The following is a 115,343-nucleotide window of genomic DNA, read 5'->3' as shown; positions in this document are numbered from 1 at the left end:
ATTCCGAGGATCTTTGCTTGGCGGACGTCGCGAATCACGTCTCGCTCAGCCGCAATTACTTCAGCGACCAGTTCCGGAGGCACACCGGTCTGACGTTCATCGATTACGTCACGATGACCCGGATGGCCAAGGCCAAGGAGCTGCTGCGCGAGGGACGATTGCGGGTGTACGAAATCGCGGAGCGGTGCGGCTTCAACGACGTCAAACACTTCAGCAAGCAGTTCCGTAAGTACACCGGCAAACCCCCTTCCGAATACTCGGGACGGTGAAATTGATTAACGAAATAAAATTAAAGCGCTTTCATTTCTTTCATCGAAGACCGTAACAAAACACACCTTTTCGAAAACATTTCCCGATGCGCCGCTTCCGAGCGCTTGCTAATATGAGTTTTGCAAGCCTTTTCAAAATTCTTAGGAAACGGGGGCTTCATATGAAAGGGAAAATGAAACTGTTGGCCGCAAGCGTGCTCGGCGCCTCTCTCCTGCTTCAAGCGTGCTCCAGCAGCTCTACGGCCGGAGGCGGAGCCGGAGGCGAGGTCGTGAAAATCACCTGGTCGACTTGGGGCAACCCGGGAGAGTTGACGCGCTTCCAGGAATTTACGGCGGAGTTCAACAAGCGTCATAAGAACATCCAGGCGGAGCTCATCCCGATCCCGAACGACGGCTACGATCAGAAGATATTAACGCAGTTGAGCGGCAATACGGCGCCGGACGTCTTTTACTCCGGGGACGGTCTCGTCTCGCAATTAATCGCCAACAAGTCGGTCGTTCAACTCAATTCATATATGGAAAAGGAAGGCAGCGCCCTCGGTCCGAACGAGCTCGTCGACGGGCTGTACGGCGCGGCGAAGCTCGGCAGCGAAATCTGGGGGCTGACGGTCGACTGCAACCCGATGCTGCTCTGGTACAACAAGCAGGTGCTGCTCGACGCGGGGATCTCCGAGGACCCTGCGACGCTGTACGAGCAAGGCCAATGGAATTGGGACGCGTTCCAAGCGATGACCGACAAAATTAAAGGCGCCGGCAAATACGGCTTCGTCATCGACTCCTGGTGGGCGCCGTACTATAGCTGGGTCACCTCGAACGGCGGCAGCGTCTACGACAAGGAAGGCAACTTTATCCTCAACACCGATGCGAAGGGCAAAGAAGCGATGCGCTTCTTGTATGACAACATCAAGTCCGGCGGGTTCACGTTCGCGGGCTCCCTGCCGAAGGGACAAGGCGGCGACGCCATGTTCATGTCGAATCAGCTCGGGTTCTTAGGCGCAGGCCGCTGGATGCTTCCCGTGTTCAGCAAGAACGATGCGCTGCAATACGACGTCGTCCCGTATCCGACCAATACGGGCAATAAAATCGAGCCGGCGGGCATCCCGACCGCCTACATGGTTATGAACGCGAATACGAAGGACCGCGACGCGGCCTGGGTGTTCATGTCCGAGTTCGTGAACAAGGAAGGCCAGACGTTCCGCTTGCAAGGCGGCGGCAACGCGGTTCCGTCCATCGTCGGCGTCGACGATCTCGTGCTCGAGGGCAACGACCCGGCGCACGCGCAGTACTTCCTGGACGCGCGGGAAGTCGGCTATGCGCTTTGGAACGAAGAAGCGGCGGTGCCGGGCCTCGCGAGCGAGGTACAAACCAAGTTCGAGGAGCTGTGGCTCACCGACGTCGGGTTCGACGCGGGCTTAGACAATGTCGCGTCCGCGGCGGCGAAGAAAATCGCGGAATACCGGTCGAGCAAGTAATCGGTCGCCGGCTAAGAAGGCGGCGCGCGGCCTGCGCCCCGCCTTCTTTTCCTTCCCATCAGGGTTGAAGTTGAGTCGAGAGAGGAGGAGGAGGAACTCATGAGTAAACGCCGTTCGGACGCGATCTGGGGGTTCGTCTTCATTCTACCGCAATTCGCCGGCATGCTTCTCTTTTCGCTGCTGCCCCTCGTGTTCGTATTCGTCCTTAGCACGATGAAGTGGGACGGGTTCGGCGCCCGCCAATTCATCGGACTCGATAACTTCGCGTATATGCTGACCGATACGGACCTAGGGATCGCGCTGAAAAACACGTTATGGTACAGCGTTCTTACCGTACCGAGCCAAATCGTGATCGGCCTGCTCGTCGCGCTGGCGCTGAATCGCGTGGCCGGGAAGACGTTCTACCGCGTCGTCTATTTCATGCCTACCGTCACGGGCACCGTCGCCGTCGCCATCGTCTTCATGTGGCTGCTCAATCCGGATTTCGGCATCGTGAACACGTATATCAAGCAGTTGTTCGGCGTCGCCGGCCCGCGTTGGCTCACCGATCCGAACTACGTCATCCCGTCGATTTCCCTCTTAAGCGTGTGGCTCGGCATCGGCTTCAATATGGTCATCTTCTTGGCCGGACTTCAGGGCATCTCGCGTTCGTATTTCGAGGCCGCGGAGATCGACGGCGCCAGCCGGTTACAGCAATTCCGCAGCATTACGCTGCCCCTGCTGTCGCCGACGACCTTCTTCGTTACGATTATCGCGATCATTAATTCGTTCAAGGTGTTCGATCAGATTCTCGTCATGACCGGCGGCGGCCCGGGCAACGCCAGCCGGGTGCTCGTGTTCCACCTGTACGATTACGCGTTCCAAGACTTCTCCTTCGGTCGAAGCTCCGCGTCCGCGGTGTTAATGTTCCTCATCATTCTTGTGCTGACGTTGATTCAGATGCGCATCTCGAGGCGGTGGGTCCATTATGAAGGGTAATGTTACGGAGGCGGCGATCGGCCGCCGCGCGGCTGTCACCGTACGGAGGCGGCCCCGCTTCTCGTTCGGAGACGTCGCGCTTCACCTCGTCTTGATCTTGGGCTCTTGCCTTATGATCTTGCCGTTGTTCTGGATGATCAGCAGCTCGCTGAAGGACATATCGCAGATTTTCCTGATCCCGCCCAAATGGATTCCCGACCCGTTCGTCTGGACGAACTTCGAGCGGTCGCTGCAGGCGCTGCCGTTCGGGAGAGCGTACTTCAACAGCATCTACATGTCCTTGCTCGTCGTGCTGCTGCAGCTGTTCACCTGCGCTTTGGCCGCTTTCGCGTTCGCGAAGGTGCGGTTCCCGTTCCGCGACACGCTGTTCATTTTGTTCGTCGCCATGCTCATGGTTCCCGAGCAAGTCACGATCATTCCCTTGTACCTCATTATGAAAGAGATCGGCTGGCTGGATACCCACCTTTCGCTCATCGTGCCTCCGGCACTGTTCAGCGCGTTCGGCGTGTTCCTGCTCCGCCAGTTCTTCAAGACGATCCCGAACGATCTGGAAGAAGCGGCGATCGTGGACGGCGCGAGCCTGCCGACGATTTTCTTTCGCATCATGCTGCCGCTGATCAAGCCGTCGCTGTCGGCGCTCGGCATCTTCACGTTCTTGTACATGTGGAACAACTTCTTCCACCCGGTCATCTTCCTTAGCTCGCCGAACTTGTTCACCGTGCCGCTCATGCTGAACATGTTCAAGGGGTTGTATATCACGGACTGGACGCTTATGATGGCCGGCTCCACCATCGCGCTCGTGCCGGCGCTGATCGCGTATTTATTTACGCAGAAGTACGTCATCGAGGGGATCGCGATGACGGGGATCAAGGGGTAATTTTCAGCGAATCTTCAGTCCGCGCTCAAGGCGCCTTCAGGTTGACGGTCTAAGATAGGGGTTGTAAGGCGCAAGACAACCTCCATCGAAGGGCGGTAATATTTATGAACCGAATGAAAATGATGACGGCGAGCGCTCTCGCGTTCTCGCTCGCGATCGGCGGCATCGCCTTCGCGAACTTGCAGGCGGAGGCGGCGGCGCTGCCGGACGATAGCGCCGCGGCGGCATCCGTCGCCGAAAGCACCTCCGCGACGGGTGACCGTGCGTTCCGCGGAGGCGCCCGCGGCTTCTTCGGGCTCGATGCCATCCAAGACGATCTGGCGACGTACCTGTCGCTGGACGCGGCGACGCTGCGAGAGAAGCTGCAGACGCAGACGTTGGCGGCGATCGCCGAAGCGCAAGGCATCTCCCGGGCCGACTTGACGGCGAAGCTGACTGCGCTGATCGAGTCGGCGATCGCCGAAGCCGACGCCGACTCCCCGCTGCAAGCGCTCGATGCCGCCAAAGCCGCGGAGCAGCTGCTCGACCGGACGGACGCCTTCTTCGGAGGCAAAGAAGGACATCGCGGCGGCGGCGGTAAGGGGTGGATGTCTTCCGTCACATCCGAACTTCAGTCGCTGCTCGGCTTGACGGAATCGGAGCTCCAAGCGGCGCTTCGCGAAGGGAAGACGCTAGCCGACATCGCCGGCGAACAAGGCGTCGACGTGCAAGCCGTCATCGATCTGCAGGCGAAGCGCATGACGGAGAAGCTGGACGGCGCGCTCGCCGCGGGCACGATCACGCAGGATCAGTATGACGCGCGGAAAGCCGAGATCGTCGATCGAGCGACGGACATGGTCAACAACGGGTGGTCTCGCGGCGATCGCGGGCCAGACGGGCATGGCGGCCGCGGCTTCGGCGGAGGAATGAAGCAAGGTGCGACCGCTCCGTCGGACGCGGCTGCGCCGACAACCTCGACGGCAGACGTCTCCGCTTAATGCTTTTACGAAAAAGCACGCCTCCGGCTCCTCGCCGCAAGCGTGCTTTTTCGTTTTTTGTATGCTAAAAGTCGTCGGTATATCCGTTTTGCAGCCCCTGCAGGACGTTCATCGATTGGATATGCGATTTCGTCTTCGACGTGCCCAGCTTGTACAACAACCTATACACTTCCGTTAGGTGTTGATCTACGAACGCATGCGACACGAGCTCCTCTTCGATGATTTTCGGGGAATGCATGCGGATCCAGTTGTTCAGATCGGTTTCCGTTTCCGATTCGAACAGCTCGTACAGCCGGTGCACCTCCGCCGGCGTCGCTTCGATTTCCAGCTCGTACGCCGCGTCGCCGCGATGCTCCGTAATCGTCTTGGCCTGCACCGAGACGTAGTAGGTTTGCTTTTCCATGAGGGTCGGACCTCCAAAAACATGTGGTACACCTAGATTTCCCACTTGGCGAAATTTCGTGCAAAGCAAAAACTCCCAACGCCTCGCGCCGGTATCGGCTGCGCAAGGAGTGGGAGTCCTTTACATTCGTTTATACGGCCGCGTTTTGCGGTTTCCGTTTTTTCTTTTCGGCTTGCGGCTCGGCCGCGGCCTCGGTCCGGGCGCGATCGCGCTCCAGCACCGGCTTCAAGTATTTGCCCGTGTACGAGGCAGGCACTTGGCACAGATCCTCCGGCGTTCCCGTCCCGACGATCGTACCGCCGCCGCTGCCGCCCTCCGGCCCGAGATCGATGAGCCAATCGGCCGTCTTGATCACGTCGAGGTTATGCTCGATGACGAGCACCGATTCGCCGGAGTCGACGAGACGATGCAGAACCTCGAGCAAGCGGGCGATATCGTGGATGTGCAGACCGGTCGTCGGCTCGTCGAGAATGTACATCGTGCGGCCCGTGCTGCGACGATGCAGCTCGGACGCCAGCTTTACGCGCTGCGCTTCGCCGCCGGACAACGTCGTCGCCGGTTGGCCGAGCTTCATGTACCCGAGACCGACGTCGAGCAGCGTCTGCACCTTGCGCTGAATCTTCGGCACGTTCGCGAAAAATTCGCAGCTGTCTTCGATCGTCATATCGAGAATGTCCGCGATCGACTTGCCCTTCCACTTAATCTCGAGCGTCTCCCGGTTATACCGCTGCCCTTTGCAAATTTCGCAAGGCACGTAGACGTCAGGAAGGAAGTGCATCTCGATCTTGATGATACCGTCCCCTTTGCACGCTTCGCAGCGGCCGCCCTTAATGTTGAAGCTGAAGCGGCCCTTCTTGTAGCCGCGAATCTTCGCTTCGTTCGTCACGGCGAAGACGTCGCGGATGTCGTCGAAGACGCCCGTGTACGTCGCCGGGTTCGAACGCGGCGTGCGCCCGATCGGGGACTGGTCGATGTCGATGACCTTGTCGATATGCTCGAGTCCCTTAAACTCCTTGTAGGCGCCCGGCCGCGTTCTCGCGCCGTTCAAATCGCGCGCCAACGTCTTATAGAGAATTTCGTTCACGAGCGTACTCTTGCCGCTGCCGGATACGCCGGTGACGGCCGTGAACACGCCGAGCGGAATTTTCACGTTGACGCCCTTCAGATTGTTTTCCTTCGCGCCCTTAATCTCGAGCCACTTGCCGTTCGGCTCTCTGCGCTTCTCCGGCACCGGAATGAACTTCTTGCCGCTCAAATATTGACCCGTCAGCGAGTTGTCGTCCTTCATGATCTCCTGCGGCGTGCCTTCGGCGATGATGCGTCCGCCGTGAATGCCGGCGCCCGGACCGATGTCGATGATGTAGTCGGCCGCCATCATCGTATCCTCGTCGTGTTCGACGACGATCAACGTATTCCCGAGATCGCGCATATGCTCCAGCGTTCGGATCAAGCGGTCATTATCCCGCTGATGCAGCCCGATGCTCGGCTCGTCGAGAATATAGAGGACGCCCATCAAGCTCGAACCGATCTGCGTCGCCAATCGGATCCGCTGCGCCTCGCCGCCGGACAACGTGCCCGCCGACCGGCTCAACGTCAAATAATCGAGACCGACGTTGTTGAGGAACCCGAGACGCGAGCGAATCTCCTTCAAGACGAGCTGCGCGATCGTACGCTCTTTCTCCGACAAGTTAAGATTGTCGACGTATTGCATCGCCTCGTTGATCGACAAGCTCGTGACGTGCGCGATGTTCCGGTCGCCGACCGTCACGGCGAGAATTTCCGGCTTCAACCGTTGGCCTTTGCAAGAGCCGCAAGGCTTCGCGCTCATATACTGCTCGATGTATTCGCGGATGCCGTCGGACGCCGTCTCGCGATAGCGTCGCTCCAAGTTCGGCACGATGCCTTCGAACGCCACGTACGCTTCGCGAGTGACGCCGAAGTCGTTGTCGTAACGGAACCGGACGCGCTCCCCGCCGGTGCCGTACATCAGCACCTTCATCTGCTCCTTGCTCAATTCGCATACCGGAACGTCCGCCGAAATATTGTAGTGCTCGCACACCGCGGCCAGGAATTGCGGATAATAATTGGACGTGCTGCCCGCCCAAGCCTCGAAGGCGCCGTCGACGATCGTCTTGGACTGATCCGGGCAGAGCAAATCCGGGTCCACGATCATCTTCGCGCCGAGGCCGTCGCATTCCGGGCACGCCCCGAAAGGGCTGTTGAACGAAAACATGCGCGGCGCCAGCTCGTCCATGCTGAATCCGCACTCCGGACAAGCGAGGTTCGAAGAGAACAACAGCTCTTCCTTCGTGTCCAGCACGTCGACGAGCACCTTGCCCTCCGACAGCTTAAGCGCCGTCTCGAGCGAGTCCGCAAGACGCGCTTGGACGTCGTCCTTCACGACGATCCGGTCGACGACGACCTCGATCGTGTGCTTCTTCGTCTTCTCGAGCGCGAACTCTTCCGTCACCTCGCGCATCTCGCCGTTGACGCGCACGCGAACGAAGCCTTGCTTCCGGATGTCTTCGAATACCTTGACGTGTTCGCCCTTCTTGCCGCTGATCATCGGCGCCAAGATTTGCAGCTTCGTCCGCTCCGGGTATTCCATGATGCGGTCGACCATCTGCTCGACCGTCTGCGACGAAATTTCGATGCCGTGCGTCGGGCAATGCGGCCGGCCGATTCTAGCGAACATGAGCCGCAAATAATCGTAGATCTCCGTGACGGTGCCGACCGTCGAACGCGGGTTGCGGCTCGTCGTCTTCTGGTCGATGGAGATCGCCGGCGACAGACCTTCGATCGAGTCGACGTCCGGTTTATCCATATTGCCGAGGAACTGCCGCGCGTACGCGGACAACGACTCCACATAGCGCCGCTGTCCTTCCGCGTAAATCGTATCGAATGCGAGCGACGACTTGCCGGATCCGCTCAATCCCGTCAGCACGACGAATTTGTCCCGCGGGATCGTCACGTCGATATTTTTCAGATTGTGCGCTCGCGCGCCTTTAATCACAATATTTTCATGAGCCATCTTCCTGTTTCTCTCCTCCTCGGATCCCGCGCCGGCGTTACCCTTGCGCCTTCAATTCTAAAATTGCGTCGCGCAGCTCCGCCGCTCGTTCGAACTGCAGATCCTTCGCCGCTTGCTTCATCTCTTGCTCGAGGCGCTCGATCACCTGCTCGCGGTCCTTCTTCGACATCTTCTCCGTCTTGACGTCCGCGAGGTAATTCGCCTTCGACTCCGCTACCTTCGTCGCTTCGATGACGTCGCGCACCTTCTTGCGGATCGTCTGCGGCGTAATGCCGTGCGCTTCGTTGTGCGCAAGCTGCCTCGTTCGACGGCGTTCCGTCTCCTGCATCGCCTTCGCCATCGAGTCGGTAATCTTGTCGCCGTACATGATGACGCGTCCGTCCGCGTTCCGCGCAGCCCGGCCGATCGTCTGAATGAGCGACCGCTCCGCGCGAAGGAAGCCTTCCTTATCGGCATCGAGAATCGCGACCAGCGACACTTCCGGCAAGTCGAGGCCTTCCCGCAGCAGGTTGATCCCGATGAGGACGTGGAACACGCCGAGGCGCAAGTCCCGCAAAATCTGCATCCGCTCGAGCGTCTTGATGTCCGAATGCAGGTATCGTACCTTGATGCCGATCTCTTTCATATAGTCCGTTAAATCCTCGGACATCTTCTTCGTGAGCGTCGTTACGAGCACGCGCTCGTCCTTCGCGATCCGCTCCCGGATTTCGCCGATCAAGTCGTCGATCTGCCCCTTCGTCGGTCGCACCTCGATGACCGGATCGATGAGACCCGTCGGACGGATGATCTGTTCGACGACCGTCGGGCAGTGTTCCAGCTCGTAAGGTCCCGGCGTCGCCGAAACGAAGATGACCTGCTTGATCTTCTCCTCGAACTCCTCGAACTTCAGCGGACGGTTATCCAGCGCCGACGGAAGACGGAAGCCGTGATCGACGAGCACTTCCTTGCGGGCCCGGTCGCCGTTGTACATGCTTCGCACCTGCGGCACCGAGACGTGCGACTCGTCCATGATGATCAACAAGTCGTCCGGGAAGTAGTCGAACAGCGTGTACGGCGTCGCGCCCCGCGGCCGGAACGTCATCGGACCCGAGTAGTTCTCAATGCCGGAGCAGAAGCCGACCTCGCGCATCATCTCCAAATCGTATCTCGTCCGCTGCTCGAGGCGCTGCGCCTCCAGCAGCTTCCCTTGACCGCGAAGCTCCGCCAGCCGTTCTTCGAGCTCCTGCTCGATGTTGACGAGCGCCCGCTTCATCGATTCCTCGTGCGTCACGAAGTGGGAGGCCGGGTAGATCGCTACATGCTCCCGCTCTCCTACGATCTCGCCCGTCAACACATCGATCTCGGTAATGCGCTCGATCTCGTCGCCGAACAGCTCGACGCGAATCGCCTTCTCGTGCGTCGACGCGGGGAAAATTTCCACGACGTCGCCTCGCACGCGGAACGTGCCGCGGGCGAAGTTGAAGTCGTTCCGTTGATATTGAATGTCGACCAGCTTGTGTAAGATTTCGTTCCTCGACCGCTCCGTCCCGACGCGCAGGCTCAATACGAGATCGCCGTACTCGTTCGGGGAACCGAGGCCGTAAATGCAAGAAACGCTCGCAACGATAATGACGTCGCGGCGTTCGAACAAGGCGCTGGTCGCGGAGTGACGCAGCTTGTCGATCTCCTCGTTCGTGCTGGCGTCCTTCTCGATGAATGTATCGCTTGCGGGTACGTACGCTTCCGGTTGATAATAATCGTAATAGCTGACGAAGTATTCCACGGCGTTGTTCGGGAAAAACTCCTTGAACTCGCTGCACAGCTGCGCCGCGAGCGTCTTGTTGTGCGCCATGACGAGCGTCGGCCGGTTCAGCCGCGCGATCGTGTGCGCGATCGTGAACGTCTTCCCGGTGCCGGTGGCGCCGAGGAGCGTCTGGTACTTTTTCCCGGCGAGAACGCCTTCGACCAGCTGCTCGATCGCTTTCGGCTGATCGCCCTGCGGCGAAAATTCCGATACGAGCTCGAATTTCTTATCTATTGGATTTATCCCGCGCATTCGATCACCAGACCAGTAAGAGAATATTTGTTCCCATTTTTGTCATTATACCATTGTGTCGGTGGGGGTGCAAACCTGTTTGCGTGGTACTATACTCCATTTTACCGTCGAGCTCGGTTCCCGCTCCGTCGGCGGCGTTGGAACCTATATAGACGAGCTGCTCCGGGTCCCGGACCCGAACGTCGGCTGCGTCTGCCTCGTCCCCGAACCCCCGACGGAACCCGCCATGGACTCGAATCTCGTCTATGCCGGATTCTATGATATGGATATCCTCAACCGTCTCGAATTCGACGTCGCCGTCTTTCATTATTACGGGCTCGCTTACTTGGCCGATGACTCGTTCCTGAAGGGACGCCCGCTCGCGTTCGTCGTCCATTCCGTGCCAACGACCGAGCCCTGGAGCTTGCTCGATCCGTATGGGGGCAACCTCGGCATCGCCCGGGCGTTCGAACGATTGTGCGACGCCGCGGAACGGATCGTCTGCGTCTCCGACGCGGAACGCGGGAAGCTGCTGCTGATATACCCCGACCTCGAGCGGAAAACGACCGTCATCCCCAACGGCTTCTCCGCGTTCGGGAATTTTCCGCTCCGTCTCGACGCGGACAGGCGCACGTTCGGCTTTCTCGGCCGAGCCGACGAACGCAAGGGGCTGCGCGAGCTCGTCCGCGCCTTCGCTGACGTCGACGGCCGCTTGCGCATCGCCTGCGGCGACGAGGACCCGGAGTTGCTCCGGGCCATGCGGGACGACATCGAGCGGCTCGAGCTGAAGGATCGCGTCACATGGCTCGGCCGCGTTACGGGCGACGCCGACAAAGCGGCGTTCCTCCGTTCGCTCGACGCGCTCGTCGTCCCTTCCCGCTGGGAGCCGTTCGGCTACGTCGCGTTGGAGGCGCTCCGCGCCGGGGTTCCGCCCCTCGTCGGCAGCCAAGGGGGCATGCTCGAAATCGTCGGGCCGGACTACCCTTACGCATTCGACCCTTCCCGGCCGGACGAGATCGCCGCGTGTATCAGCCGGTTTCAGCGCGACCCGGTCGACGTCGTCCGCGAGGCCGTGCAGCGCGCGAGGAATTACGCAGCGCCGCTCACCGCGGAGCGGATGGCGGCCGCGTATAAGCGGTTGCTGCTGCGCGATGCGCGGTACGCCCCGCTTCCCGCGGCGGACCCGCCGCCGCGAGGCCGCAGGTTTGGCCGAGAGGGCGTGCCGATCTCTCCTGCGGTGGGGAATGCTTCAGCGACACCGAAGCCGGTACGGGCTCCTTTTCCGTACGATCGCTGATCTCTATATTCTTCTTCGAACTCGAGGATGACGAGGATTGATTTCATGCAAAACAGCTAACCCCCATCATTGGGATTAGCTGTTTTCCTTGTTTTATCGAAGGTGCATTCCCGTTAATACACCCACGTCCGACGGAGAGGCTGTTCCACCTGCAACATCCTAACGAGCATTCGCTTCCGCATCGCATGAAGCAACTCTCGGTGCTCCGATTCGTCCGCAAGGTTGAAGTACTGCATCGGGTCCGTGCGCAAGTCGAACAGCGCCTCCTTCCCGTCCGCCTCGCAAAGGTAACGGTGATTCCGCGTCCGGATGCTCTTCCAGCCCCCGAACTCCATGAGCGCCTCCGGCTTGCCGTCGAACGGCTCATTTCGCAGCAGCTTGCGGAACGACGTTCCTTGCAACTCCTGCGGGACCGGGATGCCCGCACATTCTAACAACGTCGGCAACACATCCACCGCTTCCACGAGACCGTCGAATATACGGCCCGGCTCTGCAATCCCTCTCGGCCAACGCACGATGCAAGGCACGCGACTTATACAGTCCTCGCCTGGGTAACCTTTCTGATAACGAAGATGATCGCCCAGATACTCGCCGTGATCGGACGTAAAGACCACAATGGTATTGTCTGCGATGCCAAGCGCTTCCAGCCGATCCATCAGCTTGCCGACGTAATAATCGACCTCGCTGACCATCGCATAGTATCCCTGCTTGACCGATCGAAGCTCCCGATCCGAGAAGTGCGTATCGGTGCGCAACCGGTCAATATGAGGAGGGTAATCGGGCAGCGACAGCTTCTCAGGGTCATACATATCCAAGAAACGCTGCGGCGCCACCCAAGGCGTATGCGGCGAGTAGAAGCCTGCTATGCACATCCAGGTATCGTCCCTATGCTGCTCAAGGAACGCCTCGGTTTGCTCGGCCACGAAGGCCGAATGCGTCACGTCGTCCCGCCCGGGGAACGCCACGGCATGTTTCGGCTCCCGCTCGGGATGCACGATCTCGTCCTTCACCCCCATGATCCGGTACCAATCCTCCGTCGCCGGCGGGAGGCCCAAACTCAGATGCTCCAGTTGGTCGGGAACTTTCGCTCGCACCCATGCCCGATAGGCGTCCTCGTAACAACCCGGTTCGTCCGAAATCTCCAAGTGATCGAAGCCATAGCTCGGATGGATGTCGCGATGATCCCGGTTGGAATGCGGCAGGAAGTGCAGCTTTCCAATGTTCCCTGTTACGTAGCCATAGTTTTTCACCAGCTTCGGCAGCGTCACGACGTTCTCGGGAACGGGAACCGCCATATGCGTGATGCCGAGCGTCGACGGATATTGACCGCTTAAGAAGCTAATGCGACTAGGCATACAAATTGGATTTTGCACAAAATAATGAGTCATATTTACGCCTTTAGCCGCTAACCGATCCAGATTCGGCGTATAAATTTCCGGGTTTCCGTTTGCGCCTAACGCATCCCATCGCTGTTGATCGGTATAAATAAGTAAAATGTTCGGTCTCTTCATGACTTGGAATTCTCCTTCTCAACCTTTCACAGAGCCGATTAGAGCGCCCCTGACGAAATACTATTGAAGTAACTGATATACGCAGAGAATCGGCAAGGTAGATTCCATAATGGTAGCATAATTGCGCGTCGTTGATGCAGTTAATTAGTTTGTTTTTCTCCATTGACTCAAGCCAGCGCGGTTCTTCGCAAACAACAAAAAGCCGTGCCAGGTTCTCCATCCCTGCACGACTTTCGTATTTTACAGTCTCTGTTGGTATACGATCGCGTCGAATATGTTGCCTATAATATTGAACGGAACATCGTCCGTCTCTACATGCCCGTTCGACCAAGTGACCGTAAACCGCATGACGTACGGCCCGTCGGTTAATGTCGCGGCGTGATCCGATTCGACCATCGTTCCCGCGAAATTGACGCGGTCCCCGCCGGTTAACGCCTTCGTATCCCCCGTCGCCGTCAGCTCCGCGACGACCGAAATCGGCTTCGTCGAGCTCGGCCCCGTATTCGTCACGGTCGCACTCAGCACGAGCGCCTCTCCCGCCCAGAAATCCGTGATCGCCCGGGGGCGATCCGGGAATTTCGCGTTATGCGTTTGGCGATACGTCTCCCATTCCGCCGTATGCGAAACCTGACCCGCGATCGTAAGGTCCTGAACCAAAATCGTCTTCGTTCGCTCGCCGAAGGCGCCGTGCGGGTCGGTCGCTCGGAGCCGGACCGTATAGATTCCCTGCATCGCGCCGGGCAACGTAATGTCGGTCGTAGCCCCGCTCAACGTCGTTCCGTCCGGCCTCGTAATCGTCCATACATACGTGAGCGCATCTCCGTCGGGGTCCGACGAAGCATTCACTAGATTCAGATCGTCGTTCTCGTAGACGGCCGCAGGCGTCCAGGTGAAGTCAGCGACCGGCGACCGATTCACGAGGAGCCATCGAATCTCGGACCATGAAGACCATTCGATGCCGTCGAACACCCTGACGCGGGTGCGGAGCTTCTCGCCGAGCGGCAAATCCGTATCGACCAGCCAACTGCCGTTCGCCGACGAGGTGCTCTGATAGGTTTGACCCGAATCCGCATGCATGAGATTGTTCGCTTCGTTGGAGATCTCCACTTCGAAAAACTCGAACACGGTTCCCGGATCCGGATCTGTCTGCGTCCATCGAACGATCGGTCTTGGCGTCGACGACACCGTCGGGCTTGCTTGCGTACCCGTCGGGTACGTCAAGCTCGCGGCGGGCGCATTGTTGATAAAGATCCATGTCTGCGCGGACCACGCGGACCATTCCGTTCCGTCATGCACCCGGACGCGGACGCGCAGCTTCCGGCCAGTCGGCAAATCCGACGTCGAAATCCACGCCCCGGCAGCGTTCGTCGTATGTTGTGCCAGCTCTCCGGAATCCAACACCGTTACCGTATTCGCCTCGTTCGTCACTTGAATCTGGAATCGGGTAAATACCGTTCCGGAATCCTCGTCCGTTTGATTCCACCGTAGTACCGGTCGTCTCGACGTCTCCATGGTCGGGGAAGTCTGTATTCCCGAAGGATACGTCATCGTTGCTACAGGCGGTTTATTTGTCGGAATGACGGTCACACCGACGTTGCCTTCCCATAGCTCAGACCATGCTCCATACTCGTCCATAACCTGATAATAGACCCCATATGTCCCAAGCTCTTCCGGATGCGTTAACTGCCCTTCTACCACGGATCCGCTCGGCGTCACGTAAAAGAATCGTTGATTTTTGATCCCCTTATCCACCGCATAGTTCATCCCCGGCGTATCCGGCGCGGAATAGCTTGAAGCATTTACCCAGCGATCGGGATCGTAGCTGTTCTCCGTTTGGGACCAGCTAACAATGCCGGTCGTCGGATTTTGCAATACGGTCGCTTGAGCGATCGGTCGTCGATGCACGATCATGCTCTGCGAGAACGGATTCGACTTCTTCCGGTATCCCCCGAACACGCTGCTTGGATATGGGTAATTCGGATGCGGATCGTCGTAGGCCGCCAGGTCAATCGTGTACTGCCCTACCTTATCAAAGGTAAGTACGGCGTCATTAAACGTTTGGTTGTGCCGTGCCGAAACGCCTTGATGGTTCATGAATTTCGGCTCATGCTTATACTTCCAGCTGTAGGTTCCCGAGCGGGGGTCGTTTTCAGGATCCATAAAGGTTATATTGTTGTACTCCACCTTTGCATAACCGAGCTCCGGCTCCCAGATCGCATAACCCGTAAGCTTGTACGACTGGTCTTGGATGCCTTTGACGGATACACTCGAGAACGAAACGAAAGACTTATTCGAAAACGGTCCGACGGCCCCGCTTGCGAATTGCTTGTCTTCCACATCCAAAAAGACCGGCACGCCGTTTACATATACGTTTAACTTGCTCCCGGACATTTTTACCTTGAAGTTGTAATTGTTGTTGTCGATAAAGGTCCAGGTAACACTTTGTAATACGGCGCGAGTACCTCCGACATACTTGCTAAGGTACATAGTACTCCCATTCGTTTCTAGGGCGTAACGGTTCCGCGGATCTTGCATACGAAACGAAAACCCTGCAAGTTCCGAATCCATGGTCGCACTGTGCAATTGCAGGGTGAAATTCAGTTCCGCATCGGTGTACGAGTCCGGCGACACGTACTGGCCGAGAACTGTCGGATTGTACACGTTGGGCGCTGTCGATGGAGCGCCTTTTGCGATCCAAAGATATTTCCATACGCCCCCATTGCTTGAACTCGCGGCGTTGCTTGCGTGCCAGTAGTTCACCATGATGCCGTCGCCAAAATACTGACTAAACCCAAGTTTCGTCGTTTCGATCGTGGTCATCCCATTGACGTATGCTTTTTGTCGATAACCATAACCCGGATACGTCTTCTCATTCGACACAAAGACTCCATCACTCGTGAATGTCCCTTTACCGGCCCCATAGTTTCCATATGGGTCGATATGATAGGTCGGGTCGTCGTTATTGGGAATCGGTCCCGTCCATGGATGGACCGTCCCTGTGTCCATGTCCACGACGTCATAAACGTTCGTATATGAGAAAGTAGCCCATACCGCGTAATCCCGCGTAAAAGAGCGTGTGACGAGCTGTCTCGTGATCGGGTTATACGATAGGATCGGGACAGTGTTGGGGTCCATCATATTGAATGTAACACCGTTCAGGCCGCGCAGCTTTGCCTTCCACGCCACAGTGAAATCCGGATTAAACTTGACCAAGTGAACGCCTTGTTTTGGATCGATGGTATATCTCTTGTCGTTAACCTCTTGTCCCGTTTTAGAACATTGGTAGACCATGTACGTGTAGAAGCTTCCGTCTTCTCCGCGCCATAAATCGTACGCTCTGTCCTCCCATTGACACGATGTCACTGTGCTGCCTACAACTGTTCTATAGTAGTCATTGAAGGCATTCGCTTCGGTGCGTTGATACACAATATTGCCGTTCCTGTCGATCTTGTATCCGACTAGCTTGGGTCCTGACGTAAGGGGGAACGAAAGATAACGGGTAAGACCGACCAAATTAAGTGTGTCCCCGGTAGTAAATAAATTAAACTTTTGATCGTAATTATAAGTACGGTACGATTTTTGACGTTTAAAATTTTGCACCGTCTCGGAGGTAAATGGGTGCCTTACGTTTGCTATGAGTTGCCCCGTAAATGCATCAAACGTCTGGATATATAGCCACGTGCCTCCTCCATACGGTTTATACACAGTATCCCCATTATGGTCTGTGGTTTCGTAACTAAGCGCCGGGTGACTCCAGACCGATGCTTGGTAGATCGTTTCTCCGGTTACCTCATACCCCAAAAATTCCACAAGTGTCATCGGCATTGTTGAGGATGATGTTGCCCCCGAATAGTCACCCGCCATAGCTTTAGATGAGTTTTGATACCAAGACCAGCTATTATAAAAATAATGAGTGTATGTTGGGACGTAATCCGCTATTTTTATAGCGAAATCATACGGATTTTGGTCCCAGTCGAACACGAGTTCAAGGAAACCTCCATTATAGACAGTGTTCGAACTGACATTCGGTATCTTACTCTTGTTAAGTGCTAGCAAGCCGTATTTTCTTTCATTTTCCACGTTTTGATCAACAATGGCGTCGAGGAAGATATACTTAGGGTTCGAACGAAGTAGTGTTCGGAACTCCAAAGGCGTTTTCTTCGTTCCTGCAGTAGGGGTCTGATTGGTAACAATCTTTCCCGAAGAATTGTACTCCCCTAAGATAAAACCCGACGTCGTCGGAGCTCCTGCCATGGCTCGGTAGGCTGATTTTCCGTTCGCCCCAAAGCCCCCATCGGGCCATACCGATGCGGACCATGTCGTACAAGACCCGTAAACACAATACTCCATATCCCACGGATATTGGTACTCCGTGTTCCTACCAAAGCCCGCGTATAGTGCACCATCACGCAATCCCCATCCCGAACGATTCGGAATGCCCTTCAATGAATTCGTCTCGTACAAATTCCACGAACTCAGGATTGCATCGGTCTTCAGTGGGATCGGCGGATTCGGATCCGGTTGGTTATTCTCTCCGATGACCTCGAATGAAACCTCGGGCTCCCGGTTCACGACGTCCAGAGTGAGGCTTGATACCGATTGCGAGGAAGTATCTCCACATTTCCCATAATCCTCGCAGGCCCTAGCTTCAAACAAGTACTTGCCGACCCGATTCGGCACAAACGAAAATCCGGACAAGTCTCCGGTCATCGCCGTCCAAGCGTCATCTGCGAAGCCGTTATTGTTTGCGTCATATTTCATTCTGTACGTCATAGAGGCGATGACATCGCCATCCTCGGAGTACGATTGGTTCTGGATCGAGACCGTGTTTCCTCGCACATCGAGGGGAGGGACATTCAGCTTCCCTATCGGCGGCTTATCCGGAATGACGGTAAGCGTATGAAGAGCCGGCTGCAGCGATTTCAATCCCCCGCTATCGTAAACGTGCAGCTGAATGATCTCGGTTCCAGGCGTTTTATAGGAGCTTTTTAGATTCGTCCACTCGTCCCTCGAATGGTCGATCGTCCGTCCGACAGGCGAGTAGCTGCTTGCCGAGCTGAACGGCGACGGCAGCGGCCGTCCTTCCTTTACCTGAGACGGTCCCGTAATGACGGCTACCGGATTCGGAGGAATAACCTCGATCGTCGCGCTCGCCGTAAACTGGGCCCCGAACTGGTCCGTCATCGTCGCGCGGACGGTATGAGTGCCCGGCATGTCCATCACAATCCCGCTTAGATGGTCGTCGAGCGGCTGATACCCATACTTCCCTGGGAGAGACTCCGTCCATGCGTTGTTTGAGAAGTCCCACCCTGTGATGGAAAAGCTGTCCCCATCCGGATCGCTCGGCGAAGGCGGAATTGTGTCAGGCGTCTCAATGATGCGGACCATCATGTGTGAGCCCTGAATGATTCGGATGACGTTCGACTTACTTGTCCAATCCCCGTTGGCAAACCACCCGAGCTTAAAGAATGGCGGATTGTTTGCGGCCGGCCCGAGAATCGTGAGCGTCTTCGTCGCGATCCAACCGCTTTCACAGGTCGTTCCTTTTATTTTGATAGATATTTGATGCGATCCAACCCCAATAGCGAAAGGGTAGCTCCCGTAGTTATAAGTGGAGGTAGTATTCTGGCCGGAAACTGGCGGAAGTGTCCCCTTGCCTTCAAACCGGTATTCGTGAGAGACATATGTACATCCGTTTGTTCCAACGATGTTCTTTGGTTTTAGACCGAAGGGATCGCGGTAGTTGATCGTCGAAGGCAGAATATCGAAGTCCCCGGTAATGTCTGCAACTGGCGGAGGGTCCGTGGGGGTACCTCCCCCTCCCGCGACGAAAACGCTGAAGGTGCGATAAATCTGAAAGTCCTTTCCATCGGCCGTCCCGTTCCTTCTCCAAGTCACCGTGATGTTTGCAGTACCTGCGCTTTTCCCTGTGATTTTACCGCTTGCTGGGTCCACCGAAGCAACAGTGCTATTGTCGCTACTCCACGTTGTCGTCGCAGAGTTGTTGTTCACGTCCACCGGTCCACTGCTCGGCTGATACCCCGTCGTAGTTACCGTTACCGTCGAATTGGACGTCTGCCCTACTGTGAGAGTATTATCCGCCGTAGACGCGTTGAGCGTTTTTGTTTGATGGATCTCCCCATACCATACAATGTCCATTGGGATTTCGTATCTAACTGCTCTTTTTATTTTCCCTGTTGAGGTTACAATAGCCTCTTCGTTGCTAAAAGGATTATTCGCGGAAAAATTAGGACCTCCTACAGTTACATCCACCGTAACTGTCTGTCCATCTGATGAGACGGATGGTAGTCCATGACCTGTATATGCAGAACCAGTCCGGTAAGAAGGTTTGCTAACTCTCGGGATAACCCCGGTAACTTGATCAGTAGGATAAGGGTTACCAGATAAGTCTAAAAATGAGTCTGTTGGTTTGTATGGCCCCATTGGCAAAACAAACGGTTTCCGAAACGCCTCCGGGTAATCATAAGTTGCACTAGCATCACTAACATAATTTACCTCTTGCTCCCCTGGCCCGTAGTTGACATTAAAGTTTCGGTTATTGAGCTGAGTAAATTCCGCATAAGGAAAGGGTTGTTCTGGATTTTCTACTTCGATAATTAACTTTTGCATGTTCGGCGCAAGACCAGGTGGATCTAAATATGGCGCATCCAACTCAGGAAGTAATGCTGCCTCTGCCTCAGGAACGTCGATGGACGGGACTAAGGAGATTAGGAAACTGAATATCAGAAGGGAACTAAGTAATTTATTACTTGGTTTTCTACCCATACCGTTTACTCCTTCTCAATAACAAATCCGCCTGTTTTGTTATCACTGGTCGTAATACTCATTGAAAGTCCGTAGGTAATAGTATGGGAACTCCAAAAACGAGTCGTAACACCTTTTTTCAACATAGGATTCCCTTCGCTTGCATGAATGGCCATGTACCCATATACCTTTGGTAAATTATGTCTCACTGAGGAACCGGCAAGAGAAATTGATTCCGCAAACGTACTCGAGTCTACATCTCGATTGAATGTAGCAGTTACCTCAGAAAAGTACTGATAGACATCCCTGGACATACCAAATTCTTTCATTTGATCATCCAGGAACATGTTAACGTAAATACTAGTCATTCTTGGGTCTATAACAATGAAGCGATTCACCTTCACGTCACCTAATTCACGCTTTACCACAAGACTTTTATTAAATAAGGTGTATACTGGGGACTCTTTTCTATCAAATCCATTCAACCATCTTAACTCACCCGCCACGTTCCCAATCGTCGCTAAGTTCGTGCCGGTCGTACCAACCTCCCGGAGTTCATTTAGCGCCCTATACGTATCCGCCTTCGTCCCCTCCACCCCTAGGTACCGTTCAAGCAGCACAACAACCTCTGCTCGCGTCGTTGTCCGATCAGGGCCGAAGGAGCCATCCGGGAAGCCCCCGACAAGCCCGGTACCGCGCGACACTGCAATGTACGGAATATCCGACTCCTTAAACTTCCCAGGGAAGTACTCTGTAAACGGCAAGATCGTCTCCCTCGTATCTCGCAGCGCGTCAACAAAGCTCGAGTCCGCCTTCGCCAAGCCGCTGACCAACCACTTCACCATTTCCGCGCGAGTGAGCGCCTGATCCGGGGCGAACGTCTTCCCGAAGTCTGAAGTATGGATGAATCCCATACCGATCCCCCGATTAATCGCATCTACGGCCCAATGTGTCGAGGCGACATCCTCGAACGGCTCAACCGCCCCGGCATCGCTCAATTCGGACGCTCGTGTCATAATCGCTAAGAACTCAGCCCTCGACACATTCGCGTCCGGCTTAAAGGTTCCATCGGGGTACCCGCTTACAAACCCGGCCTTCACCGCGGATTCAATATTTGCCTTTGCCCAATGACCGGCAATATCGGAAAAGGGCTCCGCAGCCGCCGTTCCCGATGCCGGGAACAGAATCCCAACAAGCGACAAGCTCAGCAGCGCAGCAGTTAACATTTTCTTCATCATCGATCTCCCCCGTTCGAATTCCCACTCGAAAATGAACAAAAAAAGGACCGCAAACAAGGGGTTCGCCCCTGTAAGCACGGTCCTTCCGGCTTTTATATCGTTGGGTATGATTTCCTCTTATTATATAAATTGATGCGGTCGTTGACAATCCTTCGATTCAAAAATCCCGCAACCAATGGGCATGGGGATCGCGGAAACGGTAGGTTAGGAAGGGACGTCCGCGCAATAACTGCTGAAATGCAGCTATTTAGACGCCAAAATTCATCTTTTGAGCGTTTAACTGCGTTTCTGCAGTAATTTTCTCCTCTACCACACGTCCCCTAACGAAATACCTGCATTTTTGCAGGCATTGTGAACTACCGAGTGTTTTTGCCCAAGAATACATGTACTTTTACAGTTGAATGGGGACTCAACCCTTGGAACATGGGGGCAGCGAAGCTTCCCAATGAAAAAAAGGCCGCCCCGACGTTACGAGAACGGCCTGAGCCTCTTACGAATCGTGCGACTTCCGAATGTCCCGAATCGAAGCCTCGTGATCGATCGACTTGATCGATAGCAGTTCTAGGATCCGCTCATGCCGAGTCTGCGTCTCTTTGATTTCGGCGATGTCGCCTTTCATTACCGCAACATCCGCCTTAAGTACGGCAACATCCGTCTTAAGTACGGCAACGTCCGCTTTTAATATGTCAACATCGGCTCTCAATACGGCAACATCCGACTTCAACACATCAATGTCCGCTTTCATCACTTTAATGTCGCTCTTGATGCTTTTAATGTCCGCGCCCATTTCGTCCAGTCTTCCCAAGATCGCGGTCAGGAGCTGGTTCGTCTCGTCCATTACCGACACCCCCCGAAACTCGTAATGATAGTATACCACAACCCTCCCGCCGCTACATGGCCCATTCCCGCTCTGCTTCCCAACGGTTGCTCGAGCTTATGGCGCAAACCACGCGTTCGCTGACGTACTTCCGGGCGAAATCGAGTTCAATGTCCGTGATCCGCACGGTCATATACCCTAGCGAATCCAAAGCCTCGCTCTGTTCCGAAAACAACTCGTATTCCTCCAAAGAGAGGTTCAGCCTGGCGGCATAGTGATTCAACACCTCGAAGACGATCGGCTTGCGGTCCCTCCGTAGATACGAGAAGTATTGCACATATCCGACCTCTCGCCTCCCGTCCAACGGACAGCCGCAATGCAAATACCGAAAATCATAGTCGAACATCGGTCCCCATACCGATTCCAAAAAGTTCTCCGCCGCATACGACAGGCCATCGGCCCAACCCTTGCCTTCCAGTACGTTCCGGCACTTCTTCAAGTATGCCTCCAGCTTCTTCGCCTTCCCCGCATCCAACCGCTCCATACCAACCGTTCCTCCCTCGCGAAAACGCAAAAAAGCCCCGACCAGCCGTTTCCGGCCGTCGAGGCATGCTTTGCCATCGCACAAAGTGTTTTCATTATTTCCCAATATATCACAGCGATAGAAGACAGACAAGCCCTTAAATCAACACATGTTGTTGTGCGTGAAAGCTCTTAAAGGCAACACTGGGAATATCGGATTCCGTCGACTCCGCAAGCGAATCGAACGGTCCCCCTTCCCGGGCGATGCAAGTGACTGTTATAACGACCGAATCGCCCGGGAATAAGCTCTCGTACGCACCGTCGGCCACCGCCCAATACCGATCGCCCGCCACTTCTGGATACACATGCAATGCCACAGTAGTTCCCTCGTTCGCCACCCGATAGCGGCGCGTTCGTTCGGCTGCGCCCTTGCCGCCGCTCCATTCCTCAAGCGCCCCCACGTCCAGACGTGCCCCGTCCAACTGCAATGCAGGCGCATAAACAGCCTCCTCGCGCGTGGAGAATACATATAGGTTCGAAGAGACTTCAGCATCGGATCGTTGTGCCCTTCCCTTCAGTCGGACGAAGAACAGCTCCTCTTCGAGGGGAGGAACGTCGAACTCGAGAGCCCCGATCTCGAGCGCATGATCCTCCTTGGTAACACCCTCATACTGTTTCTCGTAAATCACCCGCCCTCGCGCATCCAACACCTCGGCAGTCACCGAAACCGCTGACGAACCCCCGGCGCGGTGCACATAGACGCCTCCCTCGAACCGCTCTCCGGGACGATAATCCAGTCTCCTGTAGTCCAAAGAGACGTGATCCGGCGAAAATGCCTTCCTAGCAAAGTGATAAGCCATCTTCGTCTCGCCGTAGTAATCGACCAAGTTCGTACAGGATATGTTCGGCCATGGCTCATTCAGCTGCCAGATGATGCTTCCGCTATTGCGGAATTTCCTTCTCCGGTTCGCCTCTAGTATGAATCGCAGCCCCTCCGCCTGCATCCATTGGCTGCACTCCACGAAGGTGTCTAAATCAGAAACGGAGCCGAACATGCGCAGATTTCGGGCATACGTGTCCCACCACTCGCCGCGATGGCGCCAAGTCAAGCTGTCCTCCATGGAGGTCGGCGCCAGATGCTCCTTGCTTAGAAACTTGCGCAAGCTCTTTGTCGCGCTGGCCCCGTCGACGCCGAACTCGCTGTGAAACAGATTGTCGGCTTCCCCATAGAGCTCGTAATGGTTTGGATTGCCCTCGTATTTCCACCACCCGTGAACGTCATGGCTGACGCCTTTCTTGCGGGTGATATGCTCCACCGGGCCCGAGGCCGATGTCGGCAGGAACAGCCGCTGCGGATCGTGCGTCTCGACCAGGCGCCCCAGCATCGCCAAATTTTCGTCCTCTGCGGTCGAAGGGACCCTGACATCGCTCATCAGCTCGTTGCCGCCGCTCCAAACGGTTAGGGACGTATAATTCCGGCGGTCACACAGCGCCGCGACGGCGGTTCGCTCCAGCAGCTCGAGGAACTCGGGTCTCTTGGAAGGGATATTATCGACGCCGGAGCTCGACTGGATAAACTCCTGCCAAACCATGATTCCATACCGGTCGCATAGTTCGTAAAACTCCGGCTTCTCGATGATGCCGCCGCCCCAGATGCGAATCATATTGACGTTCGCGAACTTCGCCAAACGAACGATCCAGTCGTATCGCTTCAGACCGATATTCCCGTACAGGTGATCAAGAGGCGTCAGATTTACGCCTTTAATGTAGACCTTCTTTCCGTTCACGACGAAGGTGTAAGGCAGCGCATCCTCCGGACTGCCTTCGTTCTTTTCATACCGGAGGCTGCGAATCCCAACCTTGTACGACTTCTCGTCCAACGTCGCGGCACCGTCCGTCAACGTCAAGCGAACCTCGTACAGGGGCTGATCGCCAAAGCCGTTGGGATACCACAGCTCCGGGGACGGTACCCGGAAACGAACCTCCACAGCGTCGGACACCGCCGCCGTCTCCCGTCCGATCAACTCTCCCTGTGGAGTGGTCAACGTCACCGTACATGCGGCCGGTCGATTCGGCCCCCCCGACTTCGACTCGACGCTTGCCGAGACCGAGACGATGCCCTCCCCGTCTTCCACATCGGTACGGATATAAGCGGGACCGATGCTGTGCGAGGAGTGAACCCGCAGCACGACGTCATCCCATAGCCCCAAATTGACGAGCCGCGTGGAGAAGTCCCACTTGTAATTGAACCGGCTCTTCTGCGTGAACGTCATCGATGTCTTGCCGATTTGCCCCATCTCGTCGGGGGCATGCGCAAGCACGATGATCAGCTCGACGGTGTCCCTGGATGTTAGAATCTCCGTCACGTCGAACACGGCCGGATGATACATCCCTCTATGCTCTCCGAGCCTAATCCCGTTCATATAGACGAACGCTTCATAGTCGAGGCCCTTGCATACGAGTTCTACCTTTTCCCCGGTACATGCCGGTTTCGGAAATTCGGTTTTATATACCCACCATCGATTCTCCACCCATTCGGAGTGCAGGCTGTTTCGATCGATATACGGATTGTCGATCAAGCCCGCCCGGAAGAGATCGTAATGAACGCCTCCTGGAACCGTAGCCGGGATCCAATCCGTTACTCCCAACAGCTCCATACCGGTTTCCATACTATTTCGCAGCATCGGCACCCAAGGCCAAAACCCCTTCAGCCTCCATTCCATCGTTCGCAACGAAATGTCCATGCTCATCCCTTTTCCCACACCCTATCTGCCGGTCTTGAATTATTTCCTGATGCTCGTGCGATATTCGTTCGGCGACATCTTCGTTAGGTTCTTAAACACCCTGCGGAAGGTCTGCTCCGTGTATCCGACGTGTTCCGCAATGCGATAAATCGGCTCATCCGTTTGCTCCAACTGTTTTTTCGCCTCTTCAACCTTGATTTGCGCGACGTATTGCACGAAATTTTGCCCGGTCTCCTTGCGGAATAAGCGGCTGAGATACGACGGGTTCAGGTTGACTTGTTCCGCTACCAGCTGTAAGGAATGGTCTTGATTCAGCGTCCTCGATATATAGCTTTTAACAGCATCAATCACTTGCTTTCCTTTGCTTTCATTCTCGTGATCGATGATTGCGAAGCAATAGGCAAACCAGGTGTCCCGGAACCACTGCTCGATCTCGGTAAGAAATTGGGCCGACAGAATGATCTCATGCCCGTTCTGGTTGATTAAGTCGGACATCGCTTCCTTAGAATATTGATAAAATCCTTGAATTGTAGCACTGTAAAGCATTAATAGAATTTTCCGATATACCGCGTCCGAATAGTTGCAGGCGCGAATGAGATCGACGAATACGTTAAATCCGCGTTCCACTTCTTCCCGGTTTCCGCTGCGGAGATCCTTTACGATCTGCTCGCTGATATCGAACGGGTAATCGAATCGGCCGCTGTCTTGCTTGACCTCATGGAAGTCCAAGATCGGTTCGTCCTCGCGAATAATCCGGTATTGCAGCGCTTCCTTCGCTTCCAAATACGATTCGCGCAGCTCATGCATGACCGGCCGAATGCCGCCCAACCCAAGAGTAATCGGAAATTTAAGATACGTTTCGATCGACTGAATCAACGACTGCGCAAGCTGCTTCGCCATCTGGCGCGCTTGCTCGTCCTTCATATCCCGAGGGAAGTACACCAGGAGTACGGATTGGTACGCCTCCGGCCTATGGAACGAGTCCCCTTCCAAATAACTGTGGGAGATCAACTCCTCGAAGATGTTCGCGATGGCCATGTGGACCAACGCTTCGTCTTTCGCTTCGAAGCTCCGATATTTCGAGAAATCGCCGGGATCGACGACGAGCGCGACGCACTTATGGTCATGGGGTAGATGATGCCGCTTCATGAGCGCCTCCGCCTCTTCTTTGGCGTGAGCATAATACCCCCCAAGCAACGAGATCAGGAAGGCTTCCCTTAACTCCGGCGCGCTCCTCTGCAAATCTTCCTTCAGGTTGTTCCATCGGGAGCGGAGCCACGCCCATTCGTCCTTCTTCTGGTCCTCAGGGGTATAGTTTTCATCTTGCAGCCATTGACGAATCGGAGCATATAGACGCTTCGAGTTAAAATAGATCAACACCGCGCCGGCCCCGATGGCTAGGAGGCTGACTAAGACGGTGATCCCGACAATATCCGCGGTAAAGGCGGACTGGCTGCTTAAAGGAACCATCAACGCCGTATACCATCCTGTGCGTTCGGACTGCACGTATTGGGTAGATAAATCCGCTTTCGCATCGTTACGAATATCGTAAACACGGGGGTTGCCCCGGATCCAATCAAGACCGGCCTCGGTCTGGGCGCCTTCGACTTCCCCTTGCGTCCTAGCGAGGATCGGCTTGAACGTAACGTCTAAGAAATATACGTCTGCCGATTCGATAAAGTCGATATCCCGCAAGATGCCGGCGAATGCCCTCTGATGAAGATGAATCGATAAATACGCCTTCGGGCTTTCCGACATGGCGGGTAAGGCGACTGTGTGCGTAACGACCTGAAAGCCGCTTCCCGTTTGATACATCCACTCCCCGACCGGCCCATGCTTCGGAAAATCCGACACCCATGATGCATCCGATTTTTTAATGTATCGATCGTTGAAGAGCGTCGTTTCGCTGTCTACGAAGTATAGAGACACACCGTAGCTGTCTTGGATCGATTGAGTCAGCGTCGACAGCTTCCCCTGGACGTCGATCAACAGTTGGGGACCTATCGCCGCGCCATTCATATTCGCAGCCTGGGTAATATCCGAATCGAACACTAGCGCATACAACGCATTCCGGGCGGTCTCCAGCCGCTCGTCGACACGGGATTGCAGTTGTCCCAACATATCGAACCGGGCCTGATCGTTTTGCCCCTCCATATTGCTCACGGTAATCCGATAGCTGAAGAAGGAGATGAGCATGATCGGAACGACGACGGATACCAATCCCAGCCCAATTAATTTATAAAAATACCGTCTTGAGATTCGCGTCTCCAATCGTTGTCGAAGCTTCCGAAGCATAACTCTCACCTTATCCGCGCGTAGTTTCATTCTTTACTAAGGATATCCTTTACGCCGCGAAAATGCATTTCGAAGCGGTTCTCCCCTCCACCCCTCCGGAACACGCGCGAAAGAGGAAGCCTCGATGGTCCTCGAGGGCTCCCTCCCGTCCGCTGGGCGCGGTCTTTCTTCTGCCTTATTGCGGGTTCGCCAAGTCGTACTGCGCTTTAAATTCCTTCATCATTTGTTGAACGGTCGGATTCGCCTTCATCTGCTCGACGAATGTATCCCACTCCTCCAAGCTGATTGCCCCGGTCGTCACTTTAATGATCGTGGCGTCCAAATCTTTGAAGACGTCGTTGTAACGGCTCGAGAACGTATCGGAGATGAGAATCTCGAACGGATTTGCAGTAGACAGCTCAATGTGATTATCGATGCTTTCGATCAACTGTTCCTCCAGCTCGGCCGCAAACCCGTTCTTCGTTACGTCGTTGTACGGACGATATTTATTTACGAACACGATCGTGCCTTGCCCCGCTTCTTCATCCTTCAGCTTGATCTGCGCATCCGACGCTGTCGCCTTCTGACCTTCTAAGCTGTCGTAGTGGACGCCCTGAATGCCGAAGTTCATCAGATTGTTAACTTCATCCGTTGCCGTTTGATCCAAGTAAGCCAAGATGTCGGGAACCTTCGCTTTATCCACGCTGGTCGGAATCAACCACATGCCATAGTAACCTAATTGCGTCTTTCCGGTGTACCCATTCGGGCCTTGTATCGGGTTCAAAGGCATAAAGCTGGCATTCGGATCCTTCTTCTGAACCTCTACCGTCAATTCGCCCGCGTTGTGCAGCCCCGCGCTCTGCGCACCGGCGATGCCGTTGGTCAGCATATCCTTGGTGTCGCTGCCCTTCATCAAGAAATATTCTTTCGGCATGACGTCTTTCGCATACAATTCATTCAAGTAAACCAGGTAATCTCGATACCCCGGAGTCATCCACTCCAAGAGCATCATATCCCCTTCGATCTGCGGCTCTTGAACGCCGAAGGCGCCGAGCAGGCCGTATCCCCTTCCGACCAAACCGAACGTGTCCTTCTGGCCGTTGCCGTCCGGATCGCCTTCGCGGAACGCAATCAGCAATTCTTTCAGCTCATCCAGCGTCGTCGGCTCTTTCAGATTCAGCTTCTCCATCCAGTCCTTCCGAATCATGAAGTCCTGTGCGTTCAATCCTACAGGACTCGGAACGCCATAGACTTTCCCGTTAATCTTCGAGTTATTCCAAATCAACTCCGGAATCTGCTGCAGATTCGGGTATTGCGACAGATCGAACTCGCTCAAATCGTAGAAGGCCCCTTGATTAATCGCTTTCACCAACGTCGGCGCCTTACTATTGAACGCATGGACTAATTCCGGAAGCTCGTTCGCCGCCATCACCAGGTTCAGGTTTTGATCGTAATTGGACACGGGAACGACCGTAATGTTCAAATCCGTATTTGTGAGTTCTTCCAGCTTGTTGAAGATGGCGCTCTTCTCGATATCCACCGGAGGCTGGCCCCATACTCCAGTCAGCATGGTGATGGACGTAGGCCCTTTCTTCTCCGGCGCCGGCGTCTCGGCAGCCGGTGTTTCGGCCGGCGCTGTCGATTGCGTGCCCCCATTGCTGCTGCAAGCGGTGACAAGAACAAGCGTGGAAGCTAATAAGATTGCGGATACTTTTTTCGTGCTCATTCGTTCTTCCCCCTTATAATGGCTTATTTTTATTTTCCGGGGCGGATCCGGGATTACCCCTTCACCGACCCCAACAATACCCCTTTGGCGAAATGCTTCTGCAGGAACGGATACACGAGCAGAATCGGAATCATCACCAGCACCAGCGAAGCCATCTTGATCGTCTCCGACGGGGGCTGCACCTGCCGCACATCATCGAAGTTGGCCGAGGACCCGAGGTCCGTGTTCGATTCAATAATCATCTGTGAGAGGAATACCTGCAGCGGCCATTTCTTCGGATCTTGGATATAGAATATCCCCGACAGATAGGTGTTCCACAGCCCGACAGCGAAGAACAAGGAGAACGCCGCGATCACGGGCTTGGACAAGGGCAAGATCACTTTTTGGAAAATGGTAAGGTCATTCGCCCCGTCGATATAAGCCGCTTCTTCCAAGCTGCTTGGGATGCTCCGGTAGAAGGACCGGACGACAAACAGCGACCATGGGTTGGTGAGACCCGGTAAAATTAACGCCCACAGCGAGTTCATAAGACCCAGCTCGCGTACCAGCAGGTATCCCGGCACCATGCCGGCATGAAAGAACATCATGAACAGCACCATGTAGGTGAATAGCTTCCAGCCAGGCATGTCATTCTTGGTCAGCACGTATGCGAAGGTCATCGTGACGAACAAGTTAAGCACCGTTCCGACGACGGTAATAAACAGCGTGGCTTTGACGGAATTCCATAGCTGACCGGTGCCGAGCACGAACTTATAAGAGTCTAATGAAAACTCTTTAGGAAGCAGGATAAATTCGCCTTGGACATAGGTGGCCGGATCCGTCAGCGATACAGAAAATACGTATAGAAACGGAAACAGCATGGATAACGAAATCAAGGTTAAAGCGATGTAATTGATGATGTCTCCGTATTGCAATCTCCCTTGTTTCATCGCCCTCCTCCTTATCAATACAATCCTTCTTCCCCGAACTTCTTGGAGAGGAAATTCGCTCCCGCTACAAGGATCAAGCCCGCAACCGACTTGAACAGACCGACTGCGATACTATAGCTGAAATTCCCGCTGAGAATCCCCTGCCGATACACATAGGTATCGAAGACGTCTCCGATGCTTTGCACCATCGGGTTCAGCATCAGCAAGATTTGTTCGAAGCCTACATTCAGAATATCGCCTGTTCTCAGGATCAATAGAATAACGATCGTCGAACGAATCGCAGGGAGCGTCACATGCCAGATTTTGCGCAGTCTGCCGGCGCCGTCTACCGTAGCCGCTTCATATAACTGGGGATCGACGCCTGCAATCGCGGCCAGGAAGATGATCGTTCCCCAACCGACTTCCTTCCAGATCGTCTGCCCTACCAGCAGGCCGTAGAAGTACAACGTGTCCGATAAGAACGGAATTTTCTCCAGTCCGACGCTCGCCAACGCTTTATTCACGAAGCCGATATCCAAGGAGAAAAATAAAAAGGTAAAGCTGACTACGATGACCCACGACAAGAAGTGAGGCAAGTACACAACCGTCTGCGTAATTCTCTTGAAGGCTTCGGTGCGTACCTCGTTAATCATGAGCGCCAAAATAATAGGTGCGGGAAACGACAACAGCAGGTTCAGCACGCTAATGGTTAATGTGTTCCGAAGCAGCGGCCAAAAATCACCGTAACTAAAAAATGTCCTGAAGTTTTCAAACCCGACCCATTCGCTTCCCCAGAATCCTCTATAGGGATTGTAGTCCTGAAACGCCAGCAGGATCCCCCACATCGGCGCATACTGGAATATCAAAAAGTACAGAAGCCCGGGAACGGCTAACAGATACATCCATCGATATCGAATCATGCGCTTCCCTAAGTTCGGTGCGTATGGTTTTGCGATTGTCTCCTCCCCCTCGCTTCCGTTCGTTCGTGCTGCAGTTGTACTTTACCGCGACCCGCCGCTGATCCGAAAGGTTGAATATTTGACAGTCGCGGACGAGGCTGAAAACGCCGGGTAGCGGGCTTTCCGGCATCTAAACCGTTCATTTCTTTACGCCGAACCGAGATACGAGTCAAAAAATGATCGGTACGGAACCTGCTCATCGAAGCTTCTCTTCGATCGGCCGAACGTAAAAAAGGAGCCCGCGAGGGCTCCTAATGTGCTGGACTTACATCCGCAGCGTCGTCTCCGACGACGGCGACGACGGCGCAGGCAGCGCCAATCGCTCGCCTCCCCCACCGTTCCCGGCCATCCCGCCGGAAGACGAGCGGCGCGACTTCAAGAAGGAAAACAGCCCGCCTTCCTCGAATTCGACGACGTACAACGCATGCTCGTCCGGGCACAAGACGATCCCGAGCTGGTGATGCTCGTTGGCATACACCGCGCGCTGCATGAATCGGCTCTCTCCGGCATGATTCAGCACCTCGAGCTTCATGAACGCCGCGTTCATCCGCATGGCCGCATGCAGCTCGGCTCGATCGTGAACCGGGATGCCGTTCACTTTGCGAAGCACATGGCCCGGCTCGATGCCGAGCTCCGCCGCCGGCGAGCCCGGGACGACCGCCAGCACCTTCAGCCCGCGCGCGTCATGCACGAAATACGGACTGGCGAGCGCCTCGCCCCGTCGATCGAGCGCGACGATCAGCTCGTGCAGCCCGAAGCATAGAAGCGCCGCGGCCACCGCCGCCCACCACGTCGGTACGAAGTACACGACAATGCCGAGCGCCGTTACCGCAAGACCGTATGCCCCGAGCCGGAAGGCGCTCATGCGCGCTTTGCTCTGCGGCAGGCGCGTAAGCGAGAGCGAGTGGAATCCTACCAACACCGGGAAGGCGAGCGCCCCCCAACCGGCCGAACCCAAGTCGCCCCCGAACACCGTCGGCCAAGGCAGCGCGCCTTCGATGCCTGCGCCCGCGGCCATCGGCGTCAGCAGCAGCAGCGGCACCGGCCAGAAGCCTTGCAGCTGATAGCCGCCGACCGTCTTGCCGCGCTTGCCCTCGAAGAAGAGCGGCGTCGCCAGGCGGCCGGCCATCTTGTACACGAGCGCCGCTTCGGCCAGATGGAGCACGCCGACGAGCGTCAGCACGGACGGCAGATGCACCGATTGCACCTCGAATACGAGCGTGGCGGCGGTCGGAGGCAGCGTCGCGGCGTCGATCCCGCCTACGGCCGCCTGCAGCAAGCCGAGCACTCCGGCGGCATAAGCGAAGCAGAAGTACCTCACCCGCGCGAAGGACAGCAGCACCGCCAGCACCCACAACAGGAGCAAGGCGGGGACGGAGAGCTTAGCGCCCAGGAATAGGAAGACGACGGACACGCTTGCGCCGACCGCCGCGCCCCATATCAGCATCCTCCACCACTCGCTCCACCAAGAGTGCAGCTTCACGGAGAACAGTTTTCTCTCGATAACGGTCTGCTTCCTCGCGTGCAATGCGACAAAAAGCAGCGCCAAATAATAAAACGGCGACGTCCACAGTGTTCCGAACGCCCGCAGCCATTCATTCAACACATCCATGGATTCGTGTCTCCTACTTGATCAGGCTTATGAAAATAGAAAAAAGGAAGGCCGACTTCGACCTTCCCATTCCTTTTCGACAATTTCGCCCGGTTCTCCTGCCTACTTCTTTAACATCTTCTGGATTTGTACCAACGCCGCATGCATCTGCTCGTCGTTCGCCGGGTCCAAGTACCGCTGGATAACCCGCTCTTCCAGCTTCAGCGCCGTCGCTTCGTCGACGGTTCCATTTTCCGGAAGGTCGTTGTCCTTCTGGAACGCGACCACCGCCGCCTTCGTCGACTCGCTGAAGTAACCGTCGGTCCGCCCCGGCGAGAAGCCGAGTCCGTCCAAAATCAACTGCACGTTCTTCACTTCGTCGCCGGCCATATCGAACGTCAATTCCTTATCCTTCGGAATGGCGACCGCCTCGAACAGCTTCGGCTGCTCGACGACGATGTCCGGTTTGATGCCCGTCTCGTGAATCGTGTCGCCGTCCGGCGTCAGCCACTTCGCGATCGTCAGCTTCACGCCGCTGCCGTCGTTCAGCTTCACGGTGCTCTGCACCAGACCCTTGCCGAACGTCGTCTGCCCGACGAGCTTGCCGCCCGCGGACTCCTGAATGGCGGCGCCGAGAATTTCCGACGCGCTCGCGGAGCCTTCGTTGATCAGAACGACGATCGGGTAGTTCTTCCCTTTGCCCTTCGACGTCGTCTTCTCGCGCTTCCCGTCGCGGTATTCGAGATGCATGATCGTCTTGCCTTCCGGCACGAACGCTTCGGCGATCGACTGCACCGCTTGCACGACGCCGCCCGGATTGTTGCGCACGTCGATGACGAGACCCTTCATCCCTTGGTCCTCGAGCTTCTTCAGCTCCTCCGCGAACCGCTCGCCCGTGTTCACCGCGAACTGGCGGATGCCGATCAGCCCGATGCCGTCTTCCAGCATGGAGCCTTCCACCGTCTCCAGACTGATATCGTCTCGGACGACGATGATGTCCATGACCGACGCGGAATCTTTCCGCTGAATCTGCAGCTTCGCCTGCGTGCCCTTCGGACCGCGAATTTTCTCGACCGCCTTCGTCAGGTCCAGCCCCTGCAGCGACTCGCCGTTCACGGACAGGATGACGTCTCCCGCCATCAGCCCCGCGCGCTCCGCGGGAGAATTCTTAATCGGCGACACGACGACGATCTTCCCGTCCTGCAGCGCCACCTCGGCGCCGATGCCTGTGAACGTGGAATTGATGTGCTCGGAAAAGGAAGCAACCTCCTCGGCGTTCAAATACTCCGAGTAAGGATCCTCCAGCGCCTGTACCAAGCCGTCCAAGGCGCCCTCCGTCAGCGCGTCGCGGTCGACCGCCTCGACGTACCGCTGCTCGAGCAGCTTATACACGGCCGACAGCTTCGACAACTCATCTTCGCTGAGGCCGCCTTCCCGCTCCTCCGGACTGCCCTCCTCGGACACCGTAATCGCCTGCGACAAGCTGGCGACGACCCTGTGATCCAACGGTCCCGCGACCGTAAGCGTAACAATGCTGCTGGCGAATACCGCCAGCAGCACGAACGCAAGCACCGTACGGCCTTTGAACATCATGCGTTCACACCACCTTTTTCTAACGGACGCATGCGATTTGCCGCCGCCCATATACTCCAAATAGTATATGCAGGGCCTGTACCTGTTATTTACGAATTTATGAGTGCAACGAAAAGGATTATCTCAAATACGGATCCGGATCGACGGCGACGTTGTCCACGTAGACGCCGAAGTGAAGGTGGTTACCCGTCGAGCTGCCCGTGGAACCGACTTCCGCGATCTTCTGGCCGGCGTCGACCGTGTCCCCGACTTTCACCTTGATGCCGCCGTTGCGGATATGGCCGTACAACGTACGGAACCCGTCTTTGTGCTCGATGATGATGCAGTTGCCGTAGCCGCCGTACCATTGCGCGAGCACGACCTCGCCCGACGCGGCCGCGACGATCGTCGTGCCGCCCGGCGCGCCGATATCCATGCCGGTGTGCGTATGCTTCTTGCCCGTGATCGGATGAATCCGCGTCGCGAACGGGGACGTGACCCGCTGGCTGTCCGGTACCGGCCATGTCAGCTGACCGCCCGTATATTTTACGACTTTCTTTTGCTGGGCTTTCTTTTGTGCGCTTTGCAGTTCCTTCTGCTTCTTCACGAGCTTGGCTTGCTCGTCCGCGTACGCCATCAATTCCTTCTCTTGATCTTCGGTCATCTCGAGAAGCTCGTGTTCTTCTTCCTGCAAGGACGCGATGGCGACTTCTTTCTTTTCCTTCTTCGCCAGCAGTTCGGCCTTAAGGGACTCCGTCTCCGCGAAAAGCTGCTCTACGTATTCCAGCTGGTTTTCGACTTCGGCCTTCTTCCGCTCGACGGTTTGCTTGTCCTGGATGTTCAGCTCGAGAATTTCCTTATCTTGCGACACGATCGACTGAAGGGCATCGATCCGGTCCAGGAAGTCTACGAAGCTCGTGGAGCTCAGCAACACGTCCAGATAGCTTACGACGCCGTTCATGTACAGCAGACGAAGCCTCGACTTCAGCAGCCCGTCGCGCGTCACGACGCGCTCCTCGGCTTTGACGAGCTCTTCGACCGTCATATTCAGGCTTTCTTCGACCTCGTACATCTGCTCGTTGATCGATTCGATCTTCTTGCTCGTGACGGCGATCTCGTTCTCCAGGCGGGCGAGCTCCGACTTCCCGGCTTCTTGGAACCCGCGGATGCGTTCGATCTCCTTCTCCGCCTGCTTCTGCGACGCTTCCGCCGACTTCATCTGCTCTTTCAGCTTCTTCAACTGGGCGTTTACTTTATCTAGTTCGGAGCTTGCTGCCACGCCGACCTGCGGATACGCGCCGACCGAGGCGACCGCCAAGCTGACGGCCAACATCGTCGGTAACAGGAACCGTTTCAACATCGACTTCCTCCCTCGTGCGTTACACTTTCAAGAATTTACGTACCGACAGCGTGCTTCCCCACACGCCGATCACAAAGCCTAATCCGATTAATAAGCCGAACGTCACTTGCGCCACTTCGCCGAGCGGCAGAAGCGCGATCTGGAGCAAGCCGAGCTCCATCTCCGTGGAAGCGACGAGCTGGCCGTAACCGACGAAAATGATGACCGCCGGGATGACCGATCCGACCACGCCGAGCAGCGCGCCTTCGATGAAAAACGGCCAGCGAATGAACCCGTTCGTCGCGCCGACGAGCTTCATGATGGCGATCTCGCGGCGGCGAGCGACGATCGTGATCTTAATGGTATTGGAGATGAGGAACATCGACATAAGCGCGAGACCTGCGACGAGCACCAAGCCGACGTTGCGCACGATGTCGGTCACTTGGAACAACGTCCGGACCGTGTCGGCTCCGTAGTTCAGCTCCCAGATCGGCGCCGGATCCTTGCCCGCGTTCAGCGCCAGGATGCGCTGCGCCACGAGATCGATCGTCCGGGGCTCGTACACCTCTACCGTAAACGAATCGGGCAGCGGATTGTTGTCGCCCTCCTGGCCTTCGAGCAGCTCTCGGCCTTCTTCGCCGAGGCGTTCCTTCAGGAACTCCAGCCCGTCCTCCTTGGAGACGAACTCGATCCGCTTTACGCCTTCGATTTTGCCGATCGCGTTCTGGATCTCCGGCACCCGGCCGCGGTCGACGCTGACATCGAGGTAGACGCGGATTTCGACTTCGTTTTCGATATCCTCCGTAAGCTTGTTGATGTTCATGGCGAGAACCATAAACACGCCTAGTATGAAAAGTGATATGGCAATGGCGCTGATGGACGCGAACGACATCCACCCGTTGCGCCAGATGCTTCGGAAGCCTTCGCGGAAGTGGCGGCGGATGGTGCTAATCCTCATAACCGTACTCCCCTCTTTGCTCGTCGCGCGCGATGAGTCCGTTCTCGATCGCGATGACGCGCTTGCGCATCGTGTTGACGATGTCCTTGTTGTGCGTTGCCATGATGATCGTCGCGCCGCGGAAGTTAATCTCCTCGAGCAGCTTCATGATGCCCCACGACGTCTCGGGGTCGAGGTTGCCGGTCGGCTCGTCCGCCACGATGACGGTCGGGTTGTTCACGATCGCGCGCGCGATCGCCACGCGCTGCTGCTCGCCGCCCGACAGCTGATTCGGATACGCGTTGCCCTTATCCTTCAGTCTGACGAGCTCGAGCACCTCTTGCGTCCGCTTCTTAATGACGCGGGACGGCGCTTCGATGACCTCCATCGCGAAGGCGATGTTTTCATAAGCGGTCATCTTGGGCAACAGTTTGAAGTCCTGGAAAATGACGCCGATATTGCGCCGTACGAACGGGATTTTGCGCTGTTTTAACTTCTCCAAGTTAAATCCGTTCACGAAGATCGTGCCCTTCGTCGGCCGCTCTTCGCGGTAGATCAATTTCATAAACGTAGATTTGCCGGCGCCCGAAGGCCCGACGATATATACGAATTCATTCCGTTCGACGCGAACGGACACGCCACGAAGCGCCTGCCCGCCGTCCGGATACGTCTTATAGATATCCTGCATCTCGATCAAGAAGGATCACTCCTGTATGCGCATAGGTTAAGTATTTCGACAAGAATAGGGAAATTCCTCTAGGGAAATTGGCATTTCAACATTATGTAACATTATATCACTCGCATCCTGCGAAAAAGGGTGAATCTTCTTGGAAATTCGCAGGAAGAAATCCCCGGCGCCCCTCATATACATGTAGGTATAATTCAATATACTTGTACGAGGTGTGCCATATATGAAACCATGGGTCCTCCGCACGATGATCGTCGGCGTCGGCATCGGCCTCGCGCTGACCGCGGGAACCGCGTTATACGGAATGCAGCGAACGCTGCCGTCGGGCATGACCTTATCCGGATGGAGCGTCGGAGGATGGGAGGGAGAGGCGTTCCGCGCCGGCCTGGAAGAGCGGGTCGCGGCGATCGCGGGCAAGGACGTCTCGATGACGGCCAAGCTGCCGAAAGGCGGCGGCGCGGTTACGCGGTCGGTCAAGCTCGGAGAGCTTGGGCTGCGCACGAACGCGGCGGCGATCGCGGCCGAGACGGAGCGGCTGTTCGAGGGGCCGTTCTGGGAGCGGGTGATGCTGCGGTGGCAGTGGCGCGGGCGGGAGCTGACGCTGGAGCTCGGGTTTGAGGAGGCCGCGCTGGCGGCGGCCGCGAAGAAGCGCTGGCCGGAGCTGTACGCGGCGCAGCCGGTCGACGCGAAGCGAACGATCGTGGCGGGCGATCGGATCGTCTACACGCCGGAAGTGACGGCGCCGCGAATCGACGAAGCGAAGCTTCCGGCGACGGCGCTGGCGGCGTTGGGCGGCGGGACGCCCGGGGGGGAAGCGGCTTCGCCGGGTTCAGGCGGCCTGATGCCGTTCCCCGAGGCGTTGAAGCCGGACGGGCGGCTGCTGTCCGCGGAGCCGCTGGGATTCGCGATGCCTATTGTTCAGCTGCAGCCGAAGGTGACCGTCGCGTCGCTGAAGGCGCAGGGCATCGAACGCGTCATCGCGTCGTACACGACCTCGTTCGCGACGTCGAAGGCCGGGCGCAAATACAACGTGTCCAAGACGGCCGCCGTCGTCCACGACCGGCTTATGGCGCCGGGCGACGTTTTCGATTACGCGAAGATCATTAAAGAAACCGAAGAGAAGTTCGGCTTTCGGGAGGCGCCCGTCATTCTGAACGGGAAGATGGTGCCCGGCATCGGCGGCGGCATCTGCCAGGTGTCGACGACGCTCTATAACGCCGTGCTTCGCGCCGGTCTCGAGATCGTCGAGCGGCGCAACCATTCGCTGCCGGTCAGCTACGCGCCGCTCGGGCAGGACGCTACGTTCGCCAGCGGGTACATCAACTTCAAGTTTCGCAACTCGACCGACAAATATATCCTCATCCGCACGAGCTCGGAGGGCGGTCGATTGACGGTGAAGCTGTTCGGCTCCTTGGACGCCGGCGTCACGTACGAAATTAAGTCGGTGACGCTGCAGGAGATCGATCCGCCGACGAAATACGTAAAGAACGCATCGCTGCCCAAGGGCTCCGTCAAGCTGCTGCAGCGCGGCAAGCCGGGTTACGTCGTTGAGACGTACCGATATAAGAAGGTGAACGGCAAGATCGTCGACAAGGAGCGCATCTCGAAGGATACCTATAAAGCGCAGCCGTCCTTGTACGCCTCCAACGCGGGCGGGACTTCCTCGGACGACCGCAAGCACGATGCCAAGAGCGAGCATATCGTCGAGGACGGCGTGTTCGCCCCGGTGTTCGACGAGCCCGGGGAGGAGATTTAGGGCTCCGGTTCGGATAGGGAACACGAATGTCCCCTATTTTTGCTCAAAACCCCATAAATGGCCAAATAGGGAACATAGATTTTCCCTATTTATCGCCAAATGGCCGGTTTCGTCGCTTGTTGGGGGAAATAGGGAACTTTGCTGTTCCCTATTCGCCCACATTTCCCCGCTTCGGCGGAAATAGGGAACATCGCTGTTCCCTATTTCTCCATGCCGCGGAACAGCCGCTCATGTTCGGAACGCAACGCATACGCTCTGGCCCGGGACGACCCGCTTGCCACGCGAAACACGCCTTTCGCCGTCAGCTCCCGCAGCCTTCGACGAGCCGTATGTACGCAGATGTCGAGGCTCTCGCTCACCTCGCCCGGCGTGATCGGATGCTGTCGCCCGACCGCCAGGCGAATGACAGCCTTCTCCCGCTCCGTCAGCGCGAGGCGATCCTCTTTCCCGATATCGCTCCACTTCCCGATCAGCAGCGTTAAGATTTGCCGGCATAGCTGGGGACGTTCGTTTACCGTGTCGTAACTGAACCGCATCACCTTCCAACCTTCCGCTTGCAAGTACGCCGCCCGCACGTGATCGTCCTCGAACTTCCGCCTGTCGGCATGCTTGGCATGGGGACCGAACCCCTCGATCTCGATCGCGATGCGCAGCGGAGGCAGCATGTAGGCGAAATCCAAATACCGAAACCCTTGGCGAAAATCCGGCACCTCCCACTCCGCATGCAGCCGGTCGAAATTGCCGAACATCGGCCACCAGACGTTACGCAAAAACAACTCTTCCGCATGTCTCTTCGTCTCCGTCAGCCTGCGGCGCCGCTCCCCGGCGCTATCCTTGACCTGCTGTTCCAAGTAAACCTCTAGCTCTTGATCGAACCTATCCCCCATCCCACATCCCCCTTTATACATGAAAAAACGCCGCCCGCCCCATAGGGTCGAACGGCGTGTGCTTCACGCTGATAACGTGCTTCTGCTTCTGCTTCTGCTTCTGCTTCTGCTTCTGCTTCTGCTTCTGCTTCTGCTTCTGCTTCTGCTTCTGCTTCTGCTTCTGCTTCTGCTTCTGCTTCTGCTTCTGCTTCTGCTTCTGCCTTTATTGTAACTCGCCCCGGCTCACTCCGCAACGGCAGGCTCGTTCTCCCCGCCGAGGCGGCGGCGCGCGGTTTCGCGACGGCCCGTCGCCGGAACGATGCCGGAGGCGCGCCCGAGGCCGTGTTTCGGCATATTGACGTATACGGATTCGTGCTTTCCTTCGTCCACGAGATACGTCTCGTGGTAGATGCCTACGTGCTTAGACGACGCCGCCTTCCGATTGAAGTCCTTCCACGCTTTCAGATGCTTCGCTCCGTGCCGCGCGTAGCGCTCCAGATGCTCGTAAGAACGCCAGTACTGAATCAGCACCGGCCCTCTAGTCGTAATTCCGGACTGCATATCCAAGAAGCCCAGTTCCTTGTTCCGATACAGCTCCGCGATCATCGGCCCCATCGCCAACGCGACCGGCAGCCACCGATGCACCGCCCACCAGCTGTTGATCCGCATGCCGATCACGAAGACGACCAACCCGCCCTCATGCGCCGCGGTATATCTTCCCGCTTGCACTTCCGCCATAGCCGAACCTCACTCCTTCGTCCGAAATATCGTCGACAAATGAAGGTCGTACGTCTCCATAATGTCCTGCCGGCACATATGCGCCGTGAGATATGCGCCGTAAAATACGGTAATCATCCATTGCGTCAGTACCGGAGTCGGCTCGGCGCGAACGCACTCGCCCGCCGCTTTCGCCTCTTCGATCCATTGATGGAACAAGGCGAACAGGTTGACGGACATCGACCTCGCCCGCTCCTCCCGTCCCGGGAACAGCAGATGAAGCTCCGCATCGGACAACACCGGCATGCATGGATGCATCTGCGACTCCGCGAGGAAGCCGATGAGACTAAGCATCAACCCCGGACGCGTCCGCGCCCCGTCGGCCACGCGGCCGACCACATGCCGGATCGCCCCTTCGCCGGTCAGCCCGGCTTCCTCGATCTCCAGCCGCCGTTCCAGCAGCCAGACGCACATAAAGTACACCAACACGTCTTCCTTCTGCGGGAAAAACTTAAAGAACGTCACCTTCGACACTTCCGCCTTCGCGCAGATGTCCTCCAGCTTTACCGCCCGGAACGACGCGCTCCCGATCAGATCGAGGCTCGCCTCGTACAATGCGATTTTCGCGCGGGCCTTCTTGATCTCCCGCAACGGCAACGGCAACGGCATCGATGTCCCGGCGTTCATCGGACATCCTTCGGCGCGAAGATGACCTTCGCCCCATGAGACACCAATCCGATCCCCCACCCGAACAGCGGATACACGAACCAGATGTCTCCTGGCGTCGTCACTACGTTATAAACAGCGAGGCCCGTGTTGACCATGCCGAAAACCAAGGCATGCTTGTAGAACTCGTTTTCCATTCGAGCTCTGCTGCTGCGGCGTTCCCCATACGAGTGCATTCTCCACCACCATCCTCCGAAATTTATATACTGTTGTAATTATATTAACTCGAGTAAACATTTCAGTCAAGAAAAAAGACCCCGCCGCAACGAGGCCCGCCAATACCACCACTCCCGAATCTACTCTTTCGCCAAACCCGACAACCGCGCATACTCCGCCGTCCACGCCTGCGTGGCCGCCAGCGACGCTTCCGCCCGCGCGATCGCCTCGCGCACCTGCGGGAACGCCGTGCCGCCGTACACGGCGCGCGCATTCACCACGTGCTCCGGCTGAAGCACGTCATAGATGTCGCCCTCGAACTCGGGGGCGAACGTCTTATACTCCTCCAGCGACAGCTCGAGCAGCACGATGCCGCGCTCGATGCAATGCAGCACGAGCTTGCCGATGATCTCATGCGCCTGGCGGAACGGTATTCCCTTGTTCACCAGGTAATCCGCGATGTCCGTCGCATTCGAGAAATCCCGATCGACCGCGCCGCGCATCCGGTCCGCGCGCACTTGCATCGTCGCGATCATCGGCGCCATGAGCCGCAGCGCGCCGCCGACGTGCTTCACCGTGTCGAACATGCCTTCCTTGTCTTCCTGCATGTCCTTGTTATACGCGAGCGGCAGCGACTTCAGCACGGTGAGCAAGCCCACCAGATTGCCGTAGACGCGGCCCGTCTTACCGCGGACGAGCTCCGCGACGTCCGGATTTTTCTTCTGCGGCATAATCGAGCTGCCCGTGCAGAACGCGTCGTCGAGCTCGACGAAGCCGAATTCCGTGCTCGACCAGAGGACGAGCTCCTCGCACAGCCGCGACATATGCGTCATGAGCAGCGAAGCCGCCGACAAGAACTCGACGATGAAGTCGCGGTCGCTGACGGCGTCGAGCGAATTATCGTACACCCGCGAGAAGCCGAGCTGCTCGGCGACGAAATGACGATCGATCGGGAACGTCGTCCCGGCCAAAGCGCCCGCGCCGAGCGGCAGCATGTCCACGCGCTTGTACGAATCCATCAAGCGCTCCGCGTCGCGGCCGAACATCGCGACATAGGCCAGCAGATGATGGCCGAACGAAATCGGCTGCGCCCGCTGCAGATGCGTGTAGCCCGGCAAAATCGTCTCCACGTTCGCCTTCGCCTGCGCGATCAAAGCCTCCTGCAGCGCGCCGAGCAGCTCGACGAACTCGACGACCCGCTTGCGCAAATACAAATGCATGTCCGTCGCGACCTGGTCGTTCCGGCTACGTCCCGTATGCAGCTTGCCCCCGACCGGCCCGATGTCCGCGATCAAATGCTTCTCGACCGTCATATGAATGTCTTCTTCCGACGCCTTGAACTCGACTTCGCCGCGGCGCAGCTTCTCCAGCACCCGCCCGAGTCCGCCGATGATCGTCTGCACGTCCTCGGCCGGCAGAATGCCCTGTTTCCCCAGCATCGTCACATGCGCGATACTGCCTTGAATGTCTTCCTCGTACAGCTCTTTATCGAAAAAGATCGACGCCGTATACTCCTCCACCAACGCGTCCGTCGCCTTCGTAAAGCGGCCGCCCCACAGCTTCGACATACCTTCAGCTTCCTCCTCTATGTATGCACAATGAAAGGAGCCGACGACGCGCCCGTCGGTCGACTCCATTTTCCGAAAAAATAGGTTATACGCCTTCCGCCCCGTGCACGCCGCTCGACACCTTGAGCCGCAGCGCGTTCAGTCGAATGAAGCCCGTCGCGTCGCCTTGGTTGTACGCCTGCGTCGGGTCCGCCTCCATCGTCGCGATGTTCGGGTTGTACAACGTCACGTCGCTCTTTACGCCGGCCGCCATGATGTTGCCCTTGTAGAGCTTCAGGCGAACCGTGCCTTCCACGTGCTTCTGGCTTTCGGCCACGAGCGCTTGGATCGCCAGACGCTCCGGCGCGAACCAGAACCCGTTATACACGAGCTGCGCGTATTTCGGAATAAGCCCGTCGCGCAGCAGCATGACTTCGCGGTCCATGGTGATCGACTCCATAATGCGGTGCGCCTTGAACAGGATCGAGCCGCCCGGCGTCTCGTACACGCCGCGGCTCTTCATGCCGACGAACCGGTTTTCCACCATGTCCACGCGGCCGACGCCGTGCTCTCCGCCGATCTCGTTGAGCGTATCCATCACTTCGAGCGGGGACAGCTCCGTGCCGTTGATCGCCACGCAGCAGCCGTTCTTGAACGTCAGCTCGATGTACTCGGCTTCGTCCGGCGCCAGCTCCGGATCGACGCTCATCACGTACATGTCGCGCACGTCCTCGCGCGTCGCGTCGAACCACGGATCCTCCAGCATGCCGCTCTCGAACGAGATGTGCAGCAGGTTCCGGTCCGTCGAATACGGCTTCGCCGCGGACGCCTTCACCGGAATGCCGCGCTTCTCCGCGTACTCGATCATCTCCGCGCGGCCCGGGAACTGCTCCCGGAACTGCTCGATGCGCCAAGGCGCGATCACTTCGAGATCGGCCGCGAGCGCCGCCGCCGTCAGCTCGAAGCGGACTTGGTCGTTGCCCTTGCCCGTCGCGCCGTGCGCGATCGCCGTCGCGCCTTCCGCCTTCGCGATTTCGACCATGCGCTTCGCGATGAGCGGACGCGCGATCGACGTGCCGAGCAGATATTGACCTTCATACAGCGCGCCGGCTTGGAACATCGGGAAAATGAAATCCTTCGCGAACTCCGCCCGCAGGTCCTCGATGTACACCTTGGACGCGCCCGTCTTCAGCGCTTTCTCTTCCAGACCGTCGAGCTCGTCGCCCTGACCGATGTCCGCCGTGAACGCGATGATCTCGGCGTCGTACGTTTCCTTAAGCCATGTGAGAATGACCGACGTATCGAGACCGCCCGAATACGCCAACACGATTTTTTGCTTCGACATGTGCCGCAAATCCACCCTTCTATGTCCTCGGTTTCCCTTATCGTACCGTTAACCCATCAACGCCGCAAGAATCGCCTTCTGCGCGTGCAGCCGGTTTTCCGCTTGGTCGAAGACGACGGAGTGCTGCCCGTCGATCACTTCCGCGGACACCTCTTCGCCGCGATGCGCCGGGAGACAGTGCAGGAAGATGTAATCGTGCTTCGCGTATTGCGTCAGCTCCGCGTTCACCTGGAACGACTTGAACGCCTGTTCCCGCTCCTGCTGCTCCGCTTCCATGCCCATGCTCGCCCATACGTCCGTGTACACGACGTCCGCGTTCTCGATCGCTTCCTTCGGATCGTAGTGGAACGTGTACTTGCCGCCCGTCGCCTTCGCCGCCTCGCGCGTAATGCCGACGACCTCGGCGTCCGGCTCGTAGCCGGCCGGGCTCGCGACCGCGATGTGAAGGCCCAGCTTCGCCGCGCCGACCATGAGCGAGTGCACCATGTTGTTGCCGTCGCCGATGTACGCGATCTTCAGGCCTTCCAGCTTGCCTTTGTGCTCGAGCACCGTCATATAGTCGGTGAGCGCTTGGCACGGGTGCGACAGGTCGGTGAGGCCGTTAATGACCGGCACCGTCGCGCCCCTCGCCAGCTCGACGACGTTCTTATGCGCGAACGTCCGGATCATAATGCCGTCCACGTACCGCGACAGCGTGCGCGCCGTATCGGCGATCGTCTCACCGCGGCCGAGCTGAATGTCGTTCTTCGATAAGAAGATCGCATTGCCCCCAAGCTGCGTCATGCCGACCTCGAAGGAGACGCGCGTGCGCGTGGAGGACTTCTCGAAAATCATCGCCAGCGTCTTGCCGGCCAGCGGATGATACGTTTCGCCGGATTTCTGCTTGCGCTTCAGCTCGACGCCCAAATCGATTAAGTATCTGATCTCCTCCGGCGAATAATCCGCCAGCGCTAAGAAATCTCTTCCTCTGTAAGGGTTCGATCCCGTCTTCGGATGCTGCTCGCCGGCCGCATTCGCCGACGTCGCCGAGGAACCTACTGCGGTTTCCACCATCGACCCTCTCCCTTCTATGCGTAAATGCCGTTCTTCGCGTCCGACGTAATGAGCGCCGCGAGCGCGTCGAGGCCGCGATTCCAATCTTCTTCCGGTATCGTCAGCGCCGGCAGCAAGCGAAGCACGTTCGGGCCCGCCGTAATGACGAGCAGCCCCGCTTCCTGCGCCCGCTTGACGATGTCCGCTACCGGCTCCTTCAATTCGATGCCGATCAGGAGCCCGAGGCCGCGCACCTCGACGAGGCCCGGGTATCCGCTCAGCTTCTCGCGCAGACGCGCGACGCCTTGCTCGCCGAGCCGCTTCGCCCGCGTCGGGATCCCTTCCTTCTCCATCGTCTCGAGCGTGGCGATCGCCGCCGCGCACGCGATCGGCGTGCCGCCGAACGTCGAGCCGTGGGAGCCCGCGGACAACCCGTCGCGAAGGAACGCCTTGCCGAGCATCGCGCCCATCGGGAAGCCGCTCGCGAGTCCCTTCGCCAGCGTAATGATGTCCGGCCTAGCTCCGAACTGTTCGTACGAGAAGAACGTTCCCGTCCGGCCGATGCCGGTTTGGATCTCGTCCGCGATTAGCAGCAGGCCGTGCTCCGCGCACAGCGACTTCACCGCTTCGACGAACGGCGCGGTCGCGCCGTTGACGCCGCCTTCGCCTTGGACGAATTCCAGCATGATCGCGGCCGTCTTGTCGTTCACAGCGGCTTTGAGCGCATCGACGTCGTTGTAATCGACGTGCACGAAGCCGGTCGGCAGCGGATCGAAGCCTTCCTTCACCTTATCCTGTCCGGTCGCCGTCAACGTCGCGAGCGTCCGCCCGTGGAACGACTTGTTGAACGTAATGATTTCATACCGGTCGTTGCCGAGCACCTTCCGATGGTATCGGCGCGCCAGCTTGATCGCCGCTTCGTTCGCCTCCGCGCCGCTGTTGCAGAAGAAGGCGAGATCCGCGCACGAGAGACGCGCAAGAATACCCGCGAGCTTCTCCTGTCCCGGAATCTCGAACAGGTTCGAGACGTGCCACAGCTCGTCGAGCTGCTTCTTGAGCGCTTCCAATACCGGCTCCGGCGCATGGCCGAGGTTCGCGACGGCGATGCCGCTCATGAAATCAAGATATTCCTTGCCGGCTTCGTCCCATACCCGGCTTCCCTTCCCTTTGACCAGTCGAATCGGAAACCGTCCGTAATTCGGAAACAGCGCTTCTTTCCCCGTCGTCATCGCGCGTTCGCCCCCTTTACGCTTTCGCGGCGGTCGGTTCCGCCACGATCGTCGTGCCGATCGGTTCGCCGCGCAGCACCTTGCCGAGCACGCCCGTCTCCGAGCCGTTCACGATGACGACCTCGTTCACGCCGCCGCCGAGGCACTTGAGCGCCGCCTTCACCTTCGGAATCATGCCGCCGTAAATTTCGCCGCTATCGATCATCGACTGGATTTGGCTCGGCGTCACCGTCGGCAATACTTTCTTCTCGCCGTCTACCGTGCCCGCGATGCCCGCCACGTCGGTTACGACGATGAACGGTCCCGCGCCGAGGCTGGACGCCACCGCGCCCGCCGCCGTATCCGCGTTAATGTTGTAGCGCTGATTGTCGACCCCGAGGCCGACCGGCGCCACGACCGGAATGTAGCCGGCCGCCAGCATCGCGTTCAGCAGCTCCGTGTTCACTTCCGTCACTTCGCCCACGTAGCCGAGCTTCGCCGCGTTCGCGACCGGCTCCGCCGTCAGCAGGCGTCCGTCCGTGCCGGACAAGCCGACCGCCTTGGCGCCGTTCTGCGACAAGCGGCGTACGATCTCCTTGTTGATCTTGCCGGCGAGCACCATCTCCGCAACGTCGAGCACTTCCGCGCTCGTGCGGCGCAGACCGTCGACGAATTCCGTATGAATGCCCAGCTTATTCAACGCCTGCGAAATCGCCGGTCCGCCCCCGTGCACGATAACCGGCTGCCGGCCGGCCTTCTGGAACGCCGCCAGCTCCGCGAAGAACGCGTTCGGCAGCGCCGCCAGCGTACTCCCGCCGCACTTGATCACGAAGGTGTTGCTCTTCCCCGCCTCGCCCATGTTTCTTCTCTCCTCGTTCGTCACGTCCGATACGACGCGTTAATTTTCACGTAATCGTAAGTTAAATCGCAGCCCCACGCGGTCGCCTTCCCCGCGCCGCCGTGCAGGTCCACGTGAATCGTCACTTCGTTGCCGTCCAAGTACGCCTTCGCGGCCGGCTCGTCGAACGCTACCGGCGCCGATTGACGTAATACCGCGATGTCGCCAAGACGAATGTCGACCGTATTCGGGTTCATCGGCACGCCCGCGCGGCCCGCCGCCGCGATGATGCGTCCCCAGTTCGCATCGGAGCCGTAGACGGCCGACTTCACGAGATTCGAGCCGACGATCGTCTTCGCGATCGTGCGCGCGTCGTAATCCGTGCTCGCGCCGACGACGTTCACTTCGATGAGTTTCGTCGCCCCCTCGCCGTCCCGCGCGATCTCCTTCGCCAGCGTCTCCGCCACGTGGCGGAACGCCGCCGAGAAGCTTTCCCAATCCGGGTGGTTCGGTCCGAGCGGTTCGTTGCCGGCCAGGCCGCTCGCCATCGCGACGACCATGTCGTTCGTGCTCGTATCCCCGTCGACCGTTATCATGTTGAACGTTACGTCCGTCGCATGGCTCAGCAGCGATTGCAAGCAGCCCGGCTGCAGCGCCGCATCCGTAGTCATGAAGCCCAGCATCGTCGCCATGTTCGGATGGATCATGCCCGAGCCCTTCGCCGCGCCGGCGACGGACACTTGCTTGCCGTCGACCGTCAGCGTGACGCATATCGACTTTTGCACCAGGTCGGTCGTCATGATCGCCTGGCAGAAGTCGTCCCCGCCTTCCGTCGACAGCTTCGTTCGCAGCTCCGGAATCCCGCGGTACAGCTTCTCCATCGGCATCGGTACGCCGATGACCCCCGTCGACGTCACGCCGACGTAATGCTCCGGCACGCCGAGCGCTTCCGCGAACGTCGCGCGCATGTCGCGCGCGTCCTTGTCGCCCTGCTCGCCCGTGCACGCGTTCGCGTTGCCGCTGTTGACGAGCATTGCCTGCAGCTTGCCTTCCTTCGCGATCGATTCCTTCGTCACCGTCAGCGGCGCCGCGATGACGACGTTCGTCGTAAAGACGGCGGCTACGTCCGCCGGCACGTCGCACACGATCGCCCCCAGATCGAAGCGCTGCACTTTCTTAATCCCGCAATGGACGCCGCCCGCCCGAAATCCTTTCGGCGTCGTCACCGACCCGTCTAACGCGATCGTGAACCCGTTCTGCCCGGTCATCTTCGTCCTGCCTCCCTGTCCCTATGGATACACCGGAGCCAACCGCAGCCCCAGATCTTCTTCCCAGCCCATCATGACGTTCAAGTTTTGAATCGCTTGCCCCGACGCGCCCTTCACCAAGTTGTCGATGACGGAGATGATCGTGACGCGCCGCGTGCGAGGATCGACGGAGAAGCCGATATCGCAATAGTTCGAGCCCCAGACTTCCTTCGTCGCCGGCCACTGCCCCTTGTCGCGGATGCGGACGAACTTCTTATCCTTATAGTAGCTGCGGTACATCTCGATCCAAGCGTCCTCGCTCAGGAAGCGGTCGTCCGCCACGGAGGCGTACATCGTGCATAGAATGCCTCTCGTCATCGGCACCAGATGGGTGGTGAACGTCACCGTGACCGGCTCGCCTGCACGTTCGCCGAGCACCATCTCGACCTCGGGGATGTGCTGATGCTTATTGACCTTGTAGGCCTTGAAGTTCTCGTTCATTTCGGCATAATGCCAGCCGATGTTCAGGCCTCGGCCCGCGCCGGACACGCCGGATTTCGCGTCGACGATGATCGAACCGCGATCGATCGCGCCCGCCTCCACCGCCGGGATGAGCCCCAACGTCGTCGCCGTCGGATAGCAGCCCGGGTTCGATACGAATGCCGCGCCCCGCACTTGATCCGCGTAAATCTCCGTAAGTCCGTATACCGCTTGCTCTAGCGACGCTTGCGGCGGCGCCTCGTGCTTATACCACGTCTCGTACGCCGCGCGGTCCTTCAAGCGGAAGTCGCCCGACAAGTCGATGACACGCAGGCCCTCATGCTCCAGCAGCTGCGGCACCAGCTTGCCGCTGACGCCCGACGGCGTCGCCGCGAACACGACGTCCGCCTTCTCGCGGATGATCGCCGGATCGACGCCGTCCAGCGTCTCGACCGGCAGCGCCTGCTGCAGATGCGGATAACCTGCCGTCAACGGCTCTCCCGCGTTGGACGACGAAATGACCGAAGTAATCGTTACCTTCGGGTGCGTGAGCAAGAGTCGGATCAGCTCGACCCCGCCGTAACCGGTCGAACCGACGACCGCCGCTCGTATATGATCTGTCAACGGATGAATCCCCTCTCCACCGTATTCCCGGCCTTTTCAAGATATGAATTATTATACATAGGTATGAATATTGATACAACCCTATTTTTTGCCTGATTTTATTGGAGCTTGAACCCTTCCCCAAGCACCTCGGTCGCCCCCGTAATGATGACGAACGCCTGCGGGTCGGCCGCCTGGACGAGTCCCTTCAGCCGCGTCACCTCGGTCTGCGACACGACGACCATAAGCACCGTCCGCTCCTTCCCGGTGAACCCGCCGTGGGCGGTCAGCCGCGTTAAGCCGCGGTCCAGATCGTGCAGGATCGTCCGCGCGATCTTCTCCTCGTCCTCGCTTATAATGTAAGCGACCTTCGAAGTCGCGAAGCCGAGCTGCACGACGTCGATCGTCTTCGTCGTCACGAACAGCGCGATCAGCGCGAAGAGCGCCTGCTCCGCCCCGAAGACGAAGCCCGCCGCTACGATGACCATGCCGTCCAATGCCGCCACCGACATCCCGAGGCTTAGCCCCGTGTACTTCGCGACGATTTGCGCGGCCACGTCGAGACCGCCCGTGGAGCCGCGCCCGCGGAACACGATGCCCAGGCCGACGCCGACGCCGAGACCGCCGAATATGGCCGCGAGCAGCGGATTGTCCGTCAGCGGCGCCCAGCCGGACGTTAATAGAACGAACAGCGGCATGACCGCGGTGCCGACGGCGGTCTTCACGCCGAAGCGCTTGCCGAGCAGCCAGACGCCCAGCGCGAACAGCGGCACGTTCAGCGCCCATTGGGTGATCGCCGGCGTGACGCCGAACAGCGCGCGGACGATTACCGAGATGCCGGACGTGCCGCCGGACGCGATCGAGTTCGGCAGCAGCAGGACGTTGAACGACGTCGCGATCGAAAACGCCCCCACGAGCAGCAGCCCATACTCGATTACCGTATGCATCGGGCTTCCGAGAGGGAAGCGCGGCGCCCTTTTCCTAGTATTCATGTCACGTATTCCTTCCCTTCGCAAAAAAAGACCATCGTACCCAGTTAGGTGTAGGATGGTCCTTCCGGTCCCGCTTATTCGCTCTTTTGAATTTGGCTGCGTAAATACGCGTTAATGAACGGATCGAGCTCGCCGTCCATGACCGCGCCGACGTTGCCCGTCTCCTCGCCGGTGCGATGATCCTTCACCATGCTGTACGGGTGGAACACGTACGAGCGGATCTGGCTGCCCCACGCGATGTCGGACTGCTCGCCGCGGATCGATGCGAGCTCGCGCTGCTGTTCCTCGAGACGGCGCTCGAACAGCTTGGAACGCAGCATCTTCATGGCGCGATCGCGGTTGGAAATCTGCGAACGCTCCGTCTGGCACGCAACGATGATGCCCGAAGGGATGTGCGTGATCCGTACCGCCGATTCCGTCTTGTTGACGTGCTGTCCGCCGGCGCCGCCGGAGCGGTACGTATCGACCTTCAAATCCTCGGGCCGGATTTCGATCTCGGTGTTGTCGTCTTCGATTTCCGGCACGACGTCGCACGAGACGAACGACGTATGGCGGCGTCCGGACGCGTCGAACGGGGAGATGCGCACGAGCCGATGAACGCCCTTCTCGGCCTTCAGGTACCCGTATGCGTTGTAGCCGCTCACGCCGATCGTGACGCTCTTAATGCCGGCTTCGTCGCCCGGCAGGTAGTCGAGCACCTCGACCTTGAAGCCGCTTTGTTCCGCCCATCGGGTGTACATCCGGTACAACATCGACGCCCAGTCCTGCGACTCGGTTCCGCCCGCGCCCGGATGCAGCTCCAAAATCGCGTTGTATTTATCGTACGGCGAGCTTAAGAGCAGGGTGAGCTCGAAGTTGTCGAGCGCCTCCGTCAGCTTCTTCACGCCTTCGCTCCATTCCGGCACGAGGCTTTCTTCGCCTTCCTCCGTAATGAGCTCTTGCATGAGTACGAGGTCTTCGGCTTCGCCGTTCAGCTTCTGATATTTCTCCACGACCGATTTGATGGCGTTCATCTCGGCGATCGTTTTCTGCGCGCGTTCGTTGTCGTCCCAGAAGTCCGGGGCCGACATCTTGACTTCGAAGTCTCCGAGCTGCTCGAGCTTCAGTTCTAAGTCAAAGAGACCCCCTAAGCGCTTCGAGTTTTTCCGTCGCCTCGCGGAGGCGGTGGCGGATTTCCGGATCAATCATGTGTCATCTCTCCTTGGTCGTTGTCCTAGCTGCATGCAGGAAGCCCGGCAGCGAGTGCCGGGCCGTCCCTCTCTTGCTTATGCCTCTTGCGCGCCGTGGCATTGCTTGAACTTCTTGCCGCTGCCGCACGGGCACGGATCGTTCCGGCCGATCTGGTTTTCGGCCTTGGCCGGACGCTTGACGGCTTCTTCCTTGCCGCTGACCGCCGCTTGCCCCTTCACGACTTCCTGGCGCTTCTGGTTCGCTTCGACCTGCGCCTTCATCGCGTACTTCGCGACCTCCTCTTGGATCGAGGCGATCATCTCCTCGAACATCGCGAAGCCTTCGAATTGGTACTCGCGAAGCGGATCGGTGCCGCCGTACGCGCGGAGGTGGATGCCCTGGCGCAATTGGTCCATCGCGTCGATGTGGTCCATCCACTTGCTGTCGACCGCCCGAAGAACGATGACCTTCTCGAACTCCCGAATAAATTCCGGCGGAAGGTTCGCCTCGCGCTCCTCGTACGTCTTATGCACGACGTCCTTCAGATATTGTATGATGTCTTCCGGCTCTTTGCCCTCGAGTTGCTCCGGCGTCACTTGACCTTCTCTGAGGAACGTCCCGTTGCCGTATTCCACGATCGCCGCCAAATCCCAGTCCTCCGGCACTTCTTCCTTCGGGCAATGGGCGTGTACGATCCGCTCGATGACGCTGTCGATCATGCCGAACACGATATCGCGGATATTTTCCGAATAGAGCACCTCGTGGCGCTGCTTGTATAGAATCGTCCGCTGCTGGTTCATGACGTCGTCGTACTGCAGGACGACCTTCCGGATGTCGAAGTTGTTGCCTTCGACCCGCTTCTGCGCGGATTCGACGGAACGCGTGATCAGCTTGCTCTCGATCGGCTGGTCTTCCTCGAAGCCGAGCTTCTCCATCATGCCCATCACGTTGTCCGCGCCGAAGCGCCGCATGAGCTCGTCCTGCATCGACAGGTAGAACTGCGTCGAACCCGGGTCGCCCTGACGGCCTGCGCGTCCGCGCAGCTGATTGTCGATGCGTCGGCTCTCATGGCGCTCGGTACCGATAATATGCAGGCCGCCGAGCTCCTTCACGCCTTCGCCGAGCACAATGTCCGTACCGCGGCCGGCCATGTTCGTCGCGATCGTGACGGCGCCCTTCTGCCCCGCGTCGGCGACGATCTCCGCTTCCTCGGCGTGATACTTCGCGTTGAGTACTTTGTGAGGCACGCCGCGCTTCTTCAGCATCGTCGACAGCAATTCCGAGTTCTCGATCGACGTCGTGCCGACGAGCACCGGCTGCCCCTTCTTATGGCGCTCGACGATCTCCTCGACGACCATACGGTACTTGCTCGCTACCGTCTTATAGACGACGTCCGGCTTATCTTCCCGGATCGTCGGACGGTTCGTCGGCACCACGATGACCTCGAGGCCATAGATCTTCTTGAACTCTTCCTCCTCCGTCTTCGCCGTACCGGTCATGCCGGCAAGCTTCTGGTACATCCGGAAGTAGTTCTGGAGCGTGATCGTCGCGAGCGTCATGCTCTCGTTCTGCACCTCGAGGCCTTCCTTCGCCTCGATCGCTTGATGCAGTCCGTCGCTGTAGCGTCGGCCCGCCATCAGGCGGCCCGTGAACTCGTCGACGATGACGACGCCGCCGTCTTGCACGACGTAGTCGACGTCAAGGCGCATGATCGCGTTCGCCTTGAGCGCTTGCGTTAAGTGGTGGTTGATCAAAACATTCGTATGATCGTACAAGTTATCGATGCCGAACGCGCGCTCCGCTTTCGCAACGCCCGCTTCGGTCAACGCCGCCGACTTCACCTTAATGTCGACCGTGTAGTCTTCCTCGGCGACGAGACGCTTCACGAACCGATCCGCTGCATAGTACAGGTCGGTCGACTTCGCGGCTTGGCCGGAGATGATCAGCGGCGTCCGCGCTTCGTCGATGAGGATCGAGTCCACTTCGTCGATCAGGGCGAAGTGAAGCGGCTTCTGCACGATCTGCTCCTTATACAAGACCATGTTGTCGCGCAAGTAATCGAAGCCGAATTCGTTGTTCGTCCCGTACGTAACATCGCAGGCGTAGGCCGCTTGTTTCTCGGCATGCGTCATGCCGTTCAAGTTCGTACCGACCCTCAATCCGAGGTACTTATAGATCTGGCTCATCTCCGCGCTGTCCCGCTGCGCCAGATATTCGTTCACCGTTACGACGTGGACGCCCTTCCCGGTCAGGGCATTGAGGTACGTAGGAAGCGTACCGACGAGCGTCTTCCCTTCGCCCGTACGCATCTCCGCGACTTTGCCCTCATGAAGCACCATGCCGCCGATGAGCTGGACGTCGTAGTGGCGCTTCCCCAACGTTCTTCTGGACACTTCCCGAACGACGGCGAACGCCTCCGGGAGAATATCGTCCAAGCTCTCCCCTGCATTGTACCGTTTCATGAACTCCTCGGTTTTCCCGCCGAGTTGAATGTCGCTGAGCGCCTGCATTTCCGGTTCCATGCCGTTTATTTTCTCTACGGTGCGAAGGTAACGTTTGATTTCCCGTTCGTTCGCATCTCCGAATATTTTCTTCACTAAGCCGAGCACTGGTCGTTCCCCTTTCCAGGTTGAACTATCAAATTCCATTGTATCAGTTGGTTATATATGTCGCAAATTCGCCGCCATTATTCACTTGTACGCAGAAAGGCCCCGTCAGGTTGCAGACGGGGCCTTATTTTCGTTATTTACATGTGAAGTTACGCCGATTCGATCAGCCCGTAGCGCCCGTCCTCACGCTTGTACACAACGTTGACGCCGGACGTCTCCGAGTTGGCGAATACGTAGAAGTCGTGGCCGAGCAGGTTCATCTGAAGAATCGCTTCCTCCATCGCCATCGGCTTCAGCGTGAAGCGCTTCGTGCGAACCACTTCGAATGAATCCTCCTCGTCCTCGTGCACTCTGGCGGCAGGCGCCTGCTCGAACGCTTCCTTAAAGATGGCGCGCTGCGTTCCTTCTTGGCGAGCCTTCCGGTTCACGCGCGTCTTATGTTTGCGGATTTGCCGCTCCAGCTTGTCGATGACCAAGTCGATCGATGCATACATATCGGCGGACTTCTCTTCGGCGCGAAGCGTCACGCCGCTGAACGGAATCGTCACCTCGACGGTATGTTTATTTTTATTCACGCTTAACGTAATGTACACGTCGGAGGAAGGCGGAACCTCGAAATACCGCTCCAAGCGCCCGACTTTCTTCTCCGCGTAATCCCTCAAGGCATCGGTGACTTCTACGTTCTTGCCACGAATGTGAAACATCATGTAGCATGCCTCCTTTGGTTAAGCTTAGCATCATTATAACATAGGGACATGCTGAATTCAAAATTTTCAGATAAGTCAGCGCTTTCATGTTGTGCGCAAAAAAACACCTCGGTTTCCCGAGGTGTGACTGTGCGATGCTATTCCGTTCCTTGATTTAATCCATCTATTCTAAGGGCGTTCCCGCCGCGATGGTAATTAGATCTTGGTTACGTTAGCTGCTTGAGGTCCGCGTGCGCCTTCGACGATGTCGAACTCAACGGCTTGGCCTTCATCTAGGGTCTTGAAACCTTCTGCTTGGATGGCCGAGAAATGCACGAATACGTCTCCACCTTGTTCTGTTTCGATGAAGCCATAACCCTTCTCAGCGTTGAACCATTTCACTTTACCTTGCATTGAGACACAATCCCTTCATAATCAAGTACGTGGCTAGGCCACAGATTGAATATACCATCCCCCTCGCGAAAAAGTCAATTCTGTCAAGTGATGTTTTTATGAACTAATGGTCAATTTTTGCATCGAATTCTGAACATTCCAATACCAACATGTTATTCATTTTTAACCATGCTAATGAAAGCAGGTTTTCATTAGTTATTAACAGAGTTATACACATTGTCCACAAGACCTGAAAATGTATTGTTCACAGTTCTGGGGGTAACTCGGGTACGAAAAAGCCCCCGCTGTGCGTAACAGCAGGGGCTTCGGTTACTTTTTTCGGTCGAAAAAATAGCTATCCACAGGTTGGGCCGGCTCGTATGCGGTGCGCTGCGTCTTGGCCTGCGCCGTCTGATTGAGCTTCTCCGACGCTTCGTCGCGCAGCTTCGTCATTCGGCGGACGATAAAGGCGTCCTTCGCCAGCACGTCGTCGACCGTCGGCTTCAACGCCTCGACTTCGCCGGGCGCCGCCGAGCCCACCGAGGATCGGATCGATTGTATGTACCGCTCCCTCTCTTCGACGTAGGCTTCTAATTCCTCCGATGTCGTTTGGGACAATCTTCGCGTAATGCTGTCGGTCGCTTGCTTCAGAGCGTTGACCGCTTCCGTTAATGCGCTTGTCATATTACTTCGCTACAGGCGCGCCGGATTGCTTGGACAAGAGCGCAGCCTGCACCCAGGTTTCCTTCAGATCTAGAAGGTAACCGAGCACTTCTTCCGCCGGCTCCGGCGACTTCTTAATATTCGCTTGGATCAGACGGTAATTAAAATATTCGTATAACCTCGAAAGCGACTCCGAAATTTCGGCGCTGCGATCGAGCGTAATCGCGAACTCGCTGACGATATCCTGCGTCCGTCCGAGATACTCGTTCGCTTCCTCGTAGTTTTGGTTCTTCAATGCTTCGATGGCGTGTTTGCAAAACCGAATCGCGCCGTCGCACAGCATAATAAGCAGTTGGGCAGGGGTAGCGGTTTGGATGGATGTCTCCAGATACTTGTTGCGCTGCGCTTGAATCATTGTAGGTCCCCCTTAACTTTCGGTACTACTGGCCGCAGCCGGCGAGGCATTAAGCGCCGCCGCCGAACTGCTGCATGAGGTAGGTGCTTTGCGCGTTCATCTTGTTTAATGCATTTTCCATTGCAGTGAACTGTTTATAGTAACGGGTTTGCAAGTCGTCCAAGCGACGCGCCCAATTCTCCATCTCGTCTTCAAGATCGTCTAAATTCTTACCGATGTCGAACGAGCTGTTGACGCTGGACTCTTTGCCAGCCTTCTTCGTGATCTTATCCATAATTGCATCCGCTTGTTGATAAAAGCGAACCGCCAAGCCATCGGAATCGGACGCACCCGTCGCGCCGTCGTTCGTCGTGAATAACGCAGCGACCTCATCCGGTTTTTCAGCGATCGCTTTCTTTAACTTCGTCTCGTCAATATAAAGTTTTCCATTCTCATACCAACTGCCAGAAGTAATTCCTATATCTGCAAGCGTTTTGGCGTCCCCGGAAGGTAAGCCTTGAACTGTGCGCATCAGCGAGTTACGCATGTTGGAGACGGCGCTCTGGATCAGCAGGTCACCTTTCAGCATCCCGCTCTTCGCCTTTTCCTCCCAACGCTCGATATCCTTCTCATCCATCTCTTCGCGTTGCTCGGCGGTGAGCGGCGTGAAATCGCGATAACGCTTCTCGGTTAACTCCTTGTTCAACAAATCCACCATTTCATTATACTTCGTAACGAAAGACTTGATGTTTTCGAAAACGGTATCGACGTCCTGATTCACGGTTATCGTCGCTTCGTCCGTCATCACCGCTTTCGCAACAAAGTTGATGCCGTTCAATTGGAAGCTATTCGTCTCGAAGACCGCTTCCACATCATTGAATTCCACCTTAGCATTCACACCGCCCGCGCTGACCTTATTCTGAGAATAAGTCGTAGGCGTCACTCCCGATAACCCGAGTTTCGCTACCACGTCTTTGGAATCGGACGTTTCATCCGTAAATGCGAGCGTCCCGCCTGTCGAATCCTTGATAACCAGCTTTTTATTCTCATCGATATATGCGGAAACGCCAAGCTTCCCCAAATCGGAGCTGTTGATAGTTTTCATCAACTGGCCGACTGTCATATCCTTTGTAATCGTAAATTCATAGTCTTTGGCGGTACCCGAGATTGGAGTGTGTTTGATCTTAAACATCTGATCAGCGGTTAACGTATTGTCGATTACATCCGTACTCGCAGCGAAATCGACACTCCCCGTATATTGACTTCCCGTTCCCGATGTCGTCGTGCCCAACTTCAGCACGTTCGTGATCAAAGTCGGATCTTCGCTGCTCAAGCTGAACCCGGAGGACTCCCCTGTTTTTGCGGAGACGAAAAAGAACGAATCCAACGCCTTATCGTAGCTGACCTTCACGCCAGTCAGATTTGACTGGTTGTTGAAATCTTTCACGAATTCGCTAACCGTTTGGCTGCCCTTTACCGTGATTGTGGCTGAGCCCTTCTCGCCTTTGATCGTCAACGTCGTGGTGTCGCCATCCTCGAACTTGGCAGCCGGAGCCACCGATGTATCCGCCGCGGAAAGCTTCGCCGTATCACTCGCTACCCCCAACTTCGTGGCCGAAGTCATCGAAGCCGCCTTCGCCAATTGCGTGACTTTCATCGTGTAGATGCCTTCGGTCGCCGACGCCGTCGCCGTCGCGCTCACCGAGCTGTCCGCGCTGGAGATGGCCTTCCGTGCCGTGTAATTTGAACTCAATTGCATGTTAAACGCTTGGTTCCTCAGTTCGAGGATCTTCGCGTTCATAGAACGATAGTCGTCTCGCTGCCATTCCATAACCTGCTTCTTCTGCTCCAGCTTTTGATACGGTATGCGATGGGCGCTCATCAACCGGCTTACCATATCGTCTATGTCCATTCCGGACGCCAATCCGCTTATGCGCATATCAGCCATCGGCCTTCACCCCTGCCCGCGGTTCATTCCCGCAATTATCGTTTCTCGTCGACGAGAATTCCCGCCATCTCCCACAGCTTCGCCACGAAATCGAGCGTCTTCTCCGGCGGAATCTCCCGAATCACTTCACCCGTCGCGCGGTCCGTCACCTTAACGGAAATACGCTTCGTCTGCTCATGAACGGAAAATTGCAGGTTCGTCGTACGGCCCTCTACCTTCTTAATTGCCTGCTCGATCGCGCGCACCAGCTGTTCTTCGCTGATGTTGTACTGCTCGCCGGAAAGCTCCGCCCGCCGAAGGTCGTTCGTGGAGTTAATCAGCCTTGCAGGGACGCTATTGTTCGTCGACGCATCCGACCTGATCGGCCGCGCCTCTGCAGTCGGCTCAACGGAAATCGGAACGTAATAATTGGACGAAGTGTTGATATTGCTGTTCAAAGCGACGGCCTCCTTTGAATTCCACTAGTTACCTGTATTTATCGGCTAACATTTTGCATTCTGTTAGTATATTCTTGGATTTTTTCATGAACTTTCGGAAGCACCCATCGGAACTCGTTCGTTATCAGATGAACCTCATAAACGTAACGTCCATAGGTGTCCAAAACCAGCTTCGCCCGCTCAATCATATCGTTTGTCGCCTGCATGTCCAATTTTCTGGATTTAATAAACTTCGTCGCCAATTTTACCATCGGTTCGCAAAAATGCACATGGAACTCGTTCTTTAAGAGCTTATCGAGAGCCTTATCCATTTTCTCGATTAAAAGGGGAATGCCCCCCCTCGTCCCGTTTTGGATCGCGTTCTCCAACCGTTGGAAGATGGATAGTAAGTCGTCTAAAACGAACTGCTGTTTTTCCAAACTGTCCTCTAGACGCTTCCCATTTTGAAGCACATAATCTACCGGGTATCCGTAAGACTCGACCTTATACCAATTTTCGACGACGGTACCCGGAATTAATTTGTCTTCGAACAGTTGCTCGATCGGTACGTAGGACGTTCCGTTAATGTGGGCCCCTTGTTTCGTCGTATTGATGACTTGCAGTTGATACTTCTCTATCGTTTGTTCCATCTGCAATCGCATCGTGTTGAACTCCGGAAGGGTCGGGATGAATTTCCCGTCGACGCTCAGCACTTCGACGAGTCGATTCCTCTCGTCGTCCATCAATCCATTCCCGCGATGCTCGAATTGAATCCCCTTGCTGTAAAACTCATCGTCGCGTACGGCTAAGTTTTGACCTGCTAGAATGACCGGGGACGCTCCGAGATGCGCCAGCATCTCCAGCGTAACTACTGCAATGGAAGGTGCGTCATCAAAAACGGGGTAACACTTTTTTGCATCCCCTAAGTAATAATCCGATACGTGATCCTGGGATGTGAACATATGAAGCATCGGCCCCGTATACTTCAAGATCGTGTCGTTCCCTACGGATGTGCCGAATATCATCGGGATCGTATCCAGATTTCTCTCCACGATGTCTGTGAAAACTTTTTGATTCAGCATCGAGGGGTCATAGGTACACACTGCATCGGGCATGATCTCGTGACTAAGCAAAGCTTTGTTAGCTGAACCTACCGCGAGGATATAGGCGGATTTCTCTTGTTTAATTTTTCGAATCGACTCGATGTCATCCTTCAATGACGGTCCTGCGGAGACGACAAGAACCGGCTTATTCTCGAAGTGTCTCTTTACCTCCATAATATTAGGGGTGCTCATGGTATACGGAAAGTTCAGAATGCTGTTCAAGGTCCATAACTTCTGGAACTTGTAGTCCGCGATGACATTGAACTTCTGGCGCTCCAAAATTTCCTTGAAACGTTCAAAGAACAAATTCACCTTTCCTTCGAAATGCCGACGATATGCCGGGTGAACAACAGTCCAGAGAGGCTTGGCCGTACTCCTGGCAAGAACATCCAGGCTCTGATTTCCAATGTCCAGCGAGAGCTCGACGAAGATGTGCTTCACCTGTTTTTTATTCAGCTTCGAGAACGGGCGATTTTTCGAATAATGATAAAAGACGGCAGGAAGAGGCTCGTAAAGCGAAACGGTAGCTTCAGGGAATCGCTCCATGAAGGCTTCCACATGGTACCCCATGCCCAGACCGTAAAACAAGACATGAAATTCCCCTTCCGGTGGAGTAAGACCGTCGACAAATATCCCAGCTTCCCGATCCGGATCGTACTGACTCTGCAGAAAGAAGGTGGTACCGTTCGTTTCGGTCAGCTTTAGCGTGACGTCTCCCGTTTTGGTTTCTATGGTCTGTAAAGGCATGCGTTCGATCTGATCGGACAACAGATCCATAAACCGAATGAGCTCCGGGTTTACACGGTTCAGCCAAGCTTGGTTATCGATCCGCATTCGTTACGCCACCCCGCCAATCATGTACTTCGGGAGCAATGCTTCCAGCTCCTCGAATACTGGAATCAGTTCGTATTGCAGCAAGTCGGACAGTGTGGTCTCATCCTTGCCTTGCAAAGCTTGAAACAATGCGGAAATGAGATCCGTTAGCTTCCTCCGAATCTCTTGAACGGATTCGGTCAATTTGGCGTCTTTGACGAATGTCCCTTCCAAGTGGGAAGTGAGCTGTAGCAACCATTCGATGCCCTCCGTCAAGCTGCCGAATTCGTTCCAAGTCGTGGAAGTGGCTCCACGGTAAAATTGCTTGGACATCGAAACGATACGAGGTTTATTTTCAAACACATATTGGATGGCAGCCTGAATCGTGCCGGTTAATAATTCCTGATGCGTGACCGTTACGATCTCCAAGTTTTCAATTCCATGAATCCGATTAGAGACGTACTCTTCAAAATTATCATATATGGCTACCCCATCTACGATGAAATGACTAAGCCTCAACTCGGCAGAAGGCCAATTGTTATTAATGTTTTCCAAGAATAAGTCGTACTTTTCCATGGTGTTCTCAATATTCCAATCTTGGCCGTTAAATTTGATTTTCAATAGTTCCAGCTCCTAAATGGTTGTATAGTATGTATCGGCAAATGTTCAACGTTTTTTTACAAAAAAGGCGTTGAATGAATTCCATGTTATGTAAACTAAAATACCCCCTCGAAGATTCGCGGAATTCCAACTTCACCGTAAATCTTCTATGGGGGCATTCGCAATATTTCGTTACGACGTAAAAAATTTGTGATACTGTACGTGTTTTATGATTTCCTCCGCTCTCTGCTTCCACGTATGTCTCTCGAGAGCGGATTCTCTTCCACCATCGGCAACCTGTTGCATCAACGGCAGGTCGTCTAACATGCTTGCTGCCGTTCCCTGAATATCGGTACCGAAATCATAAAGAAGAATGCTGTCCCGATCCTTGAAGTGCTTTTCGAAGTAAATATTCCGGTTGACCATGGACACCGCGCCGTGCAGCATCGATGAAAATACCCGTTCATGCCCTCCACTTGTAAAACTCGGAAGAATCGTAAGCACCAGCTTGGAGTTACGCATCTTTTCTTGCGCCATCTCAAAGGAAACGAACGGATGAAACGTTGTAGTGTTATTGGTAATTTGCAACTCGTCCCAGCCGTTTCCATATATTTCAAACCTTACGGGGAGCTGTGCCAGCTTAGTTACGACTTCCCGTCTTTTAACTGTACGGTTGTACAGGTCGACCTGAACGAGTGTAGACCAAAAATTCCCATGGTGCATATAAATGCTGTCGATCCCCCTGGAGGAGAGGGTTTCCTCGGCGATTTCCACCATCGTTTTCTCGTTCTGGCTCAACGCGACTTCCGCTATATCGTCGAATAACTCGGCTACATGTTTATTTAAAGATCGCCACTCATTACGGTAGCTCTCCGGATTTGCATACGTTCCTGTGAAAAGAATGTCTATCTCTCTATCGATTATCGGTACTAACGGAACTTGTTCTTGGGAAGGGAAATCTCCGTTACTGGAACCGTGAGGGATGAATACCTTCGAGTAATCTCCTTGCATATATTTATTTAGAAACTCTATATGTTTCTGGTCTACGCACGATACGATTAAATTTTTTACGCCTGCGTTCAGACGCGGTAATTGATACATCGGATGATCCACGAAAAAGGCAAAAAACGGGATGTTCAGTTGGTCATATAAAGATTTATCACCGATCTTTAGATCAATGGCCATTCCATTCATCGAAAAGAAAAACAGGATATCCATTTCGTTAATGGTTTTCTGAAGTTCCTTCAACCAGTTTTCCTTCAGCAAATCAATGATGGTCACATGATAGCCCAGCGTTCGAAAACCTACGGCCATATCGGCAATAAAATAGCGCAGGACGTCATACTGGCTTTGCCCATTGAATAATACAATCGTCTCCTGTTTTCGAACATTTCTTGGAATCATAATTGATATCCTTTCAGCCGAAATAGTTAAAAAAACTTCCGGTCCGTTAAAGACCGGAAGTTTTTTAGAAGATGTCCGATCTTATCGGAGCAATTGGAGCACGCCTTGCGGCTGCTGGTTCGCTTGAGCCAACATTGCTTGAGCCGCTTGGGAGAGGATGTTCGACTTCGTGAAGTCCATCATTTCCTTCGCCATGTCGACGTCGCGGATACGGGATTCCGCAGCCGTGAGGTTCTCGGAAGCCGTCTGCAAGTTGTTGATCGTGTGTTCAAGGCGATTCTGTACAGCACCCATCTTGGAACGTTGTTCGGAAACGCTCTTGATCGCGCTGTCCAGTTTGTCAAGCGCTTGGGAAGCGCCGGTCGCCGTCGAAATGTCGAGTGCATTGACGCCAAGAGCTGTTGCACGCATGTCTCCGATGCCGAACGAAATCGTCTGACCGCGGTTCGCGCCGATTTGGAACGTTACGCCGCCATTGCCCGTGGATTCCGTTTGCGCTTGGGACAAGCCGAGGTCTTGAACGACCGATTGACCGACAAGATCCTTGAAGGTGACTGGGCCGTTCTCGTTACTTACGACCAATCGGCCGTCGTCACTTACGGAGACGGAAACCTTCGTCATGTAGCCTTCTTGGCCAGCCGACTTGTTCGTAACCTTATTGTAACCGCTGATCGCCTTGTTAATGCCGGATTGCAGGTTCGCAGCGAGGCCGGACATAGTCGTCGTGCCACCTGTGATGGCACCGATGTCAACCTTCATCAGGATGCCGTCAACCGTAACGTCGAACGATTGAGCTGCCGCGTAAGAAGTGCCGTTATACTTCGAAGTACCCGAAGTTACGCTACCACCGGACGCACCGCCCATTACGTTAGCGAGAACGCCTACGCCGCCGGAGATTTTAACGTCAACCTTGGAGTTGATACCTTTGGAACCACTCTCAAGGACGAGGCGTGCACCACCGGACGATGTGCCCGCGCCACTTACGTAGCCCGTGATGTGAGCAACGTTCGCGCCGGATGCGTCGATCGCTTCGTTGATCTTGGAGATGATCAAGTCCTTCGCTTTGTTTTGCGTAGTTGCGTCCGTGCTGATACCCATCAAGGTGTTCTTCTCTTCGGTCGTCAGCTTGGACCAGTCAACCTTAATATCCGTGCCGTCAACGATGATCGTCTCCATCTTGAAGTTGCCGGATGCTACCTTCGTTTGCATCATACCCGAACCGCCAGTTAGCTTAGCGGCCGTCATCTTCGCAACCGACGCGCCCGTCGTCGTGTCGATGTCGACGTTGATCGTGCCAGCGTTCTTCAAGGCACCGTTCAAGAGTTTTTGCGTGTTGAATTCCGTCGTGTTGCCGATCCGGTCGATTTCGTCCTTCAACTGCTTGATCTCTTCTTGAAGAGCCGCGCGGTCGTCGGCCGTGTTCGTGCCGTTCGCGGATTGGTCCGCGAGTTCGCGCATCCGTTGGAGGATGGAGTGCGTCTCGTTGAGCGCGCCCTCAGCCGTTTGGATCAAAGAGATGCCGTCTTGCGCGTTCTTCGAAGCCATGTCGAGGCCGCGGATCTGCGCGCGCATTTTCTCGGAGATTGCCAAGCCTGCTGCATCGTCGCCTGCGCGGTTGATGCGGAAGCCGGAAGACAGTTTCTCGAGAGACTTACCTGCCATCGACGTGTTGCCCGTCAATTGACGGTGCGTGTTCAACGCTTGAATGTTGTGATTAATACGCATTGAATTCTTCCTCCTTGAAGAAATATGTAGATTCCCACATCCATGTGGTTTTCCGCCATTATTCGCAGGTCGGCCGCCCTAGAATAACTCGGTCTAAAGTATATATCGAAATCTGTCGATGTTTTTTTTATAGTGTTTTGAAAATTTTTTAGAAAGTAGCCGAAAATGATTAATGCTATAATTATTTCTACAATAAATGTGGATCGAGGTAGACACGACATGAAAATACTGATAACGGGCGCGGACGGATTTATTGGCTCCCATCTGACCGAGGAACTCGTCAGGCAAGGCCATGACGTGCGGGCTTTCGTATTGTATAACTCTTTCAACTCTTGGGGGTGGCTCGACGAGTCGCCGATAAGGGACGAACTGGACGTGTTCGCCGGGGACATCCGCGACCCGCACGGCGTGAAGCAAGCGATGAAGGGCTGCGATGCGGTATACCATCTGGCCGCGTTGATTGCGATCCCGTTCAGCTACCACTCGCCGGATACCTACGTGGACACGAACGTGAAGGGAACGCTGAACGTCGTGCAAGCAGCCCGGGATTTAGGCACTAAAGTCATTCATACCTCCACAAGCGAGGTGTACGGCACGGCACGTTTCGTTCCGATCACCGAGGAGCACCCGCTGCAAGGACAGTCCCCCTACTCCGCTTCGAAGATCGGCGCGGATCAAATCGCCATGTCCTTCTATTTGTCGTTCCAGACGCCGGTGTCGATCGTGCGGCCGTTTAACACATACGGGCCAAGACAATCCGCCCGGGCGGTCATACCTACGATTATTACGCAGATCGCCAGCGGTCAGCGGCGGATCAAACTGGGATCCCTTCATCCGACGCGCGACTTCAATTATGTGAAAGACACCGTCGCCGGCTTTATCGCCGCGGGCCGCAGCGAACGTTCCGTCGGAGAAGTCATCAATATCGGCAGCAATTATGAAGTGTCGATCGGGGAAACAGCTCGGATCATCGCGGAGGCGATGGGCGCGGAAATCGAAATCGAGACCGACGACCTCCGGCTTCGACCAGAGAAGAGCGAGGTGGAGCGGCTTTGGGCGGACAACTCCAAAGCGCGGGAGCTGCTCGGATGGGCGCCTGAGTACGGCGGGAAAGAAGGATTCAAACTAGGCATCGCGGAGACGGCCGAGTGGTTTACGAATCCCCAGCAGCTTGCTAAGTATAAAGCTGGGGTGTACAACATATGACGCCGAATCAATCGACGCAATTATCCAACGACATTATCGCAGCGCTCCGGAAAGCTCTTCCGAACACGGACAACGCCTTTACCCCGCTGCACGAGCCGACGTTCCGCGGGAACGAGTGGACGTACGTCAAGGAATGCATCGACACGGGTTGGGTGTCTTCCGTCGGAAGCTATGTGACTCGAATCGAGGAAATGATTGCTGAAATCACTGGGGCGAAGTACGCCGTAGCCGTTGTGAACGGCACCGCCGCGCTGCACGTGGCGCTTCTATTGGCCGGCGTCATGCCGGGCGACGAGGTGCTCCTGCCGGCGTTGACGTTCGTCGCCACGGCCAACGCCGTTCGCTATACCGGCGCAGTTCCCCACTTTGTAGATATCGATTCGGCTACGCTGGGGGTAGATGCCCGGAAGCTCGGTAATTATCTCTACGAGATCGCGGAACGGCGGTCGGACGGTTGGTACAATAAGGGCACAGGCGCCCGACTGCGGGCGGTCGTCCCGATGCATACGTTCGGGCATCCCGCCGACCTCGAGCCTTTGCAGCGTATCTGCGAACGGTTCGGCCTCGTCCTGGTCGAAGACGCCGCTGAGTCTTTAGGCTCTTACTATAAAGGCAAGCATACAGGGACGTTCGGCACCATCGCCGCGCTCAGCTTCAACGGAAATAAAATCGTAACGACCGGCGGAGGCGGAGCCATTCTGACCGACGACCAGGCGATCGCGCGGCGGGCGAAGCATCTGACGACGACGGCGAAACTCCCTCATGCCTGGGAATACTCGCACGACGAGATCGGCTTCAACTACCGAATGCCGAACCTGAACGCGGCGCTCGGCTGCGCGCAGTTAGAACAGCTGCCCCGCTTCCTTGAAAGCAAACGAGCCCTATATTTGAAATATGAACAAGCGTTCAGTGCTGTTGAAGGGGTCTCTCTTTTTAAGGAACCGGAGTACGCCTCGAGCAACTACTGGCTTCAGACGCTCATCCTGGACGAATCCGCCGCTTCCGCGCGCGACGTCATCCTGGAACTCACGAATCAAGCGGGACTCATGACAAGACCGGCATGGAAGCTGATGACCCATCTGCCGATGTACGCGGGATGCCCGTCCATGGACTTATCGGTCAGCCGTTCGCTGGAAGCACGAATCATCAATATCCCCAGCGGCTCCGCGTTAGGAGCGTGAAGCAATGACGCTAAGAAGCATCTGCGCAATCACGGGCACGCGGGCCGACTTCGGCATTCTGAAGCCTGTGCTGGAGGCGATTCAGAGCCAACCGGAGTGGGAGCTGCATCTGGTTGCGACCGGCGCTCATCTGTCGCCTGAATTCGGAAACACCGCGCGGGACATCGAGAGGGAAGGTTTTCGTATCGATGCAAAGGTGGACATGCTTCTCTCCGGAGACAGCCCCGTAGCCGTCACGAAATCGATCGGCCTCGCCACGATTGGCTTCGCAGACGTCTTCGCCCGATTGCAGCCGGATCTCGTACTCATTCTGGGCGACCGCTACGAGATGCTAGCCGCAGCGCAAGCCGCGCTCATCGCCACAATTCCGATCGCGCATATCGCAGGCGGGGACATCTCCGAGGGAGCTTACGACGATGCGATCCGGCACAGCATTACGAAGATGTCCCATCTCCACTTCACGACGAACCCGGCTTCGACCCGGCGTGTCGTGCAGATGGGCGAACGGCCGGAAACCGTGATTACCGTCGGAAGCCCCGCGATCGACACCATTCTAAAACTCCCGCTGCTTTCAAAGCCGGAGCTGGAACAATCGTTAGGCGGATTTACGTTCCGGGAGCGAAATGTCATCGTGACGTTTCATCCCGCGACATTGGAGACTGACCCGCCCGAGAAACAATTCGCCGAGCTATTGGAGGCGTTGGATAAACTTGGCCCGGGGGTCGGTATTATTTTCACCTTTCCGAATGCCGATACATTCGGTAGAGAACTGATTCGGCAGACGGAAGCGTTCGTCGCCGACAGGCTGAACGCCAGGGCGTACCCTTCGCTTGGACAACTGCGTTATTTCAGCGCGATTCGATACGTTGACGCCGTCGTCGGCAATTCTTCCAGCGGGCTGTACGAGGTCCCTTCCTTCGGGAAGCCGACCGTCAACATCGGCAATCGGCAGAAAGGCCGGCTTCACGCGGAGTCCGTCCTACATTGCCGCGCCGATGCAGATGACATTTATGATACGATCCTTAAGGCGATGAACACAGACGCTTCGGGCGTAATCAATCCTTACGGCGACGGGAACAGCGTCGGTCGCATCGTTGAGGCGCTCAAGCGGTGCCCGGAACCGAAGTCGCTCATCCAAAAATCGTTCTACGAGGTGTCCATCGATGAATAAACGTACGTATATCATCGCGGAGGCTGGCGTGAACCATAACGGGTCGCCGGACTTAGCGCTCCAGCTCGTCGACGCCGCGGCGGACGCCGGAGCCGACGCCGTCAAATTCCAGACGTTCTCCGCCGAGAAGCTCGTCACGCGGTCCGCTCCGAAAGCCGAATATCAGAAGGCGGCGACGCAAGGGGAAGCGACTCAGTTCGAAATGCTGAAGAAACTCGAGCTCAGCCCCGAGATGTACCCCGATTTGATCGAACGATGCAAGAGGCGCAACATCGAGTTTTTGTCTACCCCGTTCGACGTAGGGAGCCTTCAATTTCTCGTTGAAACGGGAATCTGCCGCATCAAGCTGTCGTCGGGAGATGCCACGAACGCGAGATTGCTTCTCGCGGCCGCCCGCACCGGGCTGCCCGTCATCGTCTCCACCGGCATGGCCGACCTCTCGGACATCGAATCGGCGCTTTCCGTGCTAGCCTTCGGCTATATCTCGACCGGCGCTCCCGGTCTCGCGGAGTTTCGGCGGGCATATAGCTCCGATAAGGGGCAAGCGGCACTTCGAGAGCACGTGACGCTGCTGCATTGTACGACGGAATATCCCGCTCCGCTGGAGGAAGTCAACCTGCGCGCGATGTGTACAATGCGCACAGCTTTCGGAGTACCCGTCGGATACTCCGATCATACGCAGGGCATCACGATTCCGATCGCTGCCGTCGCGCTCGGCGCGGAAGTCATCGAAAAGCATTTCACCTTGGACCGCGGTATGGAAGGCCCCGACCATAAAGCGTCCCTGGAGCCGGACGAGCTTTGCGTGATGGTGAAAGCCGTTCGCGATACGGAAGCGAGTTTGGGGCAGTCGATCAAAGCTCCGACCGTGTCCGAAGCGAAAAATAGGCACATCGCTCGAAAAAGTCTCGTCGCCGCGAGGGAGATTGCGGCAGGGGAACCGTTTTCCGAAGAAAACATTACCGAAAAACGCCCCGGCTCGGGCATCTCTCCGATCTACTTGTGGGATGTGATCGGAATGCCGGCAAAGCGCGCATACCGGAAAGACGAGCTGATCGAACGATGAAGCCGGTCGTCGTCATCGGCGGGGGCGGTCATGCGAAGGTCGTCATCCAGACGCTTCGATTGACCGGAACTCCCGTTGTCGGGTATACCGATCTAGAAGACCGGCACGGCGGATCGATCCAGGGGGTCCCCTATTTAGGAACGGACGAAGCGTTCGTCCTCTGTTACACACCGGGGGACGTCGTACTGACGATCGGGCTCGGCTCCGTTAAATCGAACGTTCCGCGCATCCGTCTGTATACCCGTTTTAAGGAGCTCGGTTATCCGTTCCATTCGCTCATTCATCCATCCGCCGTAATTGCGGACGACGTCGTCATCGGCGAAGCCGTCCAGATAATGGCCGGGGCGGTTATTCAACCGAGTGTGCGAATCGGTGCGAATGTTATCGTCAACACGAGGGCGTCCGTCGACCACGACTGCCGGTTGGACGACCATTGCTCCATTGCCCCCGGCGCGATAATAACCGGAGCCGTTACGGTAGCCACAGGGGCTTTCGTCGGTGCCGGGGCGACAATTATACAGAACATTACTATCGGCCAACACGCCTGCGTCGGCGCCGGTGCCGTCGTCCTTCAGGACGTGCGACCCGGATCGACCGCTGTCGGCATCCCAGCGAAGGAGGTAGGCTCATCATGAAAAGCTGGACCCATGCGCTCGTCTCCCCCGACGCCACGATGGAAGAGACGATCCGCGTTATCGACCGGAGTAGCCTGCAGATCGCCCTCGTCGTGGACGAGCATCGCAAGCTGCTTGGCACTGTGACCGACGGCGACGTCAGGCGCGCGATTTTGCGCGGCGTCGCGTTACACCATTCGACCGAGCATATTATGAATGTGTCACCGGTCGTCGCTTACCGAAGCACGCCGAAGCGGCGCATTCTGGAATTGATGAAGGAGAAACGAATTCGTCACATTCCGATCGTCGACGACGAAGGCGTGCTCGTCAGCTTCGCAATTTTCGACGAGCTGGTAGAAGCGGTCAAGCGAAACAATTGGGTCGTCCTAATGGCCGGAGGCCTTGGCACGCGGCTCCGTCCGTTGACCGAAGAAACACCGAAGCCGCTCCTGAAGGTCGGCACGAAGCCGATTCTCGAGACGATACTGGAAAGCTTCGTTGATCAAGGTTTTTCGAAATTTTTCTTATCCGTCAATTACAAAGCCGATATGATCCAAAGCTATTTCGGCGACGGTTCCAAGTGGGGCGTCGAGATTCACTATATTCAAGAGACGGAGCGGCTGGGCACCGCAGGCGCCCTGAGCCTCCTTCCCGAGCAGCCGCAGGAGCCGCTCATTGTCATGAACGGCGACTTGCTGACGAAGGTCAATTTTCAGCAGCTCTTGGAGTTTCATAATGAACAAGAATCCGCCGGCACGATGTGCGTCCGCGAATATCAGTTCCAAGTGCCTTACGGAGTCGTCCGCGTCGAAGAGCATCGAATGAGAGCGATCGAGGAGAAGCCGCTGCAGAAGTATTTCGTCAATGCCGGCATTTACGTGCTGTCGCCGGAGGCTGTGCGGCAGGTGCCAAAGGGGACGTTCTACGACATGCCTAATTTATTCCAATCCTTAATGATAGAGCAGCAGACGACCACCGTTTTTCCGATTCGGGAATATTGGCTCGATATCGGACGGTTGGAGGAGTTCGACCGCGCGAACGGCGAATTCCAAGAGGTATTCGGGGCATGATCGGCGAAGCCAAGGTACTGGCCCTCATTCCGGCCCGGGGTGGCTCGAAAGGGGTCCCTCGCAAAAACATCGTCGACGTGGCGGGCAAGCCGTTGATCGCCTATACGATCGACGCGGCGGCACGGTCGAAATATATCGACCGCATCGTGATCAGCACCGATGATCGGGACATTCTCGATGTCGCTGTCGCCTGCGGCGCGGAGGCGCCTTTCGTTCGTCCCGCCGAATTGGCAAGAGACGATACACCGGGCGTAGCTCCCGTCTTACATGCCGTACAGGAGCTCCCAGGTTATGATTACGTCGTTCTGCTGCAACCGACCTCGCCGCTCCGTTCCGTAGAGGATATCGATCGATGCATCGAGTTGGCCGTCGAACGGCAAGCCGATCACTGCGTCAGCGTGGTCGAGACGGATAAGAGCCCTTTTTGGATGTACGCTTTATCCGATCAAGGCGGCATGACGCCGCTGTTGGAGCCTTCGGACGTCCCCCGGCAGAAGCTTCCCAAAACCTATGTGCTGAACGGGGCGGTTTACGTCTCCAGGATCGAAACGCTCGTCCGGTTAGGCTCCTTCTTGAAGGGGAAGGTATTCGGGTATGCCATGCCGAAATCCCGCTCTTTAGATATCGATACGCCGGAGGATGTAGAATACTTGCACTGGACCTTAACACGAACAACGGCCGACTCGTAAGCGAGTCTGGCCGTTGGTTTTTTATGTTTTAGGGCGTTGCTTTTGAAACAGTGCGCTTAGCTGCCCCGGAGCGACCGTCGGTAGCTTCGATGCCTCGCGGTTGGATTCCTGGATCGACAAGTACACTTCCTTACGGAAAATGTTCACATGCTTCGGCGCTCGGATGCCGATCTTCACCGTATCGCCTTCGCCGCCAAGCACGACGATCTCAATGTCGTCGCCGATCATCACGGTTTCGCCCTTCTTACGGGTGAGTACCAGCATCGCCGTCACCTCCCGCAGGCCGCTGTTCGTCCGTTGCACCAGGAAACAGCGGATGCTTCGTCGCGTACGGCGTATTCGTCAATATCGTCTGCCGGCCGGTTCGCGCGTTCACGTTCACAATGATCGGCGCAAGCAGATTCACGCTCGCCCGCTCCATCTGCTCCGGAACGGTGACGACGCACCACACCTCGACATCCTCTTTCGCTTCAATGCCGAGCTCCTCCGCCACCTGATCGGGCAACTCGAAGTCGTACGACGGATAAAACAAAAACGGATTCGTTACGAGCAGCACGAGATCGGGGCTTTCCGTCGATTGCAAATACGCGAACGGCGCGCCTGGCTCCGGCTGGACGATTACAAACTGCTTGTTGTCTTCAAATCCCGGAACCCCGCGCGGAAACGAATAAATATCGCCCTGCTCGACGTTAATGGATCCGAGCACGGGCGAATCAATGACAATACTCATAGCGGCTTAGCTCCTTCGTCGGTTACACCGTCACGTCAATCTGCGGCGGCGGGGGAGTAAACTCCACTTTATTGTATTGTTGCATATAGATATCTAATTTTCCACGCGTGTATTCGTGAACTGGAGGATTCACGCGAGCATTGACATGGATTTTGCCGTCTTGCACCTCGATATTGGCCTTTCCTGCCTGGTAAGAAATATCGACATTGTCGAAACCTGCCGGCCCTTCGAACCGATACTGCCCGAACTCCAGACGAATATCTTGCGCCAATGCAGCGATCGCATTACCGCCCTTATGAATGGCCGCCAGTTGGTCGCCTTCTTCCGCGATTTTCCCGATCGTCTCCAGAGCGATTTGCTGCCCTTGGGAATAAATGCGCGACATGGTCTCCAAATGTCCGCCTCGCCCCAACGCGTCCCACGCTCGTTGCGAGTTTATCGTTAATTGGCCGTCCGGCAGCTCCATCGACTGTACGGGTCGCTGATACTGCATCTCGTACGTAGGGCGCGGCTGCTCGATGCTTTGCTTCCCCAGATCCGCATCGATTCCGATCTTCGCGAAGGTTTGCCGGATTTGGACAATGGGGAGCTGCCTAGGAATCATCGCGACCAAAGACAGCACCTCTATTCAACGTGAAATCTTGGCTATCTTAAGAAGTCGATCAAGCTCGGTTGAATCAACCTTGAACCCGCGGACAAGGAGGCTTGATACACATTTTCGTCCATCTTCAAGTTTGTAATGACGGCCGCCATGTCGGCGTCCTCCGTCTTCGACTTTAAGCTGGACAAGTTGATATTAATGTCTTGAAGGCGATCTTCTGCCAATTCGATCCGGTTTGTCTTGGCGCCGATGTCCGCGCGAACGGCTAAGAAAGCGTCCATCCGCTGATCCAGCTTGCCGATGGACTCGCTGACCCCTTTGATATCCCCGCTTTTCAGTTTTCGGCTTAAATCCTTCAACGCAATAAAGATGTTGTCGTCCGCATCCGGTTGCCCGAAGATGTCCTTGCCCGATACGTTCACCGGTATCTTCACGCCGATGCCGATTTCGAAGTTGATCGACCCGGAATCCGGACTTGCCGAACCGGCATTGTAGTCATAGTACGGCTGTACGTCCGTCAATTCACCGTTAAACACATACTTGCCGTTAAACTTGCTGTTCGCGATGCTGAGCATCTGCTCGGACAATTGATCGATTTCCATCGCGATCGTGTCCAGCGCCTCTTGCGGATTCGTGCCGGTCGCGCCTTGAACCGCCAGTTCGCGAGCGCGCTGCATGACGTTGCCCGCCTGTCCCAACGTCTCGTCCGCATAGGACAACCAAGACAAAGCGGAATCGACGTTGCGCTGGTATTGATCGTTCGACTCGAGCTCGCTCCGGTAACGCATCGAGAAGCTGATGCCCACCGGATCATCGGACGGTTTATTGATGCGCCGGCCTGAAGACATCTGCTCCTGCAGCTTCTCCATGCGGTTCAAGTTATTATTTAAATTCCTCATAAACTGCGTATTCAGCATACTCTGGGTCACGCGGCTAGGCATGATATGGTTCCCCCTGTCTCAAAATACCGATTAACGGCCGACGACGCCCATGCTGTTGATAACTTTGTCAAGCATCTCGTCGTACGTCGTTAACGCTCGTGCGGCTGCATTGTAGGCGTGCTGGAACTTGATCATATTGGACATCTCCTCGTCGAGAGACACACCGCTGACGGACGCACGTCGAGATTCAACCTGCTCGACGAGAATTTGCTGGTTTGTCGCTTGACGCTGCGCTTCCTGTGTCTGAACGCCCATCTCGCCGACGACGGCGCGAAGGAATTCATCGAACGTTCCGCCGTTCAGAATGATCTTCTCGATGCCGCCGCCGTCGAAACTGAACTTCTCGTTGCGAAGTCCCGCAAGCGCGAGGGCCTGTTCGTTGTTCCCTCGAACAACGCGCGTGATCCCATTGTCGTCGTACGTCCGTCCCGACGCCGCGATATTTTCGACGTCGTCCGTAATCGTCGAGCTCACGCGAAGCCGCTCGGCGAACGACGGAGGCGTAGGATCGTCCGGATCCAGCGCCGCGAAGACGAAGACGTCCTCGCCCATCGTAACCGGATGCTTCAGCGTGTACCCTTGGCTATGCACCGCGTTCACGTTGGCGGCTAACGTTGTCACCAACGCATCCAGTTGGTTCTGATAATCCGTTACGAGCTTCTCCCGGGAATAATATAATCCGAACAACTCCCCATTGTTCAGGTTGCCCGTGCCGTCTTGTGCATAATTACCGGTGGCCATCGCCAGCGTGAACGGCGTCGACCCGTTCCCGTTCACGAGCATCTGCTCGCCCATTCGAACCGTATATCCCCGATCCTCTTCGACGACCGTTACGTTGATGACCTTGGATAGCTGATCCACCAAGTTGTCCCGTTGATCGCGAAGATCGTTCGCGTTATTACCGAAGCCCTCGATCCGGTAAATCTCCTGGTTCAGCGTCGCCACTTGTTCGAGCAGCGTGTTGACCTCGGTGACCTTCACGTCGATGTTGTCTGTCAGATCCGCCTTCAGGTCGCTGAGCTGCTTCGCGGCATGGTTGAACGCGTCCGCCAACGCCAACGCGCTTTCCTTCACGATGGCGCGCGCTTCCAGATTGTCCGGCGCCATGCTGAGCTCCTGCCAGGAGTTCCAGAAATTATCGAGTACTTGCCGCATCCCGGTGTCGGACGGCTCGTTAATGATCGCTTCCAGCTTCTCCAACGTATCCACGCGCGTCTGCCATTGCCCTAGACTCTTATTTTCGTTGTAAAACTGCTTGTCCAAGAAAGATTCCCGGATCCGGGTGATCGAGTGTACCTCGACGCTCTGGCCGTGCTGTCCGGGAATCGTGCTCCGCATCAGACCGATATTCTCGAGCGGTCGGGCCGCGACCATATTCACGACTTGACGCGTAAACCCCTTCGTGTTGGCGTTGGCGATATTGTGCCCGGTCGTCGTCAGTGCCGTCTGGTGCGCGAACAAGCTCCGCTTGGCGATCTCGAGGCCCCCGAACGTGGAACGCATGGAAACACATCCTTCTTGCTAGTTTAGTAGGTTGCTATGACTTCTTCTTACGCCTTCGAATCGAAATAACCGGGCCGCTTCGCCCCTGAATACTGCTGCTGATTCGGGTTACGGTACATCGGCTCTTCGTCCGGACCGATCACGAGATCGATCGAATAATTTATGAAAGCGAGCGATTGCTCGATCAACTGTTGATTCAGGTCGTTCTTCTTCTTCAAGAAGGCCACCGTGTCCGACAGCCGGTCCCGGGCGGCGAGCAGCGCTTCCTTCTCCTTCGGATCCGTCACCATGCGGGACAGCTCCGTCACCGTCACCGCGCGCGTCGGTTGGAAGCCCTTGGCCCGGAAGAAGCCGTTCGTCGCGTCCGTCTGTTCCTGAAGCTGCTCTTCGATCGCGCGCACGAGCTTATTCTCCTTGCCGGCGATCATCGAAACCTCCTCGACGACGTTCCGCACGAGCGCTTCCCGCTTCCGGTCGGCCAGCTCGATCAGTTCTTCATGAATATCCTTCAGCTTCTCCAGCGCAGCGATCAATCGCTGTACGGACATGGAGTTCACCCAGCTTCCGAGTTTATTTCAAATAAGGGAGCAGCTTCTCCGCCAAACGCTCCGCGCTTATATGATACGTGCCGGCCTGCACCGACTGCTTCAGCGCCTCGACCCGCTCCGCTCGTTCCGTTCCGCCGACGCGCTGCGCTTCGAGCAGCTCCTTCGCTTCCGCGGAGATGACCACGTTATCCTTCTGCGCGCCCTTGCCGGCCGCAGCCTTGGCTTCCTTGGCTTGAAGTCCCGCTCGGTACGCTTGAATGGAGGACAATCTGCCCGGTTCGTTAATTTTCATCGATGACCACCGCCTGTTTCGTCGCATCTTCGTTCGGTCCCGCTTCAAATGTTGTTCCCGTATATGGAAAATAACATCCCGAAAAAGAGAAAGAACCGATCCATTTATATAATGTATCGGTTCCTGCCCTCATTTTGTTTAGGGAATTCAAAAATTACCTCTTGTCTTTCAAAAAACCCGTCCTTTGATTCACTTGCTGTTGGGCCTGACGTCGTTCGTCTTCCTGAATGCCCTTAACGTCTTTTACTAGTCGACTGCGGCAAGATTCGCAAAGATTCCCATCGCGGATTGAGCCTCCGCAAACCTCGCATTGATAGGACATATTTTCGAACTCCGCGATCGAGATGCGGCCCTCGCGGATAAACTTCGTGATTAGCCCCGTCGTCACCCCGGTCGCCTCGCTCAACTCGCCTAACGTGCATTTGCGGTTTTCCCGCAAATATTTCAAGCATTTCTCGTATTGGGCTTCTATTTCTTGATGGCAGTTGGGGCATACGGACCGAATGCCTTTTTGCATCAGGCGACCGCACTTCGGGCAATTCGTCACGTTTAATGTCATAAGATACCCTCCGTTCGAACCATAGCGAATACTCTTCAATAATTCGATTGTACTGTATCTCGGGTTTTTTGTATATTCAAGACTTCGCCCTTAGAAAAAGGGTTACCGCGCCCATGTCAATCCGTAGACGCGCAAAGCTCCCGCGCCGTCAGCGGCTGCGGACGCGATCGCCTCCCCGCACCGCTGCATCGTGCTTCCCGTCGTATACACGTCGTCCACGACGACGACGCGCAGCGGGCCTTCGGCCAGAAGTCGCTGCAGCTCCAGAGCGCCGTCCTCCCGGAGCGCGAACGCGCGCTCCAAGCTCTCCAAGCGCTCCCTCCGGCTCTTGTAGCTTTGCTTCTCCGTATGACGCGTTCGCACTAGCACCGGCACGACCGGCACGCGATACCGGCTCGCCACGTATCGAGCCATCGTCTCGGCTTGGTTGAAGCCGCGCTCCTCCAACCGTCTTTCGCTGAGCGGAACGAAGGTCAATATCGTTCGCACAGTCACGCCGCGCGCCACGTCCCCCCACGTTTCCCGCAGCTTCCCATACGCATAACTCGCCATCTCGCCGAACATCGGGGCCAGCTTTTCAGATCCCCTATACTTGTACCTTGCCAGCCATTCCTTCATAAAAGGCGTATACTGCACCGCGCTGCGGTTCGCGACGATAAAGCTCGTCTCCCGGCGGACGCAATCCGGACAAGGCTCCCCGCGTCCGCACGCGGCGCATTGCACCTGCTCGATCCAGGGCACCTCGGCCGCGCACGCGCCGCAAATCCGCCGGAGCCGGGTAGCGGCACCCCCGCCTCGCCGCACTCCGCCGCACCACAAGCAGCCGTCGTCCGCCGCGCCCAACCCGCCTTCGAGCAAACCGCGAAGCCGTCCCCACCAACCTGCTGCATTCATGGAAACAAATACCCCCGCTTCCGCGCCAAGTCGTTCATCGCCTTAATGTCGCGGATCGCCTCCTTCTGGGATTTCGTCCACTCCGCCGAACAGAAGTATACGTTCCCGCTCGGGTCCTCCGCTTTCCGACCGGCGCGCCCGGCCATCTGCACGAGCGACGCGCCGTCGAACAATCCGCTATGCGCGTCCAAGATGAACACATCCGTCCTCGGCACCGTCACGCCACGTTCCAGAATCGTCGTCGTCACGATGATCCGCAGCTCCCGGCCGCGGAACGACAGCACCTTCTCGCCGCGTTCCTCGTCCTTCGACGACGTGCCTCCGATCGGCACGTCCGGGAAGGCGCCTTCGAGCAGGCGCACCACCCCCGGAATCGCCGCGATCCACGGCACGAAGACGAACAGCTGCGCGCCCCGGCGCAGCGAAACCTCCACCGCCTCGCGAAGCGATCGAGGCAGCGCGCTGTCCGCCCACCGCCGTAGGGGCGGCACCCCTAATCGCTGCGGAACCGGCAGCGGCCGCCCGTGAAACCGCACGCACACCTTCGCGTGCGGCAGCTTCCCGCGTGACGCGGCGCGGCGCAGCTCCGTCGGCGGCGTCGCCGACAGCAGCACGAACTTGCCGTCGTGGCGGCAAGCCCCCTCGGCGGCGTACGTCAGCTGCGGATCGCCGTGATACGGGAACGCGTCGATCTCGTCCAGTACGACCAGGTCGAACGCCTCGCGGAAGCGAAACAGCTGATGCGTCGTCGCGATCGTGATCGCCCCCGCCTCCCAGCGTTCCTCGCTTCCTCCGTACAACGTCACGACGCGCGCCTCGGGAAACGCCGCCTTCACTCGCGGCATCAGCTCCAGCACGACGTCCTTCCGCGGCGTTGCGACCAACGCGCGCCCCCCGACCGCCAGCGCGCGCTCTACCAACGGGAACATCATCTCCGTCTTTCCCGCTCCCGTCACCGCCCAGAGCAGAAACTTTCCGCCCCCGGGACGTTCCAGGAACCGCAGCGCCTCCCCCGCGGCGTCCGCTTGAGCGGAGCTAAGCCCCCAACGAGCGCGCACGCCTGAACCGCCCAACGCTCCGGCGGCAGCGAACTCCACGCCCGCCGCGACGCCCTGCACCAGCAGCGCGCAATACCGAACCCGGCCCATCCCGAGACAAGCCTCGCAGTACGGGCACGGACCGCCGCACAAGGCGCACTCGGACACCGGCAGCAAGGACCGGCCTTCGCTCCCGCAACGAACGCAGCGATACCCTTCCCATCGGTCCCCGCCACGCACGCGAAGACCGTGAACGCCCATACCCTCCAGCCGTCCCGCCAACCGGGCTAACGCCGACGCCTCCCGCATCCGCTCCACGCCATGCCGAATCCGCAGCCGCCCCATCAGCGCGCCCCACTGCACGAAACGCACCCAGTCCTCGGGCAAGCCGTCCATCGCTTCAAGCTCCTCGCGGAGCAGCAGCCGTCCCGCGAGACGGCTCGTCCATCGCTCGTACTCCCCCCGATCCAACGCCCATCCTGCGCAGAGCTCCTCGACGCCGACCCAAGAGCCCCCAGGCACGGCCGCGGAACCGAAGCGTCTCCGCGACGCCTCCAACCCCGCCCGCAGCTCCGCGGCTTGCCCCAGCGAGAGCCGCCGCGACCCGCCGCTCCCCAACACATACAACCGCCTCGCGCCCGCCGCCGACCACCACGCCGCATCCGCCTCGAGCGCCACGCTGACGCACCACCGCCAACCGCCGCCCCCAACTGCCGGATCGACTTCGACCCCGTACACGACCGCCCGCATCTCGCGCCCACCTCCCAAGGATAAACGGCTTCGCCGTCTTTGCAAGACGGTACCCGTTTACCGAGACGATTCAGGTGTTACATCCGTAGATATAACTTACTGAATCGTGGACAAACAAAAAAACACACCCCTCCCAAGCGGCATGCCGCTCGAAAAAAGTGTGCTTCACTGTCCCCATTATATCGTTGTCCCCGCCGGACCGCAAGCCGCCGCGCCGCGGATCACCACGACCTCGTTCGCGCCGCCGAGCGTCTCCAGCCAGCGCTGCGCCTCCGCCGGCGTACCCGCCGGGATCAGCTCCCAATTCGCGTGAAGCCTAGCGATCAGCCGTTCGGCGATTCGCACCGTATCGTCCGTGGATCCCTCGTCGATCAACGTGATCCTCGTGTGCCGCGCGCGAAGCCACTGCGCGAACGCGAACGTCCGAAGATGCCACTCCACCGTCGCCCCGGCGTCGCGGGTGACGATTACCGCGTGGGACGTCTCTTCGCGCCCCCAATGACAGCGCCAACGAAACAGATGCACGAGGCCGACGCCTAAGCCGTAAGCGGCGAAAATGGCCAACAGTTCTTCCACCATCGCAGCTCCCTCCTTTGGCAACATCATATGCCGCCTCGGAGGAACTGGTGACTGTGCGGATGTAACCCCTTACACTTCCGGGAGAAAAAGAAAAGCCCGGCCGGGCGTTACAACGTCACCCAGCCGTTCTTGATCGCGATAATGACCGCTTGCGTCCGGTCGTCCACGTGCATTTTCTGTAAAATGCTGCTGACATGGTTCTTGACCGTCTTCTCGCTAATGAACAGGAAGTCGCCGATCGACCGGTTGCTCTTGCCCTCGGACATGAGCCGCAGTACCTCCGCCTCCCGCTTCGTGAGCGGATTGTCGTCGGTATGAATGAACCGCACGCCGACCGTCTGTCCACCGATATCGGCCATCGACGTCGCCGCCGTCTCGAGCTCCGCGTCCGTCTCGGTCATGCGGCGGATTTGGTTGATCAGCTTGCCCGTCACCCGCGGATGAATGTACGCATGGCCGGCGACCACCGTACGGATCGCTTCGATCAACGTTTCCGTCTCCATATCCTTCAGCAAGTAGCCCGAAGCGCCTTTGCGCAGCGTCTCGAACACGTAGCTCTCGTCGTCGTGAATGGACAAGATGATGACCTTCACGCCCGGCATTTCCTTATACAACGCTTCCGTCGCTTCCACGCCGCTTGCGATCGGCATGTTGATATCGAGCAGCACCACGTCCGGATGCAGCTCCCGGCACAGCCCGAGAACCGCTTCGCCGTCCCCGCATTCCGCGACGACCCGCAACCCCGGTTCCATATTCAAAATCCGTTTCAATCCTTCGCGAAACAACGAGTGGTCGTCCGCCAATACGATTCTAACCTCGGATATCGGATTCGTACGCTCAGCCATGATTCACATCCTCCTTCGTTCCGTCGCCTAACGGGACTTCGATCGTAATTTTCGTTCCTGCATTAACATTCGATTCGATATCGAAATTTCCTTCCAACAGCTCTACGCGCTCCTTCATACCGACGAGACCGAAGCTGGCGCCTCCGCCCGAAGCAACCTTCGATTGCCAACGAGCGACGTCGAAACCTACGCCGTTGTCGGCGATGACGACCCGCACCGCACCGTCCGAGAGGAACGCCATCTCGACCGTGACGTGCGTCGCGTCCGCGTGCTTCGCGACGTTCGTCAGCGATTCCTGCACGAGCCGGAACAACGCGACCTCCATGCCGGACGTCAGACGCCGTTCCCGGCCGCGAAGCTCGAACTTCGTCCGAATTCTCGTCTTCTCCTCGTAATCTTGCGTCAGCTTGCGAATCGTCGGTACGAGGCCGAGGTCGTCTAACGTCATCGGACGCAGATTGAAGATAATCTTGCGAACCTCTTCCAGCTCCGTCCGGACATTCTGCTTCAGATCCGCCAACTCCTCCTTCACGACGCCGAGCTCGCCCTTCGCGAGCATCCGCTCCGCGATGTCGGTTCGCAGAATAAGATTCGCCATCGACTGCGCCGGCCCGTCGTGAATTTCCCGCGCGATGCGGCGGCGCTCCTCTTCCTGCGCGAGGATGATCTTGAGACCCAGCAGCTGCCGGTTTTTCGCGGATTCGAGAATGCGCGTCACCTGCCCGAGATCGCCGGACAAGTATTCGAGCACGACGTTCATTTGGGAAAAGAGCGCCTCCGCCCGTTCGATCGTCCGGTCGATGCTGCGGATCCGCTTCTGCAGATCGTCCCGCTTCGCCTTCAGATTCGACTCCTTCTCCCGGCTTACGGTGAGGCTCAGCTGCAGCTGCGTCGCGTTCTCGTACGCATCGCGGATGTCCTTTTCGCCGTACCGCTTGAAATCCCGGCTCACCTCGACGAGACGCACGCGCGCCCGCCGATATTGCTCTTCGAGCTTGTCGACCGCTTGGATCGTCTCGCTCAGCTCTTCCATGACCCGTTGAAGCTCCGCCGCGAGCGCCTGCTGCTCCTGTCGCGCCGCCTCGCCGATTTCGTAAATATGATATTTGCTGCTCTCCAGCGCTTCGGTTGCGTTCTTTAGGACGCGTTCGATCGCATCGACCTCAACGTTCAATGGAAGTTCACCTCTTTATATCTGGAAAATGCGTCCGTCGATTCCGCCTACTCCTGAATCGTAATGCCTTTCGTCGCCGGGTCGTACGCCACGTTCAATCCCAGCTGCTCCGACACGAACCGCAGCGGCAGCATCGTCCGCCCGCTCTTCAGCATCGGCGGCACGTCGGAGACGGTGCGCTCGCCGTCGGCGATCAAATCCGTATTGCCGACCCACAGCTCGATGAAGTGGCCGCCCTTGCGGATCGTCACTTTCTTGTCGGCCGCATCCCAATCGACGTGTCCGCCGAGCGCGTCCACGACGAACCGCACCGGTACGAACGTCCGCTCCTTGTCGATGACCGGCGCCACGTCCAGCTGCTGCGGCTGCCCGCCGCCGACGACGTCCTTCTTGCCGACGGTCAGCGCGACCGCGACCGGGTTCGCGTTCGCCGCTTCCGGATATTGCAGCGACAAGTTATCGATCGCGATTTCGCCTTTGATTTGTTTTTTGCTAAGGACATATATTCTTTTCAGCGTCGCAGGGTCGAAATCCTTCATTTCCACGGAGACAGTTTTCCACCCCGTCCAATCGACGCTCTCCGCGAGGGTCACCCGCTGGAGCGCGCCCGTCGCGTCGGTGAACTCCGCCCGCAGCCGGCCGCCTTGACCGTCGCCGAAGACATCCAGCTGGAACGCCTTCGCGCCGCTGTCCAAAGCGACTCCGTCGCTGCCGTTGAACGTCGCGTATGCCGCCAGGTCCGTCGCGCCGTCGCCGGCGGAGAAATCGTACGCGAGACTGAGCCAAGGGTTGTTCGTCTCGCCGGACAGCTTCGCGTCGGCAATCGCCTGCGCCGGATAGCTCTCTGGCGCGATGCTCCACGGCACCGCGGCGAAGTCGGTCAGGTTGCGCTGCTGCGGCACCGGAACGGCGAGCGGCGTCGGGAACCCGTCGAATCTTGCGACGAGCATCGACTCTTTCGCGCCCTCTTCGTACCCGAGGAACGTCAATGTGTCGCCGACGATCGAGCCGTTCGCGCCGAACTGGCTCCACTTCACGAGGTCGGCCGGAATCGTGCCGATGCGTCCGTCGGTAAGCGTCGCTCGCAGCCCCAGCTGGATCGCGTCGCCGACTTTCCACTTGGACGGCGCCGCGTTCGGCACGATCTCCAGCTTCGCAATGCGATGCCGGTCGGCGATCTCGACGGGCAGGTCTTCGCCGACGTTGCCCGAGTAAGCGACGACCGTATCCGCGCCGCCCGCCGTCGCCGTGAAGACGCCGGTGGTCGGGTCGACCATCAGATTCGTCCCGCGCGCCTTGAATTGGACCGGCGCGGCGAGCGTCTTCGGATCGAGCGGGTTATAGTTGACGTCGTACGCCTTCACGTTGTAGGAGACCGTCTGCCCCTTCCAGAGCAGCTTCGGACCGTCGACGATGAAGTCCTTCAACGCCGCGGGCGCCGCCGTAGAAAACACGCCCAGGCCGTTCACGACGCGGCGCTGCGAGCCGTCCTTCGGCACGTTCGCCAGCGCCGCTTCGAACTCGCCGAGCGGACGGGAGACGAGCGTCGTCGAGCCGCCGCCGTCGAGGTTGACGGCACGCCACAGCCCAAGCTCGATGAGCAGCTTCTGGAAATCGGACAGCGTCGGACCGACGCTGCCCGCCGCATGGTCGGCCGTGACCATATAGACGTATCGGCCGCTCTTATCGAAGCCTACCGCCGTACGGGCCGTGTTGCCGCTGCCGCTGATGCCGCTTACGTCTCTAGTGAACGATGCCGCCGCCCCGTCGATTAATAGAATCGTATGTCCGCCGACGAGCATTTTGAAGTCGTTTTCGGTATACGTCAGATTCGGGTTCACCGGGACGAGCGTCGCTTTTGCCTCCAGCTTGTCGCCGACCTTCACGTTGTTCGCGATAAACTCGGCTCCCGTTCCGCCGGCGCTTAAGATAAACCCGTTCGCCGGCGCTTCCTCCGGATAGCGGCTGCCGCCGGTGAAGATGCTCTGCACCACGCCGTCTACGACGAGCACCTCCGTATGCGCCGTCGCATCCTTCGCGCGCATCACGCTGCCCCAGGCGGCGTCGTATTTGTAGATCGCGTTCCCTAGCGTACCTACGACGCGGTTCAACCCGGTTAAGGCGTACGTCTGTCCGTTGGCCGCCGTCACGACGCCTTGCGAAGCGAACGTCTCGATAATCGGTTTGTTTTGCTTCGTAATCCCGAAGGCGTACATGCCCTGCAGACCGAGGGCCGGCGTCGCCATGAGCGCGCCGCTCGAGACTTGCGGACCGAACGGAGCCGGCTCCGTCGAAGCCATATCGAAGTAGTCCGCGTTCACGCCCGCCACGGCGCCTGTCGAGCGGGCCATATTTAGGACGTTATCCTTTTCGGTGAATTGGCCGTCTTGGCCCGTCATGACATCCAGCTTGACATTCGGATGATTCAGGTCCGCAACGATGACCTTCACATTCGTCGAGACGTTTTGATTCGTTTTCGTCGTACGCGTCCAAACATAAGATCGCTGCTTCACTCCGGCCGTGACGATCGACTCCTGCTGCAGCGTCAGCTGCTGCTGAGCCGCCGTCGTCGCCGCCGAAGCCCATCCCGCGACGCCGGGAACGAACGAGGGTCCGAAGATGAGGGTACCCGCGATCGCGCTGGCAATCACCGGCTTCCCCAACCGCTTTATGGTTTTTCTCTCACCCATCCTGTCAATTCTCTCTCCCATCTACCTGAGAAGTCTAGTCTATCTCTCTACCTTAAATAGACTTCAGAGACTTGGGAAAAGTTGCACGCCAGTTTCTGGATACGTGCGTACGTCCTGCTCCCTCCTTCCCTTGCTCCGCCTTCCTTCTTACAACTTTCGTAGGAGAGTTCCCGCTTTGTGTCCGTGACCTTTAAATTTTGGCAAAAAAATACGCCGTCCGCCCGGCTTCGGGCGAACGACGTATCGAGGCGTAATCGCTTTGGCTTTACAATGCTTCCGCGCGGAGCAGATCCGCCTTGTCCGTGCGCTCCCAAGGCACGTCCAAGTCGGTGCGGCCGAAGTGGCCGTACGCCGCGGTTTGGCGATAGATCGGACGGCGAAGGTCGAGCATCTTGATGATGCCGGCCGGACGCAGGTCGAAGTGCTTGCGCACGAGCTCGACGAGCTTCTCCTCGGCGACCTTGCCCGTGCCGAACGTATCGACCGCGATCGATACCGGCTGGGCGACGCCGATCGCGTAAGCGACCTGCACTTCGCACTTCTCGGCGAGGCCTGCGGCGACGATGTTCTTCGCGACGTAGCGAGCAGCATACGCTCCGGAACGGTCGACCTTCGTCGGGTCCTTGCCGGAGAACGCGCCGCCGCCGTGACGCGCATAACCGCCGTATGTATCGACGATGATTTTGCGTCCGGTGAGGCCGGCGTCGCCCTGCGGTCCGCCGATGACGAAACGGCCCGTCGGGTTAATGAAGAACTTCGTGTCGGCGTCGAGCAGCGATTCCGGAACGACCGGCTTGATCACTTGCGCCATGATGTCCTGCTTGATACGCTCGAGCGTAATTTCTTCGGCGTGCTGCGTGGAAATAACGATCGTATCGACGCGCACAGGCTTGTCCCCGTCGTATTCGATCGTGACTTGCGTTTTGCCGTCCGGACGAAGGTACTCAAGGATGCCTTCTTTGCGCACCTCGGTAAGGCGGCGGGCCAGCTTATGCGAGAGCGAGATCGGGAGCGGCATGAGCTCCGGCGTTTCGTTCACGGCGAAGCCGAACATGAGGCCTTGGTCGCCCGCGCCGATCGCTTCGATCTCCGCGTCGCTCATCGTGCCTTCGCGCGCTTCGAGCGCCTTGTCGACACCCATCGCGATGTCGGCCGACTGCTCGTCGATCGACGTCAGCACCGCGCAAGTTTGATAATCGAAGCCATACTTCGCGCGCGTGTATCCGATCTCCTTGATCGTGTTGCGCACGATGGACGGAATGTCCACGTATTCGGAACGCGTGCTGATTTCGCCGGCGACGAGCACGAGACCGGTCGTTACGGAAACTTCGCACGCTACGCGCGCGTTCGGGTCGTTTTTCAAGAAAGCGTCGAGTACGGAATCGGAAATTTGATCGCAGATTTTATCCGGATGTCCCTCGGTTACGGATTCGGACGTAAACAGGCGACGTCCACGTACTTGTGTCATGGAATCGACCTCCTATAAAGAATATTTTGCTGCGCCGGTGACCAATCTATGCTTAGAAAGACGCATACACAAAAAAAGGACCTTTCCCTGAAATTCAGGAAAAGGTTTCGAACCTTTCGATATTCCATCATACCCCATGTGTCGATACGTGTCAAATATTAGGATCTGCGCCGTCCCTCGCGCCGCATCACCGTTTTAGACCGCGTTTATTGCTTCATCGATTCGAATAAGTCCTGTTGCGCTTTGCGGATCAAGTGACGCGTAATATGGCCGCCGACCGCCCCCGTATCCCGAGAAGCGATGTGGCCCCAATAATCCTCCTTGCCGTTATAGCCGGAGGCCCCGGTTTCGCCGAGCTCGCCCGCGAATTCGGCGTCGAACGCGCCGACTTTATTCCGGCCGACCGGAAGACCGAGCTCCGCGGCGATCTCATACTTCAACGCGTCCAGCGCTTTGTGCGATTCGGGCACGAGCTGGTTGCGTTTCGCGGATCCTTTCGCCATGGTGGTTCACCTCCTCGCTGTAGGGGTGTACCTGTAGTATGGCTCGCCCGCGCCGAACTCAAGACGCTAACATATTGTCACCAAGGGCAATATTTAGCCCTTACTGCGATACTTCGTTCCCTTTCGCGTCGACTTCGACGTATTTCCCTTTAATCGTCACGTACACGTCGTTCGGATAATCCGCTTTTACCTTCACCCCGCGGCCTTCGCGCGGAATCATCAGCAGATGATTTTTCGGAATGAGCGTATCCAGCTTCAGATCGACGCCGTCCGTCACGTCGGGAACGCCGTTCTCCGGCGTGCTATGCACATACGCTTGTCCCGTTCGTACGATAAATTCCGTCCCCGTATCCCCGAGCAGCATATGTCCCGCCTTCAGCCGAACGACCGCATAAGGCACCGATGCCGACGCTCCGCCGTTCGCGAGCTGTTCCTCCAGCTCCGCGATCCGACGTTTCAACTCCTCGATCGTCGCGTTCGTCGTGTTCGAACCGCCTACCGCCTCGCCGTTTAGCGCTCTTTGAATTTGTTCATCCACATAGCTTTTCGTCACGACCGGATCCTCCGACGAACCGGGTTGTCCCGCCGCCGGAATGCCGCTCGCGAACGTCGTCAACATCGAACCGACCCAGACGCCGCAGCCGATCGCCGCGACCGCAGCCGCCACTTTTCCCCAACGCATGTCTCGCGCTCCTCTACCAATATCGTTCTCTATGAATCTAATCATAACGAACGACGTCGAATCGTGGCAAGACAAATCAAGAAAGCCCCTCGCGAAAGGGGCTTTCTTACTAGATTATTTAATAGACGTGATTAATCGTCTGACCGTACCCGTCGGCGTTTGAATCGACTCGTAAATGCGAATCGTCAACTGATTTTCCGCCTGCTCCGTATTCAGATTCGCGAAGTTGACGACGGTTTCCCCGCTGAGCAGCCTGCGATTGCCGTTCGGCAAGCTGTTCACGAACGAAAGTTCCGTCGATCCGACTGCCCTTCCAAGACCGTCGACGATTTCGATCTCCATTAAGGAAAAGTCTCGATCGGTGACGACTTGCTCGTCTTGTTGAATTTCTAAATTCAACTTCAGCTTATAGGAATAGCCAGTGGCGATATTGTACATCCATGCTAAGTGCTTCGACTTGACCTGGACCGTGTATGGATAGAACGAGAACGTACGATCCGAGCCCGGCTGCTCGACATCCAATTTTACTGCGGCTAAGTCGGAGCGATAGGCCGCGCCCGAGGCGGTTACAACCGGTTCTTGCAGCTTCAACGTTACATCCTTGCCCGTCTCCGACGACGGCACGGTAAAAGTGTAGGCGACAACGGTCGCAAGACCCGGCAGCACCTGCGTCGGCGCGTTGCTTTGTCTCGTACCTACGTATTGGTACCCTTCGCTGCTTTGCAATTCCGCTAGGAGCGGCGGAATCGGCAGCGCTTTGTTGCCCTCGTTTTCCACTCTGACCTTCGCCACCACCGTTTGGTAGCTCGCTCCGGTCGTCTCGTGCATGCTCATTTCCACTAGCGCGACTTTGACTTCTTTCGGAATCGCATCGCTGAACTTGCTCACGTCTACGTTCTCGCCTAGCGTATACCGCGGCGCCGTGAACGCCGCCGTCGACTTGGCTGGAAGCGCCAGGGACACGCGCCCGACGCTGTACGCGTTCGGCTGCGGCGTCCCGCTTGCCATGGATACGAACGTCTCCGTCGTTGAAAAGACAACGTTTTTGAACGTAGAATTCGGCTTCTTCGGGAGCACCATATGTATGAAAGTGTCCTCGCCCGGCAGCAGCACGATGTCCCCCGCTTCGGCGCGTTGGCCGACGAAAGCTTCTTTCCCGTCATGCCCTTCGATCGTCAGTGCCGGTACGGATTGTTTTACGGCGCTTGGATTTTGAACCAACAGCTTTAACACGGTGGATAAGCCCGTTTCGGACGATTGCTCATTGACGGCCACAGCCGTATACCGCAACGGAGACTTCAACGCCTTGATTTCGAACGGTTGGCCCCAAGCCGCTTCCGCCACTCCGCTTACCTTTGCGCCGATCCCCGTCCATACGGAACCGGAAGCCGGCAGCTCAACGATTACCGTCTCTTTTTTCGGATACACGTACTTATTCACATCTACCCATCGCAAGCTTGCGATGTCCAATGCGTCGACGCCATCCACGTTCGCCATAAAGCTAACCTCGATTTCGGCTTGCGGACGCACCGACCTGGCATTCGTCGCGGAAGCGTCCAACCGATACGATACGCCGTCGGACGTATGGACATGCAGCTCGTAGTCCGGGACTCGAGCCACGCTTCCGGTTACGTTCTTCAATCGAAGAACGGCCGCGACGCTTATGCCTGTTGCGGTACGCTGCATCGCGACGCTCTTCGCTTCGGTGCGCAATGAAGCGTTCACCTTATACGTCGGCTCGGCTTTCTGCGTTGCGGCCGCCGCGTTCGTACCCGTTTCCGCAGCGCCGGCCGTTCCGATTCCTGCGCCCGAAACGAGCACCGCCGCGGACAGGAACGCAAGAACAACCGGCTTTCCCCAATATTTCATAGTCATAAATCCTCCTTCGATTATTGGGCGAGTTGTACCTTCTCTTGGTCGTTCAGCTGATGCTGACCGGAGATGACAAGATCCTCGCCTTCCGAGACGCCCGAAAGCACTTCCTGCATCGTTTCGTTAATACGGCCGAGTTTGACCTGACGCCTTTCCACCGTGTCTCCCTTAAGGACGAATACGTAGTTTTCGCTGCCCTCTCGGACGATACTGGAGGTCGGTACCGCGACGACCACTTGGTCCTCTTCTTCGGATAACAGTACCTGCGCCTTCATTCCCGGCATGAGCTTATTGTCTTTGTTCGGCACTTCCAGTTCCAGCGTATACGACTTCGTCGCCGCGTTCATGACCGGGGACAGGAAGGCGACCGTTCCGCTCGCCGCTTCCGTTACGCCCGGGACGTAGAACGTCAACTCGGTCTTTCCGCGAACCGCATCCGCCGCCGATTGCGTCAGCTCCGCCTTCACCTTCAGCGGATCGGTCTTCACGACTTGCAGCGCCTTCGTACCCGGCTGCGTCGTCATAGCGACTTCTAGCGGGAGCTCCGTCAGCAGTCCGCTAATCGGCGCTTTAATATTGTAATTTTCCATCTGGCGTTCGGCCTGCTCGTATTGAAGCTGAGCCTGCTTCAACTGAATCTCGTACTGTTCCATCGTGAGCTTCGCATCCATCGCCGCCTCCTGCTTCTTCAACAGGTCAAGATCGGACTGAAGCAGCGTCAAGTTCGTCTTCGTTTGATCCAGCTCTCGCTGCGTCACATTGCCAAGCTCGAACTCGTTCAACATCAAATTATAATTCTCTTCTAAATCCTTCGCCTGCTGTTCCATGCGGGCGATTTGATTTTTCATTTGCAGCTTTTGGTTCGCGATCTCTTGATCTCCCGTCGCAAAGGTGCGTTGCGCGCTTCGTAGACCGAGCTCCGCAGATTCCAATGCGAGAAGCGCGTCATCTTGCTTCAACTGTACGATCGTTTCGCCGGCTTCCACCCAGTCCCCGCGTTTCTTTAGGACCGCTTCTACCTCGGCGCTCGTCTTCGCGAACACGTCGATTTGGACGGACGCCAATACGTCCGCGACTTGCTCCAGCGGCTCGCCGATCTTCGTTTTTCCTACTTTCTCGATTCTTACGATTTTCGTTTGCGGCGCTTCCTGGGCTCCATTCGTGTCGTCCGCCGCGGCAGGCTGCAACGAACAGCCTGTCACGAGGGCGGCGCTTAGCGCCAAAGCGGTCAGTGCGCCGATCCGTAAGGCGGCTCCGCCCTGCTCTTTGCTCCATAACTTCATTGTTCGACTCTCCTTTTTCTCCCATGACCTATAGAGTTGCCTGTACTGGACTTGCTTCGTTCGTCGGATGACGATCTTTCTTGCGGGTAAGACGTCTTTTCATCGATTCGATCAAATCGTAGATGACCGGGACCACGACGAGCGTTAACAGCGTCGAGGTCGTAAGGCCGCCGATGACCACGACCGCCAACCCTTTGGAAATGAATGCCCCTTTGGAGAAGCCTAACGCCAACGGGAACAAAGCGAAGATCGTTGCGCCCGCCGTCATGATGATCGGACGTAGACGCGCCATTCCCCCTTCAAGCAGCGCATCTCGCACCGATTTCCCTTCGGTGCGGAGCTGCTGCACCCGATCGATCAGAACGATCGCGTTCGTGACGACGATCCCGATCAACATGAGGAAGCCGATGAGCGATGTAATATTAATAGATTCCCCTGTAACTAGCAGTCCGAGTAACCCTCCGATAACCGCGAGCGGTAGGGAGAAAAGCACCGCGAACGGCGCGCTTGCGTTGCCGAACGCCAACACCATCACAAGATAAACGATAAAGATCGATGCAAGCATCGCCAAGAACATCTGGGTGAAGCTCTCCGCAATATCGTCCGAGATTCCTTTCACCTCGCGGCTTACGCCCGGAGGGAGCTCCAACGTGTCCAATTCGGCTGTCACCTTCGCGATGACGCCGCCTTTGTCCACCGCATCGACGGTCGCCGTTACGCGCAGCGTCTGGCTTTGCATCTCCCGTTGAATCGCAACCGGCGCCTCGATTTGCTGCACCTTCGCGATTTCGTTGAGCGCGACGTCCTGCCCGAGCGGCGACTTCAGTATGAAGCTTCCTATCTTTTCTACGGAGTTTTTATCGTTCGGGTCTACTTCTACTTTCGTTTCATAGAGTACGTTGTTGAATCGCAGCTCGCCGAGCTGCTCTTCCCGGATCCAAGCCGCCACCATCTCCAGCACTTGGGCCGAGGATAAGGCGTACATTCTCGCTTTATTCTGGTCTACAGTGATTTCGATTTCTTTCTTCTTTTCGCCCAGGCTGTTTTCGATATCGATCAGTTCCGGATATTCCCTCAGCTTCGCCTCGATCATCGCTGCCGCTTGCTCCAGGTAGAGCTGGTCTTCCCCTTTAAGGTTATAAACGAAGTCGGCTCCCCCGGTACCGGCGCTGAAGCTGATCAATTGCCCGCTGACCTCCGAATTTTTCGGCATTTCATATAGCATTTTCTCTTCCCAAACCTTCAGGGCGTCGTTAGCGACCGTCGCTTCGCTGACCTCCGCGAAAATCATCGCCGTATATGGAATTTGTTCCTCGGACCCGAAGGCGTAACCGACCAGTGACTCCACGTATGTAAAGGTATTTGCTCCCGTTTCGTCTTTGGACGCGGCCATGATGGCTTCGATTTCTTTGATTTTACTATCCAACGTCTCGAACGAGGTTTCCGACGGCATCTCCAAGCTGAAGAGCATCGACTTATCCGAGGAGCTTTCCGGCATGAACGCCGTCGGCAAGAACGGTACGGTTCCTACTATGGAAGCCACGAAAATGACCGCCGTAATCAACAATGTCTTAATCCGGTTGTGCAACGTCCAATTCAGGATTCGTCTATACGCGGTTTCCGCTTTCCCGACGTGATCTTCCGTATGCGCTAATTTTTTCTGATTCAACACCATCAGCTTCGCGAGCATCGGAATGACCGTCACGGCCACAAGCAGCGAAGACATCATAGCGACGACGACGGTGATCGCGAACGGACGGAACACGTCGCCAAGAATTCCGGAGACGAAGGCGATCGGACCGAACACGCCGACAGTCGTAATTGTAGATGATGTAATCGCGCTGGCGACCTGAGCCGTTGCGAATTTAATTACACCCTCGTTCCGCTCCTGCCGTTTCGTTAACTGACTGTATATATTCTCGATGACCACGATACTATCGTCGACGACCCGCCCTACCGCGATCGCGATCCCGCCGAGCGTCATGATATTCAACGTAATGTCCAGACCCGCCATGACTAGTAGCGTTATCAGGATTGATAACGGGATGGATACCAGAACGATAAAGGTCATCCGAATATTTCTTAAGAAAATGAGGATCATGACGGAGGCCAGCAGCGCGCCCATGAGACCTTCCTTGACCATGCCGTCGATCGAGTGTTGAATATCCGTAGCGGAATTATATACGCTATGGAACTTTACGTTCGGATGCGTCTGCTCCCATCCGGCGATGAGACGGTCGGCCTCCGCGGCGAATTCCACGGTGTTGGCATCCTTCGTCTTGTATAGGTTTATCCCGATTGCGGGTTTGCCGTCCAGTCGGGCTCGAAAGGTGGATTCGCTAATCGCTTCGACGGTGGAGATTTGGTTCAACTGCAGCGTATCGCCGGTTGGCGTACTGATCGTAAGATTTTCAAGATTGTAGATCGTATCGAATTCGCCCGCAATCCGAACCATCTGCGTATTGCCGTCGATATCGACGGTGCCGGCGGGACTGGACATCAGCGCTGCTCGGATCGATTGGCTGACCGACTGAGGCGTTAGCCCATAATTTAAGAGAGCATTGGCATGCAGTCTAATATTTAATACGGCCTCTTCGTTGCCGATCGATTCGACATGGTCGATTCCGTCCAACGAGTTAAAGGCGGGAAGAATTGTATCTTTGTAGATGCGATCGAGCTCGACTTGATTCATGCCGTTCTCGCCGTATACGGACAAATAGTACACCGGCTGCGAGGCAAAGCCGATCGTCAGCACCTTCGGGCGTTCCGCCCCGCTCGGCAGTCTGACGTTCTGCAGCAAACCCTCGATATCGTCCTTCGCATCCTCCGTATTTACGCCGCTATCGAATTCCAACGTAATCATGGAGAAGTTGTCGCTGGACGTAGAAGTCATGTTTTTCATGCCCTGCACGTTCGCGATCGCCTTCTCGATCGGTTTCGTAATTTGATCTAATACATCCTTCGGCGGTGCCGTGTATTGGGTCTGTACCATAACGATCGGTAATGAAATATCCGGCATGCTTTCCATCTTCAACGAAGTGGCCGAATAGACGCCGCCCCCGAACAGGAGCAGCATGATGATAAACACCGCGGCGATGTTTTTCATCGAGAAATCCGTTAACTTATTCATGGATTCGTTCCTCTCCACACCAACTTTTTCATGTTACCCGCCGTCCGTCACGCGGCTTCTATATCTTTCATCTCGTCTTAACAGGTACTTTTTGTAGATATTCGTGAAATTTGTAGTAACATTGCACTCTTTCCTCCCCGCACCCTGGACTCCTATGGCCTATCATACCTATTTTAGTGAATTTACCGTACAGTCTCGGGCATGATTCCATTCCTAGACCTTAGCCGGGGACGAAAAAAAGCCTATAGGCAGGGGTTCCTTCTCCCTGCCTACAGGCTCCTTCGTTATGGTTAATCCGAAATAGTAAACCAACGAATCGACTTCGTGGCAATTAACTTCTTATACCCTGGCTTCACCTGATCGTAAATGTTTAGGGTGTAATTTTGCAGGTTATCGAGCTTGAACATAAAGTCTTCGTCGATCTTCGTCAACTCCATGCTGTGGGTTCCAAGCATCAACATATCCGTCGTCGGCGTCCCATCGTTGTCGGCCTTCGCCTTGCCATCGTCCAACTTCAATTCGTAGGTTAAGCCGAACTTCGTTTTGGGATCTTGAATTTCCACTATAATCTTCCGATCCGTCGTGTTCGCTTCAACCGTAAAGTCGCGTTCCAGCGTGTAGTTGAATTCGAGTTGAACCTTGTTTTCTATGAAGTTCACTTGCGTACCGAATCTCTCGAACGAGATTTTATAAGGATATACGTTTATCTCCTTCGTATCCTTCTTCGGCTCCGTGATCTCCTTCGGAAGATCGAGCAACACGGGGTTTACGTATGCACTCGTAACCGTTCCCGTTTCCCCATTCGTCGGTTGCGTGGTCGTTTCCACCGCTTCGCCGAGTAAAAGTTTAAGCCCCTTCAAGTCGACTTGATTCGGAATGCTCGCTTGGAACGAAACCAAAGCCTTCCCATTCGGAGCGACTTTCGTATCCGGCTTAACGATGGTTGCCGGATACACCGCCCCGTCTACCGTCTGGAACTGCCCAACGAAGGTCCCCGTCGGAGTGTACCTCTTCTCAAGGTTCGTAATGTCTACGACCGCATTAACAAGCTTTGCCGAAGAGCTTCCGAACGTGTCCGTGGTCCGGACTGTCACCGCTGCGCGCTTTCCGATCGCTTCTACCGTGTGCTGTTTCCCGAATGCAACCGACGGGATCGACATCAATTCTGAGCTATGATGGAAGCGGATAAGCTCCGTTGTTGTCGCCTCGGTGCCTTCGCCAGCCTTTTCCTCTAGTGCTAAGGCGATCTTTTGGAAAGAATACGTGTAAGGGACCTTGCTCACGAATTGAACGTTCATTTCAGAGCCCGGTGCAATCGTGAGTACTTTATCGAATTGGACGAGTTCGGCGTCGGAGTCGATGACTTCATCCAATTTGTAGCTGCCTGTCAGGTTAGGAACAGGCAATGGTGTCGTTCCTTTATTTTTAATCGAGACATTGGAAACTAGCAAATCCTGATCTTCCCATGGAACCCTAGTTAAGTTGGTAAGAACAGCCGTATAAGTTCCCTTTTCCGTTGAAAACGTCTGCTCCGAACCGATCGAGACATCTTCAGCCGTCGTAGCAGGAAGGTCGTAAGAAGCGAGCGGGAAGGTGACGGATCCCTTGTCGCTCGTAACGGTTTGCGTCAACACTAACTGCCATCCGTCCCCACCGGCTTCTACAGGCACAACGCCTGTAAGAGTAAGTTCTTTCTTTTCCAAGGGGTTGAAGACGGTCGCTTCCGTAACCGTGCTCTTTAATGGATAAAACAACCCCGACTTGCTTCGAAGCTGGAACTGCAGATTCATACCCGTAATCGCCTGGGCACCTGCATTCTCCATGATGATCGTTACATTCGGCAAGTAACTTTTATCGTTCTTACCTGTCGCTACTCGTTTCACAGAAGTATTGAAGCTGCCTTTGTCCGAAACCACGGTATACGAGCGATTCACCGGCACGCTTTTCGTGTATGTAGCCGGTACGTTGATCGTCCCAAGCAAACGCTCGAAGTTGGACTGGGAGAAGTCCCAGGCGATCAGGTTAAATTGAAGATCGGATAATTTCGTCGTTTTATTTACGATAGCGTAAAATCGGTAATCCTGATGCGTCCCGGCGGCGACATTTTGTTGATCTTTGTTCTCGGAGACCAAGCTCACAGTAAAGCTGGTCCCACCTTTGGATTTCAAACGGACCCAATAATCGTTAAAGTTGATCGAGCCCTGCGTGCTCTTATTCGTTAATCGGAGCGTAAACGAAACGATTTTATTCGTTGTCTGTTCCAGTTCCTGAACGTTGAACACTTCGAAGTTCGCGGTGTTGGAAATATTGACCTTACCTAAAGACGGTGCCGTGTATGGCGTCGTTTGAGCGGCTCCGGTTGGCGTGCTTTCGGTCGCATGTACTTGTCCCAAGCTGACCGCTAATGCCATCACAGTTGCAAGGGCAACTGCCTTCTTTCGATATGCGTTCATCATGTAATCCCTCCTGCTACATTAAACGCAAACCGAGTTCGAAAAGTTTCTAATATTACTATTTTTCTGGTTGGTATAATTTCCTCATTCATTGGACAAAAATAAAAGAGGACCCCGAAGGGCCCCTTTTATTTTTGAAGATTACAAGGATTTGCTTACAAGAACTGTTACCGACTTACCGTTCGGTGCGATTGCAGTGATCTCGAACTCGTTAACCGTTCCAGGAACCGCGCTGATTGCGCCAGTCTTAGGATCGATCGTTACTGCGCCCGTACCGCTAACAACTTTGACCGTGTAACGGAGGCCAAGGATCGAGTCGTTGTCGTTGATTTGCGTCAACGTTTCGTCAGCGGCAGTCGCCGGATCATTGTACTTGTTCTCGTACGTGATTCCGTACTGGTCCGTCACCTTAATCGACTGGAAGTAGTCAATTACGTTCGTGATTCCTGCATCGTATGCCTTAGACGACTTGCCAGCTTCCAACTTGTCGACAACGATCGGATCTGCTTTAACCGTTACGTCTTGGGACAGGTTAACCGTATCGCCTTTGTTCGTGTAAACGATAGCCGTTACAGTTGTCGTACCTGCTTTGTTACCAAGCACATAAGCATCGTTCGTTCCGTCGTAGTGAACCTGTGCAATACCCAAGTCAGCAGCCGTGATTCCGCGTACGAAGTTGTTCGGAAGCTTGACTTCGTTGCCAGCCGAATCCTTAGCAACTACGCTAAGCTTCTTGTCGAATTGGCTCGCGCCAGCCGTGCCTTCTACCGCAACGCCAGCAGCTTGAGGTGCTGTAGGCAGCTTATCAACCGCAGCGTAGAGGTCTCCAATAGCCTTAACGGAGTACGTCAATGCTGTGTCGCTCTTGATAGCCTCATACGAACGCGATACCGACGAGGAGTAGTTCGAGAAGTCGCCCGTGCTACCCTTCTTCTGAATCGTCGCCTTAATCGTTACCTTACCTTCGTCGCCTTCGTTCGTATTCACGTCGAAGCCTTTGTTGAACTCAGCAAACTGGTTGTAAGCGAACGTGTAGGTTTTCTTAACCGTCGAAGCATCCAATGCTGGAGTTGCCGGGTTAGTGTCTTCCGGAACACCTGCAACTGCGCCTTTCTCAACAACGTTAGCGATTGTAAGGTCGCCGCTCGTCGTTACTTCGACAACAACGCGGTACTGCGAAGTTTGACCGTTAGCCGAAGCGATCGTTTCCGGAATGTTGCCAACTTCCTTGCCGTACGCGTCTTGCAGCTTCAGAATGAAGTCATCGTCCGCACCCAAGATACCCTTCGGAGTAAGATCGTTGTCTACCTTGAAGCTTTCTGGAGTTCTGAAGTCGCTAACCGTGATGTTCGTTTGAACGAATGTGTTCGTAAGCGATTGATTGATTTGACCGGACAAGAATACTTTGCTGTTCGGCGTGTTATAAACCGGGCCAGCGCCGTTGAAGTCAATTTCAAGCTTACCTTTATCTGTACCCGTCAGAAGCACTTTCGTTGTAGCGTTAGCTACATTGATGTTGAAACGTCCCTCTGCAGCGCTGTCTGCAATTTCTTGTGCAGTCAACTTCTCGCCGTTTGCATCGTAAGCAATGATCGGAACAATTACTTTCTCGTCATTCGCTGCAAGCGTAACAGAAGAGACATCGAATTCGAACTTCGTTACAACTTTAGCTGCGCCAACCGAAACCGTTGCCGTTGCCGAGGATGCGCCGCCGAAGATGTTAACCGTGAACTCAGCGTTCTTATCCATCTTCGCGTTAAGCTTCAGCTCAAGCTTCGCGTTGCCGTTGTCGTCGAACAACAACACTTCGTCATCAGCATTCTTGTTGAACACCAGCTTCTGATCGAACGGAGTGACAACCGGATTGATCGTCGATGCAAGAACTTCAGCCGGCGTGCTGTCGAATTGAGCCTTGACAAGCTTGTTGCCGTATTGGTCGTACAACGTTACCGGAATCGTAGCTACGTCGTTAGCAGCAGTCAACTTGTTCGTAGTCGTGTTGGAGTACTTCACGTCGCCAGCTTCGATCTTCGAAAGCAACGGCACCGTGCCGACTTTGAAGTTTTTCGTAACCGTAACATTGCTGCTGTTGTAGAATACCGTAACTGGGATCACGCCGTTGCCTTGCGTTACGCCATCGCGCTTCGTGTCAACCGGAAGATTGAACGTGCCGTTGTCGTTCTTCGTCATCGTTACCGAACCGCCGGATACAAGTGCCGTGAAGCTGGAAGCACCGATCGAAACTGCCTCGCCGTATTGGTTTTCTGCTACAACTTCAACCGTTGCGAAGTCAGAGTACGGAAGCGTGTCGTTCGAGTTTACGAAGTCAAGCTTCGACACTTTCTCGTCTTCAGCCGTGAAGGAAGCCGTTGTCGTACCTACTGCGGACTCTTCGAGGCCGCCCAACGTTACCGTGTACTCGCCAGCCGTAATGCGCGTGCTGAGTTCCAACGTTGCGGATTTGCCGTCTTCCGCCCAAACCGTCTTCGTGCTAACAGTCGAGGAGCCTTTCTTCAGTGCGAGCGTAGCTTTCGCCGTGTCAACTGCTTTGTCCAAAGTTACTTGAACTTTGTATACGCCAGTTGCTTCAGCTTTCGTTACGCTTGCTACGTCCGGTACGTTCGTTTGCGTGTAAGCGGAGTAGCTAGCTTCTACCAAGATCGTACGGGAAGCCGGTGCAGTGTAGTCGTCTTGCTCTGCGATCAAGCCAGCTGCAACTGCTGCTGCAACGTAAGGAGCTGCCCACTCGTCTGCGCCTTCAGCCGTAGCTTCTGCGTCGACTTCGATGTCGAGAGCTTCAACCATGATCTTAGCAAGTTCTTGGATCGTTACGTTAGCGGACGGGTCGAACACGCCGTTGCCGCGGCCGTTAAGAACGCCTGCTTCCGTAGCTGCGCCGATGAAGCCTGCTGCCCACTCAGCATCTTTAAGGTCTTTGTAGACCGATGCCGCTGCTGCGTTTTCTTCAAGACCGAGTACCAAAGCAACGATCTTCGCTGCTTGTGCACGAGTCATGTTCTCATCGAGGTGAGCTTCGCCGTCCGGGAAGCCTTCGAAGATGCCTGCTTCGACAAGTGCGTCGTATTTCTCTTGTGCTGTTTGCGGATCAGCAGCGAATGCTGTAGCGGAGAATGCAGAGAATGCTACGGATGCTGCGAGAAGCAAAGATAAACCTTTTTTCATAACCTTTTTTTCTCCTCCTCGAATATCGTTCGGTGTGTGAGAATTTCTCTTAAATGTGTAGCTCTTATCCCTCATCGCCGATTCACCCCCTTTCCAAGGTTGAGCGTTGATTTCCTATTTAGGAAGTCTACAGCTTATTACTCGATTGTACAAGCTGCAGAAACTAGTAAACCAACCAACTTGCTAGACACTAAAACCACTTTACAATTATACATTGGTAGGCAATAAGCGTAAAGAGGATTTTGTGAAATTGTTCCAAACTCCAAATTCGCTTGTCGCTTTCTCCAATGTCCAGTGGCCTCTCGCCTCGGGTTCATCATATTAAACGCAGGGTTTCGAAAAAAGTTGCGATCATTCGAAAACTTTTTTCTTTCTTTCTCTGCGTTGCAGCCGCGTGTTGCTTGCCGGCTACGAAACTTAGTATATCTTGATCTATCATTATCGTCTATCACTAATGCTTTCCATCTTTCGTTGCAACTGCACCTGGCGAATCCAAAGAAAAGCCGCCCTAGAGCGGGCGGCTTTTCGCGTAATTACTTCGGAATTTTCTTATTCGATTTCATGACTCGGATGGCCACCGCGGCGGCTTCCGCGCGGGTGAACGTCGCCGTCGGATCGAAGCGATACGTCGGCTTCTTTTGACCTTGAAGCATCACGTTCTCTTTGCCGAGAATAAACTCTTCGTCGACGACCGCTTCGACGGAAGCTCTGGCGTAGATATCGATGCCGTTCGCGTCGGTAAAATCCTTCTGAAGCGACTTGAGCGATTTCTCGCTGTCCGACTCCAACTTTAAGTTCGCGGCCCGTGCGATCATAACCGATGCGTCTTGTCTCGTGATCGCCCCGTCCGGCTGGAATCGCCCGCCGCCTGCGCCGCGTACGATGCCTGCCTTCGCAGCCGTCTCGATATACTTATAATCGTATAGACCGTTAGCCAACGGGTTAATGCGAAGCACGTCGGTAAACGTCGGGTTCTCCGTGTAGGTCAACGGGATATCGAAAATCTTGACCAGCATCGTAGCGAACTCGCCGCGTGTAATCGGGTCGTTCGGCATGAAGCTTGTCGTCCCTTTGTTGATCATGACCCCTTTGGAATACAGGATGTCCAAGTCGTCCCGAGCCCATGCGTGCGCGATCACGTCGTCATAGCTCTGATCCATGTACATGACCTGGTAATACCCGAACCGCTCCAGCGGCACCGTGATCGTGTTTTTGCCTGGATCGACGACCCCGCCGATATTGCGCCATCTCGGAGCGACGACGCCCCGATGATCTTCATAAATATCGTAATGATACACAGTGACGTACTTCCATCCTTGATTCCGGATGATCGGGTCGTATTTCAACGTCAATTGACCCGGTTGCGAAGGAACGACAAGATCCTTTAGGTTGCGATTGTAGAACTGAGTTCCTGCATACGGCAGCTCGCCGCTTCCCGTCAGGGCTTTGCGCATGTCCGTCTCGTTCGCCGCGATCGTGCCGGCATCGATCCAATACAGCGGACTGATCGTATCGAATCGGCCTGTAGGTTCCATCAACATGAGCCTTGCGTCGTTGACGATCGGGTTCGGATTGCCGATCTGACCGTCGGATGCGAACGGGAACTTGTACTTATCCACGCGTCCGTCCGAGCCTGCGATTCCGAACAAGATTTGACGTTCGTTCGAGATGTATTGATTGATGCCCGACGGATCGTTTCTGCGCAAGACCGTTCCTCTAGGGAACGACAACTCCAGCTGCTTCTCGAATGCAGAGATCTTGTTCTTAAGCAGCGATTTGAATTGCGCTCCTTCAATCGGCGTGTTGACGTTGAAGACGATAATGCTGCCCTCTTCTTCCTCGTCCCCTCGCACGACGGTGAACTTGATTTCGTTCTTGCCGTTCTTCAAATCTCTTACTTCGTAGAAGTAATGCGTTTCGGTCAATCGGGTGACCGGATCCACGACTTGTCTTGGCGTTGCCTGATTCTTGCCTACGAAGACGGCGTCGGCGTTCTCGGCCTCCAACTCGATTTCAACGAAGTTCCCGTTAATGTTCGCTTGATCCTGGCCTGCCGAGTTTTTGGACAGCTTCGGACTAATGACTACATACGGCAGCGGCTCTCTCGTAATCGTAATCGTTCGAACGACGACGATGTTCGACGTGTTCGTGATCGAGAATTCGAACGTCGTATCTCCGATCGGACTTAGCGCGATCGGAACCGTAAGGAATTGTCCCGCCTGCGGCGTATTGATCCGCGAGAAATAATTCGGGTTGCCCGTCGTCGGCTCTGCTTGATTAAAGCTGCCGCCGTACCTGCGGTCATACAACGTAATTAATTGATTCGTTACAGGGTCTTTCTTCGTTACCGTCAGTTTGATTTCGGTAGCGTTCGCGAATTGGCCTTCCAATACGACGGAGGTTTCGCTAGTCGCATAAGCGTCCGGATTCGTTTGGTTTTCGCTTTGGAAAAACTTCGGAACGTCCCCGCTCTCCACCGGTTTCACCGCGATGAATTCCGGAGCGTTCGTGCTGAATTTGAAAATTTCGAACGTCGCCTGCGTAATCGGAACGGTCGAACCATTTTCGTAGATCAAAAACTTAATGACGTTCTTGCCTTCCTTCAAATCCCCGGATGTCGGGTGATCGCTGCCCGGCCCAAACCAGAACGTGAACTTATCCGGATTCGTGGAATCCTTGAAATCCGTGTTACGGGATAGGTTGAACGACACGTCGTTGATCAATACTTCCACGCGCGTCCTCGCCGGGTTCAGATTCGGATCGGAAACGTTCACGAGACGTCCTTGCAAACATTGGGTTACATTTCCGGTCCCCGTGGAGCAGGCGATCTCACCAATGCTCTTAATCACCATGCCGTTGTAAATATTACTGACAATGACGTAAGGCGTACTCGATACGTTCAATTGATATGTTTTCTTCGCCGACAGGTTTTCTATGCCGCCTCGGCTTGGAATGAACGTGATTTCGTTAAACCCGCTCGGGAGCGACGGGATCGTGATCGTAAACTTCCGAAGACCCGTCACCGGATCGATGACGTAGGTATTGCTGCCGCCGGTCGGCGACGAACTCGGACGATATTCCCCGAGGTAATAGTTTACATAGTCTGCATTCGTGTTCGTATATACGTACAGCTTCGCCGGAAGCTCCGTTACTTGATTTTCGACGCCTTCCGTCAGGCGGATCGACGCGCCCGCGTTATCGATCGCCGCGTGGTCGACGTAAGGGAGGCTTGCGTTCCAATAATAATACGTGAAAAGCGAGTTCGGCTGATTCTGATCCGATTCCGAGTTGTAGAAGCGGAACACTAAGTTCTGCTGCTGATCGGTCGGGATTTGAATTTCGGCCGAGAAGTCGTACACCATATACCGGTTCGCCTTCGACCAGGTTCCGTTCTCCCGCAGCGTCGCCGAAGAGGCGGACGTTACCGTGTACTTCATAGCGTTCCCGACCGGTTCGCCGTTATACAACAGATTGACCGTGTAAGACCCCGGCGCCAAGCCCGACGGCGAGTCCAGAACGGCCGTCCCTCCGTTGTGGAGAGCGGTAATCGGCATCGTCGTCCGAAGGTTCGTGTCGGCGTCCGACGTGAACCGGACGGAAAGGAGGCCAGACACTCTACCGAAGTTCGTGCCCAATACCTTCAATTTCTGGGAAGGCGTCGACGGAGCCGAGCTCGGCGAGATCGCCGTAGGCAGCGGTTCGACGACCGTAAACGGATACTGCGCTAGGACGCGTTCGTTCCCAGCCGTGACATTGACGAATTGAACGTAATAGTCCCCCGCGGTCGCAACGGCCGGGAAGTTAAAGCTCCCTTGCGTATAAGTCGAGTTGGTGACCGTTACCGCCGGTTGATCCAAGAGCACTTCCGAGCTGTTGTATACGCGGGCGATCAGGTTGTTGCTGGCGGCATTTCTTAAGTTCGTGCCGGTCACCGTGATCTGACGATTGACGGCCGTCCGCTGCAGCTGCAATGGCGACACGTCCGTTACCGTCATATTCTGATAGTCCGGCGCGTTCGCAGCGACCGTCACGACGTTAGACGCCGCCGTTGCGGTCGTTGCCGCCGCTAGCGTCGAGTTCGTATATCTTACTTCGAAGTTCAAGGCGTGCGTTCCAGGCGCAGTTGCAAAAACATCCTGATCCGCCAACTCGAAGATCGCTTGCGAATCGCGGTGGTCGTATAACGTCAGAGCTCGTCCGCCTAACGTCGCATTAACGATCGTCGTATCCGGCGCATTGCCGAAGTGACTGCCGGACACGATGAAATACGTCTTGCCGTCGTTCGGCACGATGGACGACGTTGTCACCTTCGTAATGACCGGGGTCTCCGGGTCGGCCGGAGCGATCTTGAAATAACGTTCCGCGATCACTTGGTCGTTGTAGTAAATTCTTGCTTTATAATCGCCCGCCGGAATGTCCTGCGGCATGTTCAATGCGATTCGGTCCGGAGAAGTCAAGTAGTTGCGGCTCTGGTCCGAGAAACCAACGCCGGAGGACAATGTGCCGGCCATACGCACGATTTCCATCCGCATGTATTTGTTCGTGTCTACGACCGCGCTTGCTAACGGAACCGAGACGGTCGTACCGTTCGGGTAATTCGCTTTTAAACTAGGCATCGTAAACCCGTCGCTTACCCGCGGCACCGCGGTCGTCACGGTCTTCCCGAATACCGTAATATTGTCGAACACGTTCAAGACGGTCGTGCCGTCCGCTTTGTACGCCGTCAACGTATACGGCGAGCCTGCCGTCGTGAAGGTGTTGGCCGGCAGCATGAAAATCTTCATTGTCTCGTCGGCCGACACGGTGCCCGCCGTTAATTCGCCGGTAACATTGCCGTCATTGCTCTTGTATCTCAATCGGACGCCCGAGAGCGCCGCGCCATGCAACGTAAAGTCATACTGACTATGCTCCGTAATGATCGACTTCGGATAGACGTCTACCGCACGCTCCGCCGGGAGCGCGTTCGAAATCAAATCAAACGGTCCGAATTTACTGCCGCCTGCGGACACTTCCACGTAACGGTACTGCGGAACGCCGTTCGTATCGAGATCGACCTTAAGCTTCGAGTCGATCTTCACGAACGGATTTTGCACCGTCGGCTTCGTCAAAAGCTTCATCGGGTTGCCGTACACCTTCGTCGTCGGATTATCCGGCGTTTCCGGGACGTCTTGAGAGATCTTCGCATCGAAAGCGAATGGTTTGCCGTTATCGTAAATTAAGTTCCGGTCGACCTGGAACGTCTTCGTGCTGTTGACGGACAACAGCGTGAGCGGGTTGTCGCCCGGCGTAAGCTTAAGGCTGGCGACCGAGGTCGAGTTCCCGGCATCGTCGCCCGAGAAGAAAAATTCGCCCGTCGCTTGATCGATAAAGCCCGTAAGCGGCGTGCCGTTGTTCAAGCTGGCGCGCACCTCTGCCGCGTTGGCCGCCTTACCCGTGATGGAAATCGCAGTCGATTGCAGCGGATTTTCCGGATAAAATTGCGTCTCCACGAACGGCTTGGAGTTCACCTTCAGATCGGTAATGTTCGTCGTCGCGGTGTAATACACCCAGCCCGGCGCCGATTCGACGACGCTCGTCCCGCCTAATTTCACTACGACTTTGTTCAGCCCTTCCGTCAAGGGGACATTCGAAAACACCACGTCGAACGTATTGGGAATTTTCTGCGCTTTAATCCCCGTATCCGACTGCGTCACCCCGGAGGCTACATTCGTAAGCTGAATATATAATGAAGAGATTTGCGCGTCGCTGACCCCTTCGACCGTAGCGGTAATATTGATGTTCTTCGTCACGACTCTCGGAACCTTATTGTCGTCCTTCGGACGGTTGTTGACGATATCGTTCGCCGATTCCGTCACGTATAGGCTATTGATCGAGATTCGGGATGCTGCGGAAGCCGTATGTATAGGTAAGGGAAGCAGTGCAGCTAGAATTGAGAATATGAGCGTAAATTGAAGCCAAGGTCGAAAAAACCGTTTCAAGCTTAATTCCTCCTTATTCAATGCATTGTCGTCTTGTGAGCGGTTCTCTCCATGCCTGTTGCGGTCCAGCCCGATCTAACAGCCCCTCCTTCAAATGTTTGGAAGAAACCTCTGCTTTAGTTAGACTTCTTCCCAGTGCAAAAAGTTTCACGTATTCCAATATATCGGCAAATTCCGACACAAACTTAATATAAACGCCTTAGTAAAATAAGCCTATTTCCCTAAGGTGCATCCCAGTCGCAGGAAAAAGAAAAACGCCCGCCGAAGGGCGAGCGTCGTAAGACAAGAAGTTTCTATTTCAACGAGAGCAATCGTTGCACGAAGTTGATGACCGGGCGTCGGCCTTTCTGCACGATGCCGATCAGCTCGGCGCCGACCTGCAGCACGAGAAGCGTCACGGCGATCACGATCAGCGCGACCCACTGCGCGACCGTGGACAGCAGAATCGCGCTCAGCGCGAACATCGCGGCGATCGCGTAGATCACGAGCACCGAATTGCGATGGCTTAAACCCAACGCCAGAATGCAGTGGTGCAAGTGGTTTTTATCCGCGGCCGAGATCGGCGTCTTGTTCAACGTACGTCGCACGATCGCGAAGAACGTATCGGACAGCGGCACGCCTAAGATGAAGATCGGAACGACGAACGAAACGAGCGTCGCCTGCTTAAATCCTAATACCGACAAGGCCGCCAAGCTGAATCCGAGAAACAATGCCCCGGAATCGCCCATAAAAATCTTCGCCGGATGAAAATTGAAGAAAAGGAAGCCGAGAATGCTGCCGAGCAATACGGCGCTCAAAACGGCTACCGTGATGTTCCCCATAATCAACGCAAGGACGAAGATCGTCCCCGTCGCGATCGCCGATACGCCGGCCGCCAAACCGTCGAGGCCGTCGATCAGGTTGATGGCGTTCGTCACACCGACGATCCAGAAGATCGTGATCGGAATACTGAGCCATCCCATCTGCGTGCCGTCGCCGAACGGAAGCGTGACGAAGTCGACCTTGACGCCGAACGATACGACGACGCTGGCGGCGGCGATCTGGCCGAGCAGTTTCACCTTCGGCGATAGGTCGAACCGGTCGTCGAGCGCGCCGACGATCGTAACGATCGTTCCGCCGAGCAATAGTCCCCAGATGACGTGCGGCTTCTCGCCGCTGACGAGCGGCAACGCGATCATGATCGCGGCCATGAACGCCAGGTAAATCGCGAGACCGCCGAGACGCGGCATGATTCGCGTATGTACCTTGCGTTGATTCGGCGCGTCGACGGCGCCTACCCGGACGGCGAACTTCTTCACAAGCGGAGTCAATCCTAGCGCCATCGCGAGCGCGACGACGAATCCAACGATATATGCGATTTCCATCTTTTTTTACATTCCACCCCTTCGAAAGCTGACAGTGCCCATTATACTCCTGCCGTATTCCGTAAGCTAGCGCGGATGAAGACGGTTTTCACTCGTTTTCGACCGTTTTCAGGCCGTTTTCAGAAAGATTTCACGTCGGAGTCAACGCGTGCGTTGCTTTTCGCCGAAAACCATCACTTTCAATGCGAATTTGGGCAACACCAACATGCGTCTCCAACGGGTTGGCTCGAGCATCAAGCGATGCGCCCATTCGAGGCCCGCCTTCTGCATCCACCGCGGCGCGCGCTTCAGCTTGCCGGACATGACGTCGAAGCTGCCCCCGACGCCGATCATAACGGGCACGTTCAGCCGTTGATGGTGTTGCGCGATCCATGGATCTTGCGTGTACGTCGATCTTCCGACCAGCAGCAGGTCCGGTTTCGCCTCGGCGATGTCCCGGACGACTTCGTCGTCTTCGTCCGGACCGAAAAATCCGTTCCGGCAGCCGACGATCCGGAGCCCTGGATACTTCTCCGCGATCCGGTCCCGCGCCGCCTCGATCAATTCCTGCGACGTGCCGAGCAAGTAGACGTTCCAACCTTCGCGGGTTCCTACGCGGAACAGCTCCTGCACGAGATCGAACCCCGCGACGCGTTCCGCGACCGGCTTCCCCAGCCGGCGGGCGGCCCAGACGAGCCCCGCGCCGTCGGGAACGACCAGATCGGCCTCCCGCAGCATCCGCATAAAGCTTTCGTTCTCGAATCCGGTCATGAACATGATCGGATTCGCCGTCACGACGTGCGTCGCGCGGCGCCGCCGCACCGCGTCCGCCAAATAGTCGACCGTCTGACGCATCCCCATCTTAGAGACTTCCACGCCGAATAGCGTGACCGTCTCCGCCTTCGATACAGTCGTTTCCATTATCGACCAACCTTATATACGCAGTTCGCGAAAGATTTGTTGCGCCGGAGCGCGAGAATTTTGTTGCATTTCCTCGATTGCTGCGCGTTTCTCCCCGTACCAAGCAGTCTTCCCGAGTTCCAGCCGTCCTAATACCGCCGCCGCCAACGCATCCGCATCCAACGAATCCGTATCGCCGACCGGCGACTCGCCTAGACGTCTCATGAATTGATCGATCTTCGGATCGTAAGAGACGGCGATCGGCGGCACCCCTGCGGTAGCGGCGTAGATGAGCGAGTGCAGCCGCATTCCGATCAGCGCATCGCAGCCTGCAACTTCGCTCAGCATGTCCTTCGGATGCGAAGCGCCGGCGTGCACCTCGACGCGATCCGGCCCGAAGCCGGCTGCAACCAAGCGATCCGCCACGAATTCCGAGGCAAGCTTGTCCGACGGCAGGTGAAAAGGAAGCAGCGCGACCTTCGCGTCCTCCCTCTCCTCCAGAACCAATGCGAGCCCCGCCGCAAGGCGCTCCAGCTCTTGGCGGTCGTCCCTCCAGAATCGGACCGATACCCCGAGACGAACCCCCGCGCCAGTCGTAACGGCAGCGGTCGACGGCAGCGACAAGCCCATGCCCATCACAGGGTCGGGCACCACGTCGATCCGCTCCGGGGCGACGCCGAAGGAAGCGACGAGCTCCTTCGATTCGTCGTCGCGCACCGAGACGTACCGGCTCGCCTCGAACGCCGAGCGAATCATCGGCCCGAATCGGCCGCGGTCGCGAATCGGCCCGACGCCTTGCGCATAGATGAACGTCGGTACGCGCATCCAACGGGCAAGTTTCAAGACGGCCAAGTAATACAGCACCGACTTGGCGCTGGTGACGTCCTGAAGCAGGCTCCCTCCGCCGCTGATCAGGGCGTCGGCGCGGCGCAGCGCGCCCAGCACCGCCAGCGGCCGCATCCGATGCGCCGTCTCGACGCCGTGCAGGCGCGCGGTTTCCGCCGGGTCGCCCGACAGGACGACGATGCGCGCCTCCGCGCCGGCCGCCTGCGCTTCGTCTCGAAGCGCGGTTACGATCGCGTGCAGCACCGCCTCGTCTCCGCTGTTATTAAAGCCGTAATATCCCGATACGACTATGGTTCGAGCCATCTTGCCCATCGGCTCCACCCTCTCTCAAGCAACCGCCAGATCGCGATCAAGATCAACCCGATGACGAGGCCGAACGCGAGACCGTAGAACACCCGAATCAGCGAGATGACGAGCGGCGTGTGCAGATGCGCGAACGTATCGACGATCGACAGCTGCCCGATCGAGCCGACGGCGATCAGGAGCAGCCCGAGCTTCCGGCGCGTCGTCGCGGCCAAGTAGACGCCCAAGACGAACAGCGGATGGGCGAGCAGGAACTCCTTCGTGCGCGGCCGAACGCCGAGCGTGTCCTGAAGCGCGTCGCGGAACGCCCGCTCCAAACCGGTCGTCGTTCCCGCGTTGCCCGTTCGGGACATATAGTACAGCGCCGCGACGCCGGCGACGGCCGCCAGGGCGACCCACAGCACCGTAATGTTCGTCATGAGGAACGATCGTACCCGAAGCGCGACCCCTCGCAGGCTTGTCTCCCCGTGGAAGAACAGCACGTACGCGAACGCGAACGCGATCGGCGCGAGGTGCAGCAGGCTGACGCCTCGGTATTGCCGCAGCACGTAAAGATACGTGATGTGATCGAGCAAGCCGACGATATACGCGATGCCGATGAACGAAATGAGCGAAGCGCCCGCAAGCAGCTTTACGCTCCGCAGCGCGGCCGAGCCGCCGGACGCCGCATCGGCGCGTCGCACGGCGAACAGCGTCGCCAGCGTCGCCGCGGCGATGCCGGCGCCGAGCGCGAGTCCTTGCGACAGCAGCGTCGTCGACAGGACGTACAGCGCGGCCGAGCCGGCGAGTCCGACGACGAACGCCGCCAGCGCCAGACTCGGGAAGAAGGCGCCGACCAGAATGGCGATCAGCGCCACCGCGCCGATCGTAACGAGCGCCTTCAAGACGAGCGATACGGCGCCGGACCAGCCGTTCGGCTCGAACGGCTCCGCCACGCCTAAAGCAAATCCGTTATCTTGAATCCGCGCAAGCGCCCCGTTTTCCCCTTCTAGGCTCTTCACCAAGTTCCCGACCGTATCCTTGCGAAGGCCGAGCGACGTATCGAACGAAGCGGCCGTGTTGAGAAAGATCATCCGGATGTTTCGATCCTGCGTCGCCAGCGCGAACCGATCGGCCAAATCCTCCGGCGCCATATTGGACATGTTCGCCGGCAGCGAATGAAGCCGGACGACGTTGTAATCCGTCAGATGCGCCAGCTTCCCCAAGCCCTTCTGGGGCTTCGACATCTCGATCGTCGCGAGACCGATTCCGTATTGGTTCATGAGCTCCGCCATGACCGTCAACGACTTCGATGCGGCGTCGTCCGCGGCGCCCGTCACCGAATCGCCTTCGAACACGATGCGGTTCACGCCGTGCGAGGCGAGATCCGCCAGCAACGCGTCCGTGCGTTCGGCGTCGAACGGCTGACGCTGGTCGCTAAGCCGTACGACGAGATGGAACCCTAACGATTGCAGCTCCGCCATGGTGATCGGATCCGGGTCCATCGCCTGCAGGAGCGCCTCGTCCTTCGGCATCGCCAGCTCGATGCCCGGGATGCCTTCGTAGCTCCAGGGGGAGGCTTCGACGCCGAGTCGGGCGAACGCGTCGACGACGAGCGGCTGAATGATGTTCTCCGACGCGTCGCCGAGGAAGAGCACGTACGTGCTCTTCTCGTTGGCGGGCAATCGGAAATCCGTCAGCATCGCCGCTTCCGTAGAAGAGAGCGTCTGTACGCGGCCGCTCAGCTCGAGCTCGCGCAGGTTGCTCTCGTAGACGGCCATGGAGTGAATGCCGGCGGACTTCAGCTCGAGCAGCCGCTCCAGCATGTACTCCGACGGCTTGCTGCGATACGAAGAAACCTCCAGCAAGTCTCGGTAATCGAACACGAATTCCACGCGGTCCGCCGACTGCTCCACGCCGTGCCTCAAGAAGGCGAACGGCAAAGACGCGAGCAGGCCGACGATCGTCAACGTCCACAGGGCAAGCTTCGCTCCGCGGTTCCATCTGTCATACAAAGCTAGCAAAAATAACACTCCTTAAAGAAAGCAAAATGTTCGAACCAGAACCCGAATCGGAATCGGATCAGATCGCCGCGTCGACGCGGCCCATCACGTCCGCCGTCAGCGCCTCGAGCTTCGTCCGCGCGTCGTCCGCGTTCGCGCCCTGCACCGCGAAGTACATCTTAATCTTCGGCTCCGTGCCGGACGGACGCAAGCAAAACCACGAGCCGTCTTCGAGCACGTATTTGAGGACATTTTCCAAAGGCAAGCCGTGAACGTCTTCCATATAGTCGAGGCGCTGCGCGACCGCGAGTCCCGCGACCGTCGAAGGCGCCGCGCCGCGCCATGCGTCCATCAATCCCCGCATCTTCTCGAGCCCGTCCTTGCCTTTCAACGTGCGGGATTGAAGTCCCTCCAAATAATACCCATGGCGCTCGTACAGCCGCTGCAGTACGTCGTACAGCGTCAACCCTTGACGCTTATAGTACAACGCCGCTTCGGCGATCAACAACGAGGCGACGACGGCGTCTTTATCCCGCGCGTACGTGCCCGCCAGATAACCGTAGCTTTCCTCGTATCCGAAGACGAACGACCGCTCCCCGGTCCGCTCGAACTCCGTCATCTTCTCGCCTATGTATTTGAAGCCCGTCAGCGTGTTCAGTACGTCCGCCCCGTAGTGGCGGGCGACGACGGCGCCGAGCTCGCTCGTCACGATCGTCTTGATGACGACCGGATTCGCCGGCATCGCGCCGCGAGCCGTTAAGCTCTCAAGCAAGTACTCCGCCAGTATCGCGCCTGTCTGGTTGCCGTTCAGGACCACGTACGCGCCGGAAAGATCCTTCACGACGGCGCCGACGCGGTCGCAATCCGGATCGGTGCCGAGCAGCAGCTCCGCGCCGGTCCGTTCCGCGAGCGCGATCGCCAGGGCGAACGCCTCCCGCTCCTCCGGATTCGGCGACTTCACCGTGGAAAATTGCGAATCCGGCTTCTCCTGCTCGGGCACGACCGTCACGTCGTCGAAGCCCGCCGCGGCGAGGGACGCCCGGACCGGCACGTTGCCGGAGCCGTGAAGCGGCGTATACACGATGCTGACGCCGACGCCTTCCGCCGCGGCGGCCGCGCCTAAGCCCGGATTCGGGCTCGCCCCGACGACCGCGGCCACGTACGCCTCGTCGATGTCCGCGCCGAGCCAGACGAGCAGACCCGCCGCCTCCGCCGCCTCCCGCTCCATGCGGGCGACGTCGCGGAACGACGCGACGCGAGCGATCTCGGCCATAACTCGCTCGGCCGCGTCCGGCACCAGCTGTCCGCCGTCGCTGCCGTACGCCTTATATCCGTTATATTCCGGAGGATTATGCGAGGCGGTGACGACGATGCCGCCCGTCGCGCCGAGATGGCGCACCGCGAACGACAGCTCCGGCGTCGGCCGAAGGCTTTCGAAGACGTACGCCTTCACGCCGTTGCCCGCCAGCACGAGCGCCGCCTCCAAGGCGAATTCCGGCGACATGAACCGAGAATCGTACGCGATCGCCACCGAACCGGCGTCTCCCGCGATCGAACGTATATAGGCGGCGAGCCCTTGCGTCGCCCGGCCGACCGTATATCGGTTCATCCGGTTCGTCCCCGCGCCGATGACGCCGCGCAGGCCGCCCGTCCCGAATTCCAACTCCCGGTAGAAGCGGTCTTCGATCTCCTTCTCTTGTCCTTCCAATGCCCGGAGCTCCGCCTTCGTCGCCTCGTCGATGCTATCGTCCGTCAACCAAAGGCGGTACGCCGTCTCCACCGCATTTCCGTTGTTCGTCATCATCCGCGCCCCTTCCGAAATCCGTTGTCTTTAAACCTTCTGCAAAGAAAACATAAGCTCCGCCTCGGCGACCGTCTTGCCGTCCACCGTCGCGACGCCCGTACCCTTGCCGATGGAGCCTTTCCAACGCGTAATGTTCACTTCGAGGCGAAGCGTATCTCCGGGCGTGACCATGCCGCGGAAACGAGCCCCGTCGATTCCGGCGAAAAACCCGATCTTCTCCTTGTTTTCCTCCAGGCTCAGGAGCGCCACCGTGCCGACCTGCGCCAACGCTTCAATAATAAGTACGCCGGGCATCACCGGAAATTGCGGGAAGTGGCCGACGAAATACGGCTCGTTCATCGACACGTTCTTGAGGCCGACGGCGCGAACGCCCGCCTCGACTTCGAGAATGCGATCCACCAATAAGAACGGCGGACGGTGCGGAATAATGTCCTGGATTTGTTTGGCGTCGAGCATAATCCATCCTCCTTCGGATACAATAACCAATGTCCCTTCGGTCGTCTGCAGCGGCGAAGGTTCATATAAGAGGGCGCCAGATCCGTCCTGAAGCGGCGGCTGGCGCCCTTTTCTCATCATAACCCCACCATTATACCGTTCCGCCGAGGAAAAAAAAACTCCCTCCGGTCGGAGGGAGCGAGCGCGTCTCAATTTTCGGCGAATACCAAATCCAACATATGCTTCCATGTTTCCCACTGTAAGACATCGGACGGATCCCCGCCGCCGAACCGCACATACCCGATGCGAAGCCCCGCATAGAGACCGATGATCAGCAATAAAGGGAAGATCAGCGACCGGCAGATCCGTAACGCGATGCGCCATCCCTTGGGGAGGGGGCGCTTCTTCGTCGTCTTCGTTTGCTTTCCGTTAGACATGCGATTCACACCTTGGGCTTGCATCTTATACACGCAAGTTATTCGTAAGGTTCATTAACGTGTCGCTCGACGTGATCGCTCTCGCGTTCAGCTGGTACGCCCGCTGCACGGTCATGAGCTCGGTCATCTCGTCCGTCAGGCTGACGTTCGACTGCTCCAAGAAGCCTTGGCGCACCGCGACTTTCTGCCGCTCGTTCGCATCGTTCGTCGTCGGATCCACTCGCTCCAGCACGCCCTCCGCAGCGACGCCCGGGGGGAGCGTGAACAAGTTCGATCCGTCGTTGATGAGCACCTGCGGACGCACCGCGCGCATGAGCGCCAGCTGGCCCGCCTCGATCGGCTCCGCCTCCGGATTCGAATGATCCGTGGCGAAGACGCGGCCGGCCTCGTCGATCCGGATCGAATAGTTCGTCGGAACGACGATCGGCCCGCCGTCGACGCCGCGCACCCGATCCCCTTGCTGCGTCGCAAGGATCATCGAGCCCGGATTCGCAGGATCTTGCATGAGCTGGAACGATCCGTCCCGCGTCCAAGCTATGACCGGCTCGCCGTTCGCATCGACGCTATTCCGCTGCACCTCGAACAGGCCGTTGCCTTCGATGCCGAGGTCGTACGGATTGCCGGTCGAATGGAGCGCCGCCTGTTCCATCGCCAGCTCGATCTGGCCGATCTTGGCGCCCCAGCCTTGCGGGAACCCGAGCGGCGTCAAGCGGCCCGCTTGTTCGAAGCCCGCAGGCTGGCGGTATACGTTCGTCAGGATGTCCTGGAACGACGCCTCCCGGCGTTTGTACCCCGTCGTGTTCACGTTCGCGATATTGTGCGCGATGACGTCCAGCTTCTGCTGCATCGACTGCATCGAGACGAACGCATTAATCATCGAATGGTTCATACGCGACCTACCTCGTTCACGGCTTTCTCCAAGCTCTTATCGTAAAACTGAACCATGCGTTGATTCGTCTCGTAAGCGCGAGCGGCGGCCATCAAGTCGATCGTCGCTTGCGTCGGATCGACGTTCGAACGTTCGATGAAGCCTTGGAACAGCTCCACCTCGTCGCCCTGCTGAATCGCTCCCGGCTCGTCGTCGCCCGGCGGCAGGCGGAAGTTGCCGTTGCCCTCGCGGATCAGTCGGTTCGGGTTCTCGATGCGCACGACCATGAACGAGATCGGCGCTTCGTTCTCGTCCGTCAGCGGCATGCCCGAGACGCCGTCGATCAGCGTGCCTTGCGGCGTCATCTTGATCTCGGAGACGTTCCGATCGAACTGAATCGGCCGTCGCTCGGAATCGAGCACGAGGTACCCGTCCGACGTAACGAGTTGGCCCGCCGCGTCGATCGTGAATTTCCCGTTCCGCGTATATTTCTCTTCGCCCGTGCTTGTCCGCACCGCGAACATCGCTTGCGGCTGGAACGTCTTCTCCCCTTCCGGCGAGACGTACTTGCCGGAGGCGTCGAAGGCGATGCCGGGAAGTTGAATGTTCGAGACGATAGCGAAGTCCGACAGGTCGCGGGTTTCCATCAGATCGCCCTGAAGATAGACCGCCGGCGCCTCCTCCGCGAACACCCCGGTATTGAGGCGTCCGACGCCCGACACTTGCGCGTTCGTGCCGTCGCCGCCGCCGACCAGCGCGATCAGCATCTCCGGGAACGAACGCTGCACCGCGAAGTTCGCCTTATACCCCGGCGTATTCAAGTTGGCGATATTGTTCGTTACCGTATCGTGCCTGCGCTGATTGGCGATCATGCCGGCCGCGGCCGTATTGAGTCCACGCAACATCGGTAAATCCCTCCCATGGAGTGCTTGCTTGCAACGAAGCTTGTCCGCGCTTCCTTGCCGACGAAGCTTGTCCTATGTTTATCGGACGAAGACGTCCGCTCGATTAGCGCGGCCGGCGGGAAACTTTATCCAGGTTGTCCAGCATGATGCCCGTTCCCTTGACGACGCAATGCATCGGGTCTTCCGCGATCAACACCGGCACCCGAAGCTCGTCCATCATCAATTGATCGAGGCCGTGCAGCATCGCGCCGCCGCCGGTCAAGATGACGCCGCGGTCGATGATGTCCGCGGACAGCTCCGGCGGGGTCCGCTCCAGCACCGTCTTCGCGGAAGCGACGATCGAAGCGACCGGCTCCCACAGCGCTTCGCGCACTTCCCGGGATTGAATCGTAATGGTGAGCGGCAGGCCGCTCACCATGTCTCGGCCGCGAATGTCGATTTCCTCTTGGCGCCCGTGCGGATCGACCGATCCGATCTTCACC

90 protein-coding genes (2 of these 90 running past the window's edge) are annotated in these 115,343 nt (G+C 56.8%); 14 read left to right on the top strand and 76 right to left on the bottom strand.

Going from position 1 to position 115,343, the window contains the following annotated elements; genetic code table 11:
* The 5 genes from FE782_RS19905 to FE782_RS19885 all read left to right on the top strand — a co-directional run.
* Positions 1-269, top strand: the 3' end of a protein-coding gene (locus FE782_RS19905; RefSeq protein ID WP_158299473.1) for a helix-turn-helix domain-containing protein. It extends 1,198 nt beyond the left edge of the window; only the last 269 of its 1,467 coding nucleotides appear in the window; its start codon lies off the left edge, out of view; the stop codon is at positions 267-269.
* Between the two features lie 161 nt (positions 270-430).
* Complete coding sequence (locus FE782_RS19900) at positions 431-1,741, top strand: ABC transporter substrate-binding protein (protein WP_138195993.1); 1,311 nt, start codon at positions 431-433, stop codon at positions 1,739-1,741.
* Between the two features lie 99 nt (positions 1,742-1,840).
* Positions 1,841-2,719 (top strand): carbohydrate ABC transporter permease, encoded by an 879-nt coding sequence (locus tag FE782_RS19895; RefSeq protein ID WP_138195992.1) that lies wholly within the window; start codon positions 1,841-1,843, stop codon positions 2,717-2,719.
* Positions 2,709-3,596: a carbohydrate ABC transporter permease gene (locus FE782_RS19890; RefSeq protein ID WP_138195991.1), complete on the top strand. Its 888-nt coding sequence runs from the start codon at positions 2,709-2,711 to the stop codon at positions 3,594-3,596. The genes FE782_RS19895 and FE782_RS19890 overlap by 11 nt, the downstream gene beginning before the upstream one ends.
* A 104-nt stretch (positions 3,597-3,700) precedes the next feature.
* Positions 3,701-4,573: a hypothetical protein gene (locus tag FE782_RS19885; RefSeq protein WP_138195990.1), complete on the top strand. Its 873-nt coding sequence runs from the start codon at positions 3,701-3,703 to the stop codon at positions 4,571-4,573.
* A gap of 64 nt (positions 4,574-4,637) precedes the next feature.
* On the opposite strand, the gene FE782_RS19880 is transcribed toward FE782_RS19885, so the two are convergent.
* From FE782_RS19880 to uvrB, 3 genes are all read right to left on the bottom strand, one after another.
* Positions 4,638-4,976, bottom strand: a complete 339-nt coding sequence (locus tag FE782_RS19880; protein ID WP_138195989.1) for a hypothetical protein — start codon at positions 4,974-4,976, stop codon at positions 4,638-4,640.
* Positions 4,977-5,106: 130 nt separating this feature from the next.
* Positions 5,107-8,007 carry an excinuclease ABC subunit UvrA gene (uvrA, locus tag FE782_RS19875; RefSeq protein ID WP_138195988.1) on the bottom strand — a complete coding sequence of 967 codons (2,901 nt, stop codon included), beginning with the start codon at positions 8,005-8,007 and terminating at the stop codon, positions 5,107-5,109.
* A gap of 37 nt (positions 8,008-8,044) precedes the next feature.
* Positions 8,045-10,042, bottom strand: coding sequence for an excinuclease ABC subunit UvrB (gene uvrB, locus FE782_RS19870; protein ID WP_138195987.1), 1,998 nt, complete (start codon positions 10,040-10,042; stop codon positions 8,045-8,047).
* Positions 10,043-10,121: 79 nt separating this feature from the next.
* On the opposite strand from uvrB, the gene FE782_RS19865 reads away from it, so the two are divergent.
* A complete protein-coding gene (locus FE782_RS19865) occupies positions 10,122-11,318 on the top strand; it encodes a glycosyltransferase family 4 protein (RefSeq protein WP_138195986.1) in 1,197 nt (398 codons plus the stop codon).
* Between the two features lie 113 nt (positions 11,319-11,431).
* On the opposite strand, the gene FE782_RS19860 is transcribed toward FE782_RS19865, so the two are convergent.
* The 15 genes from FE782_RS19860 to ftsE all read right to left on the bottom strand — a co-directional run bounded on the left by FE782_RS19860 (position 11,432) and on the right by ftsE (position 36,918).
* Positions 11,432-12,829: a sulfatase family protein gene (locus tag FE782_RS19860; RefSeq protein ID WP_138195985.1), complete on the bottom strand. Its 1,398-nt coding sequence runs from the start codon at positions 12,827-12,829 to the stop codon at positions 11,432-11,434.
* A gap of 240 nt (positions 12,830-13,069) precedes the next feature.
* Positions 13,070-19,615, bottom strand: a complete 6,546-nt coding sequence (locus tag FE782_RS19855; protein ID WP_138195984.1) for a glycoside hydrolase family 78 protein — start codon at positions 19,613-19,615, stop codon at positions 13,070-13,072.
* A 5-nt stretch (positions 19,616-19,620) separates the two neighbouring features.
* The gene (locus FE782_RS19850) at positions 19,621-20,832 is read right to left on the bottom strand and encodes an S-layer homology domain-containing protein (protein WP_138195983.1); all 1,212 of its coding nucleotides are present in this window, start codon (positions 20,830-20,832) and stop codon (positions 19,621-19,623) included.
* Between the two features lie 490 nt (positions 20,833-21,322).
* Entirely contained in the window at positions 21,323-21,670 is a 348-nt protein-coding gene (locus FE782_RS19845; RefSeq protein ID WP_138195982.1) for a hypothetical protein, read from the bottom strand.
* Positions 21,671-21,722: 52 nt separating this feature from the next.
* Positions 21,723-22,193, bottom strand: a complete 471-nt coding sequence (locus FE782_RS19840) for a hypothetical protein (protein ID WP_138195981.1) — start codon at positions 22,191-22,193, stop codon at positions 21,723-21,725.
* A gap of 136 nt (positions 22,194-22,329) precedes the next feature.
* On the bottom strand, positions 22,330-24,915 hold the full coding sequence (locus FE782_RS19835; protein WP_158299472.1) for a glycoside hydrolase family 2 protein: 2,586 nt from the start codon (positions 24,913-24,915) through the stop codon (positions 22,330-22,332).
* Between the two features lie 39 nt (positions 24,916-24,954).
* Complete coding sequence (locus FE782_RS19830) at positions 24,955-27,240, bottom strand: helix-turn-helix domain-containing protein (protein ID WP_138195979.1); 2,286 nt, start codon at positions 27,238-27,240, stop codon at positions 24,955-24,957.
* A gap of 145 nt (positions 27,241-27,385) precedes the next feature.
* Positions 27,386-28,915 (bottom strand): type 2 periplasmic-binding domain-containing protein, encoded by a 1,530-nt coding sequence (locus tag FE782_RS19825; protein ID WP_138195978.1) that lies wholly within the window; start codon positions 28,913-28,915, stop codon positions 27,386-27,388.
* Between the two features lie 53 nt (positions 28,916-28,968).
* Positions 28,969-29,844, bottom strand: a complete 876-nt coding sequence (locus tag FE782_RS19820; RefSeq protein WP_138195977.1) for a carbohydrate ABC transporter permease — start codon at positions 29,842-29,844, stop codon at positions 28,969-28,971.
* 14 nt (positions 29,845-29,858) lie between these two features.
* Positions 29,859-30,743, bottom strand: coding sequence for an ABC transporter permease (locus FE782_RS19815; protein WP_138195976.1), 885 nt, complete (start codon positions 30,741-30,743; stop codon positions 29,859-29,861).
* Between the two features lie 304 nt (positions 30,744-31,047).
* Positions 31,048-32,394 carry a PDZ domain-containing protein gene (locus FE782_RS19810; protein WP_138195975.1) on the bottom strand — a complete coding sequence of 449 codons (1,347 nt, stop codon included), beginning with the start codon at positions 32,392-32,394 and terminating at the stop codon, positions 31,048-31,050.
* A 102-nt stretch (positions 32,395-32,496) separates the two neighbouring features.
* Positions 32,497-33,966 (bottom strand): S41 family peptidase, encoded by a 1,470-nt coding sequence (locus tag FE782_RS19805; RefSeq protein WP_138195974.1) that lies wholly within the window; start codon positions 33,964-33,966, stop codon positions 32,497-32,499.
* A 118-nt stretch (positions 33,967-34,084) separates the two neighbouring features.
* Positions 34,085-35,305: a murein hydrolase activator EnvC family protein gene (locus tag FE782_RS19800; RefSeq protein ID WP_138195973.1), complete on the bottom strand. Its 1,221-nt coding sequence runs from the start codon at positions 35,303-35,305 to the stop codon at positions 34,085-34,087.
* A gap of 19 nt (positions 35,306-35,324) precedes the next feature.
* A complete protein-coding gene (gene ftsX, locus FE782_RS19795; protein WP_138195972.1) occupies positions 35,325-36,242 on the bottom strand; it encodes a permease-like cell division protein FtsX in 918 nt (305 codons plus the stop codon).
* A complete protein-coding gene (ftsE, locus tag FE782_RS19790; RefSeq protein ID WP_138195971.1) occupies positions 36,232-36,918 on the bottom strand; it encodes a cell division ATP-binding protein FtsE in 687 nt (228 codons plus the stop codon). The genes ftsX and ftsE overlap by 11 nt, the downstream gene beginning before the upstream one ends.
* Positions 36,919-37,132: 214 nt before the next feature.
* Between ftsE and FE782_RS19785 the strand changes: the two genes are divergently transcribed.
* On the top strand, positions 37,133-38,665 hold the full coding sequence (locus FE782_RS19785) for a VanW family protein (RefSeq protein ID WP_138195970.1): 1,533 nt from the start codon (positions 37,133-37,135) through the stop codon (positions 38,663-38,665).
* A 200-nt stretch (positions 38,666-38,865) separates the two neighbouring features.
* Here FE782_RS19785 and FE782_RS19780 read toward each other — a convergent pair whose 3' ends face one another.
* The 25 genes from FE782_RS19780 to FE782_RS19660 all read right to left on the bottom strand — a co-directional run bounded on the left by FE782_RS19780 (position 38,866) and on the right by FE782_RS19660 (position 64,346).
* Positions 38,866-39,552 carry a DUF559 domain-containing protein gene (locus FE782_RS19780; RefSeq protein WP_158299471.1) on the bottom strand — a complete coding sequence of 229 codons (687 nt, stop codon included), beginning with the start codon at positions 39,550-39,552 and terminating at the stop codon, positions 38,866-38,868.
* Positions 39,525-39,785 (bottom strand): hypothetical protein, encoded by a 261-nt coding sequence (locus tag FE782_RS32355; protein WP_158299470.1) that lies wholly within the window; start codon positions 39,783-39,785, stop codon positions 39,525-39,527. Before FE782_RS32355 ends, FE782_RS19780 begins: the two co-directional genes overlap by 28 nt.
* The gene (locus FE782_RS19770; protein WP_138195967.1) at positions 39,775-40,269 is read right to left on the bottom strand and encodes a DUF4188 domain-containing protein; all 495 of its coding nucleotides are present in this window, start codon (positions 40,267-40,269) and stop codon (positions 39,775-39,777) included. The genes FE782_RS32355 and FE782_RS19770 overlap by 11 nt, the downstream gene beginning before the upstream one ends.
* Positions 40,270-40,278: 9 nt before the next feature.
* A complete protein-coding gene (locus FE782_RS19765) occupies positions 40,279-40,935 on the bottom strand; it encodes a TetR/AcrR family transcriptional regulator (protein ID WP_238392576.1) in 657 nt (218 codons plus the stop codon).
* Entirely contained in the window at positions 40,932-41,150 is a 219-nt protein-coding gene (locus FE782_RS19760) for a 2TM domain-containing protein (RefSeq protein ID WP_138195966.1), read from the bottom strand. Before FE782_RS19760 ends, FE782_RS19765 begins: the two co-directional genes overlap by 4 nt.
* 120 nt (positions 41,151-41,270) lie before the next feature.
* On the bottom strand, positions 41,271-42,698 hold the full coding sequence (argH, locus tag FE782_RS19755) for an argininosuccinate lyase (RefSeq protein ID WP_138195965.1): 1,428 nt from the start codon (positions 42,696-42,698) through the stop codon (positions 41,271-41,273).
* Positions 42,699-42,783: 85 nt separating this feature from the next.
* Positions 42,784-44,022, bottom strand: a complete 1,239-nt coding sequence (locus tag FE782_RS19750; protein WP_138195964.1) for an argininosuccinate synthase — start codon at positions 44,020-44,022, stop codon at positions 42,784-42,786.
* 48 nt (positions 44,023-44,070) lie between these two features.
* The gene (gene argF / locus FE782_RS19745) at positions 44,071-45,075 is read right to left on the bottom strand and encodes an ornithine carbamoyltransferase (protein ID WP_138195963.1); all 1,005 of its coding nucleotides are present in this window, start codon (positions 45,073-45,075) and stop codon (positions 44,071-44,073) included.
* A gap of 14 nt (positions 45,076-45,089) precedes the next feature.
* Positions 45,090-46,283, bottom strand: a complete 1,194-nt coding sequence (locus FE782_RS19740) for an aspartate aminotransferase family protein (protein WP_138195962.1) — start codon at positions 46,281-46,283, stop codon at positions 45,090-45,092.
* Between the two features lie 16 nt (positions 46,284-46,299).
* Positions 46,300-47,121, bottom strand: a complete 822-nt coding sequence (argB, locus tag FE782_RS19735) for an acetylglutamate kinase (RefSeq protein WP_138195961.1) — start codon at positions 47,119-47,121, stop codon at positions 46,300-46,302.
* A gap of 20 nt (positions 47,122-47,141) precedes the next feature.
* Positions 47,142-48,368, bottom strand: coding sequence for a bifunctional glutamate N-acetyltransferase/amino-acid acetyltransferase ArgJ (argJ, locus tag FE782_RS19730; RefSeq protein WP_138195960.1), 1,227 nt, complete (start codon positions 48,366-48,368; stop codon positions 47,142-47,144).
* Between the two features lie 21 nt (positions 48,369-48,389).
* A complete protein-coding gene (gene argC / locus FE782_RS19725) occupies positions 48,390-49,451 on the bottom strand; it encodes an N-acetyl-gamma-glutamyl-phosphate reductase (RefSeq protein ID WP_138195959.1) in 1,062 nt (353 codons plus the stop codon).
* Between the two features lie 98 nt (positions 49,452-49,549).
* Complete coding sequence (locus FE782_RS19720) at positions 49,550-50,422, bottom strand: YitT family protein (protein WP_238392575.1); 873 nt, start codon at positions 50,420-50,422, stop codon at positions 49,550-49,552.
* A 74-nt stretch (positions 50,423-50,496) separates the two neighbouring features.
* Positions 50,497-51,610 (bottom strand): peptide chain release factor 2 gene (gene prfB / locus FE782_RS19715; protein WP_238392574.1). Its coding sequence is split into 2 segments (ribosomal slippage): positions 50,497-51,537 and positions 51,539-51,610, totalling 1,113 coding nucleotides; the frame shifts between segments, so codons are not numbered across the junction.
* 77 nt (positions 51,611-51,687) lie between these two features.
* The gene (gene secA, locus FE782_RS19710; RefSeq protein ID WP_138195957.1) at positions 51,688-54,201 is read right to left on the bottom strand and encodes a preprotein translocase subunit SecA; all 2,514 of its coding nucleotides are present in this window, start codon (positions 54,199-54,201) and stop codon (positions 51,688-51,690) included.
* A gap of 149 nt (positions 54,202-54,350) precedes the next feature.
* Positions 54,351-54,908, bottom strand: coding sequence for a ribosome hibernation-promoting factor, HPF/YfiA family (gene hpf, locus FE782_RS19705; RefSeq protein ID WP_138195956.1), 558 nt, complete (start codon positions 54,906-54,908; stop codon positions 54,351-54,353).
* A 195-nt stretch (positions 54,909-55,103) separates the two neighbouring features.
* Positions 55,104-55,301 (bottom strand): cold shock domain-containing protein, encoded by a 198-nt coding sequence (locus tag FE782_RS19700; protein WP_138195955.1) that lies wholly within the window; start codon positions 55,299-55,301, stop codon positions 55,104-55,106.
* Positions 55,302-55,610: 309 nt separating this feature from the next.
* Positions 55,611-55,964 carry a flagellar protein FliT gene (locus FE782_RS19695; RefSeq protein ID WP_138195954.1) on the bottom strand — a complete coding sequence of 118 codons (354 nt, stop codon included), beginning with the start codon at positions 55,962-55,964 and terminating at the stop codon, positions 55,611-55,613.
* A 1-nt stretch (position 55,965) separates the two neighbouring features.
* Entirely contained in the window at positions 55,966-56,358 is a 393-nt protein-coding gene (fliS, locus tag FE782_RS19690) for a flagellar export chaperone FliS (protein WP_138195953.1), read from the bottom strand.
* Positions 56,359-56,407: 49 nt separating this feature from the next.
* Positions 56,408-58,285, bottom strand: a complete 1,878-nt coding sequence (fliD, locus tag FE782_RS19685) for a flagellar filament capping protein FliD (protein ID WP_138195952.1) — start codon at positions 58,283-58,285, stop codon at positions 56,408-56,410.
* A gap of 35 nt (positions 58,286-58,320) precedes the next feature.
* Positions 58,321-58,722, bottom strand: coding sequence for a flagellar protein FlaG (locus FE782_RS19680; protein ID WP_238392573.1), 402 nt, complete (start codon positions 58,720-58,722; stop codon positions 58,321-58,323).
* 38 nt (positions 58,723-58,760) lie between these two features.
* Complete coding sequence (locus tag FE782_RS19675; protein ID WP_138195951.1) at positions 58,761-60,638, bottom strand: motility associated factor glycosyltransferase family protein; 1,878 nt, start codon at positions 60,636-60,638, stop codon at positions 58,761-58,763.
* 3 nt (positions 60,639-60,641) lie between these two features.
* Positions 60,642-61,238: a DUF8042 domain-containing protein gene (locus tag FE782_RS19670; RefSeq protein WP_138195950.1), complete on the bottom strand. Its 597-nt coding sequence runs from the start codon at positions 61,236-61,238 to the stop codon at positions 60,642-60,644.
* Between the two features lie 171 nt (positions 61,239-61,409).
* On the bottom strand, positions 61,410-62,621 hold the full coding sequence (locus FE782_RS19665; protein WP_138195949.1) for a glycosyltransferase family protein: 1,212 nt from the start codon (positions 62,619-62,621) through the stop codon (positions 61,410-61,412).
* Between the two features lie 81 nt (positions 62,622-62,702).
* Positions 62,703-64,346, bottom strand: a complete 1,644-nt coding sequence (locus tag FE782_RS19660; RefSeq protein WP_138195948.1) for a flagellin N-terminal helical domain-containing protein — start codon at positions 64,344-64,346, stop codon at positions 62,703-62,705.
* Between the two features lie 219 nt (positions 64,347-64,565).
* Between FE782_RS19660 and FE782_RS19655 the strand changes: the two genes are divergently transcribed.
* The 7 genes from FE782_RS19655 to FE782_RS19625 are packed head-to-tail and all read left to right on the top strand — an operon-like array spanning position 64,566 to position 71,343.
* A complete protein-coding gene (locus FE782_RS19655; protein ID WP_138195947.1) occupies positions 64,566-65,552 on the top strand; it encodes an NAD-dependent 4,6-dehydratase LegB in 987 nt (328 codons plus the stop codon).
* Entirely contained in the window at positions 65,549-66,733 is a 1,185-nt protein-coding gene (locus FE782_RS19650) for a LegC family aminotransferase (RefSeq protein ID WP_138195946.1), read from the top strand. The genes FE782_RS19655 and FE782_RS19650 overlap by 4 nt, the downstream gene beginning before the upstream one ends.
* Before the next feature lie 4 nt (positions 66,734-66,737).
* A complete protein-coding gene (neuC, locus tag FE782_RS19645) occupies positions 66,738-67,904 on the top strand; it encodes a UDP-N-acetylglucosamine 2-epimerase (protein WP_138195945.1) in 1,167 nt (388 codons plus the stop codon).
* Entirely contained in the window at positions 67,897-68,970 is a 1,074-nt protein-coding gene (neuB, locus tag FE782_RS19640) for an N-acetylneuraminate synthase (RefSeq protein ID WP_138195944.1), read from the top strand. Before neuC ends, neuB begins: the two co-directional genes overlap by 8 nt.
* On the top strand, positions 68,967-69,605 hold the full coding sequence (locus tag FE782_RS19635; protein ID WP_138195943.1) for an acetyltransferase: 639 nt from the start codon (positions 68,967-68,969) through the stop codon (positions 69,603-69,605). Before neuB ends, FE782_RS19635 begins: the two co-directional genes overlap by 4 nt.
* Positions 69,602-70,654, top strand: a complete 1,053-nt coding sequence (locus FE782_RS19630; RefSeq protein ID WP_138195942.1) for a nucleotidyltransferase family protein — start codon at positions 69,602-69,604, stop codon at positions 70,652-70,654. The genes FE782_RS19635 and FE782_RS19630 overlap by 4 nt, the downstream gene beginning before the upstream one ends.
* On the top strand, positions 70,651-71,343 hold the full coding sequence (locus tag FE782_RS19625) for an acylneuraminate cytidylyltransferase family protein (protein WP_138195941.1): 693 nt from the start codon (positions 70,651-70,653) through the stop codon (positions 71,341-71,343). The genes FE782_RS19630 and FE782_RS19625 overlap by 4 nt, the downstream gene beginning before the upstream one ends.
* Positions 71,344-71,364: 21 nt before the next feature.
* Here the strand turns inward: FE782_RS19625 and csrA are convergent, their stop codons facing one another.
* The 33 genes from csrA to FE782_RS19460 form a co-directional block, all read right to left on the bottom strand.
* Complete coding sequence (csrA, locus tag FE782_RS19620) at positions 71,365-71,607, bottom strand: carbon storage regulator CsrA (RefSeq protein WP_138195940.1); 243 nt, start codon at positions 71,605-71,607, stop codon at positions 71,365-71,367.
* Positions 71,588-72,073 carry a flagellar assembly protein FliW gene (gene fliW / locus FE782_RS19615; protein WP_138195939.1) on the bottom strand — a complete coding sequence of 162 codons (486 nt, stop codon included), beginning with the start codon at positions 72,071-72,073 and terminating at the stop codon, positions 71,588-71,590. The genes csrA and fliW overlap by 20 nt, the downstream gene beginning before the upstream one ends.
* A gap of 22 nt (positions 72,074-72,095) precedes the next feature.
* A complete protein-coding gene (locus FE782_RS19610; protein ID WP_238392579.1) occupies positions 72,096-72,677 on the bottom strand; it encodes a DUF6470 family protein in 582 nt (193 codons plus the stop codon).
* Between the two features lie 41 nt (positions 72,678-72,718).
* Positions 72,719-73,615, bottom strand: coding sequence for a flagellar hook-associated protein FlgL (gene flgL / locus FE782_RS19605; protein WP_138195938.1), 897 nt, complete (start codon positions 73,613-73,615; stop codon positions 72,719-72,721).
* A gap of 30 nt (positions 73,616-73,645) precedes the next feature.
* A complete protein-coding gene (gene flgK / locus FE782_RS19600; RefSeq protein ID WP_138195937.1) occupies positions 73,646-75,118 on the bottom strand; it encodes a flagellar hook-associated protein FlgK in 1,473 nt (490 codons plus the stop codon).
* A gap of 47 nt (positions 75,119-75,165) precedes the next feature.
* Positions 75,166-75,666: a flagellar protein FlgN gene (locus FE782_RS19595; protein WP_138195936.1), complete on the bottom strand. Its 501-nt coding sequence runs from the start codon at positions 75,664-75,666 to the stop codon at positions 75,166-75,168.
* A gap of 22 nt (positions 75,667-75,688) precedes the next feature.
* Complete coding sequence (flgM, locus tag FE782_RS19590; RefSeq protein WP_138195935.1) at positions 75,689-75,958, bottom strand: flagellar biosynthesis anti-sigma factor FlgM; 270 nt, start codon at positions 75,956-75,958, stop codon at positions 75,689-75,691.
* A gap of 154 nt (positions 75,959-76,112) precedes the next feature.
* Entirely contained in the window at positions 76,113-76,517 is a 405-nt protein-coding gene (locus tag FE782_RS19585; protein ID WP_138195934.1) for a flagellar protein, read from the bottom strand.
* Between the two features lie 102 nt (positions 76,518-76,619).
* The gene (locus tag FE782_RS19580) at positions 76,620-77,411 is read right to left on the bottom strand and encodes a ComFC family protein (RefSeq protein WP_138195933.1); all 792 of its coding nucleotides are present in this window, start codon (positions 77,409-77,411) and stop codon (positions 76,620-76,622) included.
* A complete protein-coding gene (locus FE782_RS19575) occupies positions 77,408-79,198 on the bottom strand; it encodes an ATP-dependent helicase ComFA (protein WP_138195932.1) in 1,791 nt (596 codons plus the stop codon). The genes FE782_RS19580 and FE782_RS19575 overlap by 4 nt, the downstream gene beginning before the upstream one ends.
* A gap of 177 nt (positions 79,199-79,375) precedes the next feature.
* Positions 79,376-79,777 (bottom strand): hypothetical protein, encoded by a 402-nt coding sequence (locus FE782_RS19570; protein WP_138195931.1) that lies wholly within the window; start codon positions 79,775-79,777, stop codon positions 79,376-79,378.
* A 107-nt stretch (positions 79,778-79,884) separates the two neighbouring features.
* Positions 79,885-80,622, bottom strand: coding sequence for a response regulator (locus FE782_RS19565; protein ID WP_138195930.1), 738 nt, complete (start codon positions 80,620-80,622; stop codon positions 79,885-79,887).
* A complete protein-coding gene (locus FE782_RS19560) occupies positions 80,615-81,796 on the bottom strand; it encodes a sensor histidine kinase (protein WP_138195929.1) in 1,182 nt (393 codons plus the stop codon). Before FE782_RS19560 ends, FE782_RS19565 begins: the two co-directional genes overlap by 8 nt.
* Positions 81,797-81,843: 47 nt before the next feature.
* Positions 81,844-84,486, bottom strand: a complete 2,643-nt coding sequence (locus FE782_RS19555; protein ID WP_158299469.1) for a stalk domain-containing protein — start codon at positions 84,484-84,486, stop codon at positions 81,844-81,846.
* 265 nt (positions 84,487-84,751) lie between these two features.
* On the bottom strand, positions 84,752-85,954 hold the full coding sequence (gene metK / locus FE782_RS19550; RefSeq protein ID WP_138195927.1) for a methionine adenosyltransferase: 1,203 nt from the start codon (positions 85,952-85,954) through the stop codon (positions 84,752-84,754).
* A 206-nt stretch (positions 85,955-86,160) separates the two neighbouring features.
* Complete coding sequence (locus FE782_RS19545) at positions 86,161-86,457, bottom strand: alpha/beta-type small acid-soluble spore protein (protein ID WP_138195926.1); 297 nt, start codon at positions 86,455-86,457, stop codon at positions 86,161-86,163.
* Between the two features lie 100 nt (positions 86,458-86,557).
* Positions 86,558-87,139 carry a nucleotide exchange factor GrpE gene (locus tag FE782_RS19540; RefSeq protein ID WP_138195925.1) on the bottom strand — a complete coding sequence of 194 codons (582 nt, stop codon included), beginning with the start codon at positions 87,137-87,139 and terminating at the stop codon, positions 86,558-86,560.
* Between the two features lie 114 nt (positions 87,140-87,253).
* The gene (locus FE782_RS19535) at positions 87,254-89,008 is read right to left on the bottom strand and encodes a hypothetical protein (protein ID WP_138195924.1); all 1,755 of its coding nucleotides are present in this window, start codon (positions 89,006-89,008) and stop codon (positions 87,254-87,256) included.
* A gap of 20 nt (positions 89,009-89,028) precedes the next feature.
* Entirely contained in the window at positions 89,029-90,294 is a 1,266-nt protein-coding gene (locus tag FE782_RS19530) for an efflux RND transporter periplasmic adaptor subunit (RefSeq protein ID WP_138195923.1), read from the bottom strand.
* A gap of 28 nt (positions 90,295-90,322) precedes the next feature.
* Positions 90,323-93,424, bottom strand: a complete 3,102-nt coding sequence (locus tag FE782_RS19525; protein WP_138195922.1) for an efflux RND transporter permease subunit — start codon at positions 93,422-93,424, stop codon at positions 90,323-90,325.
* Between the two features lie 290 nt (positions 93,425-93,714).
* Positions 93,715-95,880, bottom strand: coding sequence for a hypothetical protein (locus FE782_RS19520; protein WP_158299468.1), 2,166 nt, complete (start codon positions 95,878-95,880; stop codon positions 93,715-93,717).
* 138 nt (positions 95,881-96,018) lie between these two features.
* Positions 96,019-99,060, bottom strand: coding sequence for an S-layer homology domain-containing protein (locus FE782_RS19515; RefSeq protein ID WP_158299467.1), 3,042 nt, complete (start codon positions 99,058-99,060; stop codon positions 96,019-96,021).
* 533 nt (positions 99,061-99,593) lie between these two features.
* Entirely contained in the window at positions 99,594-104,915 is a 5,322-nt protein-coding gene (locus FE782_RS19510) for an S-layer homology domain-containing protein (protein WP_158299466.1), read from the bottom strand.
* A gap of 416 nt (positions 104,916-105,331) precedes the next feature.
* Complete coding sequence (locus tag FE782_RS19505; protein WP_138195918.1) at positions 105,332-106,402, bottom strand: glycosyltransferase family 4 protein; 1,071 nt, start codon at positions 106,400-106,402, stop codon at positions 105,332-105,334.
* Between the two features lie 141 nt (positions 106,403-106,543).
* Positions 106,544-107,302, bottom strand: a complete 759-nt coding sequence (locus FE782_RS19500) for a WecB/TagA/CpsF family glycosyltransferase (RefSeq protein WP_138195917.1) — start codon at positions 107,300-107,302, stop codon at positions 106,544-106,546.
* A 12-nt stretch (positions 107,303-107,314) separates the two neighbouring features.
* On the bottom strand, positions 107,315-108,430 hold the full coding sequence (gene csaB / locus FE782_RS19495) for a polysaccharide pyruvyl transferase CsaB (protein ID WP_338016904.1): 1,116 nt from the start codon (positions 108,428-108,430) through the stop codon (positions 107,315-107,317).
* Positions 108,415-110,295 (bottom strand): DUF5693 family protein, encoded by a 1,881-nt coding sequence (locus tag FE782_RS19490; RefSeq protein WP_439116443.1) that lies wholly within the window; start codon positions 110,293-110,295, stop codon positions 108,415-108,417. Before FE782_RS19490 ends, csaB begins: the two co-directional genes overlap by 16 nt.
* A 196-nt stretch (positions 110,296-110,491) precedes the next feature.
* Positions 110,492-112,213 (bottom strand): phospho-sugar mutase, encoded by a 1,722-nt coding sequence (locus tag FE782_RS19485; protein WP_138195914.1) that lies wholly within the window; start codon positions 112,211-112,213, stop codon positions 110,492-110,494.
* Between the two features lie 30 nt (positions 112,214-112,243).
* Complete coding sequence (gene fabZ, locus FE782_RS19480; RefSeq protein WP_138195913.1) at positions 112,244-112,672, bottom strand: 3-hydroxyacyl-ACP dehydratase FabZ; 429 nt, start codon at positions 112,670-112,672, stop codon at positions 112,244-112,246.
* 188 nt (positions 112,673-112,860) lie between these two features.
* Complete coding sequence (locus FE782_RS19475; RefSeq protein ID WP_138195912.1) at positions 112,861-113,088, bottom strand: DNA-directed RNA polymerase subunit beta; 228 nt, start codon at positions 113,086-113,088, stop codon at positions 112,861-112,863.
* A 25-nt stretch (positions 113,089-113,113) separates the two neighbouring features.
* On the bottom strand, positions 113,114-113,977 hold the full coding sequence (locus FE782_RS19470) for a flagellar hook-basal body protein (RefSeq protein ID WP_138195911.1): 864 nt from the start codon (positions 113,975-113,977) through the stop codon (positions 113,114-113,116).
* Positions 113,974-114,861: a flagellar hook-basal body protein gene (locus tag FE782_RS19465; RefSeq protein ID WP_138195910.1), complete on the bottom strand. Its 888-nt coding sequence runs from the start codon at positions 114,859-114,861 to the stop codon at positions 113,974-113,976. Before FE782_RS19465 ends, FE782_RS19470 begins: the two co-directional genes overlap by 4 nt.
* 103 nt (positions 114,862-114,964) lie before the next feature.
* Positions 114,965-115,343: the 3' portion of a rod shape-determining protein gene (locus FE782_RS19460; RefSeq protein WP_138195909.1), read on the bottom strand. 620 nt of this gene lie beyond the right edge of the window; only the last 379 of its 999 coding nucleotides appear in the window; the start codon falls outside the window, past its right edge — the gene reads right to left on this strand; its stop codon occupies positions 114,965-114,967.

Source organism: Paenibacillus antri (assembly GCF_005765165.1).
Taxonomy (GTDB): Bacteria; Bacillota; Bacilli; order Paenibacillales; family YIM-B00363; genus Paenibacillus_AE; species Paenibacillus_AE antri.
Note: the sequence above shows the minus strand (reverse complement) of the source record. Positions and strands in the feature narration are given on the sequence as shown.

What these genes read in the sequence shown, in the direction of transcription:
- FE782_RS19800 (WP_138195973.1), bottom strand. Translation starts at nt 35,305, where the DNA reads ATGTTGAAACGGTTCCTGTTACCGACGATGTTGGCCGTCAGCTTGGCG.
- argJ (WP_138195960.1), bottom strand. Translation starts at nt 48,368, where the DNA reads ATGACCGGGCAGAACGGGTTCACGATCGCGTTAGACGGGTCGGTGACG.
- FE782_RS19650 (WP_138195946.1), top strand. Translation starts at nt 65,549, where the DNA reads ATGACGCCGAATCAATCGACGCAATTATCCAACGACATTATCGCAGCG.
- FE782_RS19580 (WP_138195933.1), bottom strand. Translation starts at nt 77,411, where the DNA reads ATGAATGCAGCAGGTTGGTGGGGACGGCTTCGCGGTTTGCTCGAAGGC.
- fliD (WP_138195952.1), bottom strand. Translation starts at nt 58,285, where the DNA reads ATGGCTGATATGCGCATAAGCGGATTGGCGTCCGGAATGGACATAGAC.
- FE782_RS19885 (WP_138195990.1), top strand. Translation starts at nt 3,701, where the DNA reads ATGAACCGAATGAAAATGATGACGGCGAGCGCTCTCGCGTTCTCGCTC.
- FE782_RS19830 (WP_138195979.1), bottom strand. Translation starts at nt 27,240, where the DNA reads ATGAAACTACGCGCGGATAAGGTGAGAGTTATGCTTCGGAAGCTTCGA.
- FE782_RS19675 (WP_138195951.1), bottom strand. Translation starts at nt 60,638, where the DNA reads ATGCGGATCGATAACCAAGCTTGGCTGAACCGTGTAAACCCGGAGCTC.
- FE782_RS19700 (WP_138195955.1), bottom strand. Translation starts at nt 55,301, where the DNA reads ATGCAAGGTAAAGTGAAATGGTTCAACGCTGAGAAGGGTTATGGCTTC.
- FE782_RS19820 (WP_138195977.1), bottom strand. Translation starts at nt 29,844, where the DNA reads ATGAAACAAGGGAGATTGCAATACGGAGACATCATCAATTACATCGCT.
- FE782_RS19530 (WP_138195923.1), bottom strand. Translation starts at nt 90,294, where the DNA reads ATGAAGTTATGGAGCAAAGAGCAGGGCGGAGCCGCCTTACGGATCGGC.
- FE782_RS19890 (WP_138195991.1), top strand. Translation starts at nt 2,709, where the DNA reads ATGAAGGGTAATGTTACGGAGGCGGCGATCGGCCGCCGCGCGGCTGTC.
- FE782_RS19565 (WP_138195930.1), bottom strand. Translation starts at nt 80,622, where the DNA reads ATGGCTGAGCGTACGAATCCGATATCCGAGGTTAGAATCGTATTGGCG.
- FE782_RS19780 (WP_158299471.1), bottom strand. Translation starts at nt 39,552, where the DNA reads ATGGGGGATAGGTTCGATCAAGAGCTAGAGGTTTACTTGGAACAGCAG.
- FE782_RS19695 (WP_138195954.1), bottom strand. Translation starts at nt 55,964, where the DNA reads ATGACAAGCGCATTAACGGAAGCGGTCAACGCTCTGAAGCAAGCGACC.
- FE782_RS19520 (WP_158299468.1), bottom strand. Translation starts at nt 95,880, where the DNA reads ATGATGAACGCATATCGAAAGAAGGCAGTTGCCCTTGCAACTGTGATG.
- FE782_RS19660 (WP_138195948.1), bottom strand. Translation starts at nt 64,346, where the DNA reads ATGCGTATTAATCACAACATTCAAGCGTTGAACACGCACCGTCAATTG.
- FE782_RS19515 (WP_158299467.1), bottom strand. Translation starts at nt 99,060, where the DNA reads ATGAAAAAAGGTTTATCTTTGCTTCTCGCAGCATCCGTAGCATTCTCT.
- FE782_RS19625 (WP_138195941.1), top strand. Translation starts at nt 70,651, where the DNA reads ATGATCGGCGAAGCCAAGGTACTGGCCCTCATTCCGGCCCGGGGTGGC.
- FE782_RS19570 (WP_138195931.1), bottom strand. Translation starts at nt 79,777, where the DNA reads ATGGTGGAAGAACTGTTGGCCATTTTCGCCGCTTACGGCTTAGGCGTC.
- uvrA (WP_138195988.1), bottom strand. Translation starts at nt 8,007, where the DNA reads ATGGCTCATGAAAATATTGTGATTAAAGGCGCGCGAGCGCACAATCTG.
- FE782_RS19630 (WP_138195942.1), top strand. Translation starts at nt 69,602, where the DNA reads ATGAAAAGCTGGACCCATGCGCTCGTCTCCCCCGACGCCACGATGGAA.
- uvrB (WP_138195987.1), bottom strand. Translation starts at nt 10,042, where the DNA reads ATGCGCGGGATAAATCCAATAGATAAGAAATTCGAGCTCGTATCGGAA.
- FE782_RS19505 (WP_138195918.1), bottom strand. Translation starts at nt 106,402, where the DNA reads ATGGAAATCGCATATATCGTTGGATTCGTCGTCGCGCTCGCGATGGCG.
- FE782_RS19665 (WP_138195949.1), bottom strand. Translation starts at nt 62,621, where the DNA reads ATGATTCCAAGAAATGTTCGAAAACAGGAGACGATTGTATTATTCAAT.
- FE782_RS19540 (WP_138195925.1), bottom strand. Translation starts at nt 87,139, where the DNA reads ATGCGTTGGGGAAAAGTGGCGGCTGCGGTCGCGGCGATCGGCTGCGGC.
- FE782_RS19465 (WP_138195910.1), bottom strand. Translation starts at nt 114,861, where the DNA reads ATGTTGCGTGGACTCAATACGGCCGCGGCCGGCATGATCGCCAATCAG.
- FE782_RS19845 (WP_138195982.1), bottom strand. Translation starts at nt 21,670, where the DNA reads ATGGACGAGACGAACCAGCTCCTGACCGCGATCTTGGGAAGACTGGAC.
- FE782_RS19810 (WP_138195975.1), bottom strand. Translation starts at nt 32,394, where the DNA reads ATGGATGTGTTGAATGAATGGCTGCGGGCGTTCGGAACACTGTGGACG.
- fliS (WP_138195953.1), bottom strand. Translation starts at nt 56,358, where the DNA reads ATGATTCAAGCGCAGCGCAACAAGTATCTGGAGACATCCATCCAAACC.
- flgL (WP_138195938.1), bottom strand. Translation starts at nt 73,615, where the DNA reads ATGCCTAGCCGCGTGACCCAGAGTATGCTGAATACGCAGTTTATGAGG.
- FE782_RS19525 (WP_138195922.1), bottom strand. Translation starts at nt 93,424, where the DNA reads ATGAATAAGTTAACGGATTTCTCGATGAAAAACATCGCCGCGGTGTTT.
- FE782_RS19470 (WP_138195911.1), bottom strand. Translation starts at nt 113,977, where the DNA reads ATGAACCATTCGATGATTAATGCGTTCGTCTCGATGCAGTCGATGCAG.
- FE782_RS19475 (WP_138195912.1), bottom strand. Translation starts at nt 113,088, where the DNA reads ATGTCTAACGGAAAGCAAACGAAGACGACGAAGAAGCGCCCCCTCCCC.
- flgM (WP_138195935.1), bottom strand. Translation starts at nt 75,958, where the DNA reads ATGAAAATTAACGAACCGGGCAGATTGTCCTCCATTCAAGCGTACCGA.
- FE782_RS19500 (WP_138195917.1), bottom strand. Translation starts at nt 107,302, where the DNA reads ATGGAAACGACTGTATCGAAGGCGGAGACGGTCACGCTATTCGGCGTG.
- FE782_RS19860 (WP_138195985.1), bottom strand. Translation starts at nt 12,829, where the DNA reads ATGAAGAGACCGAACATTTTACTTATTTATACCGATCAACAGCGATGG.
- flgK (WP_138195937.1), bottom strand. Translation starts at nt 75,118, where the DNA reads ATGCGTTCCACGTTCGGGGGCCTCGAGATCGCCAAGCGGAGCTTGTTC.
- FE782_RS19900 (WP_138195993.1), top strand. Translation starts at nt 431, where the DNA reads ATGAAAGGGAAAATGAAACTGTTGGCCGCAAGCGTGCTCGGCGCCTCT.
- FE782_RS19850 (WP_138195983.1), bottom strand. Translation starts at nt 20,832, where the DNA reads ATGATGAAGAAAATGTTAACTGCTGCGCTGCTGAGCTTGTCGCTTGTT.
- FE782_RS19545 (WP_138195926.1), bottom strand. Translation starts at nt 86,457, where the DNA reads ATGGCGAAAGGATCCGCGAAACGCAACCAGCTCGTGCCCGAATCGCAC.
- FE782_RS19765 (WP_238392576.1), bottom strand. Translation starts at nt 40,935, where the DNA reads ATGAACGCCGGGACATCGATGCCGTTGCCGTTGCCGTTGCGGGAGATC.
- hpf (WP_138195956.1), bottom strand. Translation starts at nt 54,908, where the DNA reads ATGATGTTTCACATTCGTGGCAAGAACGTAGAAGTCACCGATGCCTTG.
- FE782_RS19895 (WP_138195992.1), top strand. Translation starts at nt 1,841, where the DNA reads ATGAGTAAACGCCGTTCGGACGCGATCTGGGGGTTCGTCTTCATTCTA.
- csaB (WP_338016904.1), bottom strand. Translation starts at nt 108,430, where the DNA reads ATGGCTCGAACCATAGTCGTATCGGGATATTACGGCTTTAATAACAGC.
- FE782_RS19880 (WP_138195989.1), bottom strand. Translation starts at nt 4,976, where the DNA reads ATGGAAAAGCAAACCTACTACGTCTCGGTGCAGGCCAAGACGATTACG.
- FE782_RS19655 (WP_138195947.1), top strand. Translation starts at nt 64,566, where the DNA reads ATGAAAATACTGATAACGGGCGCGGACGGATTTATTGGCTCCCATCTG.
- FE782_RS19770 (WP_138195967.1), bottom strand. Translation starts at nt 40,269, where the DNA reads ATGGCGGAAGTGCAAGCGGGAAGATATACCGCGGCGCATGAGGGCGGG.
- FE782_RS19555 (WP_158299469.1), bottom strand. Translation starts at nt 84,486, where the DNA reads ATGGGTGAGAGAAAAACCATAAAGCGGTTGGGGAAGCCGGTGATTGCC.
- neuC (WP_138195945.1), top strand. Translation starts at nt 66,738, where the DNA reads ATGACGCTAAGAAGCATCTGCGCAATCACGGGCACGCGGGCCGACTTC.
- FE782_RS19740 (WP_138195962.1), bottom strand. Translation starts at nt 46,283, where the DNA reads ATGACGACGGGGAAAGAAGCGCTGTTTCCGAATTACGGACGGTTTCCG.
- ftsX (WP_138195972.1), bottom strand. Translation starts at nt 36,242, where the DNA reads ATGAGGATTAGCACCATCCGCCGCCACTTCCGCGAAGGCTTCCGAAGC.
- FE782_RS19825 (WP_138195978.1), bottom strand. Translation starts at nt 28,915, where the DNA reads ATGAGCACGAAAAAAGTATCCGCAATCTTATTAGCTTCCACGCTTGTT.
- argH (WP_138195965.1), bottom strand. Translation starts at nt 42,698, where the DNA reads ATGTCGAAGCTGTGGGGCGGCCGCTTTACGAAGGCGACGGACGCGTTG.
- fabZ (WP_138195913.1), bottom strand. Translation starts at nt 112,672, where the DNA reads ATGCTCGACGCCAAACAAATCCAGGACATTATTCCGCACCGTCCGCCG.
- FE782_RS19835 (WP_158299472.1), bottom strand. Translation starts at nt 24,915, where the DNA reads ATGGACATTTCGTTGCGAACGATGGAATGGAGGCTGAAGGGGTTTTGG.
- FE782_RS19585 (WP_138195934.1), bottom strand. Translation starts at nt 76,517, where the DNA reads ATGACATTAAACGTGACGAATTGCCCGAAGTGCGGTCGCCTGATGCAA.
- FE782_RS19635 (WP_138195943.1), top strand. Translation starts at nt 68,967, where the DNA reads ATGAAGCCGGTCGTCGTCATCGGCGGGGGCGGTCATGCGAAGGTCGTC.
- csrA (WP_138195940.1), bottom strand. Translation starts at nt 71,607, where the DNA reads ATGCTGGTACTCACCCGTAAGAAGGGCGAAACCGTGATGATCGGCGAC.
- argF (WP_138195963.1), bottom strand. Translation starts at nt 45,075, where the DNA reads ATGGTGGAAACCGCAGTAGGTTCCTCGGCGACGTCGGCGAATGCGGCC.
- FE782_RS19840 (WP_138195981.1), bottom strand. Translation starts at nt 22,193, where the DNA reads ATGGAGCGGTTGGATGCGGGGAAGGCGAAGAAGCTGGAGGCATACTTG.
- fliW (WP_138195939.1), bottom strand. Translation starts at nt 72,073, where the DNA reads ATGAGTATTGTCATTGATTCGCCCGTGCTCGGATCCATTAACGTCGAG.
- FE782_RS19855 (WP_138195984.1), bottom strand. Translation starts at nt 19,615, where the DNA reads ATGGGTAGAAAACCAAGTAATAAATTACTTAGTTCCCTTCTGATATTC.
- FE782_RS19750 (WP_138195964.1), bottom strand. Translation starts at nt 44,022, where the DNA reads ATGTCGAAGCAAAAAATCGTGTTGGCGTATTCGGGCGGTCTCGATACG.
- FE782_RS19760 (WP_138195966.1), bottom strand. Translation starts at nt 41,150, where the DNA reads ATGCACTCGTATGGGGAACGCCGCAGCAGCAGAGCTCGAATGGAAAAC.
- FE782_RS19815 (WP_138195976.1), bottom strand. Translation starts at nt 30,743, where the DNA reads ATGATTCGATATCGATGGATGTATCTGTTAGCCGTTCCCGGGCTTCTG.
- FE782_RS19720 (WP_238392575.1), bottom strand. Translation starts at nt 50,422, where the DNA reads ATGAATACTAGGAAAAGGGCGCCGCGCTTCCCTCTCGGAAGCCCGATG.
- FE782_RS19535 (WP_138195924.1), bottom strand. Translation starts at nt 89,008, where the DNA reads ATGAAATATTGGGGAAAGCCGGTTGTTCTTGCGTTCCTGTCCGCGGCG.
- FE782_RS19595 (WP_138195936.1), bottom strand. Translation starts at nt 75,666, where the DNA reads ATGTCCGTACAGCGATTGATCGCTGCGCTGGAGAAGCTGAAGGATATT.
- FE782_RS19785 (WP_138195970.1), top strand. Translation starts at nt 37,133, where the DNA reads ATGAAACCATGGGTCCTCCGCACGATGATCGTCGGCGTCGGCATCGGC.
- FE782_RS19575 (WP_138195932.1), bottom strand. Translation starts at nt 79,198, where the DNA reads ATGCGGGCGGTCGTGTACGGGGTCGAAGTCGATCCGGCAGTTGGGGGC.
- FE782_RS19805 (WP_138195974.1), bottom strand. Translation starts at nt 33,966, where the DNA reads ATGATGTTCAAAGGCCGTACGGTGCTTGCGTTCGTGCTGCTGGCGGTA.
- FE782_RS19485 (WP_138195914.1), bottom strand. Translation starts at nt 112,213, where the DNA reads ATGACGAACAACGGAAATGCGGTGGAGACGGCGTACCGCCTTTGGTTG.
- metK (WP_138195927.1), bottom strand. Translation starts at nt 85,954, where the DNA reads ATGACACAAGTACGTGGACGTCGCCTGTTTACGTCCGAATCCGTAACC.
- argB (WP_138195961.1), bottom strand. Translation starts at nt 47,121, where the DNA reads ATGGGCGAGGCGGGGAAGAGCAACACCTTCGTGATCAAGTGCGGCGGG.
- FE782_RS19610 (WP_238392579.1), bottom strand. Translation starts at nt 72,677, where the DNA reads ATGATTCCTAGGCAGCTCCCCATTGTCCAAATCCGGCAAACCTTCGCG.
- neuB (WP_138195944.1), top strand. Translation starts at nt 67,897, where the DNA reads ATGAATAAACGTACGTATATCATCGCGGAGGCTGGCGTGAACCATAAC.